This window comes from Sporomusaceae bacterium, assembly GCA_031460455.1.
GTDB lineage: Bacteria > Bacillota > Negativicutes > Sporomusales > UBA7701 > Anaeroselena.
Map to the genome: position 1 here is coordinate 56,596 of JAVKTQ010000008.1, position 98,618 is coordinate 155,213.

Annotated in this window: 112 protein-coding genes (1 of these 112 running past the window's edge); 106 read left to right on the forward strand and 6 right to left on the reverse strand. The window is 55.1% G+C overall.

The window, feature by feature from the left end; translation table 11 throughout:
- The 45 genes from rpoC to RIN56_12950 all read left to right on the forward strand — a co-directional run.
- A protein-coding gene (rpoC, locus tag RIN56_12730) for a DNA-directed RNA polymerase subunit beta' (protein MDR7867670.1) crosses the window boundary here: on the forward strand, positions 1-1,767 show its end. Its footprint begins 2,178 nt before the window's first position; the window shows 1,767 of its 3,945 coding nt (coding positions 2,179-3,945); its start codon lies beyond the left edge, outside the window; its stop codon occupies positions 1,765-1,767.
- A 312-nt stretch (positions 1,768-2,079) separates the two neighbouring features.
- Positions 2,080-2,328 (forward strand): ribosomal L7Ae/L30e/S12e/Gadd45 family protein, encoded by a 249-nt coding sequence (locus tag RIN56_12735; protein MDR7867671.1) that lies wholly within the window; start codon positions 2,080-2,082, stop codon positions 2,326-2,328.
- 90 nt (positions 2,329-2,418) lie between these two features.
- Positions 2,419-2,793 carry a 30S ribosomal protein S12 gene (rpsL, locus tag RIN56_12740; protein ID MDR7867672.1) on the forward strand — a complete coding sequence of 125 codons (375 nt, stop codon included), beginning with the start codon at positions 2,419-2,421 and terminating at the stop codon, positions 2,791-2,793.
- Positions 2,794-2,831: 38 nt separating this feature from the next.
- Entirely contained in the window at positions 2,832-3,302 is a 471-nt protein-coding gene (rpsG, locus tag RIN56_12745) for a 30S ribosomal protein S7 (protein ID MDR7867673.1), read from the forward strand.
- A gap of 40 nt (positions 3,303-3,342) precedes the next feature.
- On the forward strand, positions 3,343-5,418 hold the full coding sequence (fusA, locus tag RIN56_12750) for an elongation factor G (protein ID MDR7867674.1): 2,076 nt from the start codon (positions 3,343-3,345) through the stop codon (positions 5,416-5,418).
- A 96-nt stretch (positions 5,419-5,514) separates the two neighbouring features.
- Entirely contained in the window at positions 5,515-6,717 is a 1,203-nt protein-coding gene (gene tuf / locus RIN56_12755) for an elongation factor Tu (protein ID MDR7867675.1), read from the forward strand.
- 174 nt (positions 6,718-6,891) lie between these two features.
- A complete protein-coding gene (gene rpsJ / locus RIN56_12760) occupies positions 6,892-7,203 on the forward strand; it encodes a 30S ribosomal protein S10 (GenBank protein MDR7867676.1) in 312 nt (103 codons plus the stop codon).
- Positions 7,204-7,216: 13 nt separating this feature from the next.
- A complete protein-coding gene (rplC, locus tag RIN56_12765) occupies positions 7,217-7,858 on the forward strand; it encodes a 50S ribosomal protein L3 (protein MDR7867677.1) in 642 nt (213 codons plus the stop codon).
- Positions 7,859-7,892: 34 nt separating this feature from the next.
- The gene (rplD, locus tag RIN56_12770) at positions 7,893-8,519 is read left to right on the forward strand and encodes a 50S ribosomal protein L4 (GenBank protein ID MDR7867678.1); all 627 of its coding nucleotides are present in this window, start codon (positions 7,893-7,895) and stop codon (positions 8,517-8,519) included.
- Positions 8,519-8,806: a 50S ribosomal protein L23 gene (gene rplW / locus RIN56_12775; GenBank protein ID MDR7867679.1), complete on the forward strand. Its 288-nt coding sequence runs from the start codon at positions 8,519-8,521 to the stop codon at positions 8,804-8,806. The genes rplD and rplW overlap by 1 nt, the downstream gene beginning before the upstream one ends.
- A gap of 20 nt (positions 8,807-8,826) precedes the next feature.
- Entirely contained in the window at positions 8,827-9,654 is an 828-nt protein-coding gene (gene rplB, locus RIN56_12780; GenBank protein ID MDR7867680.1) for a 50S ribosomal protein L2, read from the forward strand.
- 26 nt (positions 9,655-9,680) lie between these two features.
- Complete coding sequence (gene rpsS, locus RIN56_12785; protein ID MDR7867681.1) at positions 9,681-9,962, forward strand: 30S ribosomal protein S19; 282 nt, start codon at positions 9,681-9,683, stop codon at positions 9,960-9,962.
- Between the two features lie 21 nt (positions 9,963-9,983).
- Complete coding sequence (gene rplV, locus RIN56_12790) at positions 9,984-10,316, forward strand: 50S ribosomal protein L22 (GenBank protein ID MDR7867682.1); 333 nt, start codon at positions 9,984-9,986, stop codon at positions 10,314-10,316.
- 20 nt (positions 10,317-10,336) lie between these two features.
- Positions 10,337-11,080: a 30S ribosomal protein S3 gene (gene rpsC / locus RIN56_12795; protein ID MDR7867683.1), complete on the forward strand. Its 744-nt coding sequence runs from the start codon at positions 10,337-10,339 to the stop codon at positions 11,078-11,080.
- A complete protein-coding gene (gene rplP / locus RIN56_12800; protein MDR7867684.1) occupies positions 11,080-11,529 on the forward strand; it encodes a 50S ribosomal protein L16 in 450 nt (149 codons plus the stop codon). Before rpsC ends, rplP begins: the two co-directional genes overlap by 1 nt.
- A complete protein-coding gene (gene rpmC / locus RIN56_12805; protein ID MDR7867685.1) occupies positions 11,526-11,729 on the forward strand; it encodes a 50S ribosomal protein L29 in 204 nt (67 codons plus the stop codon). The genes rplP and rpmC overlap by 4 nt, the downstream gene beginning before the upstream one ends.
- A gap of 50 nt (positions 11,730-11,779) precedes the next feature.
- Positions 11,780-12,040, forward strand: a complete 261-nt coding sequence (gene rpsQ / locus RIN56_12810) for a 30S ribosomal protein S17 (protein MDR7867686.1) — start codon at positions 11,780-11,782, stop codon at positions 12,038-12,040.
- A 30-nt stretch (positions 12,041-12,070) separates the two neighbouring features.
- The gene (gene rplN, locus RIN56_12815; protein ID MDR7867687.1) at positions 12,071-12,439 is read left to right on the forward strand and encodes a 50S ribosomal protein L14; all 369 of its coding nucleotides are present in this window, start codon (positions 12,071-12,073) and stop codon (positions 12,437-12,439) included.
- A gap of 24 nt (positions 12,440-12,463) precedes the next feature.
- Entirely contained in the window at positions 12,464-12,802 is a 339-nt protein-coding gene (gene rplX, locus RIN56_12820) for a 50S ribosomal protein L24 (protein MDR7867688.1), read from the forward strand.
- 25 nt (positions 12,803-12,827) lie between these two features.
- Positions 12,828-13,370 (forward strand): 50S ribosomal protein L5, encoded by a 543-nt coding sequence (gene rplE, locus RIN56_12825; GenBank protein MDR7867689.1) that lies wholly within the window; start codon positions 12,828-12,830, stop codon positions 13,368-13,370.
- Positions 13,371-13,384: 14 nt separating this feature from the next.
- Complete coding sequence (locus tag RIN56_12830; GenBank protein ID MDR7867690.1) at positions 13,385-13,570, forward strand: type Z 30S ribosomal protein S14; 186 nt, start codon at positions 13,385-13,387, stop codon at positions 13,568-13,570.
- 28 nt (positions 13,571-13,598) lie between these two features.
- A complete protein-coding gene (gene rpsH / locus RIN56_12835; GenBank protein ID MDR7867691.1) occupies positions 13,599-13,997 on the forward strand; it encodes a 30S ribosomal protein S8 in 399 nt (132 codons plus the stop codon).
- 24 nt (positions 13,998-14,021) lie between these two features.
- Positions 14,022-14,570, forward strand: coding sequence for a 50S ribosomal protein L6 (gene rplF, locus RIN56_12840; GenBank protein MDR7867692.1), 549 nt, complete (start codon positions 14,022-14,024; stop codon positions 14,568-14,570).
- Between the two features lie 24 nt (positions 14,571-14,594).
- Entirely contained in the window at positions 14,595-14,957 is a 363-nt protein-coding gene (gene rplR / locus RIN56_12845; protein ID MDR7867693.1) for a 50S ribosomal protein L18, read from the forward strand.
- 19 nt (positions 14,958-14,976) lie between these two features.
- Entirely contained in the window at positions 14,977-15,477 is a 501-nt protein-coding gene (rpsE, locus tag RIN56_12850; GenBank protein MDR7867694.1) for a 30S ribosomal protein S5, read from the forward strand.
- A gap of 12 nt (positions 15,478-15,489) precedes the next feature.
- Positions 15,490-15,675, forward strand: coding sequence for a 50S ribosomal protein L30 (gene rpmD, locus RIN56_12855; protein MDR7867695.1), 186 nt, complete (start codon positions 15,490-15,492; stop codon positions 15,673-15,675).
- A gap of 18 nt (positions 15,676-15,693) precedes the next feature.
- Positions 15,694-16,134 (forward strand): 50S ribosomal protein L15, encoded by a 441-nt coding sequence (gene rplO / locus RIN56_12860; GenBank protein MDR7867696.1) that lies wholly within the window; start codon positions 15,694-15,696, stop codon positions 16,132-16,134.
- Complete coding sequence (gene secY / locus RIN56_12865; protein MDR7867697.1) at positions 16,135-17,391, forward strand: preprotein translocase subunit SecY; 1,257 nt, start codon at positions 16,135-16,137, stop codon at positions 17,389-17,391.
- A gap of 12 nt (positions 17,392-17,403) precedes the next feature.
- Positions 17,404-18,057, forward strand: coding sequence for an adenylate kinase (locus tag RIN56_12870; GenBank protein MDR7867698.1), 654 nt, complete (start codon positions 17,404-17,406; stop codon positions 18,055-18,057).
- Positions 18,054-18,800: a type I methionyl aminopeptidase gene (gene map / locus RIN56_12875; GenBank protein MDR7867699.1), complete on the forward strand. Its 747-nt coding sequence runs from the start codon at positions 18,054-18,056 to the stop codon at positions 18,798-18,800. The genes RIN56_12870 and map overlap by 4 nt, the downstream gene beginning before the upstream one ends.
- Before the next feature lie 12 nt (positions 18,801-18,812).
- Positions 18,813-19,130, forward strand: a complete 318-nt coding sequence (locus RIN56_12880; GenBank protein MDR7867700.1) for a KOW domain-containing RNA-binding protein — start codon at positions 18,813-18,815, stop codon at positions 19,128-19,130.
- Entirely contained in the window at positions 19,112-19,330 is a 219-nt protein-coding gene (gene infA, locus RIN56_12885) for a translation initiation factor IF-1 (GenBank protein MDR7867701.1), read from the forward strand. The genes RIN56_12880 and infA overlap by 19 nt, the downstream gene beginning before the upstream one ends.
- 26 nt (positions 19,331-19,356) lie before the next feature.
- The gene (gene rpmJ, locus RIN56_12890) at positions 19,357-19,470 is read left to right on the forward strand and encodes a 50S ribosomal protein L36 (protein ID MDR7867702.1); all 114 of its coding nucleotides are present in this window, start codon (positions 19,357-19,359) and stop codon (positions 19,468-19,470) included.
- Positions 19,471-19,484: 14 nt separating this feature from the next.
- The gene (gene rpsM, locus RIN56_12895; GenBank protein ID MDR7867703.1) at positions 19,485-19,859 is read left to right on the forward strand and encodes a 30S ribosomal protein S13; all 375 of its coding nucleotides are present in this window, start codon (positions 19,485-19,487) and stop codon (positions 19,857-19,859) included.
- A gap of 12 nt (positions 19,860-19,871) precedes the next feature.
- The gene (gene rpsK, locus RIN56_12900) at positions 19,872-20,267 is read left to right on the forward strand and encodes a 30S ribosomal protein S11 (GenBank protein ID MDR7867704.1); all 396 of its coding nucleotides are present in this window, start codon (positions 19,872-19,874) and stop codon (positions 20,265-20,267) included.
- A gap of 24 nt (positions 20,268-20,291) precedes the next feature.
- On the forward strand, positions 20,292-20,924 hold the full coding sequence (gene rpsD, locus RIN56_12905) for a 30S ribosomal protein S4 (GenBank protein MDR7867705.1): 633 nt from the start codon (positions 20,292-20,294) through the stop codon (positions 20,922-20,924).
- 62 nt (positions 20,925-20,986) lie between these two features.
- A complete protein-coding gene (locus tag RIN56_12910; GenBank protein MDR7867706.1) occupies positions 20,987-21,946 on the forward strand; it encodes a DNA-directed RNA polymerase subunit alpha in 960 nt (319 codons plus the stop codon).
- Between the two features lie 17 nt (positions 21,947-21,963).
- The gene (gene rplQ, locus RIN56_12915) at positions 21,964-22,302 is read left to right on the forward strand and encodes a 50S ribosomal protein L17 (GenBank protein MDR7867707.1); all 339 of its coding nucleotides are present in this window, start codon (positions 21,964-21,966) and stop codon (positions 22,300-22,302) included.
- A 185-nt stretch (positions 22,303-22,487) separates the two neighbouring features.
- Positions 22,488-23,321: an energy-coupling factor transporter ATPase gene (locus RIN56_12920; GenBank protein ID MDR7867708.1), complete on the forward strand. Its 834-nt coding sequence runs from the start codon at positions 22,488-22,490 to the stop codon at positions 23,319-23,321.
- Positions 23,312-24,175, forward strand: a complete 864-nt coding sequence (locus RIN56_12925; protein MDR7867709.1) for an energy-coupling factor transporter ATPase — start codon at positions 23,312-23,314, stop codon at positions 24,173-24,175. Before RIN56_12920 ends, RIN56_12925 begins: the two co-directional genes overlap by 10 nt.
- Positions 24,169-24,978 (forward strand): energy-coupling factor transporter transmembrane component T, encoded by an 810-nt coding sequence (locus RIN56_12930; GenBank protein MDR7867710.1) that lies wholly within the window; start codon positions 24,169-24,171, stop codon positions 24,976-24,978. Before RIN56_12925 ends, RIN56_12930 begins: the two co-directional genes overlap by 7 nt.
- Positions 24,957-25,694: a tRNA pseudouridine(38-40) synthase TruA gene (truA, locus tag RIN56_12935; protein ID MDR7867711.1), complete on the forward strand. Its 738-nt coding sequence runs from the start codon at positions 24,957-24,959 to the stop codon at positions 25,692-25,694. The genes RIN56_12930 and truA overlap by 22 nt, the downstream gene beginning before the upstream one ends.
- Before the next feature lie 302 nt (positions 25,695-25,996).
- On the forward strand, positions 25,997-26,434 hold the full coding sequence (gene rplM / locus RIN56_12940; GenBank protein ID MDR7867712.1) for a 50S ribosomal protein L13: 438 nt from the start codon (positions 25,997-25,999) through the stop codon (positions 26,432-26,434).
- A 23-nt stretch (positions 26,435-26,457) separates the two neighbouring features.
- Positions 26,458-26,850, forward strand: coding sequence for a 30S ribosomal protein S9 (gene rpsI, locus RIN56_12945; GenBank protein ID MDR7867713.1), 393 nt, complete (start codon positions 26,458-26,460; stop codon positions 26,848-26,850).
- A 129-nt stretch (positions 26,851-26,979) separates the two neighbouring features.
- Positions 26,980-27,639: a hypothetical protein gene (locus RIN56_12950; protein MDR7867714.1), complete on the forward strand. Its 660-nt coding sequence runs from the start codon at positions 26,980-26,982 to the stop codon at positions 27,637-27,639.
- A gap of 258 nt (positions 27,640-27,897) precedes the next feature.
- Here the strand turns inward: RIN56_12950 and RIN56_12955 are convergent, their stop codons facing one another.
- Complete coding sequence (locus RIN56_12955) at positions 27,898-28,656, reverse strand: biosynthetic peptidoglycan transglycosylase (protein ID MDR7867715.1); 759 nt, start codon at positions 28,654-28,656, stop codon at positions 27,898-27,900.
- A gap of 293 nt (positions 28,657-28,949) precedes the next feature.
- On the opposite strand from RIN56_12955, the gene RIN56_12960 reads away from it, so the two are divergent.
- Genes RIN56_12960 through amrS form a run of 4 tightly spaced genes read left to right on the forward strand, consistent with a single transcriptional unit; the run spans position 28,950 to position 32,042 of the window.
- On the forward strand, positions 28,950-29,669 hold the full coding sequence (locus RIN56_12960; GenBank protein ID MDR7867716.1) for an N-acetylmuramoyl-L-alanine amidase: 720 nt from the start codon (positions 28,950-28,952) through the stop codon (positions 29,667-29,669).
- A 21-nt stretch (positions 29,670-29,690) separates the two neighbouring features.
- Positions 29,691-30,536, forward strand: a complete 846-nt coding sequence (gene amrB / locus RIN56_12965) for an AmmeMemoRadiSam system protein B (protein ID MDR7867717.1) — start codon at positions 29,691-29,693, stop codon at positions 30,534-30,536.
- Complete coding sequence (amrA, locus tag RIN56_12970; protein MDR7867718.1) at positions 30,526-31,047, forward strand: AmmeMemoRadiSam system protein A; 522 nt, start codon at positions 30,526-30,528, stop codon at positions 31,045-31,047. The genes amrB and amrA overlap by 11 nt, the downstream gene beginning before the upstream one ends.
- 5 nt (positions 31,048-31,052) lie before the next feature.
- Positions 31,053-32,042 carry an AmmeMemoRadiSam system radical SAM enzyme gene (gene amrS / locus RIN56_12975; protein ID MDR7867719.1) on the forward strand — a complete coding sequence of 330 codons (990 nt, stop codon included), beginning with the start codon at positions 31,053-31,055 and terminating at the stop codon, positions 32,040-32,042.
- 72 nt (positions 32,043-32,114) lie between these two features.
- On the opposite strand, the gene RIN56_12980 is transcribed toward amrS, so the two are convergent.
- A complete protein-coding gene (locus tag RIN56_12980; protein ID MDR7867720.1) occupies positions 32,115-32,375 on the reverse strand; it encodes a hypothetical protein in 261 nt (86 codons plus the stop codon).
- A gap of 130 nt (positions 32,376-32,505) precedes the next feature.
- Between RIN56_12980 and RIN56_12985 the strand changes: the two genes are divergently transcribed.
- Positions 32,506-33,414, forward strand: coding sequence for a LysR family transcriptional regulator (locus tag RIN56_12985; GenBank protein MDR7867721.1), 909 nt, complete (start codon positions 32,506-32,508; stop codon positions 33,412-33,414).
- Positions 33,415-33,485: 71 nt separating this feature from the next.
- Here the strand turns inward: RIN56_12985 and RIN56_12990 are convergent, their stop codons facing one another.
- Entirely contained in the window at positions 33,486-34,106 is a 621-nt protein-coding gene (locus RIN56_12990; GenBank protein ID MDR7867722.1) for a DedA family protein, read from the reverse strand.
- A 117-nt stretch (positions 34,107-34,223) separates the two neighbouring features.
- On the opposite strand from RIN56_12990, the gene argC reads away from it, so the two are divergent.
- The 13 genes from argC to glmM all read left to right on the forward strand — a co-directional run bounded on the left by argC (position 34,224) and on the right by glmM (position 48,737).
- Positions 34,224-35,258, forward strand: coding sequence for an N-acetyl-gamma-glutamyl-phosphate reductase (gene argC / locus RIN56_12995; protein MDR7867723.1), 1,035 nt, complete (start codon positions 34,224-34,226; stop codon positions 35,256-35,258).
- 21 nt (positions 35,259-35,279) lie between these two features.
- Positions 35,280-36,488, forward strand: coding sequence for a bifunctional glutamate N-acetyltransferase/amino-acid acetyltransferase ArgJ (gene argJ / locus RIN56_13000; protein ID MDR7867724.1), 1,209 nt, complete (start codon positions 35,280-35,282; stop codon positions 36,486-36,488).
- A gap of 15 nt (positions 36,489-36,503) precedes the next feature.
- Entirely contained in the window at positions 36,504-37,412 is a 909-nt protein-coding gene (gene argB / locus RIN56_13005; protein ID MDR7867725.1) for an acetylglutamate kinase, read from the forward strand.
- On the forward strand, positions 37,399-38,595 hold the full coding sequence (locus RIN56_13010) for an acetylornithine transaminase (protein MDR7867726.1): 1,197 nt from the start codon (positions 37,399-37,401) through the stop codon (positions 38,593-38,595). The genes argB and RIN56_13010 overlap by 14 nt, the downstream gene beginning before the upstream one ends.
- A 104-nt stretch (positions 38,596-38,699) precedes the next feature.
- Entirely contained in the window at positions 38,700-39,626 is a 927-nt protein-coding gene (gene argF, locus RIN56_13015; GenBank protein MDR7867727.1) for an ornithine carbamoyltransferase, read from the forward strand.
- A gap of 20 nt (positions 39,627-39,646) precedes the next feature.
- On the forward strand, positions 39,647-40,054 hold the full coding sequence (locus tag RIN56_13020; GenBank protein ID MDR7867728.1) for a GNAT family N-acetyltransferase: 408 nt from the start codon (positions 39,647-39,649) through the stop codon (positions 40,052-40,054).
- Positions 40,055-40,098: 44 nt separating this feature from the next.
- Entirely contained in the window at positions 40,099-41,313 is a 1,215-nt protein-coding gene (locus RIN56_13025; GenBank protein MDR7867729.1) for an argininosuccinate synthase, read from the forward strand.
- Positions 41,314-42,729 carry an argininosuccinate lyase gene (argH, locus tag RIN56_13030; GenBank protein ID MDR7867730.1) on the forward strand — a complete coding sequence of 472 codons (1,416 nt, stop codon included), beginning with the start codon at positions 41,314-41,316 and terminating at the stop codon, positions 42,727-42,729.
- A gap of 66 nt (positions 42,730-42,795) precedes the next feature.
- Entirely contained in the window at positions 42,796-43,869 is a 1,074-nt protein-coding gene (locus RIN56_13035; protein MDR7867731.1) for a branched-chain amino acid aminotransferase, read from the forward strand.
- A gap of 133 nt (positions 43,870-44,002) precedes the next feature.
- Positions 44,003-44,821 carry a diadenylate cyclase CdaA gene (gene cdaA, locus RIN56_13040; GenBank protein ID MDR7867732.1) on the forward strand — a complete coding sequence of 273 codons (819 nt, stop codon included), beginning with the start codon at positions 44,003-44,005 and terminating at the stop codon, positions 44,819-44,821.
- Entirely contained in the window at positions 44,821-45,735 is a 915-nt protein-coding gene (locus tag RIN56_13045) for a CdaR family protein (protein MDR7867733.1), read from the forward strand. The genes cdaA and RIN56_13045 overlap by 1 nt, the downstream gene beginning before the upstream one ends.
- Before the next feature lie 43 nt (positions 45,736-45,778).
- Positions 45,779-47,377, forward strand: a complete 1,599-nt coding sequence (locus RIN56_13050) for an FAD-binding protein (protein ID MDR7867734.1) — start codon at positions 45,779-45,781, stop codon at positions 47,375-47,377.
- Positions 47,378-47,393: 16 nt separating this feature from the next.
- A complete protein-coding gene (glmM, locus tag RIN56_13055; protein ID MDR7867735.1) occupies positions 47,394-48,737 on the forward strand; it encodes a phosphoglucosamine mutase in 1,344 nt (447 codons plus the stop codon).
- 171 nt (positions 48,738-48,908) lie between these two features.
- On the opposite strand, the gene RIN56_13060 is transcribed toward glmM, so the two are convergent.
- Positions 48,909-49,037 (reverse strand): hypothetical protein, encoded by a 129-nt coding sequence (locus tag RIN56_13060; protein MDR7867736.1) that lies wholly within the window; start codon positions 49,035-49,037, stop codon positions 48,909-48,911.
- 50 nt (positions 49,038-49,087) lie between these two features.
- Between RIN56_13060 and glmS the strand changes: the two genes are divergently transcribed.
- The 15 genes from glmS (at position 49,088) to RIN56_13135 (ending at position 69,337) form a co-directional block, all read left to right on the forward strand.
- A complete protein-coding gene (gene glmS, locus RIN56_13065; GenBank protein ID MDR7867737.1) occupies positions 49,088-50,917 on the forward strand; it encodes a glutamine--fructose-6-phosphate transaminase (isomerizing) in 1,830 nt (609 codons plus the stop codon).
- Between the two features lie 612 nt (positions 50,918-51,529).
- The gene (locus RIN56_13070; GenBank protein ID MDR7867738.1) at positions 51,530-53,164 is read left to right on the forward strand and encodes a TnsD family Tn7-like transposition protein; all 1,635 of its coding nucleotides are present in this window, start codon (positions 51,530-51,532) and stop codon (positions 53,162-53,164) included.
- The gene (locus RIN56_13075; GenBank protein ID MDR7867739.1) at positions 53,154-53,495 is read left to right on the forward strand and encodes a hypothetical protein; all 342 of its coding nucleotides are present in this window, start codon (positions 53,154-53,156) and stop codon (positions 53,493-53,495) included. The genes RIN56_13070 and RIN56_13075 overlap by 11 nt, the downstream gene beginning before the upstream one ends.
- Before the next feature lie 18 nt (positions 53,496-53,513).
- Positions 53,514-53,987 carry a TnsA endonuclease C-terminal domain-containing protein gene (locus RIN56_13080; GenBank protein MDR7867740.1) on the forward strand — a complete coding sequence of 158 codons (474 nt, stop codon included), beginning with the start codon at positions 53,514-53,516 and terminating at the stop codon, positions 53,985-53,987.
- Entirely contained in the window at positions 53,965-56,145 is a 2,181-nt protein-coding gene (locus RIN56_13085; GenBank protein MDR7867741.1) for a hypothetical protein, read from the forward strand. The genes RIN56_13080 and RIN56_13085 overlap by 23 nt, the downstream gene beginning before the upstream one ends.
- On the forward strand, positions 56,138-57,790 hold the full coding sequence (locus tag RIN56_13090; protein ID MDR7867742.1) for an ATP-binding protein: 1,653 nt from the start codon (positions 56,138-56,140) through the stop codon (positions 57,788-57,790). Before RIN56_13085 ends, RIN56_13090 begins: the two co-directional genes overlap by 8 nt.
- Before the next feature lie 7 nt (positions 57,791-57,797).
- The gene (locus RIN56_13095; protein ID MDR7867743.1) at positions 57,798-59,699 is read left to right on the forward strand and encodes a TnsD family transposase; all 1,902 of its coding nucleotides are present in this window, start codon (positions 57,798-57,800) and stop codon (positions 59,697-59,699) included.
- Positions 59,696-59,869 carry a hypothetical protein gene (locus RIN56_13100; GenBank protein ID MDR7867744.1) on the forward strand — a complete coding sequence of 58 codons (174 nt, stop codon included), beginning with the start codon at positions 59,696-59,698 and terminating at the stop codon, positions 59,867-59,869. The genes RIN56_13095 and RIN56_13100 overlap by 4 nt, the downstream gene beginning before the upstream one ends.
- A gap of 424 nt (positions 59,870-60,293) precedes the next feature.
- Positions 60,294-60,965 (forward strand): hypothetical protein, encoded by a 672-nt coding sequence (locus RIN56_13105; GenBank protein ID MDR7867745.1) that lies wholly within the window; start codon positions 60,294-60,296, stop codon positions 60,963-60,965.
- Positions 60,962-63,301, forward strand: coding sequence for a DEAD/DEAH box helicase (locus tag RIN56_13110; GenBank protein ID MDR7867746.1), 2,340 nt, complete (start codon positions 60,962-60,964; stop codon positions 63,299-63,301). Before RIN56_13105 ends, RIN56_13110 begins: the two co-directional genes overlap by 4 nt.
- 441 nt (positions 63,302-63,742) lie before the next feature.
- On the forward strand, positions 63,743-65,128 hold the full coding sequence (locus RIN56_13115; protein MDR7867747.1) for a protein kinase: 1,386 nt from the start codon (positions 63,743-63,745) through the stop codon (positions 65,126-65,128).
- 11 nt (positions 65,129-65,139) lie between these two features.
- Positions 65,140-66,294 (forward strand): UvrD-helicase domain-containing protein, encoded by a 1,155-nt coding sequence (locus tag RIN56_13120; protein ID MDR7867748.1) that lies wholly within the window; start codon positions 65,140-65,142, stop codon positions 66,292-66,294.
- 2 nt (positions 66,295-66,296) lie between these two features.
- Entirely contained in the window at positions 66,297-67,700 is a 1,404-nt protein-coding gene (locus RIN56_13125; GenBank protein MDR7867749.1) for a hypothetical protein, read from the forward strand.
- 373 nt (positions 67,701-68,073) lie between these two features.
- Positions 68,074-68,628: a hypothetical protein gene (locus RIN56_13130; protein ID MDR7867750.1), complete on the forward strand. Its 555-nt coding sequence runs from the start codon at positions 68,074-68,076 to the stop codon at positions 68,626-68,628.
- A 379-nt stretch (positions 68,629-69,007) separates the two neighbouring features.
- Positions 69,008-69,337, forward strand: a complete 330-nt coding sequence (locus RIN56_13135) for a hypothetical protein (protein MDR7867751.1) — start codon at positions 69,008-69,010, stop codon at positions 69,335-69,337.
- A 251-nt stretch (positions 69,338-69,588) separates the two neighbouring features.
- Here the strand turns inward: RIN56_13135 and RIN56_13140 are convergent, their stop codons facing one another.
- Both RIN56_13140 and RIN56_13145 read right to left on the reverse strand, forming a co-directional pair.
- Positions 69,589-70,425, reverse strand: coding sequence for an MBL fold metallo-hydrolase (locus RIN56_13140; protein MDR7867752.1), 837 nt, complete (start codon positions 70,423-70,425; stop codon positions 69,589-69,591).
- A 27-nt stretch (positions 70,426-70,452) separates the two neighbouring features.
- Positions 70,453-71,790 carry a gluconate:H+ symporter gene (locus RIN56_13145; protein ID MDR7867753.1) on the reverse strand — a complete coding sequence of 446 codons (1,338 nt, stop codon included), beginning with the start codon at positions 71,788-71,790 and terminating at the stop codon, positions 70,453-70,455.
- Positions 71,791-71,856: 66 nt separating this feature from the next.
- Between RIN56_13145 and RIN56_13150 the strand changes: the two genes are divergently transcribed.
- The 28 genes from RIN56_13150 (at position 71,857) to RIN56_13285 (ending at position 97,690) form a co-directional block, all read left to right on the forward strand.
- A complete protein-coding gene (locus RIN56_13150; GenBank protein MDR7867754.1) occupies positions 71,857-73,179 on the forward strand; it encodes a sugar diacid recognition domain-containing protein in 1,323 nt (440 codons plus the stop codon).
- 387 nt (positions 73,180-73,566) lie between these two features.
- Complete coding sequence (sigZ, locus tag RIN56_13155; GenBank protein ID MDR7867755.1) at positions 73,567-74,127, forward strand: RNA polymerase sigma factor SigZ; 561 nt, start codon at positions 73,567-73,569, stop codon at positions 74,125-74,127.
- 211 nt (positions 74,128-74,338) lie between these two features.
- Entirely contained in the window at positions 74,339-74,770 is a 432-nt protein-coding gene (locus RIN56_13160) for a DUF2703 domain-containing protein (GenBank protein MDR7867756.1), read from the forward strand.
- A gap of 196 nt (positions 74,771-74,966) precedes the next feature.
- Positions 74,967-75,413: a CGGC domain-containing protein gene (locus RIN56_13165; protein MDR7867757.1), complete on the forward strand. Its 447-nt coding sequence runs from the start codon at positions 74,967-74,969 to the stop codon at positions 75,411-75,413.
- Positions 75,414-75,572: 159 nt separating this feature from the next.
- The gene (locus RIN56_13170) at positions 75,573-76,274 is read left to right on the forward strand and encodes a S1C family serine protease (GenBank protein ID MDR7867758.1); all 702 of its coding nucleotides are present in this window, start codon (positions 75,573-75,575) and stop codon (positions 76,272-76,274) included.
- A 134-nt stretch (positions 76,275-76,408) separates the two neighbouring features.
- Positions 76,409-77,701, forward strand: a complete 1,293-nt coding sequence (locus tag RIN56_13175) for an L-serine ammonia-lyase, iron-sulfur-dependent, subunit alpha (GenBank protein MDR7867759.1) — start codon at positions 76,409-76,411, stop codon at positions 77,699-77,701.
- An 87-nt stretch (positions 77,702-77,788) separates the two neighbouring features.
- Positions 77,789-78,181, forward strand: coding sequence for an iron-sulfur cluster assembly scaffold protein (locus RIN56_13180; protein MDR7867760.1), 393 nt, complete (start codon positions 77,789-77,791; stop codon positions 78,179-78,181).
- A 138-nt stretch (positions 78,182-78,319) separates the two neighbouring features.
- On the forward strand, positions 78,320-78,754 hold the full coding sequence (locus RIN56_13185; protein ID MDR7867761.1) for a DUF134 domain-containing protein: 435 nt from the start codon (positions 78,320-78,322) through the stop codon (positions 78,752-78,754).
- Positions 78,755-78,897: 143 nt separating this feature from the next.
- Positions 78,898-79,041: a hypothetical protein gene (locus tag RIN56_13190; protein MDR7867762.1), complete on the forward strand. Its 144-nt coding sequence runs from the start codon at positions 78,898-78,900 to the stop codon at positions 79,039-79,041.
- 12 nt (positions 79,042-79,053) lie between these two features.
- Entirely contained in the window at positions 79,054-79,908 is an 855-nt protein-coding gene (locus RIN56_13195) for an ATP-binding protein (protein MDR7867763.1), read from the forward strand.
- Positions 79,901-80,839 (forward strand): ATP-binding protein, encoded by a 939-nt coding sequence (locus RIN56_13200; GenBank protein MDR7867764.1) that lies wholly within the window; start codon positions 79,901-79,903, stop codon positions 80,837-80,839. Before RIN56_13195 ends, RIN56_13200 begins: the two co-directional genes overlap by 8 nt.
- Complete coding sequence (locus RIN56_13205) at positions 80,836-81,225, forward strand: NifB/NifX family molybdenum-iron cluster-binding protein (protein MDR7867765.1); 390 nt, start codon at positions 80,836-80,838, stop codon at positions 81,223-81,225. The genes RIN56_13200 and RIN56_13205 overlap by 4 nt, the downstream gene beginning before the upstream one ends.
- Before the next feature lie 14 nt (positions 81,226-81,239).
- On the forward strand, positions 81,240-82,445 hold the full coding sequence (locus RIN56_13210; protein ID MDR7867766.1) for an iron-sulfur cluster carrier protein MrpORP: 1,206 nt from the start codon (positions 81,240-81,242) through the stop codon (positions 82,443-82,445).
- A gap of 4 nt (positions 82,446-82,449) precedes the next feature.
- Positions 82,450-82,812 carry a NifB/NifX family molybdenum-iron cluster-binding protein gene (locus RIN56_13215; GenBank protein ID MDR7867767.1) on the forward strand — a complete coding sequence of 121 codons (363 nt, stop codon included), beginning with the start codon at positions 82,450-82,452 and terminating at the stop codon, positions 82,810-82,812.
- Between the two features lie 196 nt (positions 82,813-83,008).
- On the forward strand, positions 83,009-83,731 hold the full coding sequence (locus RIN56_13220) for a hypothetical protein (GenBank protein ID MDR7867768.1): 723 nt from the start codon (positions 83,009-83,011) through the stop codon (positions 83,729-83,731).
- A gap of 226 nt (positions 83,732-83,957) precedes the next feature.
- Positions 83,958-85,475, forward strand: a complete 1,518-nt coding sequence (locus RIN56_13225; protein ID MDR7867769.1) for a tripartite tricarboxylate transporter permease — start codon at positions 83,958-83,960, stop codon at positions 85,473-85,475.
- A 39-nt stretch (positions 85,476-85,514) separates the two neighbouring features.
- A complete protein-coding gene (locus RIN56_13230; GenBank protein MDR7867770.1) occupies positions 85,515-85,946 on the forward strand; it encodes a tripartite tricarboxylate transporter TctB family protein in 432 nt (143 codons plus the stop codon).
- Positions 85,947-85,995: 49 nt separating this feature from the next.
- Positions 85,996-86,886 carry a dihydrodipicolinate synthase family protein gene (locus RIN56_13235; GenBank protein MDR7867771.1) on the forward strand — a complete coding sequence of 297 codons (891 nt, stop codon included), beginning with the start codon at positions 85,996-85,998 and terminating at the stop codon, positions 86,884-86,886.
- A gap of 3 nt (positions 86,887-86,889) precedes the next feature.
- Positions 86,890-87,912, forward strand: a complete 1,023-nt coding sequence (locus RIN56_13240; GenBank protein ID MDR7867772.1) for a 2-dehydro-3-deoxygalactonokinase — start codon at positions 86,890-86,892, stop codon at positions 87,910-87,912.
- Between the two features lie 52 nt (positions 87,913-87,964).
- Positions 87,965-88,948, forward strand: a complete 984-nt coding sequence (locus tag RIN56_13245) for a tripartite tricarboxylate transporter substrate binding protein (protein MDR7867773.1) — start codon at positions 87,965-87,967, stop codon at positions 88,946-88,948.
- A 163-nt stretch (positions 88,949-89,111) separates the two neighbouring features.
- Positions 89,112-90,134, forward strand: a complete 1,023-nt coding sequence (locus RIN56_13250; protein ID MDR7867774.1) for a LacI family DNA-binding transcriptional regulator — start codon at positions 89,112-89,114, stop codon at positions 90,132-90,134.
- 184 nt (positions 90,135-90,318) lie between these two features.
- Positions 90,319-91,089 (forward strand): fumarylacetoacetate hydrolase family protein, encoded by a 771-nt coding sequence (locus RIN56_13255; protein ID MDR7867775.1) that lies wholly within the window; start codon positions 90,319-90,321, stop codon positions 91,087-91,089.
- Positions 91,090-91,167: 78 nt separating this feature from the next.
- Positions 91,168-91,809 (forward strand): bifunctional 2-keto-4-hydroxyglutarate aldolase/2-keto-3-deoxy-6-phosphogluconate aldolase, encoded by a 642-nt coding sequence (locus RIN56_13260; protein ID MDR7867776.1) that lies wholly within the window; start codon positions 91,168-91,170, stop codon positions 91,807-91,809.
- Between the two features lie 30 nt (positions 91,810-91,839).
- On the forward strand, positions 91,840-92,862 hold the full coding sequence (locus tag RIN56_13265; GenBank protein ID MDR7867777.1) for a sugar kinase: 1,023 nt from the start codon (positions 91,840-91,842) through the stop codon (positions 92,860-92,862).
- A 15-nt stretch (positions 92,863-92,877) separates the two neighbouring features.
- Entirely contained in the window at positions 92,878-93,540 is a 663-nt protein-coding gene (locus RIN56_13270; protein MDR7867778.1) for an RraA family protein, read from the forward strand.
- 12 nt (positions 93,541-93,552) lie between these two features.
- Complete coding sequence (locus RIN56_13275) at positions 93,553-94,830, forward strand: hypothetical protein (GenBank protein MDR7867779.1); 1,278 nt, start codon at positions 93,553-93,555, stop codon at positions 94,828-94,830.
- Positions 94,831-94,908: 78 nt separating this feature from the next.
- Positions 94,909-97,047, forward strand: coding sequence for a hydantoinase/oxoprolinase family protein (locus tag RIN56_13280; protein MDR7867780.1), 2,139 nt, complete (start codon positions 94,909-94,911; stop codon positions 97,045-97,047).
- Complete coding sequence (locus tag RIN56_13285) at positions 97,037-97,690, forward strand: hypothetical protein (protein ID MDR7867781.1); 654 nt, start codon at positions 97,037-97,039, stop codon at positions 97,688-97,690. The genes RIN56_13280 and RIN56_13285 overlap by 11 nt, the downstream gene beginning before the upstream one ends.
- Positions 97,691-98,618 lie beyond the last annotated feature (928 nt).

The window sequence follows — 98,618 nt, forward strand, 5'->3', positions numbered from 1 at the left end:
CCGATCAAGGCCAATTTCCGCGAGGGCCTGACTGTTCTGGAGTACTTCATCTCGACGCACGGCGCCCGCAAGGGCTTGGTCGACACCGCGCTGCGGACCGCCGACTCGGGCTATCTGACCCGCCGCCTGGTGGATGTGGCCCAGGACGTGATCGTGCGCGAGGATGACTGCGATATCGTCGGCATTAATCTGGTGCGCGAGAAGGCCCGCCTGACGCAGTCGAGCGCCAGCGCGATCGCGTTCCTGCGCGATACCCTGCTCGGCCGCGTGCTGGCCGAGGATGTCATCAGCCCCCATACCGGCCAGATTGTCGCTCTCCGCGATACGCCGCTGGACGACGATTATCTGCTGATTTTCGGCGAGCACGGGGTGCCGTTCCTGACGCTGTATGGTCTGTCGACCGCGACCGAGGAGGACGTCAGCCAGTTCGCCGCTGTGGAGACTATCCAGCTGGGCGAACCGGAAGAGAAGCTGCGGGAGGCTCTCCGGGAGTCGATGCTGCGGGAGATGCTGGGCAAGAATACCGTCGAGCCGGTCAGGAACTACGCCGGCGACGAGGTTGTCGCCGCCGATACGCCGCTGACCGAGGAGCTTATCGAGGAGATTCTCGCCGGCGATGTGCGCGAGGTCAAGGTTCGCAACAATAATATCAAGGGCATCGAGGTCGAGGCGATCACCGAGGGTACGGGCGTTATCGAGTCCCTCAAGGACCGCATCGTCGGCCGGGTAGCGGCCGAGGAGATCACCGATCCCGCCACCGGCGAGGTGGTTGTCAAGCTTAACGATGAGATTACCGAGGAACTGGCCGATAAGGTCGCCAAGGTGCGCGAGCAGGTGCTGATCCGTTCGGTGCTGACCTGCAAATCGCAGTATGGCGTGTGCATCAAGTGCTACGGCCGCAATCTCGCCACCGGTCATATGGTGGACGTGGGCGAGGCGGTGGGCATCATCGCGGCCCAGTCGATCGGCGAGCCGGGCACGCAGCTGACGATGCGTACTTTCCACACCGGCGGCGTCGCCGGCGAGGATATCACGCAGGGTCTGCCGAGGGTCGAGGAGCTGTTCGAGGCCCGCAAGCCGAAGCGGCCGGCGATCATTACCGAGGTGGACGGCACGGCCGACATCAAGGAGGTCAAGGGCATCCGCCGGGTGACGGTGGTGCCGACGGTCGGCGAAGAGCGGGTGTACCAGATCCCGTACGGTGCGCGGATAATCGTCAAGGACGGCATGCCCGTCAAGGCCGGGGAACGCGTGACCGAGGGTTCGGTCAATCCGCACGATATCCTGCGGGTGAGCGGCCTGCGCGATACTCAGCGCTACCTGGTGCACGAGGTGCAGAAGGTTTATAAGTCCCAGGGCGTTGAGATCAACGATAAGCATATCGAGGTCATGGTCCGCCAGATGCTCCACAAGGTGAAGATCGAGGAACCGGGCGATACCGAGCTCCTGCCCGGCGAGTATATCGATATCAATACCTTCGAGGAGGAGAACGCCGGGGTTATCGAGACCGGAGGCGAGCCGTCGGTGGCTAGGCCCATCCTGCTTGGCATCACCAAGGCGTCGCTGGCGACCGATTCCTTCCTGTCGGCGGCGTCCTTCCAGGAGACGACCCGCGTGCTGACCGAGGCCGCTATCAAGGGCAAGGTCGACCCGCTGCTCGGTCTGAAGGAGAACGTCATTATCGGCAAGCTGGTGCCGGCCGGCACGGGCATGAGCCGCTACCGCAACATCAAGCTGCGGAAGATGTCCGCCGGACAGGCCGAATAAAACGTAACCCCCCGTAACCTGTAATGCCGGGATTGTCTGAGAAGCTCCAGATGCAAGGCGCACCGGAAAAGCGCGCTGCGACGCGTACTCGGATGTACGCGAGCAAGCGCTTTGAGGAGCAACGCCGCAGATGGACTTCTCAGGCAATCCTAAAGTATAGGGATGATACACTAGGGGGCGTGGGTATAATATTGTTGCCAAGACCTCAGTAAATCTCTTGACACAGCCGGGCTGTGATGCTAATATATTAGAGTGCCCATGGCGTTATTGGCTTTTTTACCCTATCAGTTTGTTGCTGAGGAGTGACCGTCCATGCCGATCGGCACCTTGAAAGACGCCAGAAAAGTCGTCGGTGCCAAGCAGGCGGCGAAAGCGGTTGAGAAGGGCCAGGCCTGCCTGGTCTTTTTGGCCGATGACGCCGATATCCGGGTCACCGCGCCGCTCCGCGAGGCCTGCGCCCGCGCCGGCGTGAAGGTGGAAATGGCGCCAAGCATGGTTGATCTGGGCAAGGCCTGCGGCATCGAGGTCGGTGCGGCGGCTGTCGCCGTAATTAAGGTTTAGTAAGGGACAGGTGTTAACCGTTTTGCCCCTTGCAAAAGCCGCAAGGGGCAAAATTAATTTACAACTCATTTTAGGGAAGGAGGTGTATTTATGCCGACAATCAGTCAATTGGTACGCAAAGGCAGAGAAGAGCTGGAGAGAAAGTCCACGGCGCCCGCTTTGAAGGAATGTCCCCAAAAGCGCGGGGTATGCACGAGGGTATACACGACTACTCCGAAGAAGCCTAATTCCGCACTGCGTAAGGTCGCCAGGGTGCGTCTTACCAACAGTATCGAAGTGACCGCCTACATTCCGGGCATCGGCCATAACCTTCAGGAGCACTCGGTGGTTCTTATCCGAGGCGGCCGTGTCAAGGACCTGCCGGGCGTGCGTTATCACATTATCCGCGGCGCGCTCGATACCGCCGGTGTGGCCAAACGCGGCCAGGCCAGGTCGAAGTACGGCGCCAAGCGCCCCAAGAAGTAGGCTTTCGCAAGCAAGTTTTCTGTTGAAGGAGGGTTAAGATGCCAAGAAAGGGTCCTGTGCCCAAGCGTGACGTGTTGCCGGATCCGGTGTACAATTCAAAACTTGTCACCAGATTCATCAATAAGATCATGATGGCGGGCAAAAAAGGTGTAGCAGAAGGCATTGTTTACGATGCGTTCGATATTATCCGGTCGAAGACCGGTAAAGACCCGCTCGAAGTTTTCGAGACGGCGCTCAAGAATGTTATGCCGGTTCTGGAAGTGCGGGCCCGCCGGGTCGGCGGCGCCAACTACCAGGTTCCGGTCGAGGTTCGCGCCGATCGCCGCCTGTCGCTGGGTATCCGCTGGCTGGTCAATTACTCCCGCAACCGCGGCGAGAAGACCATGCACGAACGGCTTGCCGCCGAGCTGATGGATGCGGCCAACAACACCGGCGCGTCGGTCAAGAAGAGAGAAGATACCCATAAGATGGCCGAGGCCAACAAGGCTTTCGCCCATTACCGGTGGTAATTCCGGGCCGGGCTTGTGGTCCGAGTAAGGAGTGATAATGGTGGCCAGAAAGTTTCCACTCGATAAGACGCGGAACATCGGCATCATGGCTCATATCGACGCCGGCAAGACTACTACAACTGAACGCATCTTATTCTATACAGGCAGAGTTCACAAGATCGGTGAAGTGCATGATGGCGCGGCTACGATGGACTGGATGGTGCAGGAGCAAGAGAGGGGCATTACCATTACCTCCGCAGCTACGACGTGCCAGTGGAACGAGCATCGTATAAACATTATCGACACACCAGGACACGTGGACTTTACCGTTGAGGTGGAGCGTTCGCTTAGGGTGCTTGACGGCGCGGTTGCCGTTTTCTGCGCGAAGGGCGGGGTAGAACCCCAGTCCGAGACGGTTTGGCGGCAGGCCGACAAATACGGCGTTCCCCGCATGGCGTACGTTAACAAAATGGATATCATCGGCGCCGATTTTTACCGGGTCATCGATATGATGAAAAGCCGGCTTGGCGCCAATGCGGTTCCCATCCAGCTGCCGATCGGCTTTGAGGATACCTACAAGGGTATCATCGATCTGATCGAGATGAAGGCGATCGTCTACACGGACGATCTCGGCAAGGTGAGCGAGGCGACTGAGATTCCCGAGGATACGAGGGAACAGGCCGAATTGTTCCGCCTGAGCCTGCTGGACGCCGTCGCCGAGAGCGACGACGAACTGATGATGAAGTACCTCGAAGGCGAAGAGCTGACGGTGGAGGAGATCAAGGAAGGCATCCGCAAGGCGACGATCGCCTGCAAGATGACGCCCGTGCTGTGCGGCTCGTCCTATAAGAACAAGGGCGTTCAGCCTCTCCTCGACGCGGTCGTCGAATTCATGCCGGCTCCGACCGACATCCCCGCCATCAAGGGTGTCAACCCCGACAGTGGCGCTGAAGACGAGCGCCCGGCAGGCGACGATAAGCCGTTCTCGGCTTTGGCCTTCAAGATCATGGCCGACCCTTATGTCGGCAAGCTGACTTTCTTCCGCGTTTATTCCGGCAAGCTGGAGTCCGGCTCGTATGTTTTCAACTCGACCAAGGGCAAGAAGGAACGGGTCGGCCGGATTCTCCAGATGCACGCCAATCACCGCGAGGAGATCGAGACGGTTTACACCGGCGATATCGCCGCCGCGGTCGGTTTCAAGGATACCACTACCGGCGATACGCTGTGCGACGATAAGCACCCGATAATCCTCGAGTCGATGGTTTTCCCCGAGCCGGTTATTTCGGTGGCGGTGGAGCCCAAGACCAAGGCCGACCAGGATAAGATGGGCGTGGCGCTCGTCCGCCTGGCGGAGGAGGATCCCACCTTCCGGATGCATACCGATAACGAGACGGGGCAGACGATTATCGAAGGTATGGGCGAACTCCACTTGGAGATCATCGTTGACCGCATGCTGCGCGAGTTCAAGGTGGACTGCACTGTGGGCAAGCCGCAGGTGGCTTACCGCGAGACGATCAGAAAGACGGTCAAGGCGGAGGGCAAGTTCGTCCGCCAGTCGGGCGGCCGCGGACAGTACGGCCACTGCTGGCTGGAACTGACGCCGCAAGAGCCGGGCGCCGGCTTCGAGTTCGAGAACAAGATCGTCGGCGGGGTTATCCCCAAGGAATACATCAATCCTATCGAGGCGGGCGTCAAAGAGGCGATGGAGAGCGGCGTTCTCGCCGGGTACCCGATGGTGGACATCAAGGTTACGGTTTATGACGGTTCGTACCACGATGTCGACTCGTCGGAGATGGCCTTCAAGATCGCCGGTTCGATGGGCTTCAAGGCCGGCGCCGCCAAGGCGGATCCCACCCTCCTCGAGCCTTATATGAAGGTCGAGGTTACGGTGCCGGAGGAGTATATGGGCGACGTTATCGGCGACCTAAACTCCCGCCGCGGCCGTATCGAAGGGATGGAGGCCCGCGCCGGGGCGCAGGTTATCAGGTCGTTCGTGCCGCTGGCCGAGATGTTCGGCTACGCCACCGACCTCCGTTCGCGGACCCAGGGACGCGGCGTTTACTCGATGGAATTCGATCACTACGAGGATGTGCCGAAGAGCATTTCCGAGGCGATTGTCGCCAAGGTTAAAGGGTAGCTCCCGGCCGGATTAAGGCAAGTTAGACATCAGCGGGCCTGCCGGCCCGGGAAAAAGCTGGTTTTCTAAAAAGCATCATTTAGGAGGTTTAGTGAAATGGCAAAGAAGAAGTTTGAGAGGACCAAACCGCACGTTAACATTGGCACCATCGGTCACGTCGACCATGGCAAGACCTCGCTGACCGCGGCTATCACGCTGCTGCTGTCCAAGTCGGGCGGCGCGACGTTCGTCGCCTACGACCAGATCGACAAGGCGCCGGAAGAGCGCGAGCGCGGCATTACGATCAACACCGCCCACGTGGAATACGAGACCGAGAAGCGCCACTACGCGCACGTCGACTGCCCCGGCCACGCCGACTATGTCAAGAACATGATCACCGGGGCCGCCCAGATGGACGGCGCTATCCTGGTGGTAAGCGCGGCCGACGGCCCGATGCCCCAGACCCGCGAACACATCCTGCTCTCCCGCCAGGTCGGCGTGCCGGCGATGGTGGTGTTCCTGAACAAGGCCGATATGGTTGACGACGCCGAGCTGATGGAGCTGGTGGAGATGGAAGTGCGCGAGCTGCTGTCGAGCTACGAGTTCCCCGGCGACGACATCCCGGTAGTCTCCGGCTCGGCGACCAAGGCGCTGGCCTGCGGCTGCGCGAAGCGCGACTGCCAGTGGTGCGGCAAGATCATGGAGCTGATGGATGCCGTCGACGAGTACATCCCGACTCCGGAGCGCGCGACCGACAAGCCTTTCCTGATGCCTGTCGAGGACGTGTTCACGATCACGGGCCGCGGCACCGTGGCGACCGGCCGTGTGGAACGCGGTCAGGTCAAGGTTGGCGATACTGTCGAGATCGTCGGTATGACCGAGAAACCGAAATCGACGGTCGTAACGGGCGTGGAAATGTTCCGCAAGCTGCTTGATTCGGCAGTGGCGGGCGACAATATCGGCGCGCTGCTGCGCGGCGTTGACCGCAAGGAAATCGAGCGCGGCCAGGTACTGGCGAAGCCGGGTTCGATCAAGCCGCACACCCAGTATAAAGCCGAGGTGTACGTGCTGTCGAAGGAAGAGGGCGGCCGCCATACGCCGTTCTTTAACGGCTACCGTCCGCAGTTTTACTTCCGGACGACGGACGTAACCGGCGTGGTGACTCTGCCGGAGGGCGTCGAGATGGTAATGCCTGGCGATAACATCCAGATGGCGATCGCGCTGATTACGCCGATCGCGATCGAGGAAGGCCTGCGGTTCGCGATCCGCGAAGGCGGCCGCACGGTCGGCGCCGGCGTTGTCACCGCGATCAGCGAGTAACATCCCGCTTTCAGGTTCGGGCGGGGCGGCTACCCGGCCGCCCCGGCCCGGATATGGTTTTTTTCAGTATATATCGGTTTTCCCAAGGCGATGAGACGGGATGTTGCCCGCGTTGCGGGGAAACTCCCGTTGAGAATGTCCGTTCATGAAACTGGGCGATAAGGAGGCAACAAAATGGCTAAACAACAGAAAATCAGGATCCGCCTGAAGGCATACGATCACAAGGCGCTGGACGCCAGCGCGGCCAAAATCGTCGATACCGCCAAACGCACCGGTGCGATGGTATCGGGACCCATCCCGCTTCCCACCGAGAAGAATATCTTCACGATCTTGCGTTCACCCCATGTCAATAAGGATTCCCGCGAGCAGTTCGAGATGCGGACCCACAAGCGCCTTATTGATATCGTCGAGCCGACCCCGAAGACGGTTGACGCGCTTATGCGCCTTGACCTGCCGGCTGGCGTGGACATCGAGATTAAGCTGTAAGGGGGTGGCATAAATGTCTAAAGGTATTTTAGGTAAGAAACTTGGTATGACGCAGATCTTTACCGCCAAAGGCGAGGTCATCCCGGTGACGGTCGTCGAGGCTGGCGCCAGCGTCGTACTTCAGAATAAGACTGTCGAGAGCGACGGCTATAACGCTGTGCAGCTCGGGTTTGGCGTTATCAAGGATAAGAAGGCCACCAAGCCGATGAAGGGCCATTTCGCCAAGGCCGGCGCCAAGCCGGTGAAGTTCATCCGCGAGCTCCGTCTGCCGAGCGCTCCCGAGTATAAGGTCGGCGAGACGATCGGCGTGGATGTGTTCAGCGAAGGCGAAATTATCGATGTGACCGGTACCGCCAAGGGCAAGGGATTTGCCGGCGGCATCAAGCGCCACCATTTCAAGCGCGGCCCGATGGGCCACGGTTCCAAGTCGCACCGCGAGCCGGGCACTATCGGTTCCCGGATGAGCGGCGGCGGCGGCAAGGTTTTCAAGGGCAAGAAGCTCCCCGGCCACATGGGTGGCAACAAGGTTACCGTGCAGGGTCTCAAGGTCGCGAGAATCGACGCGGCCCGCAATCTCATCCTGATCAAGGGCGCCGTACCCGGTCCGCGGGGCAGCTTCGTTGTCATCAGGGACACGGTAAAAAAGGCGAAGTAACCGCAACTGGTGACGCGAAAGGAGGACTTAGGATATGCCGAAAGTATCAGTTTATAACATGACCGGCGCCCAGACCGGCGAAATAGAGCTTAACGATGACGTGTTCGGCGTCGAGGTGAACGAGGCTGTTATGCACCAGGCAGTGGTGATGCAGCTTGCCAGCCGTCGCCTGGGTACGGCCTCTACCAAGACCCGCGGCCTGGTCCGCGGCGGCGGCAGAAAGCCGTGGCGCCAGAAAGGCACCGGCCGCGCCCGCTCGGGCAGCACCCGCTCGCCGATTTGGGTCGGCGGCGGCACCGTTTTCGGCCCGCTGCCCCGCAGTTATGCTTTTTCGATGCCGCGCAAGGCCCGCCGCCTGGCGATCAGGTCGGCTCTGTCGGCCAAGGTCAAGGCGGGCGAGCTGATGGTGATGGAGGATATCGCCATCGCCGAGCCCAAGACGAAGACGGTGGTCAATATGCTCGACAGCCTGAAGGTGGGCGACGATAAGGCGCTTATCATCATGGCTGCGCTCGACGAGAATGTCGAGAAGTCGGCCCGGAATATCCCGGGGGTGAAGAGCATTACTTCGATGGGCCTGAATGTGTACGATATTCTGTACCACGATAAGGTTCTGATTACGAAAGACGCGGTCAGCAAGATTGAGGAGGTGTTGGCGTAATGGCAAATGCGCGCGACATCCTGATCCGCCCGCTTATCACCGAGAAGGCTACGGCGCTGATGGCGGACAACAAGTATACGTTCGTTGTCCCGCTCAAGGCCAATAAGATCGAGATCCGCCAGGCGGTCGAGCAGATTTTCAAGGTGAAGGTGCTTGACGTGAATACTATCCGCGTGATGGGCAAGATGAAGCGGATGGGTAAGAACCAAGGCAAACGCCCGGATTACAAGAAGGCCATCGTTAAGCTGGCTCCGGGACAGAGCATTGAGTTCTTCGAAGGCTTATAAGGTTGTAAGGAGGGGCACCAATGGCAGTTAAGTCCTTTAAACCCTACGCTCCGGGGCGGCGGTTCATGACGGTGGCCAGTTTCGACGAGGTTACCACCGACAGGCCGGAAAAGTCGCTTACCGAGAGACTGCATAAACACGGCGGCCGCAACCAGCAGGGCCGTCTGACCGTCCGCCATCAGGGCGGCGGCCACAAGCGTCTGTACCGTATAGTCGATTTCAAGCGTAATAAGGACGGCGTCCCGGCGAAGGTGGCGACGATCGAGTACGATCCGAACCGCTCGGCGCGCATCGCTCTCCTGAATTACGCCGATGGCGAGAAGCGCTATATCCTGGCCCCCAACGGGCTTAAGGTGGGCGATACGATCATGAGCGGCGCGGGCGCCGATATCAAGGTCGGCAACGCTCTGGCGCTGAAGGATATCCCGGTGGGCACGCAGGTCCACAATATCGAGATGAAGATCGGCAAGGGCGGCCAGATGGTCCGCAGCGCCGGCGCATCTGCCCAGCTGATGGCCAAGGAAGGCGGCAACGCTCTTCTGCGCCTGCCGTCCGGCGAGCTCCGCAAGGTGCATGTGAATTGCCGGGCGACTATCGGCCAGGTAGGCAACCTGGAGCACGAGAATATTACGATCGGCAAGGCCGGCCGTTCGCGCTGGATGGGGATCCGCCCCGCCAACCGCGGCGTGGCGATGAACCCGATCGACCATCCGCATGGCGGTGGCGAGGGCCGTTCGCCTATCGGCCGCAAGCACCCGGTCACCCCGTGGGGCAAGCACGCCGCCGGGGCCAAGACCCGCGGCAAGAAGGCTTCGGACCGCCTGATTGTCAAGAGAAGGACGAAATAACCGCATAGCGAAAGGAGGCCTGTAGGGTGTCAAGATCTATTAAAAAAGGACCGTATGTTCACGAAAGTCTGCTCAAGAAGATAAAAGCCATGAACGCCAAGAATGAGAAGAAGGTTGTCAAGACCTGGTCTCGGGCGTCGACTATCCTGCCCAATTTTGTCGGCCATACTATCGCTGTGCATGACGGCCGCAAGCATGTGCCGGTGTATATCACCGAGGATATGGTCGGCCATAAGCTGGGCGAGTTCGCGCCGACCCGTTCTTTCCGCGGGCATGGCGGTTCCGAAAAAGCAACATCGCTGAAATAGCCGACCGAGAGGGGGTTTATCATGGAAGCCAAGGCAATTGCCAAGTATATCCGCATAGCGCCGCGCAAGGTCCGGATTGTTATCGATCTTATCCGCGGCAAGAATGTGGGCGAAGCTTTCGCCATCTTGAAGCACACGCCTAAGGTCGCGTCCGAGGTGGTGGAGAAGGTGCTCAAGTCGGCTGTGGCCAACGCCGAGCATAATTATGATATGAATACCGACAAGCTGTATGTCGCAGCCGCCTACGCCGACCAGGGCCCGACCCTGAAGCGGATACACCCGCGCTCCCGCGGCCAGGCCTTTAAAATCCTGAAGCGGTCGAGCCATGTGACGGTTGTCGTAAAAGAACGCTAAGCGGCGAAGGAGGGAAAGAAGTGGGTCAAAAGGTCAATCCGCACGGACTTAGGATCGGCATCATCAAGAACTGGGACGCCAGGTGGTTCGCCGACAAGGACTACGCCAAGCTGCTCCACGAGGATGTCAAGATCCGTGAGTATATTAAGAAGAAGCTTTATTCCGCCGGGATTTCCCGCGTGGAGATCGAACGGGCCGCAACCCGCGTGAAGGTGACTATCCATACCGCGAAGCCGGGGATGGTTATCGGCCGCGGCGGCGCCGGTATCGAGGATCTCAAGAAGGGCCTGAAGGAGCTCGCCGGCAAGGTTATCGATGTGAATATCGCCGAGATTAAGCAGGCTGAGCTGGATTCTACGCTGGTGGCCGAGAATATCGCCGCCCAGCTGGAGAAGCGGATCGCTTTCCGCCGCGCGATGAAGCAGTCGGTGGGCCGTACGATGCGCATGGGCGCCAAGGGTATCAAGGTTATGGTGGGCGGCCGTTTGGGCGGCGCCGAGATCGCGCGTACCGAGAGTTACCGCGAGGGCAGCATCCCGCTGCATACTCTGCGGGCCGATATCGATTACGGCACCGCCGAGGCTCACACGACTTACGGCCGTATCGGCGTGAAGGTGTGGATTTATAAGGGCGAGGTTCTTCCGCAGGCGCCGAAGTTGGCTTCTGCCGGCGAGACGAGCCAGGAGACGAGACCCGAACCCCGGCGCGAAAGGCGTGCCCCCAGGAAGGACGCTGCCGTCGCCGCTGAAGGGAGCGATAAGTAATGCTTCTGCCGAAAAGAGTGAAGCACCGTAAGCAGTTCCGCGGCCGCATGACGGGCAAGGCCAATAAGGGCAATACGATCAGTCACGGCGAGTATGGTTTGGTCGCGCTTGAGCCGGCCTGGATCACGAACCGCCAGATCGAGGCGGCCCGTATCGCCATGACCCGTTATATCAAGCGCGGCGGTCAGGTGTGGATCAAGATTTTCCCCGATAAGCCGATTACCGCCAAGCCGGCCGAGACCCGTATGGGCAGCGGCAAGGGTTCGCCCGAGTATTGGGTGGCGGTTGTGAAACCGGGCCGCGTTATGTTCGAGCTGGCCGGTGTGCCTGAAGAGGAAGCAAAAGAGGCCCTGCGTCTGGCTGCCCACAAGCTTCCCATTAAGACGAAGTTCGCCAAGAAGGAAGAGGCGGGCCAAGACCATGAAGAAGTGGGTGGTGACGCGCAATGAAAGTGAAAGATGTCCGCGATATGAGCGTTAATGAGCTCGACCAGAAGTTGGTCGGCCTGAAAGATGAGCTTTTCAACCTTCGGTTTCAGCACGCGACCGGCCAACTGGAGAATCCGATGCGGATTAAAGAGGTCAAGAAGACGATCGCCCGCATTAAGACGATTCAGCGCGAGCGCGAGCTAAAGGCCAAGCAGGCTTAAGCCGGCCTAGAGGTTATGTGGGAAAGTGCAGTCGGAAGGAGGCTAGAAACGTGACGGAAGAGAGAAACGAACGCAAGATTAGGATCGGCAAGGTGGTCAGCGATAAGATGCAGAAGACGGTGGTTGTTGCCGTGGAGCGTCTGGTTCGTCACCCCCTGTATAATAAACCGGTCAAAACGACGACCAAGTTCAAGGCTCACGATGAGAACAACGAGAGCAAGATGGGCGATACCGTGAAGATCATGGAGACCCGGCCGCTGTCGAAAGACAAGCGCTGGCGCGTCGTGGAGATTATGGAGAAGGCGAAATAGGCTGGATGTTCCGCAAAGGAGGGAAAACCGATGATCCAACAAGAGACTATCCTTAACGTCGCCGATAACACCGGCGCCAAACAGATCCTTTGCATCCGGGTCCTCGGCGGGTCGTATCGCCGCTACGCCAATATCGGCGACGTGATCGTGGCCGCTGTTAAGGACGCTACACCCGGTGGCGTGGTCAAGAAGGGCGAAGTGGTGAAAGCGGTGGTCGTTCGTTCGTGCAAGGGTTTGCGCCGTCCGGACGGCTCTCATATCAAGTTCGACGAGAATGCGGCTGTGATCATCAAGGACGATAAGAGCCCGCGCGGTACCCGTATTTTTGGGCCGGTGGCCAGGGAGCTGCGCGAGAAGGAATTCATGAAGATCATTTCGCTGGCGCCGGAAGTAATCTAGTTGTTTTGAGGAGGTGGCCGGAAAATGTCCGACGCTGTTAAACTGCACGTGAGAAAAGGCGATACTGTCGTCATCCTGTCCGGGAAGGACAAGGGTAAAAAGGGCAAGATCATCGAGGCTCTGCCGAAAAAGGGCAAGATCATCGTTGAGGGTGTCAATAAGGTCAAGCGTCACGCCAAACCGACCCAGAAGACGCCCCAGGGCGGCATCCAGGTCAAGGAGGCGGCGATGTCTTCTTCGAAGGCTATGCTGATTTGCCCGTCCTGCGATAAGCCGACCCGCATCAAGCATACGGCTCTGGCGAGCGGCAAGTCGGCCCGCACTTGCAAGCATTGCGGCGAGATCATCGACAAGGATAAATAGACGCGCGGAAAGGAGGTAACTAGCTATGGCCAGATTGAAAGAGAAGTATCTCAAGGAAGTAGCCCCGGCTATGATGGAGAAGTTCGGTTATAAGAACGTCATGGAGATTCCCCGGGTCGAGAAAGTGATTGTTAATATGGGCGTCGGCGAGGCTGTGGCCAATCCGAAGGTTTTGGACGCCGCTGTTAACGATCTTATGACGATCGTCGGGCAACGGCCGGTGGTGACGCGGGCGAAGAAGTCGATCGCGGCGTTTAAGATCAGGCAAGGTATGGCGATAGGGACGAAGGTTACCCTGCGCGGCGAACGGATGTATCAGTTCCTCGATAAGCTCCTCAATGTAGCCCTCCCGCGCGTTCGCGACTTCCGCGGCGTTAGCCCGAAGTCTTTCGACGGGCGCGGCAATTATACCATGGGTATCAAGGAGCAGTTGATCTTCCCGGAGATCGATTACGATAAGGTGGATAAGGTCCGCGGTATGGATATTATCGTGGTGACTACCGCCAATACGGACGAAGAGGCGAGGGAACTCCTGAAACTGATGGGCATGCCGTTTAGCGCTGCATAAAAGGAGGGAAAGCTGTGGCTAAGAAGGCGCTGATTGAAAAGTGGAAGCGCGAACCGAAGTTTTCGGTGCGCAAGTATAACAGATGTAAGATTTGCGGTCGTCCGCACGGTTATCTGCGCAAGTTCGAGCTTTGCCGGATATGCTTCCGCAAGCTCAGCTACCAGGGCGCTGTTCCCGGTGTGACGAAGGCTAGTTGGTAAGAAGCAACCGAAGGGGGGTTTAAAGGCTATGGTAATGACCGATCCGATTGCCGATATGCTGACGCGGATTCGCAATGCAAATTCGGTTTATCACGATAAAGTGGAGATTCCTGCGTCGAAGATTAAGCAGGCGATCGTTGAGATCCTCAAGCTTGAGGGTTTTGTCAAGGATTATGAGAAGATTTCCGATAGCAAGCAGGGTATCCTGAGGGTTTCCCTGAAGTACGGCGCCAACCGCGAGAAGGTTATCACCGGCATCAAGCGGATTTCCAAGCCCGGCCTTAGGGTTTACGCTAAAGGGGATCAGTTGCCGCGCGTGCTTGGCGGCCTTGGCATCGCCATCATTTCGACTTCCAAGGGCATCATGAGCGATAAGCAGGCCCGCAAGGAAGGTCTCGGCGGCGAGGTTATCGCTTACGTTTGGTAAGTTTTCGAACTAGGAGGTGCACATATGTCGAGAATTGGCAGGATGCCAATCGCCGTTCCCGCGGGCGTGACCGTCAAGGTCGACGGTAACGTGGTGTCGGTCAAGGGCCCTAAGGGCGAATTGACCCGCACGATCCCGAAGGAAATGATCGTTGAGATCGGCGAGGGTGTCGTTAATATCAACCGGCCTTCGGAGGAGAAGAAGCATAAGTCGCTGCACGGCCTGACCCGGACGCTGGTGGCCAATATGGTGACCGGTGTGACGACGGGTTTCGCAAGGACGCTGGAGATCGCCGGGGTGGGCTACCGCGCCGCTAAGGCGGGGACGAAGCTGAATCTGACGCTGGGCTTTTCGCATCCGGTGGAGGTCAATCCGCCGGAGGGTATTACGATCGAGGTTCCCGCTCCTAATCGGATCGTGGTTTCCGGGATCGATAAAGAGGCTGTCGGCGCTCTTGCCGCAAAGATCCGCTCTTTCCGCGAGCCTGAGCCTTATAAGGGCAAAGGGATCAAGTACGAGGGCGAAGTGGTCCGTCGCAAGGCTGGCAAGGCCGGCGCCAAGGGCAAGAAGTAAGCTTACGGAAAGGAGTGAAGTATCTTGCTGCGTAAAGAGCCCAAGAATGTTGCGAGGAAGAAGAGGCATCTGCGGTTGCGCAAGAAGCTTGTCGGCACTGCCGAGAAGCCGCGCCTCAATGTCTTCCGCAGCTTGAACCACATATACGCTCAGATTATCGATGACGAACGGGGTGCTACGTTGGTGGCCGCCGGGTCGATGGATAAGGATCTCGGCCTTGAGTACGGCGGAAATGCCGGCGCTGCCAAGGCGGTGGGCGAGGCTATCGCGAAGAAGGCCCTGGCGAAGGGTATCAAGGCGGTGGTTTTCGACCGCGGCGGTTATATTTATCACGGCCGGGTGGCGGCTTTGGCCGCTGCGGCACGGGAAGCGGGCCTCGAATTTTAGGCAAAAAGGAGGGACATGAATGGCCAGAATTGATCACGCGAATCTCGACCTTAAGGAGAAAGTCGTATTTATAAACCGGGTTGCAAAGGTCGTTAAAGGCGGCCGACGTTTCTCTTTCAGCGCGCTGGTGGTTGTCGGCGACGGCAACGGCTATGTGGGCGCAGGCCTGGGTAAGGCCGCGGAAGTGCCGGAGGCTATTCGCAAGGGTATCGAAGATGCGAAGAAAAATCTTATTAAGGTTCCTCTCGTCGGGACGACGATTACTCACGAGACGGTGGGCGTTTTCGGCGCAGGCAAGGTTTTGCTGAAGCCGGCTTCCGAAGGTACCGGCGTTATCGCCGGCGGCCCTGTCCGTGCGGTTCTCGAGCTGGCGGGTATCCACGATATTCTCACGAAGTCCCTGGGTTCGTCCAACGCCAATAACGCGGTGCGCGCCACTCTCAAGGGGCTCGAGCAGCTCAAACGGGCCGAGCAGGTTGCCCAGCTGCGCGGTAAAACGGTTCAGGAACTTCTGGGCTAAGGAGGAAAGGCCATGGCTAAGCTCAAAATTACTCTTACCCGCAGCCTGATTGGCCGCCAGGAGGATCAGCGCGCAACTGTGAAGGCGCTCGGCCTGGGCAAGGTCAACAGCTCGGTTATTCAGGATGATTCCCCTGCGATCCGCGGTATGGTGCGCAAGGTTGAACATCTTGTCAGTGTTGAAGAAGTACAAGATTAGTCGAGGAGGTGTTGCCGTATGAAATTGCACGATCTAGCTCCAGCGCCCGGTTCTAAGAAGGAACGTACGCGGGTGGGCAGGGGTCTTGGTTCGGGTCTCGGCAAGACGGCCGGCAAAGGCCATAAGGGTCAGAACGCCCGTGCCGGCGGCGGCGTCCGTCCCGGTTTCGAAGGCGGCCAGATGCCGATTTACCGCCGACTGCCGAAACGTGGTTTCTATAATAAGTTCGGTATGGAGTATACCGAGGTCAATGTGTGGCAGCTCAACCGTTTTGAGGCCGGTACGGTGGTCGATCCCGTTCTGCTGGTTGAGGCCGGTGTCATTAAGAATGTCCGCGACGGTATCCGCATACTTGGCAACGGGGAGCTGGAAAAGTCTCTGACGGTTAGGGCCAACGGCTTTACGAAGGCCGCGATGGAAAAAATCCAGGCCGCCGGCGGCAAAGTCGAGGTGATCTAGGTGCTTTCGGCCCTATCTAATGTGGTCAAGATTCCCGAGCTCAGGCAGAAGGTAATGTTCACGCTGCTGATGTTTCTCGTTTTCCGCGCCGGGACTCATGTTCCCGTGCCGGGCGTGGATGCATCTATGATTGAACAGCTTTTCAACCAGGGCAACCTGTTCGGGCTCCTCGATCTTTTTTCGGGCGGCGCGCTGAGCAAGTTCTCGGTGTTCGCAATGAGCATCACCCCCTATATCAATTCTTCGATTATCATGCAACTGTTGACGGTTGTTGTGCCGAAGTTTGAACAGTGGGCGAAAGAGGGCGACGAGGGCCGGAAGAAGATTACCCAGATCACCCGCTATGGAACGGTGTTGCTGGGCTTCGTCCAGGCGATCGGCATGGCTTACGGCCTGAAGGTGGCCATTTTGAACCCCGGCATCGGTTCGATTATCCTGATAGCTTTGACGCTCACGGCCGGCACGACTTTCCTGATGTGGCTCGGCGAGCAGATTACCGAGAAGGGGATCGGCAATGGTATTTCGCTGATAATCTTCGCCGGTATCGTGTCCCGCCTGCCGGACGGCTTGAATGTTATTTACCAGTATTGGAAGGCCGGTACTATCAATCCTTTCAATATCGGGCTGTTTGTCATTATCGCGGTGGCCATGATTGTGTTTGTTATCCTGATCCAGCAGGGCCAGCGCAAGATCCCCGTGCAGTACGCCAAACGGGTCGTGGGGCGTAAGATGTACGGCGGTCATTCGACCCATATCCCGCTTAAGGTTAACCAGGCGGGCGTTATTCCGATCATCTTTGCGTCATCCGTGCTGATGTTCCCGATAACCATCGCCCAGTTTGTTGATGTTGAATGGGTGAAGACGGTGGCAGGGTGGTTTGCGTGGGGTACGATGCTGAATACGACGCTTTATGCGCTCTTCATCATCTTTTTCACGTATTTCTATACTGCGGTTACCATGAACATATCGGATATGGCAGAGAACATGAAAAAATACGGCGGCTTCATCCCCGGCCTCCGTCCGGGCAAACCGACCGCCGACTATCTAGATCGCGTCATGACCAGGATTACTCTCGCCGGCGCCATCTTTCTCGCCTTTATCGCCATCCTGCCCAATATTGTGGTGTGGGCGACGAATATCGAGGGGATTTATTTCGGCGGCACCGCGCTTCTCATTGTCGTTGGCGTGGCGCTCGATACCATGAAGCAGATCGAGGCGGTCATCCTGATGCGTCATTATCAGGGCTTCATGAAGTAGGAGGTGCGCTCAGTGTTTATCCTGCTTATGGGTCCGCCGGGGGCCGGCAAGGGCACTCAGGCGGCGCTGTTGGTGGAGAAGTATCGTATTCCCCATATTTCCACGGGCGATATGTTCCGGGCGGCGGTGAAGGAGGGCACTCCCCTCGGTCTCGAGGCCAAACGGTATATGGACGCAGGCGGTCTGGTGCCGGATAGTGTGACGATCGGCATTGTGAAGGAGCGCCTGGCGAAGCCCGATTGTAAGGAAGGGTTCATTCTCGACGGTTTCCCCCGTACGCTGGAGCAGGCGGCGGCACTGGATACGACGCTGACCGAGCTGGGTATCAAGCTTACCAGGGTGGTCAATATTACGGTGCCGGACGACGAGCTGGTGAGGCGGATGACGGGGCGGCGGATTTGCAAGGGTTGCGGCGCCACCTATCATGTAGCTTTTAACCCGCCGGCGGCGGCCGACAGGTGCGACAAGTGCGGCGGCGAGATTTTCCAGCGGGCTGACGACAAGGAGGAGACGGTGGCGAAGCGTCTTGAGGTGTACCAGGCTCAGACGCAGCCGCTTATCGGCTACTACCGGGAGAAGGGGCTTTATGCCGAGATCGACGGCCGGCAGGCTATCGACGAGGTGTTGGCCGCTATCGATACAAGCTTGCGGGGCGCCAGGGCATGATTATTCTCAAGTCCGAACGTGAATTGCGCTATATGCGCGACGCGGGTAGGATCGTCGCTGGGACGCTTGCGGAAGTGAAAAAAGCTGCCCGGCCTGATGTGACTACGCAGGAACTGGATAAGGTTGCCGAAGAATATATCAAGGGCGCCGGCGCTATTCCGGCTTTCAAGGGTTACCACGGCTTCCCCGGCAATATCTGCACTTCGGTGAACGAGCAGGTGGTGCACGGCATCCCCGGACTAAGACGCCTGAAAAGTGGAGATAATGTAAGTATTGATATCGGGGCGGTAATAAATGGATATTATGGCGACGCCGCCATCACGGTCCCGGTGGGCGAGGTTGACGCCGAGGTGGCGAAGCTCATCGAGGTGACTGAGGCATCCCTGAATAAGGGACTCGAGCAGGCGGTGGCGGGGAATAAGCTTAGCGATATCTCGCACGCTGTCCAGGCCGAGGCCGAGGCCCACGGATACGGTGTTGTCCGCGATTATGTTGGTCATGGCATCGGGCGCAATATGCATGAGGACCCCCAAATCCCGAACTACGGCCCTCCCGGCCGCGGCCCGCGCCTTAAACCGGGCATGACGCTGGCGGTCGAGCCGATGATTAATTTGGGCACTTACGGAGTAAGGACGCTGGATGACGGTTGGACGGTGGTTACGACTGACGGCAAACGGTCGGCCCATTTCGAACATACTGTCGTCGTCACTGAGAACGGACCGGAAATTTTGACCAAACTGTAGGGGGAAAGTTCCGTGTCGGTTGACAGGATAGCGCTCGGTCAGGCGGTCCGCTCGCTGGCCGGCCGCGACCGGGGACGACTGTATCTGGTGGTCGGGTTTTCGCCACCTTTTATCCTGGTGGCGGATGGCCGCGACCGCGGGGCGACTAAGCCGAAGAAGAAGAATGTCCGGCATGTCGGCGTGCTGAAGTTTATTGACGAAGGTGTCGCAGCATTGATCACCGGCGGGAGGAAAGTGACCGACCGCGAGATCCGCGCGGCTTTGAACGCGGCGACTGGCACCAGTAGCGATGCGGACGAGGAGGGAATCTCATGTCCAAGCAAGATGTAATAGAGGTGGAAGGCACCGTTGTCGAGGCATTGCCCAACGCCATGTTCCAGGTCAAGTTGGAGAACGGGCATGTCGTTATGGCACACATATCCGGCAAGATCAGGATGAATTTCATCCGCATCCTGCCTGGGGATAGAGTAACGGTAGAACTGACGCCGTACGACCTCAAACGCGGTCGTATCACTTACCGCTTTAAGTAGTGGGGACTAGAGGAGGTTTTTGAGTCATGAAGGTTAGACCGTCGGTCAAGCCCATCTGTGAAAAGTGCAAGGTCATCAAACGCAAGGGCAATGTTATGGTGATTTGCGAAAATCCGAAGCATAAGCAAAGACAAGGTTAGGAGGTGCAGATTAAATGGCGCGTATTGCCGGAGTAGACTTACCGCGTGATAAACGGATCGAAGTTGCTTTGACATATATCTATGGTCTCGGTTTGACTCTTTCGAAGGAGATTATCGCCACCACGGGCATCAATCCCGATACCCGGGTGCGGGATCTTACGGAAGAGGAGATTTCCAAGCTGAGGGAAGCCATCGATAAGAATTACAAGGTCGAGGGCGACCTGCGCCGCGAGGAGCAGCTGAATATCAAGCGGCTGATTGAGATCGGCTCGTATCGCGGCAAACGTCATCGCATGGGCCTGCCGGTCCGCGGCCAGCGGACCAAGACGAACGCCCGGACCCGCAAGGGACCGAAGAAGACGGTCGGCGTAAAACGGAAGTCGAAGTAGGAGGGATAAAGATTGGTAGCGAAGAAAGTTGCCGCCAGGCCTAAACGGAAGGAACGCAAGAATATCGAGTATGGCGTGGCCCATATTCGTTCGACCTTCAATAATACTATCGTGACGATCACGGACCAGAAGGGCAACGCTATTTCCTGGGCCAGCGCCGGCGGGATGGGCTTCAAGGGCTCGCGTAAGAGCACGCCTTTCGCCGCCCAGATGGCGGCCGAGCAGGCTGCCAAAGCGGCTATGGAGCATGGCATGAAGCAGATCGAGGTTTTCGTGAAGGGTCCGGGCTCGGGACGCGAGGCGGCGATCCGCTCGCTGCAGGCCGCCGGGCTTGAGGTCAACCTGATCAAGGATGTCACGCCCATTCCCCACAACGGCTGCCGTCCGCCCAAACGCAGAAGAGTCTAAGATTTCGGGAGGTGTTAGACAAGAATGGCAAGATATATTGAGGCTGTTTGCAGACAGTGCCGCCGCGAGGGTTCTAAGCTGTACCTGAAGGGCGACAGATGCTATAGCGACAAGTGCGCGTTCACCCGCCGCGGCTACGCCCCCGGCCAGCACGGCCAGGGACAGGCTCGCAAGAAGGTTTCCGAGTACGGCACTCAGCTGCGCGAGAAGCAGAAGACCCGCCGTATTTATGGGTTGCTTGAGCGCCAGTTCCGCAATTATTTTGAGAAGGCCGAACGGCAGAAGGGTATCACCGGCGAGAATCTCCTCGTGCTGCTGGAAAGGCGGCTGGATAATGTGGCGTTCCGTCTCGGTTTCGCTTCGAGCCGCACTCAGGCCAGGCAGCTGGTTCGCCATGGCCATTTCGCCGTGAACGGCCGCCGCGTGGATATCCCCTCTTTCCTGGTTAAGGCGAACGATGTTATCACTGTTGCCGAGGCCAGCAAGGATGCGCCGATTATCAAGGAGATGGCCGAAGGTCTGGCCACTAAGACGGTGCCGGCATGGCTGGAGCTTAACGCTGCCGGTATGAGCGGCAAGGTTTTGCGGTATCCGACCCGGGAGGAAATTGATGTTCCCGTTCAGGAACATTTCATTGTTGAATTGTACTCCCGTTAATCTGCCCTCAACAATGGAGACGGCGTAACTTTTAGTTCGCGCGAAGAGGAGGGTATTTCCGGATGATGGAAATCGAAAAACCGAAGATCGAGATAGTGGAGATCAGCGAGGACAACCGTTACGGCAAGTTCGTCTGCGAACCGCTGGAGAGGGGCTACGGCATTACTCTCGGCAACAGCCTGCGCCGCATCCTGCTGTCGTCGCTGCCCGGCGCGGCGGTGACGTCGGTGAAGATCGACGGCGTCCTCCACGAGTTTTCCACGATTCCCGGTGTTCGGGAAGATGTTACCGACATAATCCTTAACCTCAAGGAGCTCTTTATCAAGCTGCACGGCGATGAGACGAAGATCGTGCGCATCGAGAAAGAGGGCGAGGGCGAGGTCAAGGCCGCCGATATTATCACCGATCCCGATGTGGAGATTCTCAATACCGACCTGCATATCGCCACTTTGTCGGCGGGCAGTTCGCTTCGCATGGAGATAACGGTCGAGCGTGGGCGCGGCTATGTGCCGGCTGACAAGAACAAGAAGCCCGACCATGTTATCGGTGTTATCCCGGTGGATTCGATCTTTTCCCCGATCCTGAGGGTTAATTATAATGTCACCGATACCCGCGTCGGCAACGTCACCGATTATGATAAACTGACGCTTGAGATCTGGACCGACGGCAGCATCCGCCCCGAAGAAGCGGTGAGCAAGTCGGCCGGGATCATGGTGGCTCACTTGAAGCTGTTCCAGAATATCGCCGGGGTGACCGCCGAGGACGAGGGCGGCGACGGGCCGTTTACCGAGTCGGCGGAAGATGCCGGCGCCAAGACGATGGAGATGACCATCGAGGATCTGGAGCTGTCTGTACGGTCTTACAATTGCCTGAAACGGGCCGGCATCAACACGGTGGCCGAGCTTGTTCAGAAGACCGAAGAAGATATGATGAAAGTACGCAACCTCGGCCGCAAGTCTTTGGACGAGGTCAAGAAGAAGCTGGGCGAACTCGGGTTGTCGCTGGCTGAAAGCGAAGATTAAAGGAGGGAGGGTGAATCATGTTTTACCGCAAACTTGGACGCGATTCCAGCGCGCGCAAGGCGCTGTTCCGCAGCATTTTGACTTCCTTCTTTGCCCACGGGCGCATCGAGACGACCGAGATGAAAGCTAAGGAAGCAAGCAAGCTGGCCGCGAAGATGATCACGCTGGCCAAAAAGGGTGATCTGAACGCCCGCCGTCAGGCTCTGTCTTTCCTGATGGACGAGACTGTGGTGACGAAGCTGTTCGAAGAGGTCGGCCCGAAGTACAAGGACCGCCAGGGCGGTTACACCCGCATCATGAAGCTGGGGCCCCGCCGCGGCGACGCCGCGCCGATGGCCATTCTCGAACTGGTTTAGGGTGAAGACCCAGGTGACAGTGGCGTGTTTTCGCGGTCGCCTGGTTTTCGTTTATAAGTTTCAGCGGGTTACACACGGGGCGGCCTTTGGCCGCCCTTATCTGCCTGTTCATACAAGCCCTGCTTTTGCCGATTCGGCTTGATAGCCGCTATTTATGCCGAATCCACTTTATTAAGGAGAAGCTAATGGGGGAAATGATTAGAACGATAAAGCTGCGCCATAGTTACCCCGGCCCCGACGGGACCGAGGTGGTGGCGCTTGAGGATATCAGCCTGTCCGTCGGCGCGGGCGAGTTCGTGGCGATCATCGGCGCGAACGGCTCGGGCAAGTCGACGCTGGCCAAGCATTTCAACGCCCTGCTCGCGCCCACCGGCGGCGAGTGCCTGGTGGAGGGGCTGAGCACTACGGTAGCGGAGAATATGTGGCCGATCCGCCAGAAGGTGGGCATGGTCTTCCAGAATCCCGACAACCAGATTGTGGCGGCGGTGGTGGAGGAGGATGTCGCTTTCGGGCCTGAGAACCTGGGGGTGGCGCCGCCCGAGATCGCGGCCAGGGTTACCGAGGCTCTGGCGCTTGTAGGGATGGAGGATTACCGCTACCATGGTCCGCATTTGCTGTCCGGCGGGCAGAAGCAGCGGGTGGCGATCGCCGGTGTGCTGGCGATGCGGCCGAAGTGCCTGGTGCTGGACGAGCCGACGGCGATGCTCGATCCGCAGGGCCGCGGCGAGGTTTTGGCGACCGTTGTCCGCCTGAACAAGGCGGAGGGGATTACGGTCGTGTATATAACGCATTTTATGGAAGAGGCGGTGGCGGCCGACCGGGTCGTGGTGCTCGACGGCGGCAAGGTGGCGCTGACCGGGCGGCCGGCGGAGGTTTTTAGCCGGGTGGCGGAGCTTAAGGCTTTTGGCTTGGACGCGCCGCTGGCGGCGGATGTGGCTGCGCGCCTGCGGGCGGCCGGGCTCGAGGTGCCGGCCGGGATTATCACCGACGAGGAATTGGCGGTGGCGCTATGCCGATAGTGCTGAAAGATGTCAGCTATGTTTATATGCCGGGTACGCCGTACGAGCGGACGGCGCTGAAGGATATCAATCTTACCGTCGCGGCGGGCGAGTTTATCGGCGTTATCGGCCACACCGGTTCGGGGAAGTCGACGCTGGTGCAGCATATGAACGGTCTGCTCAAGCCTACGAGGGGCGTTGTCGAGGTGGACGGCGTAAATCTCGCCGCCAAGGGGGACGCGGCCAGGCTGGCCCGCCGCAAGGTGGGGATGGTCTTCCAGTACCCCGAGCACCAGCTGTTTGAGGAGACGGTGTTCGACGACGTGGCTTTCGGGCCGCGCAATCTTGGGCTCGCTGCCGACGAGGTGGAGGAGCGGGTGCGCCTGGCGCTGGATTTTGTCGGCCTCGATTTTGCGGCGTTCGCCAGGCGGTCGCCGTTCCGTCTTAGCGGCGGGCAGATGCGGCGGGTGGCGATCGCCGGCGTGGTGGCCCTCCAGCCGGCGTATCTTATCCTGGACGAGCCTTCGGCCGGCCTCGATCCCCGCGGCCGCGACGAGATTTTTGCCGAGGTGGTAAGGCTGCACGAAACGACCGGCGTGACGGTCGTGCTGATTTCTCACAATATGGAGGAAGTGGCCCGGCTGGTGAAGCGCCTGGTGGTGATGCACGACGGGGCGATCAGTCTCGATGGCCCGCCGCGGGAGATTTTCCGCCACGGCGGCGAGCTTAAGGCGGCGGGCGTGGATGTGCCAGGGGTGACGGCGCTGATGGAGCGGCTGGCGCGCCGGGGGCTCGATGTGGACGCGGCCGCGCTGACCGTGGAGGAGGCCGCGGCGGCGATCGCGGCCGCTGTAAGGAGGCGGGGCGCATGCTGACCGATATCACACTTGGTCAATATTTTCCCGGCTCGTCTTTCCTGCACCGCCTCGACCCGCGCACCAAGCTGGTGGGGACCGTCCTGTTCGTTGCCGCGATATTTCTTGCCGAGAGCTACGCCGCCTACGGGCTGGTGACCGCGTTCGCCGCGCTGGCCGTATTTCTGTCGGGCGTGCCTGTCCTTATGGTGGCGCGCTCCATCCGGCCGCTGTGGCTAATTATCCTCATCACGGTACTTATTCATGTTTTCTCTACACCCGGCACGGTAATCTATAAGCTGGGACCGCTGACGGCGACGCTGGAGGGGCTGCGGCAGGGGGCGCTGATGGCGGCCCGCCTGGTGTTTCTGATTGTCATGAGTTCGCTGCTGACATTCACGACGTCGCCGATCGTGTTGACCGACGGCATCGAGCGGTTGCTCAACCCTTTCCGACGCTTCGGGTTGCCGGCCCACGAGCTGGCGATGATGATGACAATCGCGCTGCGTTTTATCCCAACGCTGCTTGAAGAGACCGACCGCATCATGAAGGCTCAGATGGCCCGCGGCGCCGATTTCGCCCGCGGCAATATCGTGAAGCGGGCCAAGAATATGGTGCCGCTCCTAGTGCCGCTTTTTATCAGCGCGTTTCGCCGCGCCGACGAGCTGGCGGTGGCGATGGAAGCCCGCTGCTACCGGGGCGGCGAGAACCGCACCCGCATGAAGGAATTGCGCCTCGCGGCGCGCGACGGCGTGGCTTTTGCCGTCGTGCTCGCTCTGCTGGCGCTGCTGGGGGCGCTGCGATGGAACGTACTCTTAAGCTGACGGTTGCTTACGATGGCACAGCTTTCCACGGTTTTCAGCGCCAGGCAAACGCTCTTACCGTGCAGCAGGTGCTGGAGGAGCGGCTGGCGAAGATTTTCGGCCACCCGGTGAAGGTCGCCGGCGCGGGGCGTACGGATGCGGGCGTTCACGCCTATGGCCAGGTGGTGAGCCTCAGGACGACCGGCTCTATCCCGACCGCCAGGGTGGCGCAGGCGGCGCGGAGCGTGCTGCCCGATGCCATCGTGGTTACGGCGGCGGAGGAGGTGGCGGCTTCTTTCCACGCGCGCTTCGCCGCAGTGAGTAAGATTTATGTTTATCGCCTGCATAGCGGCGCCGTGCCCGATCCTTTCCTGCGCAATTACGCCTGGCATCTCGCCGACGAACCGGACGCCGCCGCGATGCACGCCGCCGCTCAGCGGACGGTGGGCGAACACGATTTTTCGGCTTTCCGGGCGGCGGGCGGGGCGCCAGGGAGCCCGGTGCGCACCATATTGGCCGCGTCCTGCCGGCGGGACGGGCCGCTGACCGAGTTCTCCTTCTGGGGGACCGGGTTTTTGTACCACATGGTGCGTAATCTTGTGGGGACGCTGGTCGATGTCGGCCTGGGCCGGATAAGCGAGGACGATTTCGCGGCCATTCTCGCTTCACGGGACAGAAACAAAGCCGGTATAACAGCCCCGCCGCAGGGGTTATACTTACAAGAGGTGCTGTATTAAGACTTTTCGATAAGAGCAGCGACCGAGGAAAAAGGCTCCAGATGCAAGGCGCACCGGAAGAGCGCGCCGCGCCGCGTACTCGGATGTACGCAAGCAAGCGCTCTGAGGAGCAACGCCGCAGATGGACTTTTTAACCGGTCGCCCCTAAAAAATTGCTGAATGCCAAGGAATAGACCTTGACATTGACAACCCTTTCTAATACAATATTTTCGTGGCCTTATATGCCGTGATTTCCTGCCCCGGAAGTTCGTGGCTGAAAAGGATACGGATGTTGTTTCATCGCTGCTTTAAGGAGGGAAAGTATGAAGTCATTTATGGCTAGCCCTGCCACTATAGAACGCAAGTGGTATGTCATAGACGCTGAAGGCAAAACGCTCGGCCGTCTGGCGGCCGAAGTAGCCAAGCTTTTGCGTGGCAAACACAAGCCGACCTATACCCCCCATATGGATACCGGCGACCATGTAATTGTCGTCAACGCCGCCAAAATCCACCTCACCGGCAACAAGCTGGTGCAGAAGACCTATTTCCGCCACTCCGGGTATCCGGGCGGCACGACCTTCACCACCGCCGGCAAGATGCTGGCCGAGCGACCGGAGAGGGTTGTCGAGATGGCTATCAAAGGGATGTTGCCGAAGAACCGGCTGGGCCGTCAGATGTACCGCAAGCTCAAGGTATACCGCGGGCCGAGCCACCCGCATGAGGCGCAGATGCCCGAAGCCCTCGAACTCAACGTGAGATAGTCGCCGGAAGGAGGAAGATTGGAATGGCAATAGTCAACTATTACGGCACCGGCCGCAGGAAGACTTCGATCGCCAGGGTCCGCCTGGTGGCGGGCGAAGGCAATATCGTCGTCAACGGCCGTCCGCTGGATCAATATTTCGGTCTCAAGACCCTCGAGCTGATCGTCAAACAGCCGCTGAACGTCGCCGATGTTCTCGGCAAGTACGACGTAATCGCCAAGGTCGAGGGCGGCGGCCCTACCGGCCAGGCAGGCGCTGTCCGTCACGGCATCGCCCGCGCGCTTCTCAGGGTGGACGGCGAATATCGCCCGGCCCTCAAGAAAGCAGGCCTCCTCACCCGCGACCCGCGTGAGAAGGAACGCCGCAAGTACGGCCTCAAAAAGGCCCGCAAGGCTTCCCAGTTCTCCAAACGTTAATGGCAAGAAAGCCCGGACTTGTGTCCGGGCTTTCTTTTGTCGATTCCGCCGATATTTTTGGCTACGGCAGGAGAAAAGGGCAGAGAGGTGTAATTAACTTAGAAGATATTACAAGCTGGGGGTTTTGCCATGAAAAAGACGGTCACGGTGCTTGTGCTGATTTCCTGCTTGCTGATTGCCCAAACGGCTTTCGCAAGCCTTGATGACAAACTGTCGGACGTTACCAAGAAGTACGGGGAGTACCGGATGGTGCTCGACGATAAGGGCCGGATATGGACCAGGGCCGATTGGGAAGCGGGCAACAAGGAGTTGGCCGAAACTTATATTTACTATTACATGGCCAAGGACGTGAAGGTACAGCTGGATGTGATGTATGCGGAAAAGAAGGGCAATAAGGACCCGTACGTGCGGGCCCAGCGCTTCACTCCCGACTGGGCCATCCAGGTCAAGGAGCTGAAAGCTTATTTCCCCGAGGTTTACGCACTGGTGACCTCCGCGGAGGCAAAGGTTTTTACCACCAAAGAGAAGCTCACCAAAAACTTCCTTGACGAGAAATCGCCGGTGACGCTGGGCGTAATGATCGCCAAGGAGCCGAAATCCATGCCCGGGATGTTTACGCTGGTTTCCTTCAACATCAAGGGCGAGGGCACGTTTATCAAGGATCCGAAGATGATCAGCGGCGACACCTACATCTCCGAGATCGTCGTCGAGCGTACGCTCAAACGCAATACGGTCGACCCGACCGACACCAAGAGCTGGGATTTCCGCGACAACCTGTTCCAGAAGTAAGGGATGTAAAAAACGACCCGGTCAAACCGGGTCGTTTTATTTTTGGTCTCCAGGTTGCCAAGAAAGCCCCAGATGCAAGGCGCACCGGAGGCTGACACCACCGTTTCCTCCGCGACAACGTTTAGACGCGTTGTTTGCACAGGAACGGTTTAACAGCATCGCGCGTACACGAACGTACGCTGAGGATGGCAGCCGATGAGCAACGAAGCAGATGGGGGTTTATCGGCAACCTGAACGACCCGGTCAAGCCGGGTCGGTTTATTTTGCCAGCCTGAGCGGCGCCTGTCTGGCCTCCTGGGCTGTCGTGGGGCCGATGTAGTTGTGGCGGGCCATGGCGCTTAGGACGACCGCCTGGCGCTGTCTGGCGGCCTCCAGGTCGACGTAGGGGGAATAGAGCGACGGGGCGTTGGGCAGCCCGGCGAGGAGGGCGCTTTCGGCCAGGGTAAGTCCGGCCGGTTTTTTGGCGAAGTAGATTTTGCTCGCCTGGCCGATGCCCTTGGCGCCCGAGCCGTAGTAGATGCTGTTGAGATAGATTTCGAGGATTTCTTCCTTTGAGTAGCGCAGTTCCATGTCCAGGGCCAGGACGACCTCTTCGAATTTCCGGCCCCAGGTTTGCTCGGTGGTCAGGAAGAGGTTTTTGATCAGCTGCTGGGTGATGGTGCTGGCCCCTTCTTCGATGGCGCCGCGCTGGAGGTTGACGAGGGCGGCCCGCAGGATGCCCTCGATGTCGAGGCCGATATGGCGGTAGAAGCGGTGGTCTTCGACGGCGATGATGGCCTGTTGCATGGTAAGGGGGATGTCTTTGAGGGGGATGTAGTTTTTGCGGTCGATGGTGGCGGCCACGGCGCTTTTGAGGGCGAAGACGCGGTAGACCCGCGTCCAGGCGCTGTCGGCGTCGGCTTTGACGACCGGCATTTTGGGCGCGGCGAACTGGGGCAGGAGGCCGCCGCCCCCCGCCCAGGCGAAGGCGGCGACGAAGACGATTATGAGGAATAGCCAGAGTTTGCCGTTGCGCATAAAATCCTCCCCAAAGGGGTGATATAAGATACAGGATGGTTAAGGCGGTTTTCAGGGCTGCGGCCGTTCAGGACCCTCCAGATGCAAGGCGCACCGGAGGCTGACACCGGAAGCGTACACGAACGTACGCTGAGGATGGCAGCCGAGGAGCAACGCCGCAGATGGGGGGTTATCAACGGCCGCCATAGTTATATTGTAGCGGACTTGTCCCTTTTTGGCTATACTTCCCACCTCCCCTGCGACATAACGGCCGGGGCGCTGGCATATTTTCGTAGGGAAAGGCGGGGATGGGGATGTGGCTGGTGAGCCTGAGGCGGCGCAGTCTGGGGGTGGCGGCGGTTATCGGGGTGGTGGCGGCGGTGGCGTTAAATCTGCTGGCGGCAAACATCCCCAGCCCCGACGATATCGCCGACGCCGATCTGGCCGCGCTGGCGGGGCGGGTGGTGACGGTCGACCCCGGCCACGGCGGCGTGGACAGTGGCGCCAAGTACTTCGGCCTGCTGGAGAAGGAGCTTACTCTGGCCATTTCCCTGCGGCTGGCGGAGAAGCTCCGCCAGAGCGGAGCGACGGTGGTGCTGACCCGCGAGGCGGATATCGATTACTATACCCGCGGCAAGGGCGGCAAGCGCAACGACCTGACCAGACGGGTGGAGATTATCAACGCTTCGGGGGCGGCAGCCTTTGTAAGCATCCATACAAATGCCATCCGCGGCGGACGCTGGTCGGGGGCCGAGGTTTATTACTGTCCGGGCAGGGCGGAGAATAAGCTGCTGGCGGAAACGATGCAGCGGGCGCTGAAGGATTTTCCCCCTGGGAATAAACGCCAGGCCAAGGAGGATTCGGATATTTTGGTGTTGAAGGATACCAACATTCCCGGTGTGCTGGTGGAAACGGGCTTTTTGAGCAATCCCCGCGAGGCGGCTCTGCTGGCCGACGCCGCTTATCAGGAGAATTTGGTCGGACAGATTGCCAGGGCGCTGGCGTATCATTTCAGCCATAATGTGGCAAGATAAGACAGCGAAAGGAGTGGTAGCGTGAAGAATCTGGTCGGTTGCGCCCTCATGCCCCACCCGCCGATTATGGTGCCGGAAGTGGGCGGGACCGAGCTGGCGAAGATCAGGGCAACGGTGGAGGCGGCCCGGGCGGCGGCCGCAGCACTGGCTGCGAAGAATCCGCAGACCGTCATCCTGATTACGCCCCACGGCGCGGTGTTCGGGGACGCGGTCAGCGTCAGCGTCCATCCCCGCCTCAAGGGGAACCTGGCCAGTTTCGGGGTGCCTGAGGTGACGCTCGGGTTCGAGACGGACGGGCTGCTGGTGCGCCATATCCTCCGCAAGGCGGAGCGCCTGGGCATCAATGTGATCGAGCTGACCGACGACGTTGCCAAGACGTACCGCTTGTCGCTGCAGCTTGACCATGGCGCTCTCATACCGCTATATTATCTTCACAAGGCCGGCTTCCGGGGGCAGTTGGTCCATATCGCCATGGGCATGCTCCCGTACGAGGAGATGTATACTTTCGGCAAGGCGGTGCAGGCGGCTGTCGGCATGATGGACAAGCGGGTGGCGGTGATCGCTTCCGGCGATCTGTCCCACCGCCTTACCCCCGACGCGCCGGCAGGCTTCAGCCCCAAGGGGGCGGAGTTCGACCGCCGGGTGGTCGCGGCGGTCGGCGACCTGGATGTGAAGGCGCTGCTCAGTATGGACGAAGGGCTGATTGAGGAGGCCGGCGAATGCGGTCTGCGGCCTATCTATTTCCTGATGGGGGTGCTGGGCGGACTGGAGGCGCGCAGCAGGGTGCTGTCGTATGAGGGCCCGTTCGGTGTGGGCTATGCGGTGGCGCTGTTCGCGGTGGAGGAGGGGAAGCGCGATGGGCAGTGAAAGCGCGCCGGTCGCGCTGGCGCGGCAGAGTCTGACGCATTACCTCGCCGCGCATGAGTATCTCCCGACGCCGGCGGGGCTGCCGGACGAGCTTAAGGCTCGGGCGGGGGTGTTCGTTTCGCTTAAGAAGCGCGGCGAGCTGCGCGGTTGTATCGGCACTTTCGGCCCCACCCAGCCGGATATCGCCGCCGAGATCATCCATAACGCGGTGAGCGCGGGCACCCAGGATCCCCGCTTCTGGCCGGTGGAGGCCGACGAGCTGCCTGAACTGGATATTTCGGTGGATATATTGTCCGCGCCTGAGCGGGTGGACGGGCTGGCCGACCTCGACCCGAAGAAGTACGGCGTTATCGTTCGCCACGGGCGACGGTCGGGTCTGCTGCTCCCCGACCTCACGGGGGTCGATACGGTGGAGGAGCAGGTGGGTATCGCGATGCAGAAGGCGGGGATAGCGGCCGGCGAGGAGATCGAGCTGTACCGCTTTTCGGTGACAAGGTACGGCAAGGAGTGACAGCCGTGCGCGAGGCGCTTTTTTATGAGCCGCACGAGCGCGGCGTAATCTGCCGCCTCTGCCCGAAGGAATGCGTGATCGGCGAGGGGCTGACGGGGTTCTGCCGGGCGCGGCGCAATGTGGGCGGGAAGCTTTTGGCCGCCAACTATGCCGCGTGTTCTTCTTATGCCCTCGACCCGATCGAGAAAAAGCCGCTCTATCATTTTTATCCGGGCAGCTATATTTTTTCCGTCGGCACATGGGGCTGCAATTTTGCCTGCCGCTTCTGCCAGAACTGGCAGATTGCCCAGGAGGAGCCGGATACGGTGGCGATGACGCCGGAGAAGGCGGTGGCGACGGCGGCGGGGGCTGGGCAGCGTAATATCGGCATCGCTTACACGTATTCCGAGCCTAGCGTGTGGTACGAGTTCGTGCTCGATACGGCGAAGCTGGCGCGCAGCCAGGGCCTCAAGAATGTGCTCGTAACCAACGGGTTCATAAATCCCGCGCCGCTCGCCGGGTTGCTGCCGTATGTCGACGCGCTGAACATCGATGTGAAGGCTTTTAACGAGCGGTTTTACCGCGAGGTGTGCGCCGGCCGCCTGGCCGAGGTCAAACGGACGGTGGAGCTGGCGGCTGCGGCCGCCCATGTGGAGGTGACTTGCCTGGTGGTGCCGGGGCTCAATGACGACGCGACCGAGCTGGAGGCTCTGGCGGCGTGGCTGGCGGGCATAAGCAGGGATATCCCCCTCCATTTCTCGCGCTACTTTCCCAACTACAAGCTGGCCATGCCGCCGACGCCGATCGCGACGCTTGAGAGGGCGTACGAGACGGCCCGCCGCCATTTGCGCTATGTGTATGTCGGCAATGTCGGCGCCGAGGGGGTCAACACTCACTGTCCGGACTGCGATCTGGTCGTGATCGACCGGCTGCGGCGGGAGAGCCGGCTGGCGGCCGATAAAAAGTGCCCCCGGTGCGGGAGCGGTATCGCGGTGGTAGGGGATATCGGTTTTTAAGGTCCGCTAAGATGCCGCCAGCCTGAGCCCTGCAGCGTAGTTGCGGGGCTCAGGCCTTTCTGGCATGCAAGGTCAATGGAGGAAGGCACATTCGCCGTAGCAGGCGATCAGCAGCAAGCCGGGCAGTCCTCGGCGGAAATAGGCGATCAGTTTGCCGAGTTTGCCGCAGTTAAGCTGGTCGTGTAGACCGGGCGGGTCGACGGTGAGCAGGGCTTGCGCTTCTTTCAGGGCCAGCGAGTACTTTCTGGCGGCGAGACCGGTGACGGCAAGGGGGGTAATTGCCTGCCGGGGGCTTGCACCGGGCGCGGATACGGGGGCGGTTCCTTTGTCCATGAATGACACTCCTCTTCGGCGTTAAATGATAACATTCGCTTGTATTATAGCTCAGGTTGATCATAAATTTAAAATATCGAATATCTATGTTATAATAGTTTTTAACTATTATAACCGGGGTGAGTCGGTGATGGAGTTGCGACAACTGGAGTACTTTCAGATGGTCAGCCGTTTGAGCAGCGTCACCCAGGCGGCTAACTACCTGCGGGTGGCTCAGCCGTCCGTGACGGTGGCAATCCGCAAGCTTGAGGAAGAGCTTGGGGTGATATTGTTCGACCGCAGCCAGAAGCATTTTTCCCTGACGGCGGAGGGGCGGGCCTTTGCGCGGCATGTCGACGGTATTATGGACCGGGTGGGGGATTCCGTCAGGGAGATGGATGATTACCGGTTGCTGAAGAAGGGAAAGATAAAAATAGGCATTCCCCCGATGGTAGGGGCTTTTATTTTCCCCTATATTTTTGCTGAGTTCCAGAAAGCGTATCCGTGGCTGGAGTTGTCGGTGACCGAGAAAGGTTCGTTGGCGATCCGCGGTCACCTCGAGCGGGGGGAACTCGATGTCGGTATCGTGACGATGATGGATTATTCCCCCAAGCTGGAAACGGCGTTCATCGCGGCGGCGCAGATGCTTGTCTGCCTGCCCCCCGCCCATCCTATGGAAGGCTTGACGTGCGTGCCCTTCCGGGAGCTGCGGGACGAATCTTTCATTCTGCTGAAGGAGGATACGTACAACCGGCGGGTTATCATTGAGGAATGCCAGCGGCACCAGTTCACTCCCCGCATCGTATTTTCCTCCAGTCAGATCGAGACGATTCTGGGCCTGGTCGGGCAGGGGGTGGGCATTTCTTTCCTCCTGGACGCCGTGGTTCGCAGACACCCCGGCATCGTGAGCCGGCCGCTGGCTGAGCCGCTGAGGAGCGAAATAAGCCTGGCCTGGAATAGGGAAAGATATCTGCCCAAAGCTGCGAGAGCGTTTGTCGATTTTATCGCATCCTGCCTGCCGCCCGGCGATAAAGCGGACGAAAAAAACCTGCGGTCCTGACCATGTGGCATGGTTCGGGCGGCAGGCTTTTGATAGGCGGGGATGCGATTGCGGTTCCGGCGGGTGTAGGGTTAACGGCCCTCCTGCTTTGTTTTCCGCCGCCGGCGGAGGTAGAGGAGGAGAGCGACGGCGCCGGCTACGGCGGCTACGGCGATGGCGACGATGACGAAGGTGCCGAGGCGGGAGAAGAAATCGACGAACAGCATCCAGTTCTGGCCGAAATAGTAGCCGAGCGAGACGGCCAGCGTGCACCAGACGGCGATGCCGACGGCGGTGTTGAGCACGAACACCAGGGGCCTCAGGTCGAGGAGGCCGGCGGCGATGCTGATTTTGGTGCGCAGGACGGGGATCTGGCGCCAGGGGATGATGAGGGGCGGGCCGAAGCGGTGGAACCATTCGCCGATGACGTCGAGGTGGGCGGGCGAAAGGCGCACGAGGTGGCAGTAGCGGTACAGGAACTGGCGTCCGCCCTTGCGGGCGATGTAGTAGATGGTGCACGAGCCGGCGAAGCTGCCCAGCCAGCCGCTCAGGATGGCGCCGGTGAGGGAGAATTTGCCCTGATAGACCATGAAGCCGGCGAAGCCCATGACGATTTCGCTGGGTACGGGGATGCACAGCCCCTCGAAAAACATCCCGACGAATACGGCCAGGTAGCCGTAATCTTCGACCAGCAGCGTTAGGTTATCAAGCATAGGCGTCGTAATCCTCCCAGAAAATCTTGGCAAAATCATATTGCATTTTTATACATCGTAACGTATAATTATTTAAAAGCTATTTATATTATTTTTGGCAACAAGGAGGTCGGGGCCATGAAAGTCAGCATCATCGGCGCTACCGGCTATACCGGCGAGGAGCTACTGCGCATCCTGGCCGGCCACCCGGCGGTCGAAATGATCAGCATCACGTCGGAGAGCCAGACAGGCGAGTACATTGACAATATATATCCACATTTTACCCGATTTTACCGAAAAAAACTAGCGAGCGTGAAAGAACTGGAAGAAATCGCCGCCGCCAGCGATGTCGTTTTCATCGCCCTGCCCCACGGCCACGCCATGGAGGCCGGCAAAAAAATCGTCGCCAAAGGCGCCAAGGTTATCGACATGGGCGCCGACTACCGCTTCCGCGATCCGGCGGTGTACGAGAAATGGTACAAGGTCGCCCACACCCACCCAGACGCTGGCGCGGCTTACGGCCTGACCGAGCTTTATCGCGACAAGGTCCGCGCCGCCACTATCGTCGGCAACCCAGGGTGCTACACGACGGCCAGCATCCTGGCGGTCGCCCCGCTCTTAAAGCATGGCCTCATCGACCCGGCCAGCATCGTGGTCGACGCCAAGTCGGGCATATCGGGAGCCGGGCGGGGCCTGGGCCTCAATTACCACCTCAGCGAGGCGTACGAGAATGTGCGGGCTTACGGGATCGCCGGCCACCGGCACACGCCGGAGATCGAGCAGGCTCTGAGCGACGTCGCGGGAGAGGAGATTATCATTTCCTTCACCCCTCACCTCATGCCGATGGCCAGAGGCATCCTCAGCACCTGCTACGCCACTCTTAAGGGCGGCGTGACGGCCGAGGCGGTCGACGAAGCCTACACCGCCATGTACGGCGACGAGTTCTTCATCCGCCTGCGCGGCCGCGGCGCCTACCCGGCGACCAAGGAGACGCGCGGCAGCAATTTCTGCGATCTCGGCTGGCATATCGACAGCCGCACCGGCCGGGTGGTGACCGTCGCGGCGATCGACAACCTCGTCAAGGGGGCGGCCGGCCAGGCGGTGCAGAATCTCAACGTAATGTTCGGGCTGGACGAGCGCACCGCGCTTACCCAGGCGCCGTTATATCCATGATAGATACGGAGGATGGATAGTATGCTGACAGCGATAAAGGGGGGCATCACCGCCCCGAAGGGCTTCAAGGCGGCCGGCGTCAAGTCCGGCATCAAGAAAAGCGGCAAGGAGGACGTGACGGTCATCTACAGCCCGACGCCGTGCTCGGCGGCCGCGCTGTTCACCACCAACGCGTTCGCGGCCGCAGGGGTGCACATTTCCCGCAAGGTGGCGGCCAAGGGCACGGCTCAGGCGGTTGTCGTCAACTCGGGCTGCGCCAATTCCTGCACCGGCGATCAGGGCATGGAGGACGCGAAGGCGATGGGCCATCTGACCGCTTCGCTGCTGGGGTTGGCCGACGACGACGTGTTTGTGGCCTCGACCGGCATCATCGGCGTCAATCTGCCGATGGCCAAGGTGGCCGACGGCATCAAGCGGGCGGTGGCCGAGCTTTCCGAAGCCAACCACGAGAAGGCGCTCCAGGGCATCATGACGACCGACACTTTCCCCAAGGTTGCGGCGTACGAGTTTTCGCTCGGCGGCGCTATCGCCAGGGTGGCGGGCATTGCCAAGGGGGCTGGGATGATCCGTCCCAACCTGGCCACGCTGCTGAGCTTCGTGACCACCGACGCGGCCATCTCCCCCGCGGCGCTTAAGCAGGCGCTGGCGGCGGCGGTGGATGTGTCGTTCAACTCGATCACCGTCGACGGCGATATGAGCACCAACGATACGCTGTGCGTGCTGGCGAACGGCCAGGCAGGCAACAAGCCCATCGAGTCGGCCGCCGACCCGGCGTACGGCGAGTTCGTGACCGCCCTGACGGCGGTGTGCACCGACCTCGCCCAGCTGGTGGTGCGCGATGGCGAGGGGGCGACCAAGTTCCTCGCGATCACCGTCAAGGGGGCGGCCAGTTACGCCGACGCCAAGACGGCGGCCATGACGGTGGCGCATTCGCCGCTCGTGAAGACGGCGTTCTTCGGCCAGGACCCCAACTGGGGCCGCATCCTGTGCGCGGTGGGTTACTCGGGCGCGAAGGTGGAGCCTGCCAAGGCGACGCTGACCCTCGGCGGCATCGTTGTCGCGAAAAACGGCATGAACGCCGTCGCCGACGCCAAGGCGCTCCAGAAGGTGATGGCCGATAAGGATATCGCCGTGGAGATCGAGCTGGGGGCGGGGGACGCAGCCGCCACCGTGTGGACGTGCGATTTCTCCTACGAATACGTTAAAATCAACGCCGACTACAGCACCTGACGGGAGGCAAGCGCCATGATGACCACGGTGGAAAAAGCGGGCGTACTGGTGGAGATTCTCCCCTATATCCAGAAGTTCACCGGCAAGACGTTCGTGATAAAATACGGCGGCAACGCGATGCTGAACGCCGACCTGAAGAACAGCGTCATCCAGGATATCGCGCTGATGAAGTACATCGGACTGAAACCGGTGGTCGTTCACGGCGGCGGGCCTGAGATCACCGCCCTCCTCAAGCAGATGGGCAAACAGTCGAGCTTTGTCAGCGGCCTGCGGGTGACGGACGAGGAGACGATGGCGGCGGCCGAGATGGTGCTGGCCGGCAAGATCAACACCGAGCTTGTCGCGATGCTCAATACTCACGGGGCGCGCGCGGTCGGCCTCAACGGCAAGGACGCCGGCCTGATCAAGGCTCGCAAGCACCTGGCCACAGTTTACGAGGAGGGTAAGGCGCGCGAGGTGGATATCGGCTTCGTCGGCGACGTGGCCGAGGTCAAGCCCGATATCCTCTGGACGCTCTTAAACAACGATTATATCCCGGTCATCGCCCCGGTCGGCGCAGGGACGGCCGGCGAGAGCTACAATATCAACGCCGACTATGTGGCCGGCGAGATCGCCGGGGCGCTGCGGGCGGAGAAGCTCATCCTGCTGACCGATGTCGAGGGCATCTACCGCGACTACCACGACAAGAGCAGCTTCGTCTCGACCCTGAGTTTTGCCGACGCCAAGAAGATGATCCGCGAGGGCAGCATCGACGGCGGCATGATTCCCAAGGTGGAGGCGTGCATCAGAGCCCTGTCGGGCGGCGCCGACAAGGCCCATATCATCGACGGGCGGCAGTCGCATTCGCTGCTGCTGGAGATTTTTACCGACACCGGTATCGGAACCGAGGTTGTGAAGGGAGAGGGAGAAATTGACGAGTGCTAAAGAGGTTATAGCCACGGAGAACAAATACTATTGGCCGGTGTTCGCCCGCTACCAGGTGGTACTGGAGCGCGGCGAGGGACCGTATGTGTACGACATCGAGGGCAAGAAGTATCTCGATTTCCTCGGCGGCATCGCCGTCAACATCCTCGGCCACGCCCACCCCAAGCTGGTGGCGGCGATATCCGCCCAGGCCGCCAAGCTCATCCACGTCTCCAACCTCTACTACACCGCCGAGCAGACCAAGCTCGCCAAGACGCTGGTGGAACTGACCGGCATGGACCGGGCGTTCGTCTGCAACAGCGGCGCCGAGGCCAACGAGGGGGCGATCAAGCTCGCCCGCAAATACGGCAAGACGATCGCCGCCGACAAGGTGGAGATCATCACGGCCGAGCATTCCTTCCACGGCCGGACGCTGGCCACGCTGACCGCAACCGGCCAGCCCAAGTACCAGAAGGGCTATGAGCCGCTGCCGGGAGGCTTCTCCTATGTGCCGTTCGGCGACCTTGAGGCGCTTAAGAAGGCGGTGTCGGCCAAGACGTGCGCAGTCATGCTCGAGCCCGTCCAGGGCGAGGGCGGGGTCCACATCCCCGACCCCGGATACCTGAAAGGGGCCAAGGAGCTGTGCGAAAAACACGGGGCGCTGCTCATCCTCGACGAGATCCAGAGCGGCATGGGCCGGACGGGCAAACTGCTGGCCTGGCAGCACACCGGCGTTAAGCCGGATATCATGACCCTCGCCAAAGGGCTGGGCGGCGGGGTGCCGATCGGCGCCATCCTCGCCAGCGACGCGGTTTTAAAGGCTTTCGGCCCCGGCGACCACGGCACGACATTCGGCGGCAATCCGCTGGCCTGCGCGGCCGCGAATGCCACGCTTTCCGTCCTCGTCGAGGAGGATTTGCCGGGCAACGCCGCGAAAATGGGTAGCTATATGATGGAGGCGCTGAATGGCCTCAAGGCTAAGTATCCGGCGCTGATCACCGGCGTGCGCGGCCAGGGGCTGATAATCGGCATGCCGCTGACCAAGCCGGGCAAGGACCTTGTAGACGCCTGCATGGCGGCCGGGGCGCTGATCAACTGCACCGCCGGCAACGTGCTCAGGTTCGTGCCGCCGCTGAATATCACAAAGGCGCATGTTGACGAGATGATCGCTATTTTAGATAAGGTGTTTGCGGCCGATAAGTAAGGCCATGTACCTAATAGCTGAAGGTTGCCTGGAAAAGCGTGATTTTTTCGGCAACCTTCCGCTAAAGGGTTTTGATTTTTTTCTAGTTATTGGGGGTTAGGGGAATGAGAGGAAAAGACCTGTTATCTGTCAACGACCTGTCGGTCGACGAGGTTTACCGGATCTTCGATCTGGCCCGGCAGCTCAAGGCCAAGCAGAAGAAGGGCGAGGCCCACCACATGCTGAAGGGCAAGACGCTGGGGATGATTTTTCAGAAGGCGTCGACCAGGACCCGCGTTTCGTTCGAGGCTGGCATGTGGCAGCTGGGCGGGACGGCGCTCTTCCTGAGCGCCAACGACCTGCAGATCGGCCGCGGCGAGCCTGTGAAGGATACGGCCAGGGTGCTGTCGCGCTATCTGGACGGCATCATGATCCGCACATTCTCGCACGCCGAGGTGGAGGAGCTGGCCCGTTACGCGGACATCCCGGTGATCAACGGCCTGACCGACTATCTCCACCCTTGCCAGGCTCTGACCGACGTTTTCACGGTCATCGAGCGCAAGGGGAAGGCCAAGGGTCTTAAGATGGCCTATGTCGGCGATGGCAATAACATGGTCAACGCCCTTCTCCATACCTGCGCCAAGGTGGGAATGGACATTGCGGTGGCCACCCCGCCGGCGTACGCGCCCAGCCCCCAGGTTGTGCTGGAGGCCAAGGCTGTCGCCGCCGGGCACGGCAGCGAAGTGACGCTGGTTACCGATCCCAAGGATGCGGCTGTGGGGGCCGACGTGCTGTACACCGACGTGTGGGCCAGCATGGGCAAGGAAGACGAGCAGGCCGTCAGGCAGCGCGCCTTCGCCGGTTATCAGATCAACGAGGCGCTGCTCAAGCTCGCCAAACCCGACGCCATCGTGCTGCACTGCCTGCCCGCCCACCGCGGCGAGGAGATCACCGAGGCGGTGCTGGAGGGGCCCCAGTCGGCGGTGTTTGACGAGGCCGAGAACAGGCTGCATGTGCAGAAGGCGATCATGGCCCTGCTGATGGGCAGCTAGGCCGGGACGGAGGCTGCCGTATGGCGCTCGAACGCGAAGGGTATTTATTCAGCCGCGACAAGCGGCTGCTGCAACTAGACCGCATAGGCGAACTGCTGTCCCGGACCTATTGGGCCAACGACCGCAGCAAGGACAGGATACAAACATCCATTGATAATTCCCTCTGTTTCGGGATATACAAGGACGGCTACCAGGTCGGGTTCGCCCGCGCCGTGACCGATTACGCGACCATTTATTGGGTGTCCGACGTCGTCATCGACGAGGCCCATCGCGGCAGAGGGTTGGCCAGAATACTGATGAAATATTTAACCGAAACGGAAGAACTGCAGGGCATGCGGGGCATCCTGGCCACGCGGGACGCCCACGGGCTGTACGAGAAGTTCGGTTTCGAGAAGGACAGCGACCGGTTTATGATAAAGCGCGGCTGAAACAAAGCCGTGGAATAATTTGAAGCTTCCAAGGAGGAGTATGTATGAGCGGTATCAAAAAAGTGGTTCTTGCCTATTCGGGCGGCCTGGACACGTCGGTTATCATCCCCTGGCTGAAGGAAAATTACGACGGCTGCGAGGTTATCGCTATGTGCGCCGACGTCGGCCAGGGCGCCGAGATCGATCCGGTGCGGGAGAAGGCTCTCAAGTCCGGGGCCAGCAAGGTTTATGTCATGGATGTCAGGAAAGAGTTTGTCGAGGATTATGTCTGGCCGGTGCTGAAAGCGGGCGCCGTCTATGAGGGCAAATATCTGCTCGGCACTTCCTTCGCCCGGCCGATCATCGCCAAGGCGATGGTGGAGATCGCTGAGAAGGAAGGCGCGGACGCCATCGCCCACGGCGCGACCGGTAAGGGCAACGACCAGGTGCGTTTCGAGCTGACCGTCAAGGCGCTGGCGCCCCATCTCAAGATCGTGGCTCCCTGGCGGCTGTGGAACATCCGCTCGCGCGAGGACGCCATCGATTACGCCGAGAAGCACGGCGTGCCCGTGCCGGTGACCAAGAAGCGCCCCTACAGCATGGACCGCAACATCTGGCACCTCAGCCATGAGGGCGGCGACCTGGAGGACCCCTGGAACGAGCCCAAGGACGATGTTTACATGGTGACCAAGACGCCCGAACAGGCCCCCGACAAGGCCACTTATGTGGAGATCGCCTTTGAGAAGGGCGTGCCGGTGGCGGTGGACGGCAAGAAGCTGGGCGCCGTGGAACTCCTTGAAAAACTTAACGATATCGGCGCCGCCAACGGCATCGGCATCGCCGATATCACCGAGAACCGCCTGGTGGGCATGAAATCCCGCGGCGTGTACGAGACGCCGGGCGGGGCCATCCTGTTCTACGCCCACCGCGAGCTGGAGTACCTGACTCTCGACCGCGCGACGATGCACTACAAGGAGCAGGTGGCGGTGCGCTACGCCGAGCTGGTGTACGACGGGATGTGGTTTTCGCCGCTCCGCGAGGCGCTCGACGCTTTCGTCGATTCGACCCAGCAGACGGTCACCGGCCTGGTGCGGCTCAAGCTCTACAAGGGCAACATCATGAGCGCCGGCGCCAAATCGCCGTATTCGCTGTATCATGAGGGCTTCGTGACCTTCGGGCGCGACGAGGTCTACAACCAGAAGGACGCGGAAGGATTTATCAACCTGTTCGGCCTGCCCCTGAAGATCCGGGCGCTGATGCAGCAAAAGGAGAAGAAATAAATGACCAAGCTTTGGGGCGGTAGATTCACCAAGGGCACTGACGTGCTTGTGGAGGAGTTTACCTCCTCCATTTCTTTTGACAGGCGGTTGTATAAAGAGGATATCGCCGGCAGCGTCGCCCACGCGCGCATGCTTGCCAAGTGCGGCATCATCGCCGCCGACGAGGCCGAGGCGATCGTCGCCGGGCTGACAGGCATCCTCGCCGATATCGAGGCTGGGAACTTCAGCTTCGAGACGGCGCTGGAAGATATCCATATGAATATCGAGAAGCGCCTGACGGAAAGGATCGGCCCGGTCGGGGGCAAGCTGCATACCGCCCGCAGCCGCAACGACCAGGTGGCCCTCGACACCCATCTCTACCTCCGCAAGGAGGTGGTCGCCGTCGGGCAGCTGCTGTGCGGCCTCCAGGAGGCCATCCTGGAGACGGCCGGCAGATTCCCGGACGTCATCATGCCCGGCTATACCCATCTGCAGCGGGCTCAACCCATCCTCTTCGCCCATCACCTGCTGGCCTACTTTTTCATGCTCGGGCGGGACTTCGACCGCCTGCGGGGAGTATGGGAGCGGGCCGACATTATGCCGCTGGGGGCGGGCGCTCTGGCCGGCACGACTTTCCCCATCGACCGGCAGATGGTGGCCGACGAGCTGAATTTCGCCCGCCTGTACGACAATAGCCTCGACGCGGTCGCCGACCGCGACTATATGATGGAATTCCTGTCTTTCGCGGCCATCCTCATGGTCCACCTCAGCCGGCTGAGCGAGGAGATCATCCTCTGGTGCAGTTCGGAGTTCAAGTTTATCGAGCTTGACGACGCCCACTGCACCGGCTCGAGCATCATGCCGCAGAAGAAAAACCCCGATGTCGCCGAGCTGGTGCGGGGCAAGACCGGCCGGGTGGTCGGCCACCTGATGGCGCTGCTGACGACGATGAAGGGGTTGCCGCTGGCCTATAACAAGGATATGCAGGAGGACAAGGAGGGGCTGTTCGACACGATCGACACCGTCAAGTTCAGCCTGTCGGTGTATGCGGCGATGGTGCGGGGCATGAAGGTGAACGCGCCGCGGATGCTGGCGGCGGCTGACGAGGATTTCACCAACGCGACCGACCTGGCCGATTACCTGGTGAAAAAGGGCCTCCCCTTCCGTCAGGCCCACGAGGTGTCCGGTAAGAGTGTCCGCTACTGTATCGAGAAAGGCATGAAGCTCGACGAAATGTCGTTGGCCGAGCTGAAACAATTTTCTCCGCTGTTCGCGGAAGACATCCTCGCCGCCATCAAAGTGGAAACCTGTGTCGCAGCCCGGAATTCCTACGGCGGCACGTCGCCGTCGCAGGTGAAAGAGGCCATCGCCCGCGGCCGCGAAGCGCTCGGCGGGCAGGTCGCCCGGCTTGACACCTATCGAAAAAACAGCATATAATGATTGGTAAGGTATTCCACAGCGATTGTTTTTCCGCTTTGGACAAAACGAGAAGGGGGCTTCATTATGGTCGACATCGCCGTTACCAGGGTTGCGACCCCGAAAGCGATGCCGGACGCCGATAAACTCGGCTTCGGGCAGTACTTCACCGATCACATGTTTGAGATGGATTATCAGACCGGCAAGGGTTGGTATAATCCGCGCGTAGTACCTTACGAGGAATTTTCCCTTTACCCCGCCGCTATGGTGCTGCACTACGGCCAGGCCATTTTCGAAGGGATGAAGGCTTTCCGCACCGCCGAAGGCGTGATCAACGTCTTCCGGCCGTTCGACTACCTGAACCGCTTCAACCGCTCGGCCGATATTATCTGCATCCCGAACACCGCGGTGGATGTCGTCCACGCCGGCCTGAATAAGCTCCTCGAAATCGACAAACGCTGGGTCCCGGCCAAGCATGGCACGGCGCTCTATATCCGCCCCTTTATCATCGCCACCGATCCGTATGTCGGCGTAAAATCCTCCGATACATACAAGCTGTTCATCATCCTTTCCCCGGTGGGCGCTTATTACGCCGCCGGCTTTAACCCCGTCGGCATCAAGGTCGAGGACAAATTTGTCCGCGCCGTTCCCGGCGGCATCGGCGAGGCCAAGACGCCGGGCAACTACGCCGCCAGCCTGCGCGCCCAGGTCGAGGCCAAGAAGGAAGGCTACGCCCAGGTGCTGTGGCTTGACGGCATCGAGCGCAAGTATGTCGAGGAAGTCGGCACGATGAACATCTTCTTCAAGATCAAGGGCGAACTGATCACCCCTGCCCTGAACGGCAGCATTCTCGGCGGCATCACCCGCCGCACCGTTCTCGAACTGGCCAAGGACTGGGGCGTGAAGGCGACCGAACGGCAGATTTCCATCGACGAGGTCTTTGCGGCCCATGCCAAGGGCGAGCTCGAGGAGGTCTTCGGTTCGGGGACGGCCGCTGTCATTTCGCCGGTCGGCGAACTGTCGTGGAAGGGCCAGAAGCTCGTCATCAACGACAATAAGACCGGTCCTTTTTCCCAGAAGCTCTTCGACCATGTCGCCGGGCTCCAGTACGGCACGGTGGCCGATAAGTTCGGCTGGGTGGAAAAGGTGGCTAAAGTCTAATAGCAGCAGTGCCTCCCGGATGCACTCCGGGGGGCACTCATATTATATTTCTCCCGTTGTTTTTGCCTTGTTAAAGGTTTTTGCCAATTTCGGATAGAATAGTGTTAGCGATTACGGTTAAGGTGGTTCCGCCATGCTCCTGCAGGTAAGGGGGATAATTTCGACCATCGGGTGGCGCGATATTTTCGATATCCTCCTGGTGGCCGTGCTGCTGTACAAGCTTTATATGATGATCAAGGACACCCGGGCCCTCACGCTGCTGAAGGGCCTGGTCGTGTTGCTTGTCGCCACCCTGGTGAGCAAATGGCTTGGCTTGAACGTGATCAACTGGCTGCTGCAGAAGTCGATGACGGTGGTGCTCGTGGCGCTGCCGATCGTTTTCCAGCCCGAGCTCCGCCGGGCGCTGGAGCAGCTCGGACGCGGCCGCCTGTTCGGCAGGAGCGCCTTCCTCAACGAGGAGGAGGCCCAGAGCCTGCTGGAGGAGACGGTCAAGGCGGTGTCGGTGCTCGCCAAGAACAAGATCGGCGCCCTGCTTGTCTTCGAACGGGAGATGCGCCTGAACGATTATGTCGATACCGGCATCAAGGTCGACGGTATCGTGTCGAGCGAGTTTCTCACCAATATCTTCATCCCCAACTCGCCGCTGCACGACGGGGCGGTCATCGTCCGCGGCAACCGCGTAACCGCCGCCGGCTGCATCCTGCCTCTGACCGACGACACGAGACTGAGCAAGGAGCTCGGCACCCGCCACCGCGCGGCCATCGGCGTCAGTGAACAGACCGACGCCATCATCGTGGTGGTGAGCGAGGAGACAGGCATAATCTCGGTGGCCGAGGGCGGCCGCCTGTCCCGCTATGTCGAGCCGGCCAAGCTCAAGGACTTCCTGCGCCCGCTGTATTTCAGCAAGAGTTCGCCCTTGAGCGAATTCTTCAACTGGAGGTCTTCATCATAATGGAAGAAGCGCGCGGGAAAAATATTACCACGAAAGTCCTCGCCCTGATCCTGGCGGTGGTGCTGTGGCTGTACGTCACGAACGAGCAGAATCCGCCGGTGGAGGCATCGGTGTCGGTGCCGCTGGAGGTGCGCGGCATGTCCGATACGCTGGTGGCGGTCGATGTGCCCGACGCCGTGCGGGTCAAGGTCCGCGGCCCTCGCAGCATTACCGCGGTGCTGACGCCGCAGGATCTGAAGGCTTATGTCGATCTCAAGGGGGCGGACGAAGGCCGCCACGCGGTCCGCGTTTACGCCCTGGTGCCGTCCAGCCTCGAATTCATCGAGGTGCAACCCGACAAGCTCACTGTGAGGGTGGACAGTAAGGCCAGCCGTACGCTGCCGGTGGAGATCCGCGTGACCGGCACGGCGACGGCCGGAACGGTGGTGGCCAAGGCTACGCTCAACCCCCAGCAGGTGACGGTCGAAGGCCCGAAGGCCACTGTCGATTCGGTGGACAGGGTCATTCTGCCCCTCGACCTGACGGGCAGGAGCGCCGATTTTACCGCCCAGCTCGCCCCGCTGCTGGTGAACCGCGACGGCAGGGCTGTGGAGGGCGTGACGGTTACCCCCAACAGGATCGGTGTCGCCGCCAATCTCGCCAAGGGCGTGGACAAGAAGACGGTCGATATCAAGACGATAATCTACGGCGATATGGCCCCCGGCACTGTTCTCAAGTCGGTGGTGACGACGCCGGTGAAGGTGGAGCTGAGCGGCGACGCCAAAGAGCTTGAGAAAATCGACTTCGTTTACACCGAGCCGATCAGCGTAGCCGGCATAAACAGGGACACCGAGAAGGAAGTGAAGCTTCAGATCAAAGAGGGTCTGGTGGCGTCACAGGCGGCGGTTACTGTTAAGATCAGCGTCGGGCGGTAGACGGAGGCCGTCGCAAATTGCTTTGCTATAGGGGAAGATTTATTTGTTGAGGATTACCAATTTCCGCGTCGCTGTCGAGGATGACAACCCTCTGACGGTGCTGGCGGCGCGGCGGCTCCGTCTGCCGCCCGGCGGTGTGGCGGAGGTGACGATTGTCCGGCGGGCGGTGGACGCCCGCCGTAAGTCTAATATCGGCTTTGTTTACACGCTCGACGTGGCGGTGACCGCCGCCGAGGGGCAGGTGCTGTCCCGGCTGGCCGGCGACCGCGATGTTGCCGTGCGCGTGGCAGAGGCGCAACTGCCGGTCGTCCCCGGTCATAAGCCGCTCGACGCTCCCCCGGTGGTGGTGGGCGCCGGCCCGGCCGGGCTTTTTGCTGCGCTGACGCTGGCCGAGCACGGCTACCGGCCGGTGCTTCTGGAGCGCGGCCGCGACGTCGAGGCGCGGACGCGGGATGTGGCCCGCTTCTGGCAGACGGGCGAATTCGACCCCGCCTCCAACGTCCAGTTCGGCGAGGGCGGGGCCGGTACGTTTTCGGACGGCAAGCTGACGACGAGGGTGAACGACCCGCGCTCCGGTCAGGTGCTGGATGCGCTGGTGGCCGCCGGCGCGCCGCCGGAGATAAAGTACCTCCACAAGCCCCATGTGGGCACCGATAAGCTGCGGACGGTGGTGGCCGCCCTGCGGCGGCGCATCGTCGCGGCGGGCGGGACGGTGGCGTTCGAGAGCCGCGTGACCGATATCGCCGTCGATAGCGGCGTTCTGACCGGCGTTGTCATCAACGAAAACCGCCATATACCTGCCAGTATCGCCTTGTTCGCCGTCGGCCACAGCGCCCGCGACACTTATGCCATGCTGGCGCGCCGCGGCGTGGCGATGGAGGCGAAGCCCTTCGCCGTCGGGGTCCGTATCGAGCATCCCCAGGAGCTAATCGACCGGGCTCAGTATGGCGGCCTGGCCGGTCACCCCCGGTTGGGGGCCGCCGACTATGCGCTTGTTTTTCAGGACCGGGCCGCGGGACGGACGGCCTATTCCTTCTGCATGTGTCCCGGCGGGCTGGTGGTAGCCGCCGCGTCGGAAGAGGGCGGCGTCGTGACCAACGGGATGAGCCTGTTCGGCCGCGATTCCGGGAACGCCAATAGTGCCCTTGTCGTAAACGTCGGCCCGGCCGACTTCGGCGGCGGCGTGATGGCCGGGATCGAGTTCCAGCGCCGCTGGGAGCGGCTGGCCTATGAGGTCGGCGGCCGGACATATGCCGCGCCTGTGCAGGCTGTGGGCGATTTCCTGGCCGGCAGGACCGGCGGCCGCGATTTTCTCGCTCCGCCCAGCTACCGCCCGGCTGTCGTTGCGGCCGACCTTGCCGCTTGCCTGCCGCCGGCGGTGGCCGCCACGCTGGCGCGCGCCCTGCCGGATTTTGGCCGCAGGATCAAGGGATTCGACCATCCGCGGGCGGTGATGACCGGGGTGGAGACGCGGACGAGCGCTCCTCTCCGCATGGTGCGCGGGCCGGATTATATGTCGGTGACGGTGGCCGGCCTGGCGCCGGTGGGCGAAGGAGCCGGCTACGCCGGCGGCATAATGAGCGCCGCGCTCGACGGGCTCAATGCCGCGCTGGCGATTATCAAAGAATACAGACCGCTCTGAAGGGAGATAGAGAATTTTGGGCAAACTTTTCGGTACCGATGGCGTGCGCGGCCTCGCCAACACGGAACTCACCCCCGAGCTTGCTTTCCGCCTCGGCCGGGCGGCGACGTACTGGTTCGGCCGCAATTACCGCCGGCCAACGTTTTTCATCGGCCGGGACACCCGCATTTCAGGCGAGATGCTGGAGGCGGCGCTGGCCGCCGGCATTTGCTCGGCAGGCGGCGAGGCTGTGCTGTGCGGGGTGGTGCCGACGCCGGCGGTGGCTTTTTTGGCCCGCAAACACGGCGCACAGGCCGGGGTGGTTATTTCGGCCTCCCATAACCCTTTCCCCGACAACGGGATAAAGTTTTTCGCCGGCAGCGGCTATAAGCTGCCGGATGCGACCGAGGAAGAGCTGGAGAAGCTGGTGATGGCCGGCAAGGACGAGCTGCCGCGGCCCACGGCCGAGCATATCGGCACCATCCGCTACCGCCACGATCTGCTGAAGGAGTATATCGATTACGCACTCAGCACTGTGGACGTGCCGTTCGCCGACCTCAAGATCGTCGTCGACTGCGCCAACGGAGCGGCGTTCGAGGCTGCGCCGGCGGTGCTCCGCCAGCTGGGGGCGCAGGTGATCGTTATCAATGACAAGCCCAACGGGGTCAATATCAACAGGGACGCCGGCTCTACCCACCTGGAGGGATTGCAGCAGGAGGTCATCCTCCACGGGGCGGATCTCGGTATCGCCCACGACGGCGACGCCGACCGCTGCCTGGCTGTCGACGAGACGGGCGCGGTGGTGGACGGCGACCAGATCATGGTTATCTGCGCGCTGGAACTGCTCCGGCAGGGCAAGCTGGCCGACAATGTTCTTGTGGCCACGGTGATGAGCAACCTGGGGCTTCACCAGGCGGTGAAGCGGGCCGGGGGCAGGGTGGTGGTCACCCCGGTGGGCGACCGCTATGTGCTTGAGGCCATGCTGACCCACGGCTACGGCCTGGGGGGCGAACAGTCGGGCCATATTATTTTCGGCGGCCTGAGCACAACGGGCGACGGTCTGGTGACCGCCTTGCAGCTTATCGCCGCCAGAGTCCGCGCCGGACGGCGGCTGTCGGAGCTGGCCGCGGCCATGACCCGCTTCCCGCAGGTGCTTGTCAATGTGAGGGTGAAGAGCAAGGCCGGCTGGCAGGATAACGAGGCTATCGCCGCCGCCATCGCCGCCGCCGAACAGGCGCTGGGCGAGGACGGCCGGGTGCTGGTCCGTCCGTCGGGCACCGAGCCGCTTATCAGGGTGATGGCCGAGGGGCCGTCCCAGCCCGAGCTGGAGAGTCTCGTCGAACGGGTGGCCGCCGTCATCAGCCGGGAACTGGGAAGTTGACCGGCAGGCCCAGTTATATTAAAATAGGATTGTATACGGGCAAGGGAGCACGGTTGTGCTCCCTTGCATATGTATGTATCCGGGGCGCGGGAAGGAGGCGAACGGCAGGCGCGGACCAAGAAACGGGGAGGTGAGGATACGGCGGCTGCTTTTGCAGCACATTAATAACAGTTAGCGCTGGTGCTTGCCGCTTGCCGGCAAGCAGACGAGGGAGAGGTTTATCGAGAATGTCAGCGGATGCCTCTCGGCCAACTGCGGTCGTAAGCAGTCGACAAAACCGCCGGGCGACCGGCGGGACAAAACGCACTGCGGCAGATTAAATACCGTTACTTTCGGGAGGAATATACCTTATGTGTGGTATTGTCGGATATATCGGGCCCAAGCAAGCGATGCCGTTTCTCATCGAGGGCCTTAAGAAACTCGAGTACCGGGGCTACGATTCGGCCGGTATCGCCGTGTTCGACGGCGGCCGGGTGAATGTCGAGAAAAGCGTCGGCCGGTTGAGCGTACTGGAGAAGATGGTCGAGCAGCACCCCCTGGAGGGCCACGTCGGTATTGGCCACACCCGCTGGGCTACCCACGGGCGCCCCTCGGACGCCAATTCGCATCCCCATACCGATTGCACGGGCAAGTTCGTGGTGGTGCACAACGGCATCATCGAGAACTACCTGCATATCAAGGAAAAGCTGATCGCCAAAGGCCACAAGTTCACGTCGGAGACCGATACTGAGGTTGTGGCCCATCTGGTCGAGGAGTACTACGAGGGCGACTTCGAGGCGGCCGTTAAGAAGGTGCTGGCGGAAATCGAAGGCTCCTACGCCCTGGTTTTCCTGTCCCAGTACGAGCCTGATAAGATCATCTGCTCCAAACAGGACAATCCGCTGGTCATCGGTCTGGGCGAAGGAGAGAATTTTATCGCCTCGGATATCCCGGCGATCATCAGCCGCACCCGCCGCACGTACATCCTCAGCGACGGGGAGATGGCGATCGTCACAAGGGATTCGGCCTGGGTGATGAGCCGGCAGGGCGTGCCGGTGACCAAGAAGGTGTTCGAGGTCCACTGGGATGCCGAGGCGGCCGAAAAGGGCGGCTACGAGCATTTCATGATCAAGGAGATCTACGAGCAGCCCAAAGCCATCCGCGAGACGACCACCGGCCGCCTGGCCAAGGACGACAGCGGCGTAATCCTCGACGAACTGAAGTGGACCAAGGACGACGTCGCCGCCATCAAGAAGGTGGCTATCGTCGCCTGCGGGACCGCTTATCACGCCGGCATCGTCGGCAAGTACTATCTCGAGCAGCTGGCCCGCATTCCGGTCGAGGTGGACGTGGCGTCGGAGTTTCGCTATCGCGCGCCGCTTATCGACGAGCATACGCTGGCCATCGTAATCAGCCAGTCGGGCGAGACGCTCGATACGCTTGCAGCCCTTAAGGAGGCTAAGAAGTTGGGGGCGCGGACGCTGGCGGTAACGAACGTCGTCGGCTCGTCCATCGCCCGCGAGGCCGACCAGGTAGTCTATACCTGGGCCGGTCCCGAGATCGCCGTTGCCTCGACCAAGGCTTATACCACCCAGCTCATCGGCATGCTGATGCTGGCGGTCTACATTGCTTCCCTGCGGGGCGCTATCGGCGCCGACCGGGTCAGGGAGATTATCCGCGGCCTCAAGGCGTTGCCCGGCCAGGCTCACGAGATACTCGAGAATGTCGAGCCGATCAAGACTTTCGCCCAACAGTACGGTTTCTGCGAGGACGTCTTTTTCATCGGCCGCTCGCTCGATTACGCAGTTGCTCTTGAGGGGTCGCTCAAGCTCAAGGAAATTTCCTATATCCACGCCGAGGCTTACGCCGCCGGCGAGCTCAAGCACGGTACTCTTGCCCTCATCATCGAGGGGGTGCCGGTGATCGCCCTGGCGACCCAGTACGACGTGTATGAGAAGATGCTGAGCAATATCAAGGAGGTCAAGGCGCGGGACGCCGTCGTCATCGGCGTGGCGATGCAGGGCGACGAGCAGATCGGCAAGTACGTCGATCACGCCATCACCATCCCGGCGACCGACAAATACCTCGCCCCCATCCTCACCGTCATCCCGTTGCAGCTTTTAGCCTACTACGCCGCCGTCACCCGCGGCGCCGACGTCGACAAGCCGCGCAACCTCGCCAAGAGCGTAACGGTGGAATAGGGGATAGCGACCAATTCAGTTGTTTGTTTCATTAAAATAAAGTCGCGGAATCAAAAATAAAGTTGCGGAAAACAAAATAAAGTTGCGGAATGCAGCCACCCTAGAATTACCTAGGGTGGCATTGTTTGCCTATATGGAGTTTTACAAATGGGGGAAATTGCACGTATATCAAGCGAGGTTTTGAACATTATTATTATTTGAAAGCTGTTTTATTGAAATAAAGTCGTAGAATCAATAATAAAGTCGTGGAATTGCGGCCACCCTGGGAACGGTTCCCAGAGTGGTTTTTATGGCCTAGGGAAAAATTACCTGAATAACAATAGATTATTCAAACAATACTATTACACGGTACGCCACAAAATGTTCCGCATTTAGTGGATTGGTTTTACAAGATACACAATATATGGTATAATTAACTAAAAGAGTTTTGGAGGTGATTGCTGAGCAGAGCTCAGCAGATCAGAGGACAATCAAAGAGTTTTCACCCATTATAATGTTGCCCTCAAATGGGTAACATTCGAAAGAAAAAGAACGTTGGAGCGAAGTAGGGTGCTATAACCTATGCTCTGAGGTTCTTTTTCGGTTTTTTTTGGAGGTGAGAATATTAATAAAGTGCCGGTTTTCCCTACGCCATATCCCGGGGAACTGTTTTACAGCATTATCGCTAGATTTCGGGAATGGCTTGGATATTCTGGAACAATAACCAGGACAGATTTATTTTCGTATAGTAATAAAGTGCCATTAATACTACCAAGTAACCTTGAGCAGTTTTGCGGCAAACTTCCTGCCGGCTCTACTATTGACCCTGAATATATAATAAAAAGCCATTCAATATTACGTATATTTTCTCCGTTTGTAATCCAATCTCGTATGAATTTAATCGAAAATGCCATGAAGTCTAAAAGATATGTGTTGGTCAATACAATCGTCGATGGAGAAAAAGGTTATATGTCCGAGCATCTGAAATTTTGCTCACAGTGTATTAAACAAGATGATAATACCTTTGGCGAGCCCTACTGGCATATAATTCACCAATTGCGTGGCGTATGGTATTGCCATATACATGGCACACCGTTATTAAACAGCACAATAAACGTCATTCACAGAACCGTAAACAGAATAGAGGCACTTTCGGATAAAGTCGAACAATCGCAAGAGCAGATAATACATAGAACAAAATTCATTCAACCATTAACGGCAATCGTCCATAATTTTAATTGGCTCCTAAGTAACCAGGAAGGCTACTTGGGGCGTGAAGTAATTAACAAACGTTATCGTATTCTCCTAAAAGAAGCTGGGTTATTGACGAAATATGACTATTTAGCTACAGATAAGTGTTGTTTGCGACTTCAAGAGACATTTCCAGAGTACTTCTTAAAGGAATGTGGTTTCTTAAGAGACCCCCGTTATTGGATCTACTCAACAATTAATCCATGTAAACCAGTAAGTCAGCCCTTGCGACATATAGCCTTACTTGTAGCTCTTGGAAGCAGTATCGAGCAATTTGTCGACGGCTTTTGTATTGAGGACAGCAATGAAAAACCTGAACGACCACTATTCAAATGTAGAAGATTAAATAGTGATAGTTTAAAAGAAAAGCGGGATGATTATAGACGACGATTGATTTGTTTAATCAGATTATTCCCAGAAGCATCAAGAGAACAGCTAGTAAGAGTTTGTCAATATTGGTATCGTTGGCTCAGGATTAATGATACAGACTGGTTTAATAGTAACATGCCTCCAGTGCGTATAGTCCAAAATAATACGAAAACCAAGAATCAGGATATTAGTAGGTTTTACAAGAAGGACAATTTAATGGCAAAAATGATTAAAGAAGCTGCCCAAAAACTAATGTCAATGGAAATACCTATACGAATTACCCTCGCGTCTCTAAAGCGAGAAACTAGTTTAACAGTACTTAGTGATTCTAGGGTATTAGAAAATTATCCTTATACGCAGAGGGTTCTAGAAGAGGTTAAGGAAAGTTCCGAAAGTTTTCGGTTGAGGAAAATGAAATATAAATTATCAAAGACGCCACCTGGTACTAGGATAAATAAGTCCATTCTCCTTCGTATGGCTGGTATGCATTCTGGAAAAGTCACACCTCTAATACAGGAAGAAATAGATCGGATAGTAACGTTATTGACAGATGAAGTTGCGGCATGCAATCAAAACGGGCTATTTCAAAATACTCACATTGGAGGTAATGATGATGAGCAGAAGGCCACTGACCTTAATGCAGATTGAAAAAAAGCTCGCGGCCGGGTTTGGGACTGGACAAGGAATAGACTATAAATCGTTTCTTACTGTGCAAAACGTAGCTTCTTCTACACTGGTAACAAGAATCCGCGGGTTAACAATACCAAGAGTTTACCATCTATTTTCGTTTCTTGAAGTGGCATGTTTTCATATTCTCGACGCATGCAAGTGGATCATTGACATTCGTGAACAGGTTCCGCTCTTAACGTTAAGCCATACCCTGTATATTGCTAATAAGCTTCATATCATCCATCCAGGCCTATATAAGGGCGGCAAAACTCCGCAAATGATGACCAGTGATTTTTTAATTGACGTTTGAAATGATGGTCGTGTCCGATTGATTGCTATCTGTGTGAAACCATCTAAATTTCTTATTGATAAAAGGGTAAAAGAGAAGTTGGAGATTGAGCGTTTTTATTGGCTTGAACGAGGCATTGAATGGAGGATAGTGACGGAGAAGGACATACCAATGGCTTTGGTCCAGAATCTTCAATGGCTATATTCGACACGAAATTGGTTCAACGATAAGGCACCGTATCATCCGGATATTATTATGCCGGTCGAAAGGATTTTACTGGAAAGGTTGAACGATAGCATTTCCCCTCTGAGCATTACGGCGCTTAACGTGGATCAAAAGTTAAGGTATAAACCGGGTACGACTTTGGAAATTTTCCGGTATCTTATTGCAATGGGTTTTTGGAAGGTGGACATGTTAAACCCCATCAATACGGCTAAGCCGATCAGAGTGACCAAGTGCATGGAATATCTTTCTGAGGCTGGTGAATCAGATGCCCATCGTGATTGCGGTTAAGTCGATAATCGATTGGGTGGAAAACGGATCAATCGTCAAGCAGGAACGAGTTCTCTGGATCGACCATGACGAGTCAAAGGCCGTTGTTTTCGATATCCGGGACAGCAGAGCACAGCCTAGATGGTGCAACTTGGAGGACATCTATTCTGCTATTCAGGCTGGTCGTGCCGTCAAGCATCCTTGCGACCCTTTTGCTAAAATTTGCACAAACGATAAGCACAAGGACAAGGGAAAAGAGCGATGGCAAATTATTAAAGGCATTGTAACCTGTGAACCGGATGTATACTTTCATAATTTAAAAGCTGCAATGGTGCAAGATTGTATAAATAAATTCAAAATCAAGAAAACGGCAGTTTATGCGTATATAAGGCTATACTGGGTATACGGTAAAACAGAGGCTGCTTTGTCATTGGACTATGCAAATTGTGGTAATCCCGGTAAAGATAAACCGGACACCGTTATAAAGAGAGGGCGTCCGGTGGGAGCTAAAACCGGGAAGAGAAAAAGTGTAAGTGACAGCGAGGCGAAAGTGGCTTCCGGCATTAATATTACCGACGAAATCAGGGGAGTCATCCAAGCCACAATCGATCTTTTTTATTATCCGAACAAGAATATAAAACCATTCAAGCTCTTCCAAAAAATGAATGAAACTTTCTTCAGGGTAGGAACGTACTGGAAAGATGGGGTTGAAGTACCGAAGTTACTCCCCAGGGACCAGAGACCGACTAAGGAACAATTTTACTACTGGTTTAAAAAGTTGGTTGACCCGGTTAAGGCAAAGAAGCAGCAAGAAGGCGACCTGGCTTTCAAAATTAAGTACAGGGAACACAAAGGCAACGCAACCCAATTGGCGATTGGGCCGGGTTATCTATACGCCGTTGACTGGACGATGGCCGACATTTATTTGGTAAATAAGGTCACCAGAACAAAGGTCATGCAGAGGCCGATCGTATATATCTGTGTCGATGTTTTTAGCCATTTCATTACTTCTGTCACAGTGACGCTGGAGCGGAGCAGTTGGATGACGGGTGCTATGGTGGTTGAAAACCTGGTTGAAGATAGAATTGAGGAGTATCGACGATACAATGTTACTGAGTTGCCCGAAGATTATCCAAATAATAAACTTCTACCGGCGGGGTTCCTGGCCGACCGAGGAGAGTTTTATTGCAAAAATTCCGATGCTATTACGAAAATACTTGGTCCGCAGGTTCTTAACACCTCTCCCTACAGGGCGGATTGCAAGTCGATCGTAGAACAACTATTCAGAAGGTTTAATCTAAAGGTCATCCACCTTCTTCCCGGGATGGTTCCCAAGGAACCCGTAAGGTGGGAACCCGATCACAGGCTAAATGCGAAACTTGACATAGACCAATTTACCCGATTGCTTTTTGGAGCCGCGAAGTACTACAACTTGTACCATGAAATCGAAAACTATCCTTTTAATCAGTTCATGTTAGCCACTCAATGTAGCGCGATACCGATTGATTTATGGAACTGGGGCATTAAGCATAGGGGTGGCCACTTTTTGGATGTTGACCCGATGGTAGTGAAAAAAGCCCTCTACCCAAAGGCTACGGCGAGTATCTCTCGGAGAGGAGTTGAATTTAGAGGTAAACTCAAATATAACTGCCAGGATGAAAAGGTTTTAAAGAAGATCGAGAGCGCTTCAATAGTCGGTAAAGAAACAGTTAACGTTATGTTTGATCCGCGTACTACAAAGTACCTTTGGATACTAGATGACCGTAACCCTTTTGACAACCCTGTTCTGTGTACTTTGGATGAAGATAGCGCCTACAGTGGTATTTCCTTTGAAGATTTTGAGACGTTGGGCGAGGAACGGGATTCGGCATCCAGGGCGCGTAAGGATCCTCAAGAGCAAGCTCTTGCCGAGTTAGATGCGACCGAAGATGCCGTAGTCAATGAAGCAACCAAAATGACGGACACGGCGCTTGCAAGCGAAGGGTTGAAACGCCCCAGTATTAACGGTATGAAAGGTAATACGGCAACAGAAATTGAGCGCATACAACGTGAACGAGTAGAGCATGGAATAAAGGATAGCCAGGTAGTAACGGAGCGGGAAAAGGACGAGGATAATATGCCCGAAAGGTTGGAAGATCGATGTCTACGCCTGTTGAAGGGGGGCAAATATAGTGGCTAAAGTAGAATTTGAATACGGAAATATATTTATGGGAAGACAGGAAAAAGCACAATATGTTGAGTTAGACGACGAGATGTTTCGTCACAACCCGTATTTGGAGGCTCTTCCGGAGTTAATAGATGACGATCTTGCGCAAAGAATTGCTCGTAAACCAGCCTACGATTCCTCATTGCGACAACACTCTGCACAGAAACGCCTTGATTATGTGTTGAGGATTGGCCCTTGGGTGCTGCCCATGCCGATGCATATTATTTTGGCTCAAAGGATCATGAGGATAATAAAGCAGGGCTATATGACGCGCAATCCTATAACAGCCGAGTGGGTGAGACAGCTCCGCGCCGCCTTCCCAGGGGCAGACGTGGACGAAAACAACGCAAGCTGTTTCTTGCGACTTTCCGCCAATGGGTTGGTAGTGTTTGGTCCGAGCGGTATCGGTAAGACATTGACAATAGAAACGATATTATATCTTTTGCCTCAGGTAATTTATCATAATCAATACAACGGTCAGGCATTTGACCGAGTGCAAATTGTGTGGCTCAAAGTCGACTCTGCTAAGGATGGGTCTTCCAGAGGCCTTTGCCGCGCAGTGTTTAAGGCGATTGATAAACTCCTGGGAACCAGGTACTTTGACCAATACTTTCACTATACCGCCAGAGATGCGATTGAGGTGTTGGCTCATCTTCTGTGGGTTTTAGGGGTAGGAGTACTTATTATCGACGAAATCCAAAGGCTTAATCTTGCTTCCAGCGGCGGGGAAAAGGAGCTAATCCACTTTTTCTCATCCTTACAGAAGAATCTGCGGATTCCCGTAATATTAATCGGAACATTCAGTGCGATGAATTTGTTCCTGGATGAATTCAGTTGCGCGCGGCCGCTATGTAGCTCGGGGGATTTGATTTGGGGCAGATATGAGCACACTGATCAAACCTGGGAGTATTTTATAAACGCCCTCTGGGAGTATCAGTTCACTAATGTTGAAACGCGGCTTACTAAATCGTTAAAGGATGCTTTATATAAGGAGTCTCAGGGCATTACGGATATTGCCGTAAAAATCTATATGCTTGCTCAGTGGGAAGTTATCGGCACCAAGGACGAGCGGATCACTCCCAAGGTAATTAAGGCGGTGGCCGATAGGCACTTGAATCTTTTACGTCCCATGCTAACAGCGGTGAGGACCGGGGATATTGAGCGCCTCAGAAAAATTAGAGATCTACATTCGCCGATTGAAGAAGCGATGCTTAACGAGGCGGCAAGAAGAGCGCAAGAGCGGGTGATAGATCAACAAAGAAAAGCGAAGCAAATGTCAGGTCAATCGGCTCAAAGTGAGTCAAGTAAGCATTCATCCCCAGAAGCAGAGATTGCCGATCTGCTTGTCGGTGATCTGGGATTTGATGTAAACCTAGCGTGGTTTGTCGCGAAGGAAGTGATCGACAAAAGTCCCAAGAAGGCAAGCATGAGGGAACTAAAACAGAGTGCAACTCGCTTGGCATTGGCGCACAACGAAGGCTCAGATAAGGTTGAGGTTTTAACAGGCCTGCCAGGCAATACTATCAGAGAGTGTCTCGGTAAAGAAACGGAGTCACCTTACGATCAGATGAAAAAACAAGGGATTACGCTGGATATGAAGCAGTTTGTTGAAACGTAGGTGTTGTATGCTGCCATTCTTTCCCTCGCCGTATCCTGACGAGATTCTATTCAGCATTTGCAGCCGATACCATGATTGGAATCATTCACCCTTTTTCAAACGTACACTAGCTGGGCTAATAGGAGAAAACGGCGGATGCGCTACGGTCGGTTTCCCAAGTCACATTGGGCGTTTAATCAACTTTTTGCCATCGGGAACAACGCTTACCGCTGAAGGGCTTATAAACCAGCATACGCTTTTTCCGCTCTTTCGCCCATTTCTGCCTGTAAATAGGGGCGACATGATTTTAAGATACATGATCGGCGAGCAAGGAAGGTTGCTTTATCAAACTGTAGGCGCTATGGCAAGTGGTATACCGATGCTAAGGTACCTTCGGTACTGTCAACAGTGTATAAGGGAAGACATAAATATTTTAGGAGAAGCGTATTGGCATAGGGTACATCAAGTGCCCGGGGTTGGGGTGTGTCCAACTCATTATTGTAAGCTGTCAAAGAGTGAAATATGTATTTCCCCTCTGAGTAATAAGACCATCTTTTATTCTGTTCCAACTGAAGTCATGCGATGTAGTTCGGTAGAACCAGAGGTTTTTGCGTTTCCCCGAACGGATATCGCAAAAGCTGTACAATGGCTTCTTAAAGGAGAATCACCCGTCGTCGGCTTAGAAAATATTAGGCAACGCTACGTTGACCTTTTGTATAAAAAGGATCTTGCAACGTTCCGGGGACGCATCAGGCAAAAGGAAGTAGCGGAAGCCTTCAACAGGTTCTTTTCAGCGGACTTTGTGGATGAAACATTTAGTGCCATTGAAAGTAATCAAACAGAAACTTGGCTTTCGAGGCTTCTTCAAAAGCCACGGACAGCTTGCCACCCTATACGTCATCTTTTGTTAATGCTCTTTCTCGGGACAACGCCGGAAGGCTTCTTCTCTCGTAGCTTCGAAGAACCTAAGTCATTCGGGGAAGCACCGTGGCCGTGCTTGAATCCTGTATGTGAACATTATCGGAAGAACGTTATCCATACGTGTCTTATATCAAGAGATTCAAAAATGGGATGTCCAGTCGGAACCTTCAACTGTGATTGCGGATTTTCTTATGCGCGCAGTGGACCGGATAGTAATGTTGATTCAAGGTACAAGATTGGACGTATAAAATCTTTCGGCGGAAGATGGCTTCAGAAACTTTGGGAGTATATTATCGTTGAAAAGTGCAGTTTGCGAGAGGTCGCGCGAAGATTGGCGGTTGATCCTGAAACAGTAAAGAACCAACTAGCGATAATTTTAGGGGAAAAAGCAAAGTATGAAGATTGCTATAAAGAAAATCAGGACAAGAGGCGGGACAATTACCGTGCCAAGCTCTTGCTGACAGTCAGATTAAATCCTGATAAATGCCGGACAGAACTTAGAAATATTATTCCAGGAGTGTATATATGGCTTTATAGGCATGACCGTTTCTGGTTATCTACAAATTTACCTCCTGCTATTCGAGGGCGGGGTCCAATCCAGTCTAGAATTAATTGGGATGAGCGAGATGGGAGAATCTGCATAGAAGTGCGTTCTGCCGCAAAATTAATAAAGAACAAGGAACCGCTAGTTAGGGTAACTATTAGTTCACTTGGGAAGGAAGCAGGGTGCCTAAGTCTATTGCATAAACACTTAGCCAAGCTTCCTCGGACTCGGGAAGTATTAGAAACGGTAGCGGAAACGATTGAGGAATTTCAGGATAGACGTATTATGTTTGTTATCGAGCAGATGATAGAGAACAGGATTAAACCGGTAGTATGGAAGATTATGCGAGCTGCCGGCAGGAGGAAAGGAGCTGAAGGACGGGTAAATAAGATTCTTAAGCGATATCAAGATGAAAGACCGTCAGAAGTAGTTGAAAGGATAAAAAATGAGGAGGGTTACCAATGAAAGACGATTCAACAGATAGGAAATTTGTCGATCTAGATTCCGTAAAAACTGATATTTTATATGAGTGTGCAGATAGAGAGTTAGGAAGACCCGTTCTGGAAATAGTGATTGATACAAAAAAAAGAAAGATTGTTGACTATAGTTTAATTGATTTGCGAGAAAGAGTTTAGTAAAATGCTGTATTTCGCAGCCTATATTAACATAGTGTTGCCAATATGTTTCCACATTCTTACCACATTGAGTCGGTAGTTTTGCTGCAAAGAAAACACAGTTAAAGAAGCCTTGCAGAGCAAGGCTTCTTTCGTATTTGTAAGGAATTGTATATGTTCCCGCGGACGTAGGGAGAAAACGCCAGGTGGAGCCTGGTGTTTTTTGTTGTTTTAACAATTGTTCAGATATATAATGGAAATTAGTGGATTAATGTTTGTTTTCTGATTATTCGATGAAGAAGGTAGGATCTTGGAAGATATATTTTGGTATCACCTTTTGTAAAGCAATCAACTCGATAAATGTAATGTTGCCAACCGATAGTAAACATTACATTCGCCTAATAAACTATTGTCTAGAAGGTGAAAAAATATGAGAGTGCTCGATATGAAAAAGATTGACACAAGTAACCATAGCAGAGTTGCTTTTATTCGTGTTGAGCCCATTGATTTACAAGCAACTTTGAAAGACATCATTAACACACTGTCTGACCTTTCGTGGATAAGTCGGTTTGATGAAGAATACATTCGAGAGAGTTTTAAAGTGAGAGCCGTACCGACCATAAGCGATATAACTAAAAAGCTGAACGCATCGGCGTCGGACAAAGTATCAAGTGATGCCGGAGAATATGTTGTGTCCGAGTTATCAAGAAATGCTATTGTCAACCAACTGAAATATCTAAGTGTTCCACTCGCTGAATTGTACAGCCAGCAGGTATCAGGAAATCCCGGCTTTGATTTCCATACCCAAAATGACTGTGAAGTACTAATTTTCGGAGAAGCGAAGTATTTGTGCGGTAAAAATGCTTATGGCACAGGACTTAGGCAAGTAATCGAATTTATAAATGATAAAAAAGATATTAAAGATATTTCGGACCTTAGAGATTTTATCAGCCCAGCAACATTAGAAAAAGCTTCGCAAGGAACAAAAGGTTTTGCAATAGGCTTTTCCGCAAAAGGAACATCTTCAGACATTTTAATTAATAATATAACAAATAATAAAGATTATAAGATGCTCTTAGCCTATGAGGAAATTGTTTTGGTGGCAGTGAACATATGAAAGAGCTTATAAAAGAAATTATTGAGAAGAATCGTTTAAATGAGATATACGGTTTTACAAAAAGAAAGTTGTTTATAGAGGGACCGACCTCCACGACAGGCTTGGAAATCCTGTCCTATTTGAATATTTTTGCCTCCGAATATTTTGAGAAGGTACAAGATGAAATTTTAGAAATCATGGGTGTTTTTTATAAAAACCCGCAAGCAATAACATTGCAGAGTGCTTTATTCAAAATGTATGGAGAGTATATTAAAGAAAAATATCAAGTTAGTTACACCCCTGTGCAGGCAAACATTGTTCAAAAAATCAAGGAATACAAGAATTTCAGTTTTTCCGCGCCAACGAGTACAGGAAAGTCTTACGTTTTCAGAAAACTTATTGAAGAATCAGAGAATGATGTCGTTATTATTGTACCGTCCAGGGCACTCATCAATGAATACTATGACAGGATTTGCAACCTGATAACAGATAAGACCGTTAATGTGCTTTCTTTTGTCGATCTTATAAATACAAAACATGTAAAAAGAAGTGTATTTGTTTTAACGCCTGAAAGAGCAAAAGAGCTTTTTAAATTTAAGGACAACTTAAATATTGAAATGTTTTTATTTGATGAAGCACAGCTAAGTGATGAAGAATCGGTTAGAGGTCTTTATTTTGATAGTATTGTACGACGAGCTCAGAAGGCGTTTCCAAATGCAAAATACATATTTGCGCATCCGTTTATTTCCAATCCAGATGCACAGTTACAAAAAAACAATTTTGATCTAATTGAGTCTGAAGCCTTACAATATCAGCAAAAAAATGTTGGGCAGCTTTTTTTTGCACATGATGGTAATGAATATTACCATTTTGGAATAGATAAGAAAATCATGGGCAAACAAAAAATAAAAAGCAGATTTGATCCGCTGATGGAAGCCATTAATAATGGAGGAAGTATTTTAATATACACAACAAAAGCTAGCATTTACGATAAATCCGTTTTTAATAAATTTGTTAATTATCTTAATGCCTGCTCGCTAATAACAGATGCAAAAGCTTTGAAGCTCATAGACCAATTGAATCATTATATTGGTGCCACTGACTCGTATTATCGTTCTAATATGATGGAGATGATTAAGCGTGGAATAGTTATTCACCATGGGTCATTGCCATTGCAAGCGAGACTTATTTTAGAACATTTTACGCAACAAGGTTTTTGCAGAATTTGCTTTGCTACATCTACACTTGAGCAGGGCATTAATATGCCGTTTGATGTTGTGTACCTTAATACATTCGAAGCAAGTCGTACTTTATCTATGAAAAACCTTATTGGCAGAGCTGGACGCTCTACGGAAGCATTAAAATTTGACTACGGTAGCGTTGTGGTTAAGACTAATAATATCAGTAGTTTTCGAGCCGTTATGTTAAAAGAAGAGTTTTTGAACAATGTGTCTTTACTGGATACAGACGAGGACGGAAGAGATGCAGATTATAAAGAGTTTAAAGAAGCAATAAGTAGAGGTGAGTTCTCCGATGAATTCAATCTTACAAACGCTGAGGTAAATAGACTTAAAGACGGAAACATAGATGATATAGTTAAAAATATATTAGGAGCGATGTTTGTAAATAAGCAATTCATCTCTTTAGATGTAATCAATCAAGATAAAAATTTTCGGCTTGAACTTTATAAATATTTTATTCAGCTATACAGGTATTATTTAAATGGAAGGATGCTGTCTGATGGTGAGGAAAGCGTCCTAAATACTGCAATTAAAATCCTCATTTGGAAAGTTCATTGCAAAACATTCAAAGATATCTGTTGGCGTCGTTATGCCTTTGCTGCCTGCGTCCCGGAACGGAGGGAATTGGAAGAAAGGGCTAAGAAGGCAACATCAACGTCCCAAAAAAAGTTTTATAACGAGCAATCAGAGCAGTTAAACGCGAGATTTATTCGGGGATATGATGATTTACCTAACGTCAATCTACATAACTATAGCCTTTATGCAAAAGGAACGAAGGCAAAAAATGTTGACTATGATAGAATTGTGTTTGATACATATGACTACATTGACAAGCTGATTAGTTTCAAACTCAGCGATATTTTTTATGCGATTTTTTATCAGTACTATGAAAAAACATTAGATAAAAGAGCATTAAGATTGTCTAACTATTTTAAGTATGGTACTGACGACGATAAGGAAATATTAATGTTGCGTTACGGTTTGTCTTTTGAAGAAATAGAATGGGTCAAGAATTATATCCTTGACATCAGTTTGGAGGAAATTGTATTTGACCATTCTGTAAAGCAATTGCCATCTGAAAAACTTGTTTCGATAGAAAGATTTTTATTGGAATGACTGTTCAACTACCTTCAAGGTTGCCATAAATAGAACAGAAATAATCGACAGTTGTCTCCGGGCGTTTCGATAGGGCCTATGTGAGATAAGAGATGGGTTCTTCTGCCTTATTGCAAAAAATGGTTCGTATGGCATAACACTAAAGCCCGGATATTAACCACTCAAAAGGGAATCCGCCTAGAAGACAAAGGGGCACAGGTTTCTTGGTCTTCCCGTTGTTCAAGAAGAGTACCGTGTTTTTTATACTGTTCCCAATTGTAGTGAGATAGTTGACTTGCGGAGACTTGCTTGGTTTCCCCCTTTTTCCGTGTCTTAGCCTGTGGGAGCATTATATTCATGGGTTGGGGTGCAGGGAAAAAAGGTACTAATCGAATTATATAAATTTGTCTTTGTTCCCCTTTATATGGAAATACGCTGTTTAAAGGGAAGAGGATGATTAAGATGGACGAAACCCGTGCAAGGCGTATGTCTGAAGAGTTAATAGGAAAATCTATCGGAAAGTGGAAAATAATAGAATATATCAATAACGGCAAATCAGCGTTGGTTTTTAAAGGTATGTTCCGAAAAAAAATAGGTGCTGTTAAAATTTTTGATCCAGAATTAATAGAGCGTTTCGGTAAAGGTACTCAATTAGAGCGAATCCAGAGAGAATTACTCCTTCGGGGGAAAAAACATGACAACTTAATAAGCATCATCGATGGTGGAGAATGCAGCGCAACCGGGCATCTTTTTGTTGTAATGAATTACCTTAATATGCCTTCTTTAGACAGCGTCATTAAAAATGTTCCTAATGAGAACATACGTAAAATTATATCCCAAATTGCAAGTGCAGCCCAATATCTGGAGTCGCTTAATCTTTGCCATCGTGACATTAAACCATCTAATATAGCAATTACACCTGATTATAAAAAGGCAATCTTACTTGACTTAGGTGTTTTAAGGCCGATTGGGAACTCCAATCTTACTGACGGAAACGCACGTCAATTTATCGGTACTTTGCGATATAGTTCACCTGAATTTTTGATGAGAACGGAAAAAGATAGTATTGATGGGTGGCGGGCAGTGACCTTCTATCAGATAGGTGCAGTACTTCATGATTTGATTATGAGAAAACCCCTATTTGATGAATATAGCGACCCGTTTGCTAAACTAGTTAACGCCGTCCAAAATATAACGCCGAATATAAATGCTAATACTGCCGAAATTTCACCTGATCTAATTCATCTAGCGAGTACTTGTCTCATTAAAAACCCTGAAGTTCGACTACAATTCCTTCGATGGGAAAATTTCTCACAGACTGAGCAATCATCGCAATCAATCGATGCTATAAAAGAAAGAATTCGCCAGCGGCACTTGGCGGCTCAGTCAGATAGATTTGGGCAATTAAAAGAATCGGAAACAAGGCGTCGTCTTCAACTGAAAGAGCAAATTCTCGAAAAGCTCGAGAGAATAATTAGATCAGTATGTTCGCGTAAACATAATTTTCCCCCAATGGAAGTTCGTACTAGTGCTCAACAGCTTATAGTAATCTTTCCCCCATCATCACCTCATCAACTTTCTGCGTCACTCTATTTGTGTATTAATATGGAGCTTTTGGATTTTGATACAAAGGCCATTTCACTGTCCTATTGGAGCTCGGTCATTAAAGAAGGAATTGCCATGCCCACAGTTCCGGAAAAAAATTGTTCTCCTCTTTTCTCAGGTGTTTATCTCGAGTCGATTATAAAAGATAAAATGGAGAAATTTTTATATCTATCACTTGATGCGGCTCAACAACTTAAATCAAAATCCGATGTTGAGCGGATCGGTCCGTTTTCGGAAATTTAGGAGGGAGTATAATGAGTAGTGCTTGGTGGGTTGGACAAGATGACTTGGACCCATATCAAAGAGCGGTCATTACCTTACCTATAGGGAAAAGTAACTGGGTAGTAGGGCCTCCTGGTTCCGGGAAGACGAATCTGCTTCTTCTTCGGGCTAACTATATGTATCTTGCGGGGGAAAAGAACATATTAATTATAGTATTTACCCGGACTCTCCAAGAGTTTATTTCAAGCGGCGGAGAGAAGTATTCCTTTCCTACCCAGAAAGTTCAAACTTGCCAGAGATGGCAGCAGGATCTTTTGCGTCAGTATGGTGTTAGTATTGAGCCGCCGGAAGAATTTGAGGAACGGCGCAAATATTTATTGGATCAAGCTAACGATCTGATTAAACAACGGCGTCTTTCAAAAATATATGATTGTATTCTATTAGACGAAGCTCAAGACTATCTCCCAGAGGAAATACAGCTTTTTGAAAAACTAGCTCGTAAATTATTTGTAGTTGCTGACGAACGCCAGAAGATTTATCAAGGTGCCAGCCCTCTCGATACACTTAATGCTATTTTAGGTAACCCTACGCGGCTTAAATACCATTATCGTAATGGCTTGAAAATCTGTAAAGTCGCAGATGGAATTGCAAAAGATACAGGTGATTATGACCGATTGGCAGAAACATCTAATTATGACGAAGATGCGAATCCTTCTAGTGTTGAACATTTTAATTGCCAAGATATTGAAGACCAAGCCAGAAGGATTATTCAGAAATTAGATGCCCAGCTTAAGGCCTACCCCAATGATTTAATTGGAATTGTATGCCCACGACGCGAAGAATTATTGCAATTGTGGTCAATTATTTCTAAATCGCCATTTGGGCACCGGGTGACCCCCCAGTTTGGAAGTGAACATGAGCCACTTCAGCCTGACAAGCCAATCTTGATGTCAACATTTCATGGAATTAAAGGGCTTGAAGTGCGTTCCCTTCATATGGCGGGATGCAATTATCTGAATAAATTTAAGTTCAATCGTAATATGACCTACACTGCAGTTACTCGGGCTAAAACTTCGCTTTCAATTTACTATGAAAAAGATTTAATTGGTTATTTCGAAGCTTCTTTGGCCAGCCTAAACCCACACCCCGATTTGCCAAATCTTCAAGATGTATTTGGGAGGAAATAGCAATGTGGTTACAAGATGTGGCCAGAGAGGATTTACTTAATTTAATCCAATCTGATCGGCTTCCCGAAAAACCATTACGACAGTTGGAATTAATTAATGAATTGCCGGAAAGTCAAAGCGAGCTACAGTTCATTTGGAGAGAAGATCCACGGCAATGGGGTAAAATCCCTTCGGTAATAGTATTAGACAAAATTACTCCGAGAGAGTTTTTTGCATGGACTGGTACATATCTTAATTACTGCAGGCCTTTAACTGCACATTGTCATGTCGTTAACAGGGAAATTTTTCAGGCAGCCATTGAAACCCATACTCATTTTACTTTAGGAAATTTAGAAACTATATGTATTGGAATGATAATAGGAGAGGCTGCAACATATTTAGCGGGTCAATCAGATATCAATAGGCTAAGTATGACTGCATTTGCGGGTACGTATTCTTTTACAATGAGCCGGGCAGTTGCAAGTAACATGGTAATGCCAAAAAAAGATGGTGTAGGTGAACTATGGTTAAAGGCCCGACGGCTTACTGGGCAAAAACTATTAAGTCTATCTATCGATGACTTGGATCAAGTATGGAGGACTGTATTTGATATATCCAAGCACAGTCACTTCAAAATGTTGTACTCTGGAAGTACCAATGAGATTATTTCCTCGGCATGTCGCCAAATCTCTATAACAGGGGAAATTAGTGAGGACAACTGGCGAATTCTTACACGCGATCTTTTTGAAAAAAATGTTACAAATGAATTATTAAAAGGCCCTCGAGAAGAACGAGTGATTCAAGTAGAGAAGGCTCTAACCCTTCTAAGTCAGCAATCTGGACCGGATAAAGTAAAACTTGCTTTTATTGGAGGGTACCTCGCCAGTCGAATTGCACCAGGAACTTTTGATCATTATGAATTATTGATTCCTTATCTATCCAAACTTCCGACGCTCTTGATCTGGTATGGATTATTTGCGGGATTATCGATTGAATCGAAACTACGTAACTTCGGCTTTGGTATTGGTCGTCGTATTGTTCGGGATATTGTTCAAGAAGATAGTATCTTAAATAGACCAAAATGTGATATTTCGATTGGAGAACTTGAGGTCTTATACGGCGGTAATGCTGTGGTTCAAAATCTTCATCCTAAAGAGTCGGGACACTTAATAATTGAATTACTTCCTTGCCTAAATTCCACCATGCGCAATATTGAAGGTCGTCAAAATGAGTCACGGCCAAATCAGCAACAACAGACATTATTACCCGGGTACAAAGATTCAGAATTAAATAGCCTGCTAATTGATTTAGATCGCTCACTTAAATCAGTTGAACAAATCCGTGATCGAATCTGCGAAATCACCGGTTATGGTGGTGAACGAAAAAAACGAGATAACAACAAAGTCAAAAACAACAAGAAAACCTAATGGCCTTAGGAGTATTTCTGATTGCATGAAGGTGAAAGTAACTCAATGAGTTTATGTTACATAAAGGTTATTACCGGCCCGAAGTATCAGAGATGATTTGTAGGGGCTTTTTCAAAAATGCCTAGAGGAATAGAATTCACGTATATTGCTTGTATTACCTGGAATACTATTGCAAGATAGTGTGTTGGCGGAGGTATATATGAAAAACCCCCTGGGCCATGAATATCTGTTACACGTTACGAAGGGCGAGGTCAGCCGTAAGGTTACCTCGCCCATAATTATTGTATTTATACAATAATTATGGTACAAATATCGTCTGCGTTTAGTAGTAATATGTGGCTTTCATAATAGTATTTTTCAAAAGGAGGACAGTATGAATAGTGATAAAAGCAATCTTTTCGGATCGAGGGGAAGAAGAACAAGATCTTTCCACCCTGCAGCTATTAAGGATTTAAGGGATCAGTTTATGGGCGACCGTACGAGTGAATCGGATAAGAACCCCGCGAACAGCAATTACCGCGAAGCAATGTCAAGAGCAGCGGTAGATAATGAGTTTATCGCAGACACGAAAGAGGTTGAGCAAGATTTTGCATCTGACGACGCGGAGGTAATTAGCTCGTCTAATGAAGCTTTTCCCCAATATGCTAATAAACCCAAATACGGACGGGACGAAAACGGCTTTTTCCGACTTTATGAGGATGGGAGAAAAACATACTGCCGGGAGAAAAGAATCCGCGTACTAAGTCATCAACCATTGAATCCCCCGCTGGAGGCGATACAGACCACAATAAAAAGGGCTATCGCCGAGATCCATGCAAACGGCCTGACAACGGCTCACTGCGACAAAAGAGGGCGCTGTTATCTTCGCTATCCAGATAGACGTAAACAATTCTGTAAGTCAGTTATATCGACTCTTGAGGAAGAATAGGAGCGCTTTTTATCGAGTTGTAGTAGTACAAGGGGGATGATTAGCCGTGTACGAACACCTGCGGTGTGACTGTTGTCAGTATGTTCCGGACGAATTTGACATGGCCCAGACGGATTACTATTATTTGGAGGTTTGCCATCACTGTGGAAGGAGAGTATGTCCATGTTGTCTTTTTGTCAGCACAGCAACTTCAGTGGAAGAGCTGTTTCAGCAACTTAAAGACAAAGATCAAGATAATGAACGATGGCGGTCTCGCTGTCTAATATGCAGCGGGCAGAAAAAAGGTATTCGGGGGTTTCACGACGCATTTGCATTTTGGCGCGCATTGAAGAAAGAATATGGGATGAAGATCAATTAAACAAGCGGGGAAGTTGTCGCTATGCTATTGCTTGATGTTCTAGTTAAAGAGTACGTGATGGTTGGCGAAAAAATCGGGACCTATAAAAAGAAATTTTCCGATGAAAGTAAAAACAAAGATCTTCGAAAGGAGTTCAGAAGTATGGCATATCTTATCAAGCAGCAACGATTTATCGAAAAGGCCCTTGCAGCAAATGGATTTGATATAGAAAAGTTATTACTCAAAAGAGCAACTGGGGAAGCGATTGCCAAAGCTCACGGCGCCGGAATCGCTACAACCCACGGCGATGACGAAGGGGTCTACCGGCTATATCCCAACGGAGAAAAAGAGCACATTGTAAAGAAGAACTAACCAAGATGTATTATATTAGACGACCAGCTGGCTACATGACTATGAAAAAGGACACAGGGTGTCCTTTTTCTGTATAAACAAAGAAATATATTTTTTTGTTCGTTATTGAGCCTTAGGCTAATATACAGTGCTGGAAATAATCCGATCATGTGTCTGGGATTAAACAATTTAGTATACATTGTTTAGTTGCGACTTAAAGCAGATGTCTTACGCTGGAAGAATAAGAAAAACGGCCGTAAGGCCGTTTTTCTTTAGAAATCTATTACAGTACCCACGAACGCGGTGGAAAATTTCGGGCCGAAGCGGGTCTTTAGCGCCGACATCATGTCAAAGCCTGTGCAGTGGCTGGCGGCGATAAAATCGGGAGCAAACTCCTCCAGCAGGTCTAGGGTAGATTTTTGCTGCTCCTTGGAGACAGGGCCAAGGTGCGTGCCGCCGACCCAGCCGGAAAGGCGTTTTTGCCCGGTGAGCTCAAATCCGCGGTAAACGGTGTTGACCAGCCCCGAATGGGTGCAACCGCCTATTACCACTAGCCCTTTATCGCTAACATAGTAGAGGGAAGTGTCGTCAGGGATGAAATCCTGGCAATCGCAGCCACAGGCGTCAGGCACGATAAGTCGGTCATCGCCTAGCTCAAAAGCGGTCTGCCTGGGCATTGCGCCGCTGAACCAGAGCCCGGAATCAATTTCCAGGGGCGCTTCGCTCAGCTTCCATATGGCGCCGCATGCTTCCGCTTCCTCTTTGACGAAGGGCATGCCGATGTGGGTCCTTATGCCCCCGGCTACCGAGTAACGGTGGCCGAAGATGGCGGGGTGGGCGTAAACCGGAATGGGTTTCTGGCGATGCCTGAGGATGTGGGGCAGACCGCCGGTGTGGTCATAATGTCCATGGCTTATGGCTACGGCGTCGAGTTCGCGGGGGTGAACGCCGAGCAGGCTGAGGTTATGGACGACCGCCGCCGATTGCCCGGTGTCGAGGAGGATTTTTTTTGATCCGGTATCGATTAATAGCGAGAGGCCGTGTTCAGCCAGGAACGGATGCCTGGCGCTGATCGGCACGGAGTTGTCAACTACTACGGTGACTTTCAAGGCAAGCCCCCCTTTAATGAATTAACATCATCCCACCAACTGACTAAACAGCAGAAGGGTTACCAGGCCGACTACCGAGGCAATGGTTGTCGACAAGGTGTAAGTTTTGAACAGGTCGCCCATCGGCATACCGAAATATTCTTTTACGAACCAGAAGCCGGGATCGTTCACGTGTGACAGACCGATGGCTCCTGCACCGATGGCAACGGCGACGAGGGCCGGGTCGAGACCTGGATACATTGGGAGCACCGGCGTTACCAGGCCGACGGCGGTTATCATGGCGATCGTGGCCCCGCCGACTGCGAAGCGCATAACGATGGCGACGGTCCAGGCCAGTATAAGAGGATTGATCGTCCAGGACATCAGGATGGTCTTGATGGCGTTGCCGATGCCGCTGTCCATGAGAATTTTGTTGAAGGCGCCGCTGGCGCCGATGATGAGCAAGATGGCGGCCATCGGGCCGATCGCGACTTCGCTGAATTTCTGCAGCTTCTCCATGTTCATGCCGCGGTTGAGGCCAAGAGTCCAGTAGGATAGGAACACTGCGAGAAACAGGGCGGTGACGGGATCGCCGATAAAGTTGATGTAGACCATCGCGGGGTGGGCTTTTCCCAGTGCAAACTCAAGGACGGTCTTCGAGATCATAAGCAATAGCGGGAAGAGGATGGTAAACAAGGTGATGCCGAAAGGAGGGAGCTTGTCGTCCGGCGTAGGTTCGGCTTTGCGGAGGTGTTCGGGCGGATTCAGCTCGAACTTGTTGCCGACCATTTTGCCGAAGATAGGGCCGGCGATTGCCGCGGCTGGCAAACCGACTATCAGGCCGTACAGTATCACGCGGCCGATATCTGCTTTAAGGCCCACCGCGACAGCTGTTGCCGCCGGATGGGGCGGGACGATGCAGTGCACAGTCAACAGACCGATGATCATCGGGACGCCGACCATGACGAGGGACATGCCGGCTTCGATGGCTACGCAGAACAGTAACGGCATAAGAAGGACGATACCGACCTGAAAGAATACGGGAATACCGCAGATATAACCAACGATCATCATCGCCCAATGGGTGTTGCGCTTGCCGAGAGCGGCGATCATCGTGCGGGCAAGCCTCTCGGCGCCGCCGGAAATCTCCATCATCTTGCCGACGATCGCACCCAGGGCTAGGATGGGGGCCAACATGCCCAGGAACCCGCCCATGCCAAGCTCGATTGATTTTAGAATCTTGTCGAAGGGCATCCCTGTGGCAAACCCGATGAATAAGCAGGCCGAGAGCAAGGCGACGAATGCGTGGATTTTTAGGCGGATTGTCAGGAAGATAATTAGCGCGATCGCCACTAGAAGGATAATCATCATACCGGTGGTACCCAATTCATCTCTCCTCCTTTTAGATAAAAATCCAGCAGGCCAATTGTTCAATGTGACAATTGGGGTTTTATGGGTATGATCATCTTCCATATGTTAAGGATATCCTTTATGATAATAATAAGACTTCAGTCCTGTTGGAGACAATTGGCCGATAAAAAGAAAATTCTGAGTGATTACACGTGTTTTTTGTGCGTTTTACACAAAGAGGGGAGTAAATGCGTTATGATCATTTCCCCGGAACTGGCTCAGAAAATCGTGGATAACGCTATGTGCCTGGTTCATAGGAACGTCAACATCATGAACAGGGAAGGAATAATTATCGCCACCGGACACCCTCACCGCATGAATACCTTTCACAAGGGTGCCAGGGATGTTATCGAAACCGGGGCGGTAATCGAGATATTCCCGGGAGAGCTCGCTCTTTATCCGGGTGCGCTGCAGGGTGTGAACCTGCCGATTGTGATGGACGAGCAGGTTGTCGGCGTTGTGGGGGTTTTCGGTCATCCGGACGAGGTTAGGGATACCGGGCGCCTCGTTAAGATGATTACCGAACTTATTCTGGAACGTGATGTAATTCAAAGGGATATCCGCTCGAAGCTCCGTCTGCGGGAGCAGTTGATCGATATGGCGGTGACGAATGCCGCCGGTGAGATATCGCCGAAGCTGAGGAGGACGGCATCAGCACTGGGATTAGACCTCTCGGTCCCCAGAGCCGTAGTATTAGTCGATGTCGCCCCCCTGATCACGAAGCTTAAGGAAGAATACGGGCCGTCAGAATTCGTGACAGAGAGAGCCGAGGACAGTGTGATTGAGAGATTCGGCAACAGTGATTTGGTTGCCGAACAGGATATCGCTGTTATTCTCGATAAGCGGTTGGTCATACTGAAAGCATGTTCGCAAGATTTCCACGAAGAGCGTTTATTGCAATGGACTGAAAAGATGAGCACCTTTCTCGATCCCGATTTTCCGCACAAATGCGGAATCGGTGCGGTTGCCAATTCAGCGGTTGAGTATAACGCATCTTTTAAGCAGGCACTATTCTGTCTCGCCCATACGAACACGGCGAAAAGGACGGGATGCATCTATGAACGGGAGGTGCTTGTCCGTTATGCTTCCAGGGAAGCTTTGACCAACTCGACGAAGTTGGCCCTTGCCGGAGTAGCGAAGCGCTTCGGGGCGGCTGTTAAGGACAACCCCGAATTCAGGCGAACTATTGAGGCTTTGTTGGAAAATAACTTAGACATCAACGCGACCGCAGACAGGCTGCACGTTCACCGTAACACCCTTTTGTACAGGTTGAGCCGCTTTGAGGTCGTCACAGGACTTGATCCGCACCACAAGATAGATGATGTTATTCTCTGCCGGTTGCTATTGAATTCCTTGGAGAGTTAGCGGGGCGGGAAACTGAAAAGCGGTGACTAGCACGGCGTAAATGGGAGGGACAAGACTAATGGTAATAATGATCGAGGACGACGCCAGGGAATACATTTTCCTGAAAGTGAAGGATAAGAGCATAAATCTGAGTGCCGTCGAGCGCCCCGGCGGTGTTTGAAGCGGCGGCAAATGCGGGCAGAGTGCCCGCTTCCCGTCCGTGAGACTGGGCATGCCTAAAAGAAGCGAGACTTTCGAGCAAATGGAAGTCGACGGCATAAAGGTATATTACCGGGGTAGCATGGAGGACGTGTTTTCCAAAGTTATCGTTAAGGTTGAGAAGTTTTTATTTTTTAAGTACCTTGTTGTGACTGCCGAAAGGTGACGATGCGAGTGGTTGGTGAGAGAATGAGTGGTACGGCTAACCTGTTTACTGAAGAGTTTATGCATAGCCTTAAAAATTTCATCGCCAAGCGGATAGCAAACCCGCACGACGCAGAAGATGTGCTCCAGGAGATCTTTTGCCGGACCTGCAGGCATATTAATACCCTTAAGGAAGCAGGAAAAGCCCAAACCTGGGCATTTCAGATTGCCCGCAATACTATTAACGACTACTATCGTACCCGCAGGGTAGCCGAGCCGCTTGAAGAGACCTCTGATCGCGCAACGATCGAGCCTGAAGAGAATGGCAATAAGGAGATTGCAGGGTGCTTGCCGGCAATGGTCGGTCATCTTTCTGAAAAGGACCGGCTGGCTTTAGTGCTGACTGAGTATCTGGGTTTGACGCAGAAGGAAGCGGCAGAAATCCTGGGCTTGTCTCTGTCGGGCACAAAATCGCGCGTCCAGAGGGCCAAAAGAAAATTGAAGAAACTGCTTTCTGATTGCTGCAGCCTTGAATTTGACCGTAGTGGAAACATTGTGGATTACAAGCAGAAGGAAAAGACTAACCCTTTTTGCAATTTGTCGTGAAAATTTGCGTCCTTTTGGTGAAACCTCCGTCTTAATATATGGGCTCACTGATAAATGACGGGAGGAAACTACAATGGAACAAAAGACAAAGGGGTGTAGTTGTCAGAGTAACGATAAACCTGCACAAAGCGGGTGCTGCTCAGGCGCCGCCAGTGAAGCGAATTGTTGTTCCCCTGAAGGATGCGTCGAAAAGCGTCTGCTCATCGAATTCATGTTCATAGATCTAACGGTATGTGATCGCTGTCTGGGGGCCGACGTCAGCCTGGAAGAGGCCGTTGCCGAAATAGCAAACGTACTGAGGGCTACCGGATACGAAATCGATGTCCGCAAGATACTGGTGGAAAGCGAAGAGCAGGCCCTCGAACTTGGCTTCGTTAGTTCACCTACTATCCGTATTAACGGGCAGGACATTCAGCTCGACGGCAAGGAAAGCCTGTGCGAGTCATGTGGAGATGTCTGCGGGGAAGACGTCGACTGCCGGGTATGGTTATGGCAGGGCCGGGAATATACCACACCGCCCAAGGCGATGATCGTTGACGCGATACTAAGGCATGTTTACGGGGGACAGCAATCTGCCCGCCCGGCCGTTAAGGAAGTGCCCGATAACTTAAAACGATTTTTCGCCGCCAAGAGCAACAGGTAACTCTGAATAACAAGAAAGGACGGGTAGAACCGTCCTTTCTTGTTGAGTAATAAGCACTGCTCTATCGCGGGCTTTGCGCATTTCTGATAAATAAGTAATAATTAGGCAGGAATCCGGGGTTATAAGTAAGAATACGTTCTTCAATCAGTCGTCTTACCGGTCTAGCTCATTTCCGAATTGCGAGGGAGAGATGAAGATGAAGGAAAACGTGAAAATCGCCATCGTGATCTGCGACCGTTATAAATCCTGTGCCGGCGGCAAGTGCTTCCGCGCGGTGCAGAACAGGGAAGGCGCCTTCTCGCGCTACAAGGGTAAAGAGGTCGAGATCGTCGGCTTCACTAGCTGCGGCGGCTGCCCTGGCGGCAACATCGAATATGCTCCGGAGGAGATGAAAAAGAACGGCGCCCAGGTCGTTCACCTCGCTACCGGTCTTTTGGTGGGCTACCCTCCTTGTCCTCACATCGGCTATTTCCGCAGCTTCATCACCGAGAGGTATGGAATGGAAGTAGTTGTCGGCACCCATCCCATTCCTCAGAAATACTATAATGTACACGAATCGCTGGGAAGCTGGAACACGCCGGAATGGCAAAGCCATATCGAGCCAACGTTGACCGACGAAAAAACCCGTCTTGCGTATGACTAAATTCGGTAATGACGTGATATAGCTTCAATGGAACGACTGTTGTTCCATGGTTGAATTATGAAATATAATTCATAAACCTGACTCAGGGGCGATGCCGTGCAATATTCTATCCCTCGTTGTCCTTCAGACGCTTGAGTTTTGGTGGAGGAGGGCTTTGTGGTGATAACATTCAGGAAAGCTGTACTTTTACTGGCATTCATTTCATCAGCTTGCACAGTGTCGGCGGAAGCCCTGCCGGATTTGGTGGCGCGCATCGAACCGGCTGTGGTGCTGATAAAGACGTTTGACTGTGCCGGTTGCCCGCTAAGAACCGGGAGTGGCTTTTTTATCAGCGCCGAGGGTGAACTCGTAACCGGCCGCCACGTCCTCAACAACGCGTGCAAGGCGTCGGTGGAGACTTCGGACGGCAGCAAATACTGGGTCTCCAAGGCCACGGGCGTTAATCCCGCTTTCGACCTGATTAAACTTAAAGTGGAAAAGCCTATTGGAGCTACACTTTTTCTTGAAATTGCCGCCGAGCTGCCGCGGAAGGGGGAGACTGTCGTCGTGATCGGTAACCCCTGCGGGTATCGCTTCGTGGTGTCGGAGGGGATTGTGGCGGCGTTCCAGGACCTGTCGGTCGGCAGGACAATCCAGGTAACGGCGCCGATCGGACCCGGCTCAAGCGGCAGCCCGGTAGTAAACATGAACGGCAAAGTGGTCGGGGTGATAAACCTCTATAACGACAGCGGCCAGAATCTCAACTTTGCCTTGCCGGCACGCCTGATCTTTTCTCTGGCGCTCGACAACCCGGTATCTCTGGAGGAACTGTCGCAGCCCCGGTTCTATTACGAGGTTGTTCAACCTGCGATCGGCTATTGATGTATAAGGCGCTGTCAGTGCTTTACCTGAAGTTTACTGGTCAGACGGACGAATTGCTGGTAGACTATATCCGGATACGAAGTCGATCCTAAGTAGCATCCGTTGAACATTATGAAGGATAAGTGGGGTTTGTTATGAACTATACAGAATTTCTGAAACTGCTTTCGCGCGAGCTGGTGGTCGCGCTCGGCTGCACCGAGCCGATAGCTGTCGCGTACGCGGCGGCGCTCGCCCGGGAGCACGTACGCGGCTCTGAGGTCGAGGCTGTGGACGTTTTCGTCAGCGGCAATGTTGTGAAAAACGCTATGTCGGTGACCATCCCCGGCACCGGGCACTGCGGGGTAGATATGGCCGCGGCTTTAGGTGTCGTGGCGGGGGACGCGACGAGGACCCTTGAAGTGCTGTCCGGTATTGACGAAAAGGACGTTCAAGCTGCCGAAGACCTCGTCAGGCGGGGTATCGTTAACGTTCAGGTGGCGGATTCGGATAAGAAGCTCTATATCGAGGTCAACATCCGCACCGCCGATTCGTGCGCCAGGGCGGTTGTTGCCGATGAACACACGAAGATAGGCCTCGTGGAAGTTGACGGATTGGTGATTAACCGGGCGGAGGAAAACGTCCAGCAAGCTGACGAAGGCGAAGAAGAACTCTCGTTCCTCAGTATCGATTCGATCTGGGATTTCGTAGAGCATGCCGATATCCGCGACTTGGATATTGTCCGGCATAGTATGGACCTCAACGGGGCCATCGCCGCCGAAGGCTTGCGCAACCCATACGGATTGCAGGTGGGGAAGATGATTCAGGATAATATCGAGCGGAAAATCCTCGGCGACGATATCGTCAATCAAGCCACGGCGTTGACCGCCGCAGCCGCAGACGCCAGGATGGCGGGTTGCCCTTTGCCTGTCGTCAGTAACTCGGGGAGCGGCAATCAGGGGATATCGGCCACGGTGCCTGTGCTGGCGGTGGGAAGAAGGCTGGGCGCATCGGAAGAGAGGATTTTGCGGGCTGTCACGCTGAGTCACCTGATCGCGATTTTCATCAAATCGAAATTCGGACGGCTATCGGCGCTCTGCGGCGCCATCGTTTCGGGCACCGGAGCCGCTTGCGGCATTGCGTATCTTCTAGGCGGCGACGTCGCTACTGTTAAGATGGCGATCCAGAACATGCTGGGAAATGTGACCGGTATGCTATGTGACGGCGCTAAGCCGGGTTGCGCACTAAAGGTGGCGACCTGCACCAATGCGGCGGCGCAGTCGGCGCTCCTGGCGGTAAGGGGCTTCGGAATTAAACCGACCGACGGCATAATCGAGACAAGTCCTGTGCATTCGATCGATAATCTTTGCCGGATCGGCAATCAGGGGACGATCGAGATGGATAAGATCATCCTGGACATTATGCTCAACAAGCAGGATAGGGCGGGATAAGCCGCTCTCCCTTATAGCGTGTATACTTGCCGGCTGACAGGAGATCTTCGGTTTTCCTTGTATATAATAATATGGGGAGGGGATCTTATGTACTCCGCAAAGGTTATGGAGCACTTCATGATGCCGCGCAATGCCTGTTATATGGCGGATGCTGACGGAGTGGGCTGCGAATACGACGCCGAATGCGGCGACAAGTTCACCATGTTCATCCGGGTCAGCGGTGAATATATCCGCGATATCAGCTTTCTCGGCTTCGGCTGCGGGGCGGCAATCGCCGCCGGCAGTCTGACCACGATGCTTGCCAAGGGCAAGAGTATTAGGGATGCCTTGCAGATTACCGAGGAAGAGATAATAGACGCTCTCGGGGGCTTGCCAGAGGAGAAACGGCATTGCTCCGACCTGAGCGTCAGTGCGTTGCAGTCGGCGATATTGGATTACCTCGCCAAACAAGGCCGCAGTATAAAAGAGTATTTATCCTAGAAGCATGAGAAAGCATCGCCGGGGAGGCGGTGCTTTCACGTTTGTTTTGCATATTGGGGGAAAACTACTCAACGGGATTGACACAATCGTTCTGGAGGAGTAATATCTATTTAGAAATATATTTCATAAAGGTGACCTATGGTACGACCGCATAAGGAACGCAGAATCCAGGAATTGCCGCCGATTACCCATTACAAGCCCGTCGGTATCCCTTTGCGGGACCTCGACGAAATCGTGCTTACTTTCGAAGAGATGGAAGCTATCCGTCTGGTTGACTGCGGGCAGCTTGACATGGGCGAGGCGGCGGACAGCATGGCGGTATCCAGGCCGACGCTGCACCGCATCGTAAACAAAGCGCGGCAGAAAATCGCCACCGCCTTGTGGCAGGGAAAAGCGCTGAGGATCGAGGGAGGCTCTTTCCGCCTCGATCATACCAACCGCGATCGCTTGCGGCATTTCGTCTGCGGCGCATGCGGGCATAAGTGGGCTGTGCCGCACGGCACCGGACAAAGGGGCCGTGATATGAACTGCCCTAGTTGCCAGGCTCAGCAAGCCAGACGGGAAGAGGAATAATTTTTTGCGTATGTTATGAAATATATTTCATAAACTAAGGAGGAGATGTAGATATGCCAAGAGGAGACGGAACAGGACCAATGGGGCTCGGGCCGGGTTGCCGGGGGCCGCGCGCTGCTGGGGGACTGGCAGTGGGGCTTAGTATGGGCAGTGGGTTGGCGCGGTTTGGCGAGCCGGTGCCCAACGCCGATGCTCTGGAGCGTCAGGCGGCAGTGCTGGAGCGCCAGGCTGCCGCATACCGGGCGATGGCGGACGCGGTTAAAACGGTGGACAAAAAGGACGGGTAGGGGGTATTCAGCTTGATCCTGAGCATCGCCAGCGGCAAAGGGGGAACAGGCAAGACCACTGTGGCGCTCTTGTTGGCGGCTAGCCGCGAGGGGACCATTATTGCCGACTGCGACGTGGAAGCGCCGAACTGCCATCTTTTTTTAAGGCCGAAATGGGAGACCGAGACGCGGGCTGGAGTCATGGTGCCGCGCTTTGATATGGATAAGTGTGACGGCTGCGGCCGGTGCGTTCAGTATTGCCTGTTCAACGCTCTGGCGGTTGCCGGCGGGACGCCCCTGCTGTTTCCGGAATTATGCCACGGCTGCGGCGGTTGTCTTCTGGCCTGCCCGCGTGAGGCAGTGAGCGAAGAACGGCGGGAGATCGGCGTTTTCCGAACCGGGGTTGCCACCATGAACATTCCGGGGCAACGGCTTATCAGCGGATTGCTGGATGTGGGCACTCCGGCCGCGGCTCCCCTGATAAAAACTATGAAGAAGCAGTTGCCGCATGACGCCGATATTATTCTCGATTGCCCGCCGGGCGCGAGCTGTTCGATGGTGGCTGCGGTCGCGGGCAGCGACTATTGCCTGCTGGTCACCGAGCCTACGCCGTTCGGACTCCATGACCTTGAGCTTGCCGCCGGTGTCTCGGGTATGCTGGCTATCCCGCACGGGGTAGTAATCAACAAGAGCGACGGCGGTCGGGGGGACGAAGCGGTGGAAGGGTGGTGCGCCGCCCATGGGGTGGAGGTGCTGGCCCGCCTGCCTAACAGCCGGGAGTTTGCCGCCAAGTACGCCGCCGGGATGATCGACGGAGAATACAGGGAGGCCGCCGACACACTATGGCGGCGGCTGGACCGGGAGTACCGGAGGCGCAGCGATGGTTAAGGAGCTTGTCATAGCCAGCGGCAAAGGCGGAACCGGAAAAACCAGCATCGGCGCCGCTCTGACCGCCCTCGCACCTGCGAAGATTTTGGCCGACTGTGATGTCGATGCAGCCAACCTCCATCTGGTGGTTGGCTCGCGGTTGAAGGAAGCCCACGATTTTTTCGCCGGATTCGCACCCGTCGTCGATGAGGAGGCGTGTCTGCATTGTGGTCGGTGCACGAACCTATGCCGTTTTGACGCAATCGAGGACGGGGTGATTTCCCGGCCGCTCGCCTGCGAGGGCTGCGGGGTCTGCGCCTTCAACTGTCCGGCCCATGCCATCTCGATGGTGGATAAGAAAGCCGGGCAATGGCTGGTTTCCGAGACCCGCCACGGCCTTTTGGTGCATGCCGAGCTTGGTTTGGCGGTCGATAACTCCGGGAAACTGGTCAGCGAGGTCCGCCGTCAGGCGAAAAGCCGGGCGGAAAAGCGTCGTCTGCCGCTCATCATCACCGACGGACCTCCCGGAGTCGGCTGCCCGGCGATAGCGGCGCTGACCGGAGCGAGCCTCGTCCTGGCGGTTACTGAACCGTCACTGTCGGGAATACATGACCTTGAGCGGCTTTTCTTCCTCTGCCATCATTTCGGCGTACCTGTTGCGGTCTGCATCAATAAAGCGGACATCAGTGAAGAGAACACCCGTGCTATTGTGGCGCTGAGCCGTCGGGAAAGAGCTCCGGTCGTAGGGGAAATTCCCTATGACGACGTTTTCCGGGAGGCCGCTCTAACCGGTTGTACCGTTATGGAGACCGGCAGCGCCGCGCTTACCGGTGAGATAAGAAGGCTGTGGTTGGCAGTGGCCGGGCTGCTGGGGGTCGAGCCTGGCAAAGCGGCGGCCTGGGGGTTGGAACGGTTAATCGACAGACTTGGCGGAAGGCGGGGGATGCCATGAGAATAGCTGTGACGGCGCACGGTCTGGCGCCGGGCTCGTCGGTGGACGGGCGATTTGCGGTCGCGCCCTTCACCTTGATTTTCGATACCGTGACAGGCGGGTGGAACAGGCTTGAAAGTCCTTTCTGGCCGCGGGCCAAGGACGCTCCCGGCCTCAGGCCGCGCCGGCTGCAGGCAGAAAGGGTGGAGGCGCTGATTACAGCAGGCCTCGATCCACTATCATTCCGTGAATTATCCGCCGCGGGCATCGAGATTTTCGCCGCGCCGTCTGGGACGGCGGCCGAAGCCGTCGACCTGCTGCTGGAAGGACGGCTTTCGGCGCTGCGCACCCCCGACGCCGTCAACGTCAGGAAGCTTGTAAGAAAGAATGCGCGAATTACTGTTTAGGGAGAGTGGAAGACATGGTTTCATGTGCGAACCGGGAACAAAAGGATAAAACCCAGGACGAAAAAATCGGCCGCTTCCTCAGCGGCGTGAGCCATACTCTCATGTTCATGAGTGGCAAGGGTGGAGTCGGTAAGAGCACAACGGCGGTAAACGCCGCCTTATTCCTAAGCGACCTCGGATATCGGGTGGGCCTTCTGGACATCGACATCCACGGGCCGAGCGTAGCCGGCCTTTTGGGCCTGAAGGGCATGCCGCTCAACATCGTGGGTGACAAAATCCAGCCCTTCCAGATGAACGAGAACCTGCGGGTGGTCACCTTTCAAGGTTTCCTCGACAATCCCGATCAGCCGATAATCTGGCGGGGGCCGGTGAAGATGGGGGTTATCCTCCAGCTTCTGGCCGACGTCGACTGGGGCGAACTGGATTTCCTTATCATCGACAGTCCGCCGGGCACAGGCGACGAGCCGCTGACCATCGCCCAGAGGATTCCCGATTGCCGCGCGGTAATCATCACGACGCCGCAGGAAATAGCTCTGGCCGATGTGAGGAAATCGCTCAACTTCTGTAAACAAACCAACATCAGGATAATGGGGATCATCGAAAATATGAGCGGCTTTGTCTGTCCTACCTGCGGCGAGCGGCACGATATCTTCAAGAGCGGCGGCGGCGAGAAGACCGCGGCGCAGTGGGGCGTACCCTTCCTCGGCAGGATTCCGATCGACCCGGGCGTCGTCGAGGCTGGCGATCAAGGTAGCGGTATAGTCAAAGCGGACAGTCCGGCTAAGAGTTGTCTAGAGGATATTGTGCGACGGATAACAGAAAATCTGAAACAGGAGAAAGGCGATGGTCAGATGGCAATGAAGATCGGCATCCCGCTGGCGGGAGGGAAACTGTGCAACCATTTCGGGCACTGCGAGGAGTTTGCCCTTGTCAGTGTGACAAACGGGGAAATAACCGATGTAACTAAGCGCGTGCCACCGCCCCACGAGCCGGGCATTATTCCGGAATGGCTTGCGGAGCAGGGCGTGGATACGGTGCTGGCCGGCGGCATGGGCGAAAGGGCGCAGGATATCTTCCGCCAGAAAGGGATCAAAGTGGTATGCGGCGCACAGGGCGGCTCTCCGCAGGATATCGCGGCGAGTTTCCTGCAGGGGACGCTTATGACGGGAGGCAATCCATGCAGTCATGACGAGCCCGGACATCAGTGCCACGGGGGATGAGATCATGAAAATTGCTGTCACCGCCAGTGGGACGGAGCTGTCGGACCGTTTCGACACTCGGTTCGGCCGCGCTGCAAACTTTATCGTTTATGATCTCGAATCCGAACAGTGGGAGTGTCATACCAATAAGCAAAACTACGATGCGGTCCAGGGGGCGGGCATCCAGGCGGCGCAGACCGTCAGCCGGCTTGGAGTTTCGGCTCTCGTAACAGGCCACGTCGGCCCCAAAGCCTTCAAAGTGCTGCAGGCAAGCGGCATCAAGGCATTCGCGGCTGAAGCCGTCACGGCGATGGATGCCCTTGGCGCCTTCCGGCGGGGCGAACTGACGGAAATGACCGGACCGGACGTCGAAGGTCACTGGCTTTAGAATTTAGAAAGGATGTTTACATCGCGCAACAGCACCCCAATTTCAGGGGTGCTGTTATAATGCCTGGAACTGCGATATACTTGCGATTTATATGATTTAGATTAATCTATATGTACACCCACGAGTTGGTAGTATATAATATAGTTAAACCCTCCCCGGAGGGGAGGGGCATATTGGGGCGCGGAGGGGTTGCTTCGTGGAAACTGTTCTCAGGTACCGCCAATATGGATGTGACGAACTGCGAAGGTTTTTCGGCGACACCGCATTCTATTCTCGGTCTTCGCACTTCCGGGCGAACTGCCCCGGGCGTCCCGATGCGCTGAGGACCTCTTACGAAACAGAGTCCGGCAATGACGTAAAAGGCGGACGGATCCGGGTAATCCTGCAACTTGAGCATTGCGGCAGGATAACGTCCCGGAACCAGGGGATGATTATGCGAGGTGCAAAATTCCCTCCCTCTGCATACAACTATAGAGTCAGGGAAGGTCAGCCCACTTCTATTCTCGTAAACGAGGTGCAGAAGGCACTGCACGGCATTCTGGACGGATTGCCGATCGTAATGTATGCCACCGCACACGCCAGACAGGTTTTCAATTACGGAGAGTTCATGTCGTCGGCGGTCAATAAGAAACGACACAGTGACATCACGGCACTTATCCAGAGCGGCCGGATCAAGGTGCTTTCCACCATCCCGCTTACCCATTATGGATTGATCGAAAAGAATGGCTTGGATCAGTTTCATGTTATGCAACTGATCGAAGGATTCTGGGTTGCCTGGATTGATGGCGATGACCTGATACCGGTTTTCCTTGACGAATTGATTGCTTACCGATTCATGAAGGACCGTTTGATGTTATACGAAGGGTTTAAACGAAAGACCTATGATGAGTTGTTTGGCGAAAGTAGAGTTACTCGATAAGGCTGGATGGGCTGCTCGTTATGGTGTGAGCAGCTCGTTTTTTATATCAAAAAATTTGGCTAACTAGCAGGAATCTTACCCTAATAGTCAGAATACATTTTTAAAAACCGGTTTAGTAAATCGATTTTTATAATTCTGTCCCCGGGTCGACGTCAATTCTTTTAGCAGGTAAAAGTTAAAACAGGGTAGTCGCTAGCGGATACGGATATATTTGGGGGGATTCCAGGTGTTCGAAAATCTATTGCTCGGGATTCAGGCTATATCGTCGTTGGAGGTACAGTTTTTTGTCCTCATGGGTGCATTGGCGGGAATATTGGTTTCTTGCCTGCCCGGTCTGAGCGCGACGATGGCGGTGGCTCTCCTTCTCCCGTTAACGTTCGGAATACCGCCTGTAAGTGCCCTATTACTGCTTTCAGGAATTTACGTGGGAGCCATGTTCGGCGGGGCGATTCCTGCGATTCTTTTGTGTACACCGGGTACGCCCTCCGCCGTGAGCACAACGTTCGACGGTTATCCTTTGGCACGGAAGGGCTACGCCGGCAAAGCAATTTCGATCGCATGCATCTCTTCGGTGGCTGCAGGCCTTTTCGGAGTATTTGTTCTGATGACTGTAGCGCCGCCGCTCGCGGCATTTGCGCTTAACTTCAGCGCCCCCGAATACTTTGCGGTAGCCGTTTTCGGTCTAGCCGTCATTTCCAGCCTTGCTGAGGGGTCTGTACTGAAGGCGTTCGCTTCGGGAATGATCGGCCTGCTGCTCGCAGTAGTGGGAATGGATCCAATGACTGGATTTGACCGCTTTACTTTTGACAATACCGATCTTCTTAGCGGCGTGTCGTTTCTCGCGGTAATGATTGGAACGGCCGCATTGGCGGAAGTTCTATATCAAATCGATACCGACAAGAAAGGACAGGCGTTCGAAAAATTCGAAATCGGCAGTCTGGCACTGACGAAGAGTGACTTGAAACAAATCACCAAACCGACGATAATCGGCTGCATCTTCGGCGTGTTCATCGGAATAATGCCGGCGGCCGGCGCCAATATAGCGTCTTTCGTATCTTGGGCTCAGGCCAAGTTATGGTCGAAAAAACCGGAAGAGTTCGGGCACGGATCGGTCGAAGGCCTCGCGGCCTCCGAGGCGGGGAACAATTCAGTCGTCGGCGGCGATCTTGTACCGATGCTTACCCTGGGAGTGCCGGGCGACCCGGTAACAGCAATTATGATGGGGGCGCTGATTCTCCAGGGTCTGCGCCCGGGGCCGATGCTTTTTGCCGAGCATCCTGAGATAGTGTACGGGCTTTTCCTGGGTCTCATCATCTCCAACCTGTGGGTACTGCCTATAGGGTTGCTGGGTGCGCGGTTCTTCGCGAAGATGAGCAATGTGCCGAAACCTATCCTGTGGCCGACGATACTGACCTTGTGCGTCATCGGTACTTACGCCTCGGAAGGAACTATGATGCCGGCCTATACTGTTATCGTATTCGGGCTTGTCGGTTACCTGATGAAGAAGGCGGGATATCCTACCGCGCCGCTTATTCTAGGACTTCTTCTTGGACCGATGGCTGAAGAGAATCTGCGCCGATCCCTACTCATGTCACACATGGATGCCACCGTCTTCTTTACGCGTCCCATCTCGCTTATCTTGCTCCTGCTGGGCTTTATCACTCTCGTATGGCCGTGGTTTCAGGAGTGGTATCAGAAACGTATGGCCGCCAAACTCGGCGTGGAAGTGCCGAAGGATTGCTGATAGCTTAGCATTACACGAAATGACAGGAGAGTGTGTGAGATGAGAAAAATCGATATTCTGTCAGCCGTTATATTGCTTTTGTTGTCCGGCTACGTTATTGTGACGGCCGCCGGTTTTCCTTTGGAAACGAGGACGCTGGGTCCGGATTTCTTCCCCAAGCTGATAGGAGGGTGTTTAGGGGCATTTGCACTGGCTATTCTCATTTTGGCCTTTTTGCGCCCCGGGAAGGAAGAAGCGCCCACAGCGCCGAGCCGTAATCTTATCATTATTATGGCGCTGCTCGGCGGGTATATTATCCTGCTTCCGATGATCGGGTTTCTTGTTGCCACCCCTGTCTATCTGGCGGCGACAGGTCTTTTGCTTGCAGAGAACATGGCTGCCTGGTGGAAAAAGGTGTGCATCAGCGCCACGGTAACGACAGGCGCCTTATACTACCTGTTTAGCACAATGCTGAATGTGCCGCTGCCCTGAAAAGGGGGCGACAACTTTATCTCAGGAAGTTCAATCGGGAGGTTCGAAAATGTTCAAGATGCAGGGGATAGTTCCTCCGATGATAACGCCGTTCGATATCGATGGCAACGTTGACTTTGACGCATTGGAGTCCTTGGTCGATTTTCTTGCGCCACGGGTGGATGGGCTGTTTATCACAGGCTCATATGGCTCCGGTGCTTTGATGACGACGGACGAACGCAAGCTGGTTGCGGAGACGACTATAAATAAGGCCGGCGGACGCGTGCCGGTAATCGTGATGGTGGGCACGACCAATAACCGGCAGTCGGTCGATCTCGCCCGACATGCCGAGTGGGTTGGCGCTACGGCGGTTGCCGCTGTCGGGCCGTATTACTTCAAACATAACGATGACAGTGTCTGCTATTTTTTCGAGGATATTGTCAAAGCGGTCGACATTCCTGTTTACGTTTATAACAATCCCGGTTTTCAGGGTTATCCGATGGATATAAAGCTGCTTCGTCGCCTTAAAGCCATCGGAACCAGCGGCATCAAAGATGCGACCTTCGATATCCAACTACACGCCGCTTATCAGCGACTGCTGAAAGACGACAACTATGACGTCGCCCTGGGAACGGAAGCAATGTGGCTTGCCGCCCGGGCGCTCGGATGCGAGGCGTTTATCCCCGGCCTCGGTAACGCGTTCCCGGAGATATGCCGGCGCATGCACCGGGAGGGGATGGCAGGCGATTGGGACGAATGCCGCCAGACGCAGTTCGAGGTCAACAGGCTGCGGGAAATCATGTACCTGGCGAAATCGACCCAACTGGCAGTCTACGCGATGCTGGAAATACGCGGCATCATCCGGGCATATCCGAGAGCCCCGTTCATAGCCGCATCCGACGCGGAGAAACATGCAATCCGCGAAGAATTGGCCAAGATGAATATGTTGATGGAGGCGTAAGATGTGCTTGCCGTAATTGACTGCGGTACAACCAATACCCGCGTGTATATACTGACCGAAGAGGGCGGCATCGCCGGGCAGAGCGCCGAAAAGGTCGGCGTCAGAGACGTTGCCTCCACGGGGACGAAACAAGTACTGCAAGAGGGAATCAAAAAGGCTTTCTTGCAGGCGATCAATCACGCCGGTGTAGAATTGAGCCAAGTCAGGTTCGCCATTGCATCAGGGATGATAACTTCAGAGATCGGTTTGATCGACCTGCCTCACCTCGTTGCACCGGCCGGACTGGACGAGCTGGCGGCAAGCGTTAAGACGGTCAAGGATCAAAGCGTTTTTCCCCTCGACGTGCCAGTAGTATTTGTGCGCGGCATCCGCAACGCGGTCGGGGAAGGTAGGGGGCTTGGACTATTGCGGCAGATGGACTTCATGCGTGGCGAGGAGGTGCAGGTTATGGGCATCCTGGCCGACCGCAGGCCCAAACTTCCTTTCAACGTCGTCGTGCTCAGTTCCCACACCAAACTCATCAACGTCAACGAGCGAGGCCAGATTACCGGCAGTATCACAACAATAAGCGGTCAATTCTACGAGGCACTGCAATCCACCTCGATCGGCAAATCGATCCGGCCGGCAACAACCGTCGAGCCGGTCGGCGGTTATCCGCTCACCGATATTGTGAACGCTGCTTCCGAAAGCGTGACCAAAGCGGGTTTCTTGCGCACGATGCTGATGCCGCGCTTCATGCAGGTCTTGATAAGTACGAACTGGGCTGAAAGGCAGCAATTCGTGGATGCGGCGATCGCCGCGTGCGACATGGAGATTTTCGCCGAATTCGGGCGGCTAGGGTTTCCCAACAACGTGCCGTATTTGCTTGTCGGCCACAAGGAACGGTGTGAGATATACGAGTTGTTGCTCAAGAGGACTTTCGGTCCTGAATGTGAGGTCGAATACATATACGACCAGGCCGAGATCGATAGGTTTACCGTCACCGGGGCGTTCGCCGTCGCCGACAAGGTGAACCCCGATAATTAGAGGCGATTGCCGGCATTGCCGGATACGCGAAAAAAACGAGGAGGTAGATTTTATGCTCAGGAAGGGTATTGTCGTCGCGATGCTGCTGGTCTTCGTTCTCGCAGCCGTAGGCTGTGGAGGCACTCAGAAGACCGAGGCACCAAAGTTTCCCACCAAGGCGATAAGCATTATCGTACCGTTTGCCGCCGGCGGAGGTACGGACGCAGTCGCCCGCTCGATAGCGAAGTATGCCGAGCCAGTTTTCGGTCAGCCGGTAACGGTTGTGAACAAGGTTGGTGCCAACGGCGCCACGGGCATGACTGAGGGAGTCAATTCTCCCGCCGACGGCTATATGGTCACGATGGTAACCGTCGAAACGGTCACCAACCCCATCCAGGGCAACGTTAAATGGAAGCCGACGGATTTCAAGGCTGTCATGCAGGTCAACTCCGACGCTTCGGCGGTCACCGTACCGGTGGATAGCCCGTTCAAAACTCTTCAGGATCTGCTGAAAGCGGCCAAGGAAAAGCCGGGCACCCTTAAGGTCGGCACCGTTGCCCCGGGAGCGATCTGGCACACTGCCGGTCTCGGACTTCAGGAAAAAGCTGATGTCAAATTCAATCTTGTTCCTTATCCGGGCGGCGCCGCCCCGATAATCACCGACCTGCTCGGCGGACACCTCGATGCCACAACTGTTAGCGCCGCCGAGGTAAGCCAGCACGTCAAGGCAGGCAAACTCCGCATCCTGGCTGTTCTCGCCCCCGAGCGGCTGAAAGGATTCCCCAATATACCCACCGCCAAAGAACAGGGCGTGGATGTTGCCGTTGCGACGTGGCGCGGTCTCGCCGTCCCCGCCAAGACTCCCGATGCAGTCGTCAAGACTCTGCACGACGGCTTCAAAAAATCTATGGACGACCCCAAATTTATCGAGTTTATGGAAAAAGGCAACTTCGGCATGACGTACCGGGATAGCGCAGGCTTCCAAAAATACATGGACGAGCAGACGAAATTCTTTGAGCCGCTGCTGCAGAAGGCCGGTTTGACTAAGAAGCAATAACAATCGGAGGCGGCCCTATCCTTAGAATGGGGCCGCCTCGCTCATGCCGCCCAGTGAAGTATTTCACTAAGCCGGGCCAATTGCCTTGACGAATAAGCGAATATAAAGTAAATTTGTAGAAGAAAATTTCGTTGAGGACAATCTCCCAGCAAGGAGCAAGCCGATGAATGTCCGGATGGTCGACGTGGCCCGTAAGGCCGGCGTGTCGAAAAGCACGGTATCGCAATTTCTGAACGGCCGCTTCGATTACATGAGTGCCGAGACGAGAGACCGCATCAAACAGGCGGTTGACGAACTGGGATTCGTGCCGAACGCTCTGGCCCGCAGCTTGAAAAAGAAGCAGACCTACACGATTGCCACGATCGTATCGAATATATTGAATCCTTTTTCCACGGCCACGACCCGGGGAGCAGAGGACTGCTGCAACAAGAACGGCTTTGATCTCATCCTCTGCAACGCCGACGACAGGCCGGCCAAAGAGAAAGAATATATCGAGACGCTGGTGGCGAAACAAGTTGACGGGCTTATCGTCAGTACCACTGAGAAAAACAACGACCTGCTTTACACCGTCAACAAGCGGACGCCGATAACGATCCTGGGACGCAGCGTGCCGAATCTCAATTGCGACACGGTCAGGGTCGACAGCCGCGCCGGCATCAAACTGGCAGTTGAACATCTGGTCGGACTGGGTCACCGCCGGCTGGCGCTGTTCGTCCTGCCGCACCAGGAGGTCAACGTGTCGCCACGACGCGAAAGGGTTCTGGCTTTTCGCGAAATGGCGGGTGAGTTCGGGCTTCCGCTACGTCCGGAGTGGATAGTCGAGGTCAGCAACCGGAGCGAGGAAGCGCTGGCCGAAACCGTGCGGGGTGTTTTGGCTGCCCCTGAGCCGCCGACGGCGTTTATCGGTGCCAACGACCTGATGTCTATCGCATTGTTTAAAGCGGTGAAAAGGCAACTGGGGTTGAGAATCCCCGAGGATATAGCCCTGCTGAGCTTCGACGACTGGGAGTGGGCAAACCTGCTGGACCCGCCGATAACCGTAGTCGCGCAGCCAGCCTATGAGATGGGATATATGGCGGCTGAGTTGGTGATAAAAAGAATCCGTGAGAAGACGGCGGAATATAAGTCTCAATTCATGATGTACCAACCTGAATTGATAGTCAGACATTCCTGCGGCGAAAAATGAGAACACGGCTGACATAGAAAGGGCGCTTTTTAGCGCCTTATTTTTTTGTGGCGGAAGGAAGAATTACGGAAATTTTCTTTCAAAGGTGGCAGGAATTCTTCGCCAGAAACAGAAGTGAATAGTATCTATAAACCGGTTTAGTAAAACGGTTTATAAAGAACTTATGTCAAAAGGAGGTGAGACAATGAACTTGTACAGGTTTTCCTACAAGGGGAAGGAGAGTTGGGGCGCGCTCGAACAGGGGATGCTTCGCGTACTGAGCGGCGACGTTGTCGAGGGAGACGCGACGCCATCCGCGGAGTTGGTCGCGTTTGCCGACGCAGAGCTGCTTTGTCCGGTCAAGCAGCCGTCGAAAATCATCGGTGTTGGACTAAATTACAAATCGGTGGCGGCTGCTAAAGGTGTAGAATTGCCGTCCGAACCGACCATTTTTCTCAAACCGCCTTCGTCGGTCGTCGGCCCGGGGCAAAGTATCGTCGTACCGAGCATCGTGAAGAACCCGGCTTTTGAAGTGGAACTCGCCGTTGTGATGGGCCGCAAGGCGAAGAATGTGGCTGCCGGGAAAGCGCTTGACTATGTTTTCGGCTATACCTTGGGGAACGATGTCACCGCGAAAGACCATATGATCAAGGGTCAACCCTGGACCCGCGGCAAATCCTTTGACACCTTCACCCCGCTCGGACCATGCATCGCGACAGCGGATTCCGTCAATCCATACGACGTTCCCCTCATCGCATCGGTCAACGGACACATCAAGCAGAGCGGCAGCACAGGCGACATGATATTCGACGTTGCTGCACTGATCGCGTTTATCTCCGGGATAATGACGCTAGAGCCCGGTGACGTCATACTGACCGGTACTTTGCCGGGAAGCGGTGAAATCGGTATCGGCGACGTTGTGACCCTGTCAAGTCTGTTCATCGGCACAATGGAGAACAAAGTTGTAGCAGGATAACTTGTTTTAAAGATTGATGAAGGGCGGAGCTTACCATAGTAAACCGATTTAGTAAACCGACTGGAGGTTTGGAAAATGATACCTAAACTACAGGTGCTTTCGCGGATGATCGATTCCGGTCTGGTGGCGGTTGTGCGGGCCGAGAACGCCGACCAGGCCAAACGGATTGCCGACGCCTGCATCAACGGCGGCGTCGCCGCCATCGAAATCACTTTCACAGTCCCAGGGGCGGCGGAGGTTATCGGTGAACTCGCCAAAACTTACAAGTCCGGTGAGATCATCCTCGGCGCCGGGACGGTGCTCGACCCCGAGACGGCCCGCGTTGCCATCCTGGCCGGAGCCCAGTATGTCGTGTCACCCTCGCTGAACGTAGAAACGATCAAGCTTTGCCACCGCTATCAGGTGCCGGTGATGCCGGGCGCGGCCACCATCAAAGAAATCGTCGAGAGCATGGAGGCCGGAGCCGATATCGTCAAAGTGTTCCCCGGCGAGGCTCTTGGGCCGACATTCGTTAAAGCGGTGAAAGGTCCGCTGCCGCAGGCGCCGCTCATGCCTACCGGCGGGGTGAGCCTGGATAACGTTGCCGAGTGGATTAAGGCTGGCTGCGTGGCCGTCGGCGTAGGCGGCAACCTGACAGGCGGGGCTAAGAAGGGCGACTACGAGTCGATAACAGCCATCGCGAAGCAGTTCATCGAAAAAATCCGCCAGGCACGCGGATAATAGCGACTCAAGATTTAGGAGGTCATCCATATGGCAAGAGTGGTATGTTTCGGTGAAATCATGCTTCGTCTCGCGCCGCCCGGCTATCTGCGTTTCGAGCAGGCCAACGCCTTCGAAGCTGTGTACGGGGGCGGGGAGGCCAACGTCAGCGTGGCGCTCGCCAACTTCGGCGTGGATGCCGCTTTCGTCACCAAACTCCCGGCCAATCCAATCGGCCAAGCGGCCCTCAACGAGATGCGGCGTTACGGCGTCGACACCGGCGGCATAATCCGCGGCGGCGAGCGGCTGGGGATCTACTTCCTGGAGAAAGGCGCCTCCCAGCGTCCGTCCAAGGTGGTATACGATCGCAAACTCTCAGCGATTTCCGGCGTCAAGCCTGGCGAGTTCGACTGGCAAAAGATCTTTGCTGGAGCAGACTGGTTCCATTTCACCGGTATCACGCCGGCGCTCGGCGATAATGTAGCCGAAGTGGTCCTCGAAGCCTGTCAGGCGGCCAAGTCGGCAGGGGTGACGGTGAGCTGCGACTTAAATTTCCGCAAGAATCTGTGGACGAGCGAGAAGGCCGGCAAGGTGATGGGTTCATTTATGCCATTCGTCAAGGTATTGATCGCCAACGAGGAGGACGCCGAAAAGGTCTTCGGCATCAAGGCGCCGGCCACGGACATCGCCGGCGGCAAACTCAGCCATGACGGGTACAAATATGTCGCCGCCCAGCTAAAGGAACGTTTCGGTTTCGAATCGGTCGCCATCACCCTGCGCGGCAGCATCTCGGCCTCGGATAACATGTGGTCGGCGATGCTCTATCATGGCGGTGAATACTATTTCTCCCGCGAGTACGCCGTCCACATCGTCGACCGGGTAGGCGGCGGCGATTCGTTCGCCGGCGGGCTGATCTACAGCTTCCTGAACGGCAAGGAGCCGAAGGAGGCTCTTGAGTTGGCCGTGGCCGCTTCCTGCCTCAAGCATTCCATCGAAGGCGACCACAACCACGTGACACTCGACGAAGTCAAGACCCTCATGGCCGGCGACGGTTCGGGGCGCGTACAGAGATAAAAAGGAGGCATTAAAATGGACGAAGCTATGTTGAAAGACATCCGCGAACGCTACAGCAAGCTTTACTCCGGCGCCATCGCCGACATGCTCGACAAGAAGGGTTACCGCAACCAGGTTCTTCCCTATTACATCACTCCGTTCACTGAGGTCGACAGGCTTTGCGGCATCGCCTTCACCGGCCAAGGTTACCCATGCGCCGATACCAAGAGCGACGACACCCACCAGCGTCTGGCTATGCTCGACAGCATTACTCCGTATACCATTTCGGTATGGGCCTGCGGCGGGCACACAGAAGCCGCCCACTGGGGCGAGATCATGTCCACCGCCGCCCGCGAGCGCGGCTGCCTGGGCGCGGTGGTAGACGGCGGCGTACGCGACGTACCCTATATTGATGAGATGAAATACCCCGTGTTTGCGAAATTCAAATGCGCCGCCAGCTCGATCGGTCGCTGGTACATCAGGGAATGGCAGGTGCCGGTCAAGATCGGCAATACCGCCGTATACCCGGGGGATTTTGTTTTCGGCGACACCGACGGGGTTGTTGTCGTGCCCAAGGATATCATCATGGAAGTGCTCGTGGACGCCGAGGACGTTTTTGTCCGCGAGGGCGGCATGCGTCGCGAACTGCGCGCCGGTGTTTCGGTCACGGAAGCCTATAAAAAATACGGGTCATTATAGGAGGGGTTAAGAGTGGAGTCAATCCAAACCGTTCTTCTTCTTGCCGTGTACGTCGGCTTGGTCATTTTCGCTATGCGCGGCGGCAACCTGATCTTCGGCTTCATCGTCTCCGCGCTGGCCTGGGCTGTCATCGGCCAGGTTCCCTACATGGTAACTATCACCGACGTCATCCAGAAAGGGGCGGAAAGCTACGGACCTACCGCCATTGTGGTTATCTTCGGCAGCTGGTTTGGACGCATGCTGGTCGAGACCGGCATCGCAGGTTCTCTCATCCGGCGGGCGGTCGAGCTGGGCGGCGACAAGCCGCTGGTCACGACCGTGCTCGTGGCGCTTGTGACGACCTTCATCTTCACGAGCACCTTCGGGGTGGGCGCGGTCATCGCTATCGGCGTCATCGCCCTGCCGGTGTTGCTCTCCATCGGCGTGCCCGAGAGGGTCGCCGTCCCCGCTTTCACTATGTCCATCGGCGCGGCTATGTATATTAACCAGGTACTCTTCAAGCAGATCGTCATGTTTTTTCCGGCGAACTCGGTGCCGTTTAACGGGCCTTACTTCACCTTCGGGGTTACGGCGATGGCGATCTCAATCTTAATAATAGTCCTTATGCTCATCTTCAACCTTTCGCTGCGTAAGCCGGCGAAAGCGTGGGCCGTTACCTCACCCCAGGTCAACGTAACGCATGTGCCGTTTTTTGCCTATATCGTACCAGCCGTGCCTGTTATCATGGCCGTTGCGTTCAACTGGCCGCCGCTGCCTGGCATGATCCTCGCCATTCTCCTTACCCTGGTGACAACCAATAAGCTTCTGCCCTGGAACAACGCCCAGTCGATCCTGCTTCGCTCGCTTAAGGATGGCACTACCGACGTCGCCCTGCTGCTCGGCATGCTGTTCATGCTGGCCATGTTCGGTGCCGCCGCCGGCAAGGTGGCAGGCATCTTCAAGGCTGTCCTCGGGCCGTTCATCCCCACTGATCCCTGGACGGTCGCCGTCGCCTTCGGCGTGCTGGCGCCGCTCGGCCTGTTCCGCGGTCCGCTGATGGCCTGGGGCGCGGGTAGCGCCACCATCGCCATCCTCGTCGGCATGAACCTTTTCCCGCCGGCGCTGCTACTGCCGCTTGTCTATGTACCGACTATCTCGATGGCGATCGCCATGTGCCCCACCCAGTCCTGGAACCTGTGGGCCATCAGCTACAGCAAGCTGGCTATCACCGAGCACCTGAAGACAGGGGTGGCCTGGGCCTGGCTGACGGTCATTGTTAACGCGTTGCTCGCCGTTTACATGTTCAAGTAAGCTAGCTTTGATGCAAAAGGAACAAGCGTGTGCGCCGCCTTTACCGGCGGCGCACGATGGCAGCAAGGAGTGAACACCATGGCAAACAGAGCGATCCGTATGGGAATCGATGTAGGCGGTACATTTACCAAGGCTGTCGCCCTGGATAACGAAACCCACGAAATTATCGGCAAGTCCTCGGTGCTGACTACCCACCGCGATGAGGCCGGGGTGGCCGCCGGGGTTGTGCAGGCGTTTGAAAACTGTCTGCGGGAAAACAACATTTCACCCGAAGATATAATCTTCATAGCCCACAGCACCACTCAGGCGACTAACGCGCTGTTGGAAGGCGATGTGGCTGAGGTCGGCATAGTAGGCATGGCTTCGGGCTTCATGGAAGGGATGCTGGCCAAACGCCAAACAAAGCTTGGTGACGTCCCCTTGGGGACTGGCAAGTCAATCAAAACCCATCATACTTACATGGATATCAAACAATTGAAGAAAGAAAGCGTTCAGGCAGTGATAAAGGAGTTGAACGAAAAAGGCGCAAAGGTTATCGTTGCTTCGCGGGCCTTCGGAGTTGACTGTTCCCTTGAGGAATCCTTCGTGCAGGATACGGCGGCTGAGCTTGGTATCCCCGCAACCTCCGGCTGCGAGATTACCAAGCTGTACGGCCTTACCGTCCGCACCCGCTCAGCGGTGGTCAACGCCAGTATCCTGCCCCGCATGTTCGAAACAGCCCGCAGTACCGAGGGCAGCGTTCGTAAGACCGGCATCAAGGCACCGCTTATGATAATGCGCGGCGACGGCGGGGTCATGGATATCGCCGAAGTCCAGCGCCGCCCCGTGCTGACGATGCTGTCAGGCCCAGCTGCCAGCGTTATCGGGGCACTCATGTACCTGCGCGCTTCCAATGGAATCTACTTCGAGGTGGGCGGCACCAGCACCAACATCGGCGTCATCAAGAACGGCCGGCCCACGATCAACTACGCCGTGGTCGGCGGCCACCGCACCTGCATTAGCTCGCTCGACGTCCGGGTGTTGGGCGTGGCCGGCGGTAGTATGGTGCGGGTGGCAGGCGGCAAACTTGTGGACGTAGGCCCGCGTAGCGCCCACATCGCCGGCCTTGGTTACGCAGCTTTCACGCCTGAAGAGGAAATCGAGGACCCGGTGATCGAGTTCGTCCAGCCAAAGCCCGGCGACCCCGGCGATCACGTGTCCCTAAGACTCAAGAACGGCAAACGGATCGCCGTGACCAACACCTGCGCCGCCAATATCCTTGGGCTCACCTCGCCGGAATGGCATGCGTACGGCAATAGGAATTCCTGCTACAAGGCAATGCAACCGGTGGCCGATTTACTGGGAATGTCGGTCGAGGACGCCGCCCGCGCCATTTTGACAAAGGCAACCGATAAGATTATCCCGGTAGTGGAAACACTCGCCCGCGAGTACAAGCTGGAACGCGACCAGATAATGCTCGTGGGGTGCGGCGGCGGCGCTTCGGCTCTCCTGCCTTTTACCGCTGACAGAATGGATATGAAATACAAGATCCCCGAAAATGCCGAGGTTATCTCGTCAATCGGCGTTGGCCTTGCGATGGTGCGCGACGTTGTCGAGCGGGTGATACCCAACCCCTCGACCGAAGACATCGCTGCTATCAAAAGAGAAGCCCGGCAGGCAGTTATCTCCAGCGGCGCTGTTCCAGACACGGTGGAGGTATATATCGAAATAAACGCCCAGACCCAGCAGGTGCGGGCTATCGCCCTTGGCTCCACCGCCGTCCAGACCACCGACCTTCTCAAGGAAGCTAGCGCGGACGAAAGCCGCACTCTGGCTGCCGAATCAATGGGGATAGCACAAGAAGACGTCGAGCTGGTCGGCAGCACCAACGCCCTCTTTGTCTTTACCTCTTCCGCCTTGCAGAAGCAGAAAGGGAAGATGCCCATCCGCGTGGTCGACAAAAAGGGCTTTATCAAGGTGCAGCGCGGAGACGCGGTTGTCAAGGAAGGCGATGTCGCCGAGACGGTGGCGATCATCGACGAACTGTGGGAAGCTATGACTAATTACAAAAGCGATATGATTCTCTTCCCGGACATCTTCCTCTGTGTCGGCGGCCGGGTGCTCGATTATTCGTCAATGCCCAGCAAGGATCATATCATGAACGTGATCGCCACCGAACTTGACGAGTTCGCTCCCGACGAGCAGGCGGTCATCATCGCGGCGAAAAATGACATATGATTTACGCGCAAGCCTGCAGACAGTGGCGGCTTTACCCGACGAACGATTCGCCGCACTGCTACTTTGCGCCGACCCGCTGGCCACTAAACTTGATGCGGCCCGGCGGAGTGAGGTCATCGCCACCGCGCTGGCGTGCGGACGGACTGTGGCTGAGAGGCTGATCCGGGAGTATGGCGATATTTTGCCGAGCGAAATGGCCGATTTGTTGGGCGTTAAGGTAACAAAAGCCGACTTGCCGGGTCAACGGGTAATCCTGTCCGTATATAAACCCGAGCGCAAAGAAATTACTCTCGATCGTTGTGCGTTGGCCAATATTGAACGGATGATAGCCGAGCACTGTTTAACCGACCTGCTGGGGCCGTTCAGCGTCGTGGAAGTCTCCGTCGCTCACGAGCTCTTCCATCATGTTGAAGACGTCGGTCAAGCCATTTATACGCGTAGCAAAATAATCACCCTGTGGAGTATCGGTCCGTTTCAATACCGCTCTACCATTCCGGCGGCTGGGGAAATAGCTGCAATGGCTTGCGCTAAAACTCTTTGCGGTTTGCCGTTCAACCCCTTGCTGTTGGAGGCGGTATTACTCCGAGCGAACAGCGCAGAACACTCTGATGATTGGCTGGAATGGCTCAAAAAGATGGCCTGAAGATTCTCCCTCCCTCATACCCCTCTACCGCGGAGAAGCCCGGATCTAGTTCCGGGCTTCTCTGCATGAGTCTACAAGTGTCTAACACTTGTCTAACGGACACCTATATTTGTATCTGTAAATGATGGACATCGCCGGACAATAAATCCTTAATTTACAAGCCTTTTCGGACAATTGAGTTACGTACTGGACACCATTCGCTTAAATGGCGTTCAAGAGATATGTGCCAGTCTCCTCAAATTGCTTAGCTTATTCCACGACTTTATTTTAATAAATGGATTACCATCGGATGTTATTAGCGAATCTATTCCACGACTTTAAGCGATATTAGGAGAAATGTATTACAGCAGGAAAAGGCCGAATATAAGCGATTCTCATTCCACGACTTTATTTTAATGGAACATTGTTGTTTGTGTAAAAAAAAGACGCGGAATATAAAATAAAGACTCGGAATGTAAAACAAAGTCTCGGACGAAATCCGCCCCTCAAATTTATGTTGGGCGGATTTTTATTCATTATTTGTATTTTTATTTATTGCGCGCTATTGCAGGCTGTGGATAGTGTCGATTATAACTAATCCTGTCATAAGTTTTAACTAATTTCGTCGCAAGATATAACATAATAATGTTATAAGATAAAAAGTTCTGCAGCCGCGAACCCTTGCCGCTGCAGAACCTTCTTTTTGTCGGCTAATAAACTTGCCAATACCTTTTACCATCATGCAGGAGAGGCAGCCGGTAATTATAAGAAGAGCTTCACAAAATACGTCTTACTATTAAACATGCATCTGGGACACCTCAGGTCTTGATTGTGTTTCATAAAAATAAAGTCGTTGTCAGCGCCGACGATAAAATGTAGGAAAGTGGCGATATAAAATTGCATATTTGCGGCGGTCGAAAATGATCTGTGATACACTTTTCCCTGTCTT

What these genes read in the sequence shown, in the direction of transcription:
- RIN56_13190 (MDR7867762.1), top strand. Translation starts at nt 78,898, where the DNA reads ATGGGCAGTGGGTTGGCGCGGTTTGGCGAGCCGGTGCCCAACGCCGAT.
- rpmJ (MDR7867702.1), top strand. Translation starts at nt 19,357, where the DNA reads ATGAAGGTTAGACCGTCGGTCAAGCCCATCTGTGAAAAGTGCAAGGTC.
- RIN56_13135 (MDR7867751.1), top strand. Translation starts at nt 69,008, where the DNA reads ATGCTATTGCTTGATGTTCTAGTTAAAGAGTACGTGATGGTTGGCGAA.
- RIN56_12950 (MDR7867714.1), top strand. Translation starts at nt 26,980, where the DNA reads ATGAAAAAGACGGTCACGGTGCTTGTGCTGATTTCCTGCTTGCTGATT.
- rplE (MDR7867689.1), top strand. Translation starts at nt 12,828, where the DNA reads ATGGCCAGATTGAAAGAGAAGTATCTCAAGGAAGTAGCCCCGGCTATG.
- rpsG (MDR7867673.1), top strand. Translation starts at nt 2,832, where the DNA reads ATGCCAAGAAAGGGTCCTGTGCCCAAGCGTGACGTGTTGCCGGATCCG.
- RIN56_12910 (MDR7867706.1), top strand. Translation starts at nt 20,987, where the DNA reads ATGATGGAAATCGAAAAACCGAAGATCGAGATAGTGGAGATCAGCGAG.
- argJ (MDR7867724.1), top strand. Translation starts at nt 35,280, where the DNA reads ATGCTGACAGCGATAAAGGGGGGCATCACCGCCCCGAAGGGCTTCAAG.
- RIN56_13095 (MDR7867743.1), top strand. Translation starts at nt 57,798, where the DNA reads ATGCTGCCATTCTTTCCCTCGCCGTATCCTGACGAGATTCTATTCAGC.
- argH (MDR7867730.1), top strand. Translation starts at nt 41,314, where the DNA reads ATGACCAAGCTTTGGGGCGGTAGATTCACCAAGGGCACTGACGTGCTT.
- rplW (MDR7867679.1), top strand. Translation starts at nt 8,519, where the DNA reads ATGGCAAATGCGCGCGACATCCTGATCCGCCCGCTTATCACCGAGAAG.
- rpsL (MDR7867672.1), top strand. Translation starts at nt 2,419, where the DNA reads ATGCCGACAATCAGTCAATTGGTACGCAAAGGCAGAGAAGAGCTGGAG.
- RIN56_13160 (MDR7867756.1), top strand. Translation starts at nt 74,339, where the DNA reads ATGTTCATAGATCTAACGGTATGTGATCGCTGTCTGGGGGCCGACGTC.
- RIN56_12925 (MDR7867709.1), top strand. Translation starts at nt 23,312, where the DNA reads ATGCCGATAGTGCTGAAAGATGTCAGCTATGTTTATATGCCGGGTACG.
- RIN56_12985 (MDR7867721.1), top strand. Translation starts at nt 32,506, where the DNA reads ATGGAGTTGCGACAACTGGAGTACTTTCAGATGGTCAGCCGTTTGAGC.
- RIN56_13250 (MDR7867774.1), top strand. Translation starts at nt 89,112, where the DNA reads ATGAATGTCCGGATGGTCGACGTGGCCCGTAAGGCCGGCGTGTCGAAA.
- argC (MDR7867723.1), top strand. Translation starts at nt 34,224, where the DNA reads ATGAAAGTCAGCATCATCGGCGCTACCGGCTATACCGGCGAGGAGCTA.
- argB (MDR7867725.1), top strand. Translation starts at nt 36,504, where the DNA reads ATGATGACCACGGTGGAAAAAGCGGGCGTACTGGTGGAGATTCTCCCC.
- RIN56_13105 (MDR7867745.1), top strand. Translation starts at nt 60,294, where the DNA reads ATGAAAAAGATTGACACAAGTAACCATAGCAGAGTTGCTTTTATTCGT.
- RIN56_13020 (MDR7867728.1), top strand. Translation starts at nt 39,647, where the DNA reads ATGGCGCTCGAACGCGAAGGGTATTTATTCAGCCGCGACAAGCGGCTG.
- rplB (MDR7867680.1), top strand. Translation starts at nt 8,827, where the DNA reads ATGGCAGTTAAGTCCTTTAAACCCTACGCTCCGGGGCGGCGGTTCATG.
- RIN56_13120 (MDR7867748.1), top strand. Translation starts at nt 65,140, where the DNA reads ATGAGTAGTGCTTGGTGGGTTGGACAAGATGACTTGGACCCATATCAA.
- RIN56_13115 (MDR7867747.1), top strand. Translation starts at nt 63,743, where the DNA reads ATGGACGAAACCCGTGCAAGGCGTATGTCTGAAGAGTTAATAGGAAAA.
- rpmD (MDR7867695.1), top strand. Translation starts at nt 15,490, where the DNA reads ATGGCTAAGCTCAAAATTACTCTTACCCGCAGCCTGATTGGCCGCCAG.
- RIN56_13045 (MDR7867733.1), top strand. Translation starts at nt 44,821, where the DNA reads ATGGAAGAAGCGCGCGGGAAAAATATTACCACGAAAGTCCTCGCCCTG.
- rpsI (MDR7867713.1), top strand. Translation starts at nt 26,458, where the DNA reads ATGGCAATAGTCAACTATTACGGCACCGGCCGCAGGAAGACTTCGATC.
- rplV (MDR7867682.1), top strand. Translation starts at nt 9,984, where the DNA reads ATGGAAGCCAAGGCAATTGCCAAGTATATCCGCATAGCGCCGCGCAAG.
- RIN56_13205 (MDR7867765.1), top strand. Translation starts at nt 80,836, where the DNA reads ATGAGAATAGCTGTGACGGCGCACGGTCTGGCGCCGGGCTCGTCGGTG.
- rplP (MDR7867684.1), top strand. Translation starts at nt 11,080, where the DNA reads ATGCTTCTGCCGAAAAGAGTGAAGCACCGTAAGCAGTTCCGCGGCCGC.
- RIN56_13025 (MDR7867729.1), top strand. Translation starts at nt 40,099, where the DNA reads ATGAGCGGTATCAAAAAAGTGGTTCTTGCCTATTCGGGCGGCCTGGAC.
- rpsD (MDR7867705.1), top strand. Translation starts at nt 20,292, where the DNA reads ATGGCAAGATATATTGAGGCTGTTTGCAGACAGTGCCGCCGCGAGGGT.
- tuf (MDR7867675.1), top strand. Translation starts at nt 5,515, where the DNA reads ATGGCAAAGAAGAAGTTTGAGAGGACCAAACCGCACGTTAACATTGGC.
- RIN56_13035 (MDR7867731.1), top strand. Translation starts at nt 42,796, where the DNA reads ATGGTCGACATCGCCGTTACCAGGGTTGCGACCCCGAAAGCGATGCCG.
- RIN56_13265 (MDR7867777.1), top strand. Translation starts at nt 91,840, where the DNA reads ATGGCAAGAGTGGTATGTTTCGGTGAAATCATGCTTCGTCTCGCGCCG.
- rpmC (MDR7867685.1), top strand. Translation starts at nt 11,526, where the DNA reads ATGAAAGTGAAAGATGTCCGCGATATGAGCGTTAATGAGCTCGACCAG.
- RIN56_12930 (MDR7867710.1), top strand. Translation starts at nt 24,169, where the DNA reads ATGCTGACCGATATCACACTTGGTCAATATTTTCCCGGCTCGTCTTTC.
- RIN56_13110 (MDR7867746.1), top strand. Translation starts at nt 60,962, where the DNA reads ATGAAAGAGCTTATAAAAGAAATTATTGAGAAGAATCGTTTAAATGAG.
- argF (MDR7867727.1), top strand. Translation starts at nt 38,700, where the DNA reads ATGAGAGGAAAAGACCTGTTATCTGTCAACGACCTGTCGGTCGACGAG.
- RIN56_13245 (MDR7867773.1), top strand. Translation starts at nt 87,965, where the DNA reads ATGCTCAGGAAGGGTATTGTCGTCGCGATGCTGCTGGTCTTCGTTCTC.
- cdaA (MDR7867732.1), top strand. Translation starts at nt 44,003, where the DNA reads ATGCTCCTGCAGGTAAGGGGGATAATTTCGACCATCGGGTGGCGCGAT.
- RIN56_13270 (MDR7867778.1), top strand. Translation starts at nt 92,878, where the DNA reads ATGGACGAAGCTATGTTGAAAGACATCCGCGAACGCTACAGCAAGCTT.
- RIN56_13125 (MDR7867749.1), top strand. Translation starts at nt 66,297, where the DNA reads ATGTGGTTACAAGATGTGGCCAGAGAGGATTTACTTAATTTAATCCAA.
- RIN56_12980 (MDR7867720.1), bottom strand. Translation starts at nt 32,375, where the DNA reads ATGGACAAAGGAACCGCCCCCGTATCCGCGCCCGGTGCAAGCCCCCGG.
- rplO (MDR7867696.1), top strand. Translation starts at nt 15,694, where the DNA reads ATGAAATTGCACGATCTAGCTCCAGCGCCCGGTTCTAAGAAGGAACGT.
- rpsH (MDR7867691.1), top strand. Translation starts at nt 13,599, where the DNA reads ATGGTAATGACCGATCCGATTGCCGATATGCTGACGCGGATTCGCAAT.
- RIN56_13230 (MDR7867770.1), top strand. Translation starts at nt 85,515, where the DNA reads ATGAGAAAAATCGATATTCTGTCAGCCGTTATATTGCTTTTGTTGTCC.
- RIN56_13215 (MDR7867767.1), top strand. Translation starts at nt 82,450, where the DNA reads ATGAAAATTGCTGTCACCGCCAGTGGGACGGAGCTGTCGGACCGTTTC.
- RIN56_13185 (MDR7867761.1), top strand. Translation starts at nt 78,320, where the DNA reads ATGGTACGACCGCATAAGGAACGCAGAATCCAGGAATTGCCGCCGATT.
- RIN56_13210 (MDR7867766.1), top strand. Translation starts at nt 81,240, where the DNA reads ATGGTTTCATGTGCGAACCGGGAACAAAAGGATAAAACCCAGGACGAA.
- rplQ (MDR7867707.1), top strand. Translation starts at nt 21,964, where the DNA reads ATGTTTTACCGCAAACTTGGACGCGATTCCAGCGCGCGCAAGGCGCTG.
- rpsM (MDR7867703.1), top strand. Translation starts at nt 19,485, where the DNA reads ATGGCGCGTATTGCCGGAGTAGACTTACCGCGTGATAAACGGATCGAA.
- rpsE (MDR7867694.1), top strand. Translation starts at nt 14,977, where the DNA reads ATGGCCAGAATTGATCACGCGAATCTCGACCTTAAGGAGAAAGTCGTA.
- rplM (MDR7867712.1), top strand. Translation starts at nt 25,997, where the DNA reads ATGAAGTCATTTATGGCTAGCCCTGCCACTATAGAACGCAAGTGGTAT.
- RIN56_12920 (MDR7867708.1), top strand. Translation starts at nt 22,488, where the DNA reads ATGGGGGAAATGATTAGAACGATAAAGCTGCGCCATAGTTACCCCGGC.
- RIN56_13075 (MDR7867739.1), top strand. Translation starts at nt 53,154, where the DNA reads ATGCAGATTGAAAAAAAGCTCGCGGCCGGGTTTGGGACTGGACAAGGA.
- RIN56_13255 (MDR7867775.1), top strand. Translation starts at nt 90,319, where the DNA reads ATGAACTTGTACAGGTTTTCCTACAAGGGGAAGGAGAGTTGGGGCGCG.
- RIN56_13085 (MDR7867741.1), top strand. Translation starts at nt 53,965, where the DNA reads ATGCCCATCGTGATTGCGGTTAAGTCGATAATCGATTGGGTGGAAAAC.
- truA (MDR7867711.1), top strand. Translation starts at nt 24,957, where the DNA reads ATGGAACGTACTCTTAAGCTGACGGTTGCTTACGATGGCACAGCTTTC.
- RIN56_13175 (MDR7867759.1), top strand. Translation starts at nt 76,409, where the DNA reads ATGAACTATACAGAATTTCTGAAACTGCTTTCGCGCGAGCTGGTGGTC.
- RIN56_13165 (MDR7867757.1), top strand. Translation starts at nt 74,967, where the DNA reads ATGAAGGAAAACGTGAAAATCGCCATCGTGATCTGCGACCGTTATAAA.
- infA (MDR7867701.1), top strand. Translation starts at nt 19,112, where the DNA reads ATGTCCAAGCAAGATGTAATAGAGGTGGAAGGCACCGTTGTCGAGGCA.
- RIN56_13130 (MDR7867750.1), top strand. Translation starts at nt 68,074, where the DNA reads ATGAATAGTGATAAAAGCAATCTTTTCGGATCGAGGGGAAGAAGAACA.
- rplN (MDR7867687.1), top strand. Translation starts at nt 12,071, where the DNA reads ATGATCCAACAAGAGACTATCCTTAACGTCGCCGATAACACCGGCGCC.
- RIN56_12955 (MDR7867715.1), bottom strand. Translation starts at nt 28,656, where the DNA reads ATGCGCAACGGCAAACTCTGGCTATTCCTCATAATCGTCTTCGTCGCC.
- rplC (MDR7867677.1), top strand. Translation starts at nt 7,217, where the DNA reads ATGTCTAAAGGTATTTTAGGTAAGAAACTTGGTATGACGCAGATCTTT.
- rpsJ (MDR7867676.1), top strand. Translation starts at nt 6,892, where the DNA reads ATGGCTAAACAACAGAAAATCAGGATCCGCCTGAAGGCATACGATCAC.
- rplF (MDR7867692.1), top strand. Translation starts at nt 14,022, where the DNA reads ATGTCGAGAATTGGCAGGATGCCAATCGCCGTTCCCGCGGGCGTGACC.
- RIN56_12960 (MDR7867716.1), top strand. Translation starts at nt 28,950, where the DNA reads ATGTGGCTGGTGAGCCTGAGGCGGCGCAGTCTGGGGGTGGCGGCGGTT.
- RIN56_13200 (MDR7867764.1), top strand. Translation starts at nt 79,901, where the DNA reads ATGGTTAAGGAGCTTGTCATAGCCAGCGGCAAAGGCGGAACCGGAAAA.
- RIN56_12735 (MDR7867671.1), top strand. Translation starts at nt 2,080, where the DNA reads ATGCCGATCGGCACCTTGAAAGACGCCAGAAAAGTCGTCGGTGCCAAG.
- sigZ (MDR7867755.1), top strand. Translation starts at nt 73,567, where the DNA reads ATGAGTGGTACGGCTAACCTGTTTACTGAAGAGTTTATGCATAGCCTT.
- map (MDR7867699.1), top strand. Translation starts at nt 18,054, where the DNA reads ATGATTATTCTCAAGTCCGAACGTGAATTGCGCTATATGCGCGACGCG.
- RIN56_13180 (MDR7867760.1), top strand. Translation starts at nt 77,789, where the DNA reads ATGTACTCCGCAAAGGTTATGGAGCACTTCATGATGCCGCGCAATGCC.
- glmS (MDR7867737.1), top strand. Translation starts at nt 49,088, where the DNA reads ATGTGTGGTATTGTCGGATATATCGGGCCCAAGCAAGCGATGCCGTTT.
- rplX (MDR7867688.1), top strand. Translation starts at nt 12,464, where the DNA reads ATGTCCGACGCTGTTAAACTGCACGTGAGAAAAGGCGATACTGTCGTC.
- RIN56_13280 (MDR7867780.1), top strand. Translation starts at nt 94,909, where the DNA reads ATGGCAAACAGAGCGATCCGTATGGGAATCGATGTAGGCGGTACATTT.
- RIN56_12990 (MDR7867722.1), bottom strand. Translation starts at nt 34,106, where the DNA reads ATGCTTGATAACCTAACGCTGCTGGTCGAAGATTACGGCTACCTGGCC.
- RIN56_13285 (MDR7867781.1), top strand. Translation starts at nt 97,037, where the DNA reads ATGACATATGATTTACGCGCAAGCCTGCAGACAGTGGCGGCTTTACCC.
- RIN56_13235 (MDR7867771.1), top strand. Translation starts at nt 85,996, where the DNA reads ATGTTCAAGATGCAGGGGATAGTTCCTCCGATGATAACGCCGTTCGAT.
- amrA (MDR7867718.1), top strand. Translation starts at nt 30,526, where the DNA reads ATGGGCAGTGAAAGCGCGCCGGTCGCGCTGGCGCGGCAGAGTCTGACG.
- RIN56_13100 (MDR7867744.1), top strand. Translation starts at nt 59,696, where the DNA reads ATGAAAGACGATTCAACAGATAGGAAATTTGTCGATCTAGATTCCGTA.
- rplD (MDR7867678.1), top strand. Translation starts at nt 7,893, where the DNA reads ATGCCGAAAGTATCAGTTTATAACATGACCGGCGCCCAGACCGGCGAA.
- RIN56_13150 (MDR7867754.1), top strand. Translation starts at nt 71,857, where the DNA reads ATGGGTATGATCATCTTCCATATGTTAAGGATATCCTTTATGATAATA.